Raw genomic sequence first — 115,343 nt, 5'->3', positions numbered from 1 at the left:
TCACCCAGAGCCAGCCACCCTCGAACATGTGGTGCAAGGTCCCCTCGTGCCAGCGCCAGCGCTGCCCCTTGACCTTGAAAATATCGTCGAACGGCTTGACCCCGAGCATGTGCGTGTAGAGGCTGCGCGAGTGCGTCTTAAAGCGACACGGCTCTTCGCGGAGATTGAACTTGGTCGCGAGCGGCGCGCGGGGTCCTCCACAGTCGATCATGTACCGGCCGGTGAACCGTTCGTCCTCGGCGGTGGACACCGCGACGCCGTCTTTATCGGCGTGGTATTCGGTCACTTTAGTCTTCTGGCGGACCGTGCAGCCGTATTTAATGGCGGCTTGCAACAGGTAAGCGTCGACGTCTTGCCGGTAATAATGGCTCTCCGGTCCCCAGGGCAACTCGGGGATGACGCACTGTGTGAACTCCTTCGGGTTGTGCTCCTGGCCGGGTTTGTGGAACACGAAGCCGAAGTTGCGCTTAATGCCCGTGCTCGACGAGACGTAACGCTGCGTCGAGTAAAACGACGTAATGTGGTCGAGCTCCGGAATGCCGTAGCGATCGGCGATGATACGGTTCATTAGAGACGTCTCGGGAATCGACGATTCGCCGATCGTGAACCGCGGGTGCGACGACTCCTCGATGATCAGCACGCGAAACTGCTGTTTGGCCAGGATAGCCCCCATCTGGGTGCCGGACATGCCCGAGCCGAGGATGATCACGTCGAAGTGGTTGCTATCGCGCCCGTTCGCGGGGCTGTTCTGAGTCATGAGGGCAAATCTCCTTAATGAGATGGAACAGATGGCCGTGCGCGTCAGAACTCGTTGAGAGCGGTGCGAATGCGGGAGCGCGCGGCAAGCGTGAGCATGACCAGATCGCCGAGCATGCTGGGCGCGTACCCTCCACTGCCGATTGCCGGGCCGCTTCGCCCGGCTTCGTACACCCGCTCCGCCAATTGAACATGAGGTGCCCGGAAGCGCAGCAGGATCACGAAGATCCGGTTGAGGGCCGCCAGCCCGCCCCGGACGGATTCGCCCTGCGCACCTACTCGAGCCTCGCCAATCGCGCGGTCGACGAGCGACGGCCTCCCAGCGAACCGAGCGTAGACTGCCCTGTACGCGGGAAGGACATAGGGCAGGTACGTCTCTTTGAATTCTCGATAAGCCTGGTGGTCCGATTGCGAGCCCCACAGGACATGATCCAGCACGAAGAGGGGCATTTCTACGGCACCGGGGCCAAGGTAACTCTGGCCCCCGACGCGAATCGGTTCGTAGAAGGGGCGGAGCTCGTCGTAGAAGACCTGCGGCGAGATGAATCGGTACGCGTAGACAATCGATTCGACCATTTTTTGCAGATAGGCTGCCAGCTCGTCGCACCCTTGCGCGAACGCGGGCGACTTCAAGGGGACGTCGTGCAGTTCGACGGTCACCGTGATGGCCGCCTCGAGGGCCGCCATCGAGATGCGCACGCTCTCAAGCAGGTGCGCTTCGTCGCTGAGCCCGGTGTAGCTCCGTTGCGCGTCGGCCGCCGCGGGGTTCCAGACCGTCACATGCAGGAGCGTCTCACGCGGCGGCAGGTCGGTCATGCGCGCCAGATCGAGCAGCAGCGGCTCGAGCCCGGGCACCACGTCCACGGGCTCGTGTCCGTGCCGCTTGAGCGACCCGAGGAAGAACCCAATGTCCCGCATCGCGGCGGCGGCTTCGACGAAGCCCCAGCCGGAGGGCACGCCGCGCACCGGGAGGAACTCTCGCAGCAGGCTAACGATACCGGGCACGTCCTTGTTACGGTTCAGGCCCGGCAGTTGCAAAACGAGCGAGCGAGCCTGCAGCGGATCGCAGGTTGCCACGGCAGCGTGCGTGGCAGCGAATACGCATGTCCGGTCCAGGGCGCGCTCCACTACCGGCTCTCCGGCGACGCGGACGTCGGCCCGGGTCGAGACAGCCCCACTTCGCCGTCGCGCAGCGACCGCAGGTAGTCATAGTTCGTCGGCAGGCTCGCCCGCAGACGCTCGGCCTCACGCTGGATGCGGGCGAACATCACCTCGGCCTTTTCGATCGACTCCGGTCGCAATTGCAAGAGCGGCAGCGACCGGTCGGGCAGCATGCCCAGGCCGGCAAAGATGCAGTAGTAGTTTCCGTTCAACCAGAAGTTCTTGAATTCGAAGTCGAAGGTCTCATAGTAAGTGGAATCGTCGAACGACGTGGTGGTCAACGGCAGCCCCGCCTTGTAGCGCTCAACCTTCTCTTTGATGGAGTCGGAGAGCCGCAGATCGTGCCGGTTCGCAAGCCAGAACGGCGTGTCTTCGCGTGACGAAGTGAAATAGTGCGCTTGGACAAAGTCTCGGCAATCGTCGAACATGTAGACGATCTCGGCGTTGAACGCGTCGGCCAACCGCGGGTCGAACGAGGTGTCGGGGAAGTGCTTCACGAGTTGGTAAAGCGCCGCGTAGATGAAGTAGATCCCCGTCGATTCCAGGGGCTCCAAAAAGCACGACGCCAGCCCGATAGAGACGCAGTTGTTGACCCATGACCGCTTGTTGCGCCCGACCCGGAACTTGATCTGATTGAGCGGCTGATTGTCCGAGAGGCCCCAGAGGTTGAGAAAGTCGGTGGTGGCCTGGTCGCGGGAGGTGAACTTGCTCGAGAAGACGTAGCCGCTGCCGAACCGACCCAGCATCGGAATCTTCCAGGTCCACCCCGAGTTCATGGCGATCGAGGAGGTATAGGGTTCGACCCCCACTTGCGCGTCGTCGTTGGGTACGGCAGTGGCGACCGCGCTGTCGCACAGCAGGTAGTCGGACATGTCAATGAAGGGCTCTTTCAGGGCCTGGTTGATCAAGAGCCCCCGCATGCCTGAGCAGTCGATGAACAGATCCGCCTCCAGCTTCCGGCCCTCTTTGGTGAACAGGCTGGAGATGAAGCCGTGCTCGTTCAGGTTAACCTCCACGACCTCGTCGACCACTCGGTTCACCCCGCGATCGACGGCCCAGCGCTTCAAAAAATCGGCCACCAAGTGCGCGTCGAAGTGCCACGCGTGGGACATCTGACGGGTGCCATCATGCAGGCACGGTGCCAGATTGCCATCAAGCGCCCCGGGCTGCGGGTAGCAGGCGTACGCCATCGACTGCTGAAAGCCCTGTTCGCGCTTGCGCAGCCAGTAGTGGGTAAGCGGCACGCCGTCGCAGCTCGGCACATTGCCGAACAAATGGTAGAAGTAATCGTTGCGCGAGTGGTCGGGAGAGGTTCTCCAATTCACGAACTTGATGCCGGCCTTGAACGCACCGTTCACCTGGGGCATCCACTCCTGTTCCGGTATCCCGAGGAAGTCGAAGAACACCTTCTGCAAACTTGGGATGGTCGCCTCGCCCACACCGATCCGGGGGATCGTCGCAGATTCGATGAGCGTAATGTTTGCCTGCTGTTGGAGCGCCCGGACGAGGTACGAGGCGGACATCCAGCCCGCAGTGCCGCCGCCCACGATGACGATATTCTTGATCGGTTTGCTCATGACACTCTCCCATAGGAAGTAGTGGAGATGTTAAATTAGGTTCTAATTCAGACTAGAATCTAATTTTAAAAGTGCAAATTCCGTTTCAGAATTAACTCGGTGATATATCCTCTCGCGAATCGCCCCCTCACAACCCTAATTACACACCACCCAGCCACCGGTTAAAATATTATTTTCAAGCGGTTAGAATTACGGACAAAGCAGAAAAAACAAGATCACCTCATTATTCACAATAATAAAATCAAGGCATATAACGCCCCTACCCACCCTCAGGCAATTTACACACAACACACTATTTTTACTGTATTTTTAAAATAAAAAAGGCGACACATCTTATCCAAAAAATCATGATCGAATTTTTCAATCACTGCCAGTTCAGATTTAACTGCTTCCTTAAATAAATACTCTATCAATTGGATATTAATGGATTATGAATTGTTAGCACACTTACAATACTATAAGTTAAACACCCAGTTAGTTATAGGTGATGCATTATCTACTTGCCAAACAACAAAAATAATCGATACCGATTCATACATTACTTATGTATAAAAATATCCATAGAATAATATTATTTGCACAATCCAGCATTCAGTCTAAAAACAATTATCCATCTAATTTTCATACGAATACTCAACGATATTCGGAAATTTTTTTCTGCCTCAAATCCCCATCCATTGACATATCGTCGAGGGCAATCCTGGTGAGCTATAACCGTTGGGGGTTCAGCTTCGCCCCGCCATCGCCGTCAACTAAAGTACTTAATAATCAACATAGCGCCGGAAGCCAACAAGATCACATTGATGAGCTTGAGGAATTGCTCACGCGACATCTTCAACGTGAAGTAACGGCCCAGGGTAATTCCCACCAGCATGCCCGGCACCAGCACTAGCGCCAGCAGTAATAAGTCAACGTCCAGATAAACACCGGCCAGAGCAAAAATGACCACCCGAGTCAGGGTACTCATACCAATCAGAGTGGTTTGGGTTATACGGAAAGCTTCTTTTTTCTCAATCCGGCCACTGAGATAGATGGCATAAATAAAGCCACCGCTACCAAATAGTGCGCTGAATATCCCCCCCACCAAACCAAAAGGCACCGCCGCCCTGGGTGAAAATTGCCGAGCGGGCTTTAAACCACTGAGTGAATAGAGCGCGTAAAACACCACAAAAATCCCCAACGCCAGCAACAGAATTTCTGGTCGAGTCTTCAACAGGATCGCCGCCCCCAACAGGCTGCCGATAATCATCAGTGGGACCAGCCTTTTTAATTCAGGCCATTGAGCATTCCGCCCGTCGCGACTGACGTTAACAATCGCCGCGCACATATCCAGCAGTGCCAGCAACGGGACGATTTTCGCCACCGGCATATAAAGCGCCATTATCGGACTGGCGACTAACGCGGAACCAAAACCGGCGATGCCGAAGATCACATAAGCCACTAATAGTGTGGCTGCCAGCACCAGATAACCGGAGAGCGTTAAGGTTTCTTGCATATTAGTTGTTCCCAATCCATGAACATTTTGAGCCAAAAGGTAAAACCTTCTGCCTTAGCCCGGCAAAATTTAGTCCACGGGGGCGTTTTTGACCACCTGACCGTTGATGTTACTATAGGCAGATCACAATAGAGCGCGACGACGTTTAAGGACGATATTTGAGTATGGGAAGCACATTCGCTGTATGGCGGCTGATTGCCGTGTGCGTAATCAGTCTGGGATTACTGGGGTGCGGCTCCGGAAAGAAATCGAACAGCTACGACCGTGATTATGATCGCTTGGCCAGAGGCAGTTATAACGGCAACACCTATACCGTCAAACGTGGCGATACTCTGTTCTACATTGCCTGGATCACCAACAGCGAAGTCAGCGAGTTGGCGCGACGCAATAAAATCCCCAAACCCTACAACCTCGAGATTGGCCAAAAGCTGGCGTTAAATAACGCGACGGCAAAGAAAGGCAAGACACGCAAAACACAGTCAACCAGCCAGATTGCAGCCGTTACACCGCCGATCCGCAGCAGTATCAAATGTTGGCGCTGGCCAACCCAGGGCAACATTATCAGCAAGTATTCCACTGCCGACGGGGGCAATAAAGGCATCGATATCGCCGGTAACCGTGGGCAACCGGTATTTGCCGCAGCCAAAGGGAGGGTGGTGTATGTCGGTAACCAACTGCGGGGTTATGGCAATCTGATTATGATCAAACACAATGATGAGTACATCAGCGCCTATGCCCACAACAATACCCTGCTGGTGCGCAATGCTCAGGAAGTGAAAGCCGGGCAGAAGATTGCCACCATGGGCAGCACGGGTACCGACAAGGTGATGCTGCACTTCCAGATCCGTTATCGTGCCACCGCATTGGATCCGCTGCGCTTCCTGCCGGCCCAGGGCTCTGCCCCCTCCTGTTGATCCCAAGACGACTAAACCCGCCATCAGGCGGGTTTAGTCGTCAAATCAATCTCGTCCAAAAGCGATTAAGAGTCTGTTATCTGCCTGGCCTTGCCGGACAAGAACTCTTTCTCAAAGGCGAGCGCCTTTTTACTGTCGAACTGGTGTTCCCATTTAGCTACCACCAGCACCGCCAGCGCATTGCCCACCACGTTCAGTGCGGTACGCGCCATATCCAGAATGCGATCTACGCCGGCAATAAACGCCAGGCCTTCCAACGGGATCCCCACGCTACCCAGCGTCGCCAACAGCACCACAAAGGAAACACCGGGCACGCCGGCAATCCCCTTGGAGGTGAGCATCAGCGTCACCACCAGCACAATCTCCTGGCCCAGGGACAGCTCAATCCCATACAGCTGCGCAATAAAGATGGCGGCAATGCTCTGATACAGCGTTGAACCGTCCAGATTGAAGGAGTAACCGGTCGGTACCACAAAGCTGGTGATCGCCTTCGGCGCGCCGTAAGCCTCCATCTTTTCGATGATGCGCGGCAACACCGTTTCCGAACTGGCGGTGGAGAAGGCCAGGATCAGTTCATCCTTCAGAATACGGATCAGCGTCCAGATACGCAGGTTACAGATGCGTGCGACCGCCCCCAGCACCACCAACGCAAAGAAGGCAATGGCGAAGTACACCAGCAGTACCAGTTTGGCCAGGGGCAGCAATGAGGCGAAGCCAAAGTTGGCAACCGTCACTGCAATCAAACCAAACACCCCAATCGGCGCATAGCGCATGATCATATGCGTGACTTTGAACATACTTTCGGAAACGGCTTTAAATACCTTCAGCAACGGCTCTTTGGTTTCTTTCGGCAATGACGACAGGCCCAGGCCAAACAGCACCGAGAAGAAGATGATCGGCAACATGTCGCCCTTCGCCATCGAAGCGAAGATGTTCGACGGGATCAACGACAGAATGGTGGCAACCAGGCTGTGCGAGCCACTTTGCACCTGCTCCGTGGTTTTTTCATACTGCGAGATATCCACCGCAGTCAGCGTCGACATGTCGATACCGTGGCCGGGTTGAAAAACATTAGCCAATGTCAGCCCCACCACAATGGCGATAGTGGTGATCACTTCGAAGTAAATAATGGTTTTCAACCCGAGACGGCCTAACTTCTTCGCATCCCCCACGCCAGCAATACCCACCACCAGCGTAGAAATAACGATCGGTACCACAATCATCTTAATCAGGCGGATAAATATATCACCGGCCGGGCTTAGAATATTACTGACCAACCACTCTCGTGATTCAGTTTGATTATGGAGCACCGCCCCAACAATAATGCCCAACGCCAATGCAATCATAATTTGCCAGGCAAGACTGATTTTTACACTCTTCATACCCAAAAAGTCCTCAAAGACTCTTTTCGGCACATTTATAATAACGCGCCGAAAAGAATACTTAATCATTTAATACAGGCTTATGTTAATGACCAGGAAGCGTTCACCTGCCCTTAGTGTGACGCTGTTTAAATCTTTACCATTTGGCAGGCATACTCTGCAAGCCTTGTTTTATCTGGGTTTTGTGCAAAAAACGAACTCGCGTGATTTAATTTTCAGTGTCGCCAGGCATAATTTATTGTTATTAAAAGCTTAATTTTATGTGAGGTGAATCACAATAGCACCTGGGATCTTGAGTTTTACGCATAATGAAAATGCGTTAACTTTCGTTAATCTTGCATATTTAGTCCGATAGGGATGTTTGTATTCTGTTACATTAAAGTTTTCAAAATGAAAATATCCGGCCTCACAGGCCTCCTATTTAATAGGATGATTCCGAAATTTTTTCCTTATTAGCACTATTGGCTGACGGCTTGGCTATTAATATCGACATAGAATATTAAAGGTGCTCTAAGGTCCGAAAAGGTTTAACAGAGATTTTAACCGCGGAATTTTATATTAACTAATACCGATAAAAAGCGGAGTTATTGCCGAGTTGGTTATTCTTTTTAGTTCTTTAGATAGCGTTTTCTGACTAAAACTTCCTATTTACCCGCTTTCTCCCACCAAGCAGGCAGATGCCCCACACGAATGAGGCAGAACTATTACAAATCAATATCTTCGTTGCGTGATCTGCCGCCCAAAAAAGAAACAAAGAATCGGAGCAAACTATACTTAACCTCTAGTTGACATATTATTAACAACTTCAAGGAGAAAAGCCATGAGCCAAGTGCATAAACACGCTATTCCTTCTGCAATTGCAGAACACGCCCTGATTAATCCGACGCAATATCAACAATATTATCAACAGTCTGTGCAAGACCCAGAAACGTTCTGGGGCGAGCAGGGAAAAATCCTCGACTGGATAAAACCTTATACCCGGGTAAAAAATACCTCATTCGATCCGGGCCATATCAGCATTCGCTGGTTTGAAGACGGCACCCTGAACCTGGCGGCCAACTGCCTCGATCGCCACCTGGCCGAACGCGGCGACCAAACCGCCATTATCTGGGAAGGTGACGATCCCACCCAGTCAAAACAGGTGACCTATAAACAACTGCACCACGATGTCTGCCAATTCGCCAACGTGCTGAAAAAGCTGGGCGTCAAGAAAGGCGACGTCGTGGCTATCTATATGCCCATGGTGCCGGAAGCCGCTGTCGCCATGCTGGCCTGCGCCCGCATCGGGGCCGTGCATTCGGTGATCTTTGGTGGTTTCTCGCCGGAAGCCGTGGCTGGCCGTATTATCGACTCCAACTCCAAACTGGTTATCACCGCTGACGAAGGCCTGCGCGCCGGGCGTGCCGTTCCGCTGAAGAAAAACGTCGATGACGCGCTGAAAAATCCAGGCGTGAAAAGCGTCACCAACGTCGTCGTGTTCCAGCGTACCGGCAAACCGGGTTACTGGCAGGAAGGCCGCGATCTGTGGTGGCATGAACTGACCCAGGGTGTTTCAGCCGACTGTCCACCGGAAGAGATGAGTGCGGAAGATCCGCTGTTTATCCTTTATACCTCAGGCTCGACCGGCAAACCCAAAGGCGTGCTGCACACCACCGGCGGCTATCTGGTGTATGCCGCCATGACCTTTAAATACGTATTCGATTACCACGATGGCGACGTGTACTGGTGTACCGCCGACGTCGGTTGGGTCACAGGCCACAGCTATCTGTTGTACGGCCCGCTGGCCTGCGGTGCCATTACCCTGATGTTTGAAGGGGTGCCGAACTACCCTGGCGTTAATCGTCTGTCACAGGTGATCGACAAGCACCAGGTCAATATCCTGTATACCGCCCCTACCGCCATTCGTGCCCTGATGGCCGAAGGTGACAAGGCGATCGAAGGGACCAAACGCGATTCGCTGCGCATCATGGGTTCGGTCGGCGAACCGATCAACCCGGAAGCCTGGGAGTGGTATTACAATAAAATCGGCAACGCTAAATGCCCGATCGTCGACACCTGGTGGCAGACCGAAACCGGCGGCTTTATGATCACTCCGCTGCCCGGTGCCACCGAGTTGAAAGCCGGTTCCGCTACGCGGCCGTTCTTTGGTGTTCAACCGGCACTGGTCGATAATATCGGCACTGTGCAGGAGGGCGCCTGTGAAGGCAACCTGGTGATCACCGACTCCTGGCCAGGCCAGGCTCGAACGTTGTTCGGCGACCACGATCGTTTCGAACAAACCTACTTCTCCACCTTTAAAGGCATGTATTTCAGCGGTGACGGCGCACGCCGTGATGAAGACGGATACTACTGGATCACTGGCCGTGTCGATGACGTGCTTAACGTCTCCGGCCACCGTCTGGGCACCGCCGAGATTGAGTCGGCCCTGGTTTCCCACCCGAAAATCGCCGAAGCGGCGGTGGTCGGCATCCCTCATAACATCAAGGGCCAGGCGATTTACGCCTATATCACGCTGAACCACGGTGAAGAACCAACGCCTGAGCTATATACCGAAGTACGTAACTGGGTACGTAAAGAAATAGGACCGATCGCCACGCCGGACGTGCTGCACTGGACAGACTCCCTGCCAAAAACGCGTTCCGGCAAGATCATGCGTCGCATCCTGCGCAAAATTGCCGCCGGTGATACCAGCAATTTGGGAGATACCTCAACGCTGGCGGATCCGGCCGTAGTCGACAAGCTGTTGGAAGAAAAACAATCAATGAAAGTTCCGTCGTAATTTCCGCCGCCTCAGGCCGATCAGTGGGAAAATAACCCGGTGATCGGCATCAAGCGCGGCGTACTCTATCAATACCTACTGGAGATGCTCTGATGAATGACACCATTTATCAAGGGATTGAGGAAAACCCGCGCTTTATAGAACTGGTGCGAAAACGTAGCCGATTCGCCTGGCTGCTTTCACTGATTACACTGGCGCTGTACGTCAGCTTTATTTTATTGATCGCTTTCGATCCACAGTGGTTGGGCACACCGATCGCTGAAGGATCGACCATTACCCGCGGGATCCCGGTCGGCGTCGGCCTGATCGTGATCTCTTTCGTGTTGACCGGGATCTACGTATTCCGCGCCAACGGCGAGTTCGATCGCCTGACTGCAGAAGTCCTGCGTGAGGTGAAGAAATGAAGCCTTTATTGTCTGTCGCCGCCCTACTGATGCTGCCGGGCCTGGCTTTTGCTGATGCCATAAGTGGCGAAGTTCATCGCCAGCCGCTGAACATTCAGGCGATCGTGATGTTCGTACTGTTTGTCGGTGCCACGCTATACATCACTTACTGGGCTTCCAAACGAACGCGTTCACGCCAGGATTACTACACCGCAGGCGGCAAAATCACCGGCCTGCAGAACGGCCTGGCGATTGCCGGCGACTTTATGTCAGCCGCTTCTTTCCTGGGTATTTCCGCACTGGTGTATACCTCTGGCTATGACGGACTGATTTATTCCATCGGCTTCCTGATCGGCTGGCCGATCATTTTGTTCCTGATTGCAGAACGCCTGCGAAATCTGGGCCGTTATACCTTTGCTGACGTGGCCTCTTACCGACTTAAGCAGAAACCAATCCGTACCCTTTCGGCCTGCGGCTCACTGGTGGTGGTCGCGCTATACCTGATTGCACAGATGGTTGGCGCCGGTAAGCTGATCCAGTTACTGTTTGGTCTTAACTACCACGTGGCGGTGATCCTGGTCGGTATTTTAATGGTGCTGTACGTGCTGTTCGGCGGCATGCTGGCAACCACCTGGGTACAGATTATCAAAGCGGTATTGTTGCTGGCCGGTGCCAGTTTTATGGCGCTGATGGTGATGAAATCGGTCAATTTTGACTTCAATACCCTGTTTGCCGAGGCCGTGAAAGTGCATCCGAAAGGCATCGCCATCATGAGCCCGGGCGGACTGGTGTCCGATCCTATTTCCGCGCTCTCGTTGGGGCTGGCGCTGATGTTTGGTACTGCGGGTCTGCCGCACATCCTGATGCGCTTCTTTACCGTCAGCGATGCCAAAGAAGCCCGCAAGAGTGTGTTCTATGCCACCGGCTTTATCGGTTACTTCTATATCCTGACCTTTATTATCGGCTTCGGCGCAATTTTGTTAGTCGGCCCTAATCCAGCATTCAAAGACGCTACCGGAGCGCTGTTGGGCGGTACCAATATGGCAGCGGTGCATTTGGCCAACGCCGTCGGCGGTAACTTCTTCCTCGGGTTTATTTCAGCGGTCGCCTTTGCCACCATTCTGGCGGTGGTTGCCGGCCTGACACTGGCAGGAGCTTCTGCGGTATCTCATGACTTGTACGCCAGCGTGATTAAAAACGGTAAGGCGACCGAGCGTGATGAACTGCGGGTTTCAAAGATTACCGTGGTGATCCTGGGGATCGTGGCCATTGCATTGGGGATTTTGTTCGAGAAACAGAATATCGCCTTTATGGTCGGGCTGGCCTTCTCGATTGCTGCCAGTTGTAACTTCCCGATTATCATTCTTTCAATGTATTGGTCACGCCTGACTACGCGCGGCGCCATGATCGGCGGCTGGTTAGGTCTGCTGACGGCGGTTATCCTGATGATCCTTGGCCCGACAATTTGGGTGCAGATCCTGGGGCATGAGAAGGCCATTTATCCTTATGAATATCCGGCGTTGTTCTCGATGATTGTCGCGTTCGTCGGCACCTGGCTGTTCTCGGTCACCGACAGCTCATTGGCTGGGCAGCAGGAGCGTGAGCGCTTCCGTTTCCAATTTGTACGTTCGCAAACCGGCCTGGGGATTTCCCAGGGCAGTTCGCATTAAAATAAAACCGTGGGTTCAGCATGCTGAACCCACTTTTTATTATCACTGACAGCAAAAAACTGCCCCTAACTGTCTGTCAGTCACGTCACTCTCCACTAACCTCATTGCGCGCAGTCAGGCCAATGGCGGCCACACCTCGCTTAATCGCCTCATTCTGCATATACAACCGCCAAATGATGCCAGTGCGATAATTTTCGAGCATGACGACGCTAATCCCTTTTTCCAGCCCATTAACTGATGAAGAGTACCAATACGGCTTAACATCCAGGTTATAACCGCTTTTAAAGCCGTACTTGCCCCAGGTATAAGGGTGGTTCCGGTAATAGTTTTGCATCGCCGCCAGTGATGCTTGTGGCGTGAATACAATGGCGCCTACTGCGCCGGAAAGCACCATAGTGCCATCCGTGCTGGCCGCCGTCGCCGGTGGCGCACCATAGGTGCCATGATAGGCGCCATCTGGGCCTGGCGCCGCCGACAGTCCCCATGAATCAGGACCGAACGTCTTAAAGTTATCCTGTTCATCAATGCTGTATTGGCGACTGATTTGCGAGTTGAGCACCGCATCGTTAAACCAGTCATCACCCAGCCTATCGACCTTGCCACGGAAATCGACCCAGGCATTAGAAAACTGGTTGGTAAAGCTGGAGCCAAACCAGGTATCAAACACCGGCTCGCTACCGCGGTACGATCGTTTAGCACGATTTATGCTGTAGAACATATCGCCGTTGACCGGATGCGTCGGAGAGCCTGCCGCCAGTACATACATGCTGGCCTGTTCAACCGGGCCGGACCATTTGTACTCATTGAACCCACCGCCATTCTCCGGGAACCACGCCATATAAAACTGATTGGTTATAGGATCGCGGAACCACTCCCAGTCGACTTTGTGATAAATCTGGTCCGCCATTTGTTTGATTTCACCCCCGAAGAACTCCCCGGCAACAATCACGCCATTCAACGCCAGTGTGGTATCAATGGTTGAAAGTTCAGAGTTCCAGGCCCGTTTCCCCGTCCACTTATTCAGGAAGTGGTAGAAGAATCCCCGGTGTTGATCGACATTATTCAACAACATATTCAGCGTACCCAGGGTGCGTGCCGCCCCTTCATCCCAGGTGATCCAACCGTTGTTAACGCCAATTGGAATCGCCGACAGGGCAAAACCGACCTGCGCCACATTGCAGATCGCCGAGGGCTTCGCGTCGCTAACCAAACCGTAGCCGGGGCTGGCAGGATCGCTATTGGCCATTTCCCAGAAGAAATTGAAACTTTTTCTGGTTTCCAACGCAATCAACGCGGAATCGCTGATCTCGCGCACCGGAGGATTGGCCGTATCAAAAATTTGCAGTTCGTAGATTGTGGGAGAATCACTCGCGGCCGTAATATTCAGCCTGATTTGCGATGCCTTAACCCGAGGGAAATAAAGCTCGGCGTTTTGTCCAAGGGTCGTCCCCTGATAAACCGGCAACCACTGCCCATTTTGCAGGATTTCAAGCGTGAAGGCCTCAACCCGAGACTCATACTCTTTGATTCTCACCAGATCGAAATCAATTTCAGCGCCCAAATCCACCACAAGCCACGCCGGAAGCGGCTCATCATGAGAGGCCCAGCGACTGCCAGCATCACCATCAATGGCTTTATCAGCCCCATACTGTGGTTGTTTGAACCAAACGCTGCTGGCACTGGCCTGGGCATTGATATCCCACAACAGGTTGTAACTAGGACGCACCTCAAAACTATGTCTATCCCCTTTAGTGCCCTGAGGATAGGTTTCCTGGATATAAAACTGGGAATGTTCCAACAACGACGGCAGTTCAAGGTGGAAACGTCCATCGTCTGCCACCGAGCCGAAAATCGACGCCCCGTTTTCAGTGGTTACTTCGAGCTTACTCCCCGGGGTCGCCGAACCCATCAACCAACGGCTCTTGTCGGTGAAACCTTCATTATCCAAAGTGAGAGGCGCTATCACCGAGACATCACACTCAGCGGAATATGCACCATCTTCACTTTCGACGGTGATCTTCGTGAAGCCGGGTTTAAGCGCATTAACGGTGCAAATAGTTTCATTCGCTTGCAGGATGACGACATCTTGGCGCGTATTTTTCCATTTCAAATCATCGGCCTGTACTCCCTTGATACCCGCGATCAAGGTAAACTGCTTGCCCACCTCCAACGTGACCGTTTCCTGACTCAGCGTGATGCCGAGCGGATCGCCTTGCGTCAGTGTTTGCTGCGTCAATCCAGGCAGGGTCTCATGCCCTTGCTGATTGGCAACCATCGCATCCTTGATTTGCAGGCCATACTGCGGGGAATGTCTTCGCGTCTTAAAGGTAAACAATGCCTGCCCGGCCGGTAATGGCTGGTCGGAGACAAATACCAAGCGTAACTTTTCCGCGGCAAACTCTTTGCGTAACAGCCTGATGTCGGCCAGCAGGGGAATAACCTGTTCTACCTGGGTATTATCCACCTCAATCGTAATATCGGCGGCACAGATATCATCGCTGCCGTTTGCCAGCATTAATTGATAGCTACCAACGCTGTTCGACGGCGTATTAACTACTTGGGTCATCACCCATTCAGGCAAGTCGGCATCTGACAGCTCATCTTGCCTCATGAACATATTGCGTAAACCCACTTCATCACTGGTCTGTGGGATATTCAATGCATGGCACACCATAGCGGCAATATCTTTCGTGGAGCCGCCCAACAGCGTTTTTTCACCTGCCGTCTCTCTGGCGACGGTTCGACCATTTGCCGCGATAAAGACGGTTCGCGCCAATGCGGAGTTTTGCCCATGGCTAAAGTTCTGTGTTTGAGTCCCGTCCGCCTGCTCGGTACCGCCACCGTGGTCGGGGGAGATAATCACCAAAGTATCTTCACATAAGCCCTGCCGTTCCAGCTCACTGATAATCTTCTCGACTTGCCCATCTGCCGTGGTCATTGCCCGGTAATAGTCCGGTCCGTAGTATCCCTTTGAATGTCCGGCCAGATCGATATTGCTTAGATGGACCATCATGAATGCAGTATCTTTCATCTTGCCGCCGGCAATATAGGCCGTGACCTTTTCCACGATGGCCGCATCATAATCCTTGACGCACTCCACCCCAAGCGAAGGCTCAATCAGGCTATTGGCAATGGCATCCCAGGAAACGTAAGCGGCAAGCTTGCGGTTTGGCATGGCCTGTCGCAGCCGTTTAAATAAGGTCGGATAGAGGCTGTTTTCCGGATAGTAGTATTCGGCAGCGACACCATTGGTTACCCCGTGTTTACTCGTATCTACACCGGTAAGTATCGCCCCCCAGTTTGGGGCAGAGTCGGACGGCATAACCGATTGCGCCGTGTAGGTCACCGCGCCTTGCTCAATCATTTTTCGTAAATACGGGATATGCAGTCGATCGCCAACCGTTTCTTTTTTCGACTCCACGGAAGGCCAATAGGGAGCCTGTATGCTGACACCGGCACCCGCACCATCCAGACCAATAAATAGCACGCGCTTATAAGGCATAAAAGCAAGCTGTTCTGCAACATGGACTTGCCGATCATGGGGAAGGCCAATAATATCGCCTAATGTGATCACACCATCCTGGTTAGCGTCCAGGGATAATGCCTCGTTGATCGTCAGATGATGTGTTTCCACATCCAGCGAGTCAATCTGATATAAACGACCATTCTCGTAGAATTGGCAATTTGACAAAGAGAACTCACCGGCACCCGCTGCTGCAGTGGTTTTGAACCGCAGTTCCCCCACTTTTGTTTTTTGCCAGTCTAAAGGGTCAGTATTGTTGAAGGTACGGCCGCCATATACGCTGACTTTCAAAACACCGTTTGCTGTAACCCGTGCAGAAATATCTCTGCCAACGGCCTCAATAAATTCAAATAAGGATGAGTCATAATGAAGCTCACTGGTGCAGTCATCAATGACATTCTCCATATTGTTGGTACGTAAATGCAGATTCAGCGTAAACGCAGAGTCCGTCACCGTCTGTTCCGCCCCAACAAATTTCAAGCTACCGCTAAATTTCTCAGTCAAAGGTTTAACAACCAGATCGCGATATTCCTCATAGAGTGCCTGCACCTCCTGTTGGTCTACAGCCCGGTTGATAATCCGTAGCTCATCAATCATTGTTTCGTTGCTTAGGCGATACTGGCCCATAGCATCTGCACCAACAGCGATATCCAACGCAGTTGCGGTATCCCCCGAAAAACGAATATCAATCTGTTGTTTCAGCACGCCGTCTTTATAGAAACAGGCATTGCCAAAGCGATCGTGACTCACCGTAATCTGATGCCAGCGGCCATCTGCCACATAAATAGGATAATCATCACCAAGATCATAACGACCGGCGCTGTCCCCCTTCCAATTCCAACTCAGTGCATTTTTATGAACCCCTAATTGCCAACCTGGATTGCCCCCACTGTTCCAGTCTTTATTCGAAATAATCGTTTGCTCTTTATTGCCGGTAGGGGCCTTGATCCAAAAGCACAGGCTAAAATCACCTGACAAATCATTTTGTAATTCTGGATTAGGAATGGTGATAAAACTATCGCCATTGAACAAAAATGCACTGTTGGCAAAACCGGATACATATTCCTCCTTGCCATGTATGACTGCATCGTAGCCATTAACCGAGGCATCATTTAAATGATCATTAAAGTCGTAATGCAGTGAGATAGGTGCCGGAGTGAGTTTCTCATAATACTCGTCATATTCTTGTCGGACTTGCTGGGCGGAAATAATGGTGTTGGTTATTTTTACTCGATCGAGAAAAGTATTCGCCAATCGATATTCGCCTCGGCCATCCGCGCCGATATTAAAATCCAAATGGGTGTTAGTGTGTCCACTGTTGGCAATAGTGACCCGGGACTGCTCCTGACCATCGAGATAGAAAACAGCGTCTCTGGAACGATCGTGTGCAATAGCAACATGATGCCATTTAAAATCGGCGATAGGGATATCCGCCATATCCAACCGGCGACCATAAGCACCTTGCCAATTCCACCTTAGGCTTTTACCACTAATCCCTATTACCCAACCAATGTTCCCGCCAACACGCCAATCTTTGTTAGAAAATATAACCCCTTCATATTGTGCGTTAGCCTTTACCCAGAAAGAAACGCTGAAGTCACCATCCAAAGCGGGAAATAACTCACTTTGTGGTAGCGTAATATACGATTTTTCTAATTTAGCTGCCAGTCCATCAAAACCACGAACAAAGCCAATATCCCCGGTTGCTATTCCATCGTTGCTTTGGCCTGAACTGTCTTTTAGATCCCCTTCAAAGTTCATGAATACGGTCAGTGGCTTCCGCAGTTTATCTTTCAAATCATAAAATTTTTGCTTAATGTCTTCTTGAGTGAATACTTTATCGTGGATTTCAATCTCATCCAGATGACAGCCCTTTAAAGGATATTGACCCAGTGCATCCGCACCGATAACCGTTGTATATCCACTATCAATACTGCCCGAGTTAGAAATATTAATGTTATATACTTGGCCCCCATCTTTATAAAAAATAGCGTCACCCTGACGGTCAAAAGTGACTGCAATGTGATGCCACTGATTGTCAGCAATTTTTATATTTTGTTCAGCACCGACATCTAAACGTGAACCGGAGACACCTTTCCAATTACAGACCAGATAATCATGATTAATACCCACCAACCAGCCGATATTTGAGCCTTTCCCCCAATCTTTATTAGAGATAATCACGCCATCGCTTGATGATCCAAATTTAATCCAGAACGATAGGCTAAAATCACGATCTGTAGAAAATAAAAAACTATCCCTTACCAGAGAAATAGTGCCATTTTCGAAATAGCCATTCTGGCCAATATTATTTTTAACCAGAATGATATTACCCTCAACTTTCTCTATATTATCATTCTCAGAGACATCGTTAACTTCCGTATTGAAGTCTATCCTTGCCAGCAAAGTATCGGCATTGTCGGCAGTATTACCTTCAAATACCGTTTTTGTATATTCATTGTTCATATTGTCCGCCTATTTTAAATAATGTTTTTAAAACAAGCGGACAATACCATGGTAAACATAAGGTTATGACTTATCCCTGTAGTGTGGGAACTCAGACTACAGATGAATATATGAGAGCAGGCAAATAGCGGATGAGAGATATAGCGTGATTTATGTGATGCGCATTGAAGAGTGATATGAAAATTGGTGGGGTAACGGCCATTTATTTATAGCAGGCAAGGTAAAAAGGCCATCCTTGCGGATGGCCTCTTGGCTTAATTGATGCCTGGCAGTGTCCTACAATACTCGTCTCATCCTGAGACTCACCCCTTTGGGGCCGCCGCAAGCGGCGTTAAATCCCGTTCCCGACGGGCTTTTCGCATGTCCATGCTCGAGCTGAACACCAAATAACTGACAAAGTAAAAAGCCCCATGCTTTCGCATGAGGCTTTGTACTTTGTTTGATGCCTGGCAGTGTCCTACTCTCGCATGGGGAGACCCCACACTACCATCGGCGCTACGGCGTTTCACTTCTGAGTTCGGCATGGGGTCAGGTGGGACCACCGCGCTATTGCCGCCAGGCAAATTCTGTTTCATTCCAGCCGTCATTTCCATGACCACCAGAACCAATCTCGGAACGCGCTGAAAATCTCTCAAATCAAAACACTTTTGGTGTTGTAAGGTTAAGTCTCACGGATCATTAGTACTGGTTAGCTCAATGCATCGCTGCACTTACACACCCAGCCTATCAACGTCTTAGTCTTAAACGTTCCTTCAGGGGAATCAAGTTCCCAGGGAAGACTCATCTCGAGGCAAGTTTCGCGCTTAGATGCTTTCAGCGCTTATCTTTTCCGCACTTAGCTACCGGGCAATGCCATTGGCATGACAACCCGAACACCAGTGGTGCGTTCACTCCGGTCCTCTCGTACTAGGAGCAACCCCTCTCAATCTTCCAACGCCCACGGCAGATAGGGACCGAACTGTCTCACGACGTTCTAAACCCAGCTCGCGTACCACTTTAAATGGCGAACAGCCATACCCTTGGGACCTACTTCAGCCCCAGGATGTGATGAGCCGACATCGAGGTGCCAAACACCGCCGTCGATATGAACTCTTGGGCGGTATCAGCCTGTTATCCCCGGAGTACCTTTTATCCGTTGAGCGATGGCCCTTCCATTCAGAACCACCGGATCACTAAGACCTACTTTCGTACCTGCTCGAGCCGTCACTCTCGCAGTCAAGCTAGCTTATGCCTTTGCACTAACCTCACGATGTCCGACCGTGATTAGCTAACCTTCGTGCTCCTCCGTTACTCTTTGGGAGGAGACCGCCCCAGTCAAACTACCCACCAGACACTGTCCTCACCCCGGATTACGGGGCCGAGTTAGAACATCAAACATTAAAGGGTGGTATTTCAAGGTTGGCTCCACGCAGACTGGCGTCCACGCTTCAAAGCCTCCCACCTATCCTACACATCAAGGCTCAATGTTCAGTGTCAAGCTATAGTAAAGGTTCACGGGGTCTTTCCGTCTTGCCGCGGGTACACTGCATCTTCACAGCGAGTTCAATTTCACTGAGTCTCGGGTGGAGACAGCCTGGCCATCATTACGCCATTCGTGCAGGTCGGAACTTACCCGACAAGGAATTTCGCTACCTTAGGACCGTTATAGTTACGGCCGCCGTTTACTGGGGCTTCGATCAAGAGCTTCGCCTTGCGGCTGACCCCATCAATTAACCTTCCAGCACCGGGCAGGCGTCACACCGTATACGTCCACTTTCGTGTTTGCACAGTGCTGTGTTTTTATTAAACAGTTGCAGCCAGCTGGTATCTGCGACTGGCTTCGGCTCCGAGAGCAAGTCTCTTCACCTACGCGCCAGCGTGCCTTCTCCCGAAGTTACGGCACCATTTTGCCTAGTTCCTTCACCCGAGTTCTCTCAAGCGCCTTGGTATTCTCTACCTGACCACCTGTGTCGGTTTGGGGTACGATTCTGTGTTACCTGATGCTTAGAGGCTTTTCCTGGAAGCTTGGCATCAACTACTTCTGCACCGTAGTGCATCGTCATCACGCCTCAGGGTTGAATAAGCAACCGGATTTACCAGGTCACTCCCCCTACACGCTTAAACCGGGACAACCGTCGCCCGGCTAGCCTAGCCTTCTCCGTCCCCCCTTCGCAGTAACACCGAGTACAGGAATATTAACCTGTTTCCCATCGACTACGCCTTTCGGCCTCGCCTTAGGGGTCGACTCACCCTGCCCCGATTAACGTTGGACAGGAACCCTTGGTCTTCCGGCGAGCGGGTTTTTCACCCGCTTTATCGTTACTTATGTCAGCATTCGCACTTCTGATACCTCCAGCAACCCTCACAGGCCACCTTCAACGGCTTACAGAACGCTCCCCTACCCAACAACGCCTAAGCGTCGCTGCCGCAGCTTCGGTGCATGGTTTAGCCCCGTTACATCTTCCGCGCAGGCCGACTCGACCAGTGAGCTATTACGCTTTCTTTAAATGATGGCTGCTTCTAAGCCAACATCCTGGCTGTCTATGCCTTCCCACATCGTTTCCCACTTAACCATGACTTTGGGACCTTAGCTGGCGGTCTGGGTTGTTTCCCTCTTCACGACGGACGTTAGCACCCGCCGTGTGTCTCCCGTGATAACATTCTTCGGTATTCGGAGTTTGCATCGGTTTGGTAAGCCGGGATGGCCCCCTAGCCGAAACAGTGCTCTACCCCCGAAGATGAGTTCACGAGGCGCTACCTAAATAGCTTTCGGGGAGAACCAGCTATCTCCCGGTTTGATTGGCCTTTCACCCCCAGCCACAAGTCATCCGCTAATTTTTCAACATTAGTCGGTTCGGTCCTCCAGTTAGTGTTACCCAACCTTCAACCTGCCCATGGCTAGATCACCGGGTTTCGGGTCTATACCTTGCAACTATTCGCCCAGTTAAGACTCGGTTTCCCTACGGCTCCCCTATACGGTTAACCTTGCTACAAAATATAAGTCGCTGACCCATTATACAAAAGGTACGCAGTCACCCAACTAGTAGGCTCCCACTGCTTGTACGTACACGGTTTCAGGTTCTATTTCACTCCCCTCGCCGGGGTTCTTTTCGCCTTTCCCTCACGGTACTGGTTCACTATCGGTCAGTCAGGAGTATTTAGCCTTGGAGGATGGTCCCCCCATATTCAGACAGGATGTCACGTGTCCCGCCCTACTCATCGAACTCACAATTAATGCATTTTAGTGTACGGGACTATCACCCTTTACTGTGCGACTTTCCAGACGCTTCCACTAACACAAGAACTGATTCAGGTTCTGGGCTCCTCCCCGTTCGCTCGCCGCTACTGGGGGAATCTCGGTTGATTTCTTTTCCTCGGGGTACTTAGATGTTTCAGTTCCCCCGGTTCGCCTCATACGACTATGTATTCATCGTATGATAGTGCAACGAATTGCACTGGGTTTCCCCATTCGGGTATCGCCGGTTATAACGGTTTATATCACCTTACCGACGCTTATCGCAGATTAACACGCCCTTCATCGCCTCTGACTGCCTAGGCATCCACCGTGTACGCTTAGTCACTTAACCTCACAACCCAAAAGTGTTTCCACAATTGTGCTGCTACATTTGAGAGACTCTATGACAGGGTACTCCTTACTCCAGTACTTCTACGGAGGAGTAAGTTTCAGCTGTCATGTTTCAATTTTCAGCTTGTTCCAGATTGTTAAAGAGCAAAATACTTCGCAGCATACTGTCGCCAGTACACTCTGAAGTATTGAAATACAGGACTATATGGTGGAGCTAAGCGGGATCGAACCGCTGACCTCCTGCGTGCAAGGCAGGCGCTCTCCCAGCTGAGCTATAGCCCCATACAGTCACGTGCAGTACCTTTTCCACTTCGAGAAGTGGTAGGCCTGAGTGGACTTGAACCACCGACCTCACCCTTATCAGGGGTGCGCTCTAACCACCTGAGCTACAAGCCTATAAAGGTATTTCTGCTCGTTACTTTCTATCAGACAATCTGTGTGAGCACTTCACGCAATCAATATCATTAGGTAAGGAGGTGATCCAACCGCAGGTTCCCCTACGGTTACCTTGTTACGACTTCACCCCAGTCATGAATCACAAAGTGGTAAGCGCCCTCCCGAAGGTTAAGCTACCTACTTCTTTTGCAACCCACTCCCATGGTGTGACGGGCGGTGTGTACAAGGCCCGGGAACGTATTCACCGTAGCATTCTGATCTACGATTACTAGCGATTCCGACTTCACGGAGTCGAGTTGCAGACTCCGATCCGGACTACGACGTACTTTATGAGGTCCGCTGGCTCTCGCGAGTTCGCTTCTCTTTGTATACGCCATTGTAGCACGTGTGTAGCCCTACTCGTAAGGGCCATGATGACTTGACGTCATCCCCACCTTCCTCCGGTTTATCACCGGCAGTCTCCTTTGAGTTCCCACCATTACGTGCTGGCAACAAAGGATAAGGGTTGCGCTCGTTGCGGGACTTAACCCAACATTTCACAACACGAGCTGACGACAGCCATGCAGCACCTGTCTCAGAGTTCCCGAAGGCACTAAGCTATCTCTAGCGAATTCTCTGGATGTCAAGAGTAGGTAAGGTTCTTCGCGTTGCATCGAATTAAACCACATGCTCCACCGCTTGTGCGGGCCCCCGTCAATTCATTTGAGTTTTAACCTTGCGGCCGTACTCCCCAGGCGGTCGACTTAACGCGTTAGCTCCGGAAGCCACGCCTCAAGGGCACAACCTCCAAGTCGACATCGTTTACAGCGTGGACTACCAGGGTATCTAATCCTGTTTGCTCCCCACGCTTTCGCACCTGAGCGTCAGTCTTTGTCCAGGGGGCCGCCTTCGCCACCGGTATTCCTCCAGATCTCTACGCATTTCACCGCTACACCTGGAATTCTACCCCCCTCTACAAGACTCTAGCTTGCCAGTTTCAAATGCAGTTCCCACGTTAAGCGCGGGGATTTCACATCTGACTTAACAAACCGCCTGCGTGCGCTTTACGCCCAGTAATTCCGATTAACGCTTGCACCCTCCGTATTACCGCGGCTGCTGGCACGGAGTTAGCCGGTGCTTCTTCTGCGAGTAACGTCAATGTAATGTGCTATTAACACACTACCCTTCCTCCTCGCTGAAAGTGCTTTACAACCCGAAGGCCTTCTTCACACACGCGGCATGGCTGCATCAGGCTTGCGCCCATTGTGCAATATTCCCCACTGCTGCCTCCCGTAGGAGTCTGGACCGTGTCTCAGTTCCAGTGTGGCTGGTCATCCTCTCAGACCAGCTAGGGATCGTCGCCTAGGTGAGCCATTACCCCACCTACTAGCTAATCCCATCTGGGCACATCTGATGGCGTGAGGCCCGAAGGTCCCCCACTTTGGTCCGAAGACGTTATGCGGTATTAGCTACCGTTTCCAGTAGTTATCCCCCTCCATCAGGCAGTTTCCCAGACATTACTCACCCGTCCGCCGCTCGTCACCCAGAGAGCAAGCTCTCTTGTGCTACCGCTCGACTTGCATGTGTTAGGCCTGCCGCCAGCGTTCAATCTGAGCCATGATCAAACTCTTCAATTAAAAGCTTGATTTGCTTCAACTCGTGAAGCGATGCTCGAAAATAACTTTCGTAATAGTCATTCAGTTGGACAAGCCAACAAAACAACTTATTGCTTGGTCACTCTTCAAGACTTGATATTTTTTCGAACCCGAAGGTTCTGGATATCGTCTTGTGGAGTGCCCACACAGATTGTCTGATAAATTGTTAAAGAGCAGTGAGTTAGCCGCCGTAGCTTGCTATCTCGAGGTGGCGTATATTACGCTTTCCTCTTTCAGAGTCAACCCCTAAATTTCAGGATTTTTTCTCTTCGAACCCCGGAGACTCTGTGAAGTTGTTCACATGTTCCGTGTCGATGGAGGCGCATTATAGGGAGTTCTCAGGAGGCCGCAATAGGTATTTTCGACAAAAACGATCGTTTGCTGCATTCCACAGCAAAACCCCGCTTTATACCCTGTTGTTAACAAACTTATCCACAGAAGTGATTTGCCCGGAAATTTTACGAGCGCCACGCAAACGTTTTCGCTACAATTCCCCGCGACGAAACGCTCCCCTTTTTACGGGGGCGTTACCTGAATCTGTGCCTGATTACCCCTTTATAGAGAGAAAAGCCTTTCCTTATAAAGAGTAGAAGGTGGAAATTCACGTAACGCTCTTTTATTGCGACTCCAAAGCCAAGGGATAAAACCATGCAACAACCTCGTCCAATCCGCCGGGCCCTGCTCAGCGTCTCTGACAAAGCCGGTATCGTTGAATTCGCCGAAGCGCTGTCCCAGCGTGGCGTTGAACTGCTCTCCACCGGTGGCACCGCCCGCCTGCTGGCAGATGCCGGCCTGCCTGTTACCGAAGTTTCCGACTACACCGGCTTCCCGGAAATGATGGACGGACGAGTAAAGACCCTGCACCCCAAAGTACACGGCGGTATTCTCGGCCGCCGCGGCCAGGACGACGCCATCATGGGTCAGCATGACATCAAGCCGATCGACATGGTGGTGGTAAACCTCTATCCGTTCGCCCAGACCGTGGCGCGCCCGAACTGCTCACTGGAAGACGCGGTCGAGAACATCGACATCGGCGGCCCAACCATGGTGCGCTCCGCGGCCAAGAACCACAAAGACGTCGCCATCGTGGTAAAGAGCAGCGACTACGCCGCTATTATTACCGAGATGGATAACAACGACGGTTCACTGCAATACACCACCCGTTTCGATCTGGCCATCAAAGCCTTCGAGCACACCGCCGCTTACGACAGCATGATCGCCAACTACTTCGGCGCACTGGTTCCTGCCTACCACGGCGATACCGAACAACCTGCCGGTCGTTTCCCTCGCACCCTGAACCTCAACTATATAAAGAAGCAGGATATGCGCTACGGTGAGAACAGCCACCAGCAAGCGGCCTTCTATATAGAAGAGAACGTTCAGGAAGCCTCTGTCGCCACCGCGGAACAACTGCAAGGCAAAGCGCTGTCCTACAACAACATCGCCGATACCGACGCCGCACTGGAATGTGTGAAGGAGTTCGCCGAGCCGGCCTGCGTGATCGTCAAGCACGCCAACCCATGCGGTGTGGCGATCGGCGATGATATTCTGGCGGCCTATGAGCGCGCCTATCAAACCGACCCGACCTCTGCTTTCGGCGGCATCATCGCCTTTAACCGCGAACTGGACGCCGCTACCGCACAGGCCATTATCAGCCGTCAGTTTGTGGAAGTGATTATCGCGCCGAGCATCAGCCAGGAAGCCCGCTCGCTGCTGGCAGCCAAACAGAACGTCCGTGTACTGGCCTGCGGCCAATGGCAGCAACGTATTGCCGCTCTCGACTTCAAACGTGTCAACGGTGGCCTGCTGGTGCAAGACCGCGATCTGGGTATGGTGAACGAAGGCGATCTGCGCGTGGTATCTGAACGTCAGCCGACCGCGCAGGAACTGCGTGATGCGCTGTTCTGTTGGAAGGTCGCCAAGTTCGTGAAGTCCAACGCTATCGTCTATGCACGTGACAACATGACCATCGGCATAGGCGCCGGCCAGATGAGCCGCGTTTACTCCGCCAAGATCGCCGGGATCAAAGCCGCGGACGAAGGCCTGGAAGTCAAAGGCTCCGCCATGGCGTCTGACGCTTTCTTCCCGTTCCGTGATGGCATCGATGCCGCCGCAGCGGTGGGCATCAGTTGCGTGATCCAGCCAGGCGGTTCGATCCGCGATGATGAAGTGATTGCCGCCGCCAATGAGCACGGTATCGCGATGATCTTCACCGACATGCGCCACTTCCGCCATTAATCCCTTTTGCCGCGTGCGCTACGGCGCACGCTCTGCGTGGAGCACCTGATGAATATTTTAATTATCGGCAACGGCGGGCGTGAACACGCGCTGGCCTGGAAAGCCGCTCAGTCACCGTTGGCAGATAAAGTCTATGTGGCGCCGGGCAATGCCGGTACCGCATTAGAAAGCAATCTCGAGAACGTCGCGATCTCCGCTACCGATATTCCGGCGCTGGTTGCCTTTGCCCAGAGCCATGACATTGGTCTCACCATCGTCGGGCCGGAAGCGCCGCTGGTGATTGGCGTGGTTGATGCCTTCCAGGCCGCCGGCCTGAAAATCTTTGGGCCATCTCAGGCAGCAGCCCAGCTAGAAGGCTCTAAAGCCTTTACCAAAGACTTCCTGGCGCGTCATAACATCCCAAGCGCCGAGTACCAAAACTTTACCGAGGTTGAACCGGCGCTGGCTTATCTGCGCAGCAAAGGCGCACCTATCGTCATCAAGGCCGACGGCCTGGCCGCAGGCAAGGGCGTAATCGTCGCCATGACGCTGCAGGAAGCCGAAGACGCGGTGCAGGACATGTTGGCCGGTAACGCTTTTGGCGATGCGGGTCACCGTATCGTGATAGAAGAGTTCCTTGAAGGTGAAGAAGCCAGCTTTATCGTGATGGTCGATGGCGAGAACGTGGTGCCGATGGCCACCAGCCAGGATCACAAACGCGTCGGCGACGGTGATACCGGCCCGAACACCGGTGGCATGGGTGCCTACTCCCCGGCACCGGTAGTCACCGATGAAATCCACCAGCGCGCCATGGATCAGGTCATCTGGCCTACCGTACGTGGCATGGCTGCGGAAGGTAATACCTACGTCGGTTTCCTTTACGCCGGGTTGATGATCTCCGCCGACGGCCAGCCGAAGGTGATTGAGTTCAACTGCCGCTTTGGCGATCCGGAGACGCAGCCGATCATGCTGCGCCTGCGTTCTGATCTGGTCGAGCTGTGTCTGGCCGGTGCGGAAGGCAAGCTGGGCGAGAAAACGTCCGAGTGGGATGAACGTCCTGCGCTAGGCGTAGTGTTGGCAGCCGGTGGCTATCCGGGTGATTACAACAACGGTGAAGTCATCCAAGGTCTGCCACAGCAGGAAAGTGCCGACGGTAAAGTGTTCCACGCCGGTACCCGCATGCAGGGCAATGACGTGGTCACCAGCGGTGGACGCGTGCTGTGCGTAACCGCACTGGGTGAGTCGGTGGCTCAAGCGCAACAACGCGCCTATCAATTAGCGGAAGGTATTCAGTGGCCGGGGAGTTTCAGCCGCAAAGACATTGGCTACCGTGCGATTGCGCGCGGCAAATGATCTGAACACCGCAACGCTCTTGGGCTCCGCAATGCGGGGCCTTTTTTATAGCTGGTCTTCTTTCGGTTCCCAGCGGCAAAAATCGTCGTTCGCTACCAGCAGCAGTTCACGCCCTTCCGGCGCATCCAACCAGGCTATATTCACCGGCTGGCTGCTATTACGGGCACGTCGCGCGATCCAGGCTTCGGCACTGCTATCCAGATCCGGTTTCAACGTTTGACCATCACAGGTTTGTACTACTCCCTGCTGCCAACGCCCCTGCAGCAGCTTCACCTTACCGGCGCGCAGCGCATTGCTCAGTTCCAGCACGCGTCGTGCCTGATATTGATACAGCGCGATTTCATCGGCGGTCAGTTGTTCACGCCGCGTAGCCAGTTGGCGCTGCATAAAGCTTACTCCGCCGTCATCGGCAAAGCGCAATTGAATGGAGTCTTGATCGCCATCGGCGTCAGTGCGTTTGATTTGGCGCAGCTTGCCGTCTTGATATTCGTACAGCGTGGTAACGGTGCCCGGACCACGATAGGGACTGTAGACGCTCATCAACACCAGCGGGCGGTGCCGCTCGTCATCTTTACGCCACAGGCGCATAACGCCCTGGTCGGCCACATAACCGCTGGCACTAAAGGAAGGAAGATCTGAATGACTGCTGCAGGCGCTCAGGCCAGCGGCAATGCCGATGACCATAAGCGCCTGTCGGATAAACAAAAGGGGCACAATTGCCCCTCTGTTTAATCTTTTCACCAACACGCAGTATTACTTAACTGCGTCTTTCAGTGCTTTACCAGAAACGAACGCAGGCACGTTAGCAGCTGCGATTTTGATTTCTTTACCAGTCTGCGGGTTGCGACCAGTGCGCTCGTTGCGGTGGTTTACCTTGAAAGTACCGAAACCAACCAATTGTACTGCATCACCTTCTTTCAGAGACTCAGTAATAGCAGCCAGGGTGGATTCCAGAGCCAGTTTAGCTTGTGCTTTGGAAAGGTCAGCCTTGTCCGCGATTACATCAATCAGTTGAGTCTTGTTCATAAGTTATCCTTACAGTGTGTTTATCGTTTGCAAAGCATCGAGTGCGACGGATATGCCGATGTACAGCACTCCCTGCATACACGCACCGATAGCCACTTTTTTTCCGCCCCCCAAATGTAGACCAGACAGGGTGCGGATGTGAAGCCTTAAGGCACGACAAATGAGGCGTTAAATCACGTTTTCTTGCCTTATTGCGTTAATTTTATCCCGATATTACTAACCGCGGCCTCGCGGAGGTCAGAACGCAACCCTTTGATCAGTTCTAAATCGCGCTCTTCGCAGTCAGCCAACAGGCGGAAAATTTCCCATTGGATGTCCCATTCTTCCTCTACCGCAGGCAGAACCTTGAGCTCATCGTCGGTCATTTCTTTACCGGCCTGAGTCATTTCCAACATCGCCACGGTGCGAATAGACGTTTCGCTGATGGCGATGGCGTGCTCTAGCGTCTCCCCGCTGAGTCGCGAATGGATCAGTTCCCCTAATGCGATACAGGCGTCAATCGCCGGGTAAACGCCGTAAAGATCGTAATCTTCTGCCGCGGGTATCGCCTCTTCCAACTTCTCCAGCTGGCTGTCAAAGTTGACCTTGGCGTCCTTGACCACCAGAGTTTCCCACACCAAATCCAGAATGCGGCGGTAAATTGCCGGTTCGCCGAACTCGGTTTGCAGGCAGAACATCTGGTAATTCGGATACATACGCTCGCACAAACTGGCCATAAAGGTCAAATGTTGCCAGCTTTCAAGCTTTTCCAGACGTAAATGAATCGGGTTACGTAGCATTATTCACTCTCTTACGCGTTATCTGCGCCGCAGTGTACCCGAAATCGGTCATTGCGACACCTCTGGATGCTGCTGCAGCCAGCGCTGGAAGGCCGGGCGGCGCGAGGCGATGGCATCGGCCCAGCGTGTAGGTTCCGGCAAACGGTAGCCCGCCATGCAACGTTGCACCCACGCCAGTGCACTGTCGGCGCCAACGCGATGGCCGGTGGAGATAAACAACGGATTACAGCGCGCCTTACTGCGCCATACCCAACCCAGTTGCTCGCCTTTGTCCTCCAGCGGTGCCAGCGCATCTGTAGCCTCGTCCAGCGGGGCGAACTTACCGCACAGGCGCTTTTTGGCTACGCCAATGGTCGGCACGTTGACCAGCAGGCCAAAATGGCTGGCTACGCCCAGACGGCGCGGATGCGAAATGCCATGGCCGTCAACCAGCACCAGATCCGGCTTTTGATGCAGTTGCTCCCAGGCTGCGAGCAACGCTGGGTATTCACGGAACGATAAGAAACCGGGGATATAGGGCATGGTGGTGGCCACTCGTGCCACCTGGTATTCCACCAGCTCCAGCGACGGATAGCGCAGGATGGCGATAGCGGCGCGAGTCACCGCGCCCTCCTGCTCAAAGCCCACGTCGGCACCGGCGATAAAGGTCGGTGGAACGACCAGGAAATCATCCTGGCGAATGACTTCGGAGGCGCGCAGCCGTTGTTCTGCACGCAGGGCTTGAGTATCTATCACATCCAATCCTTAACGATGGTATTTCCCCGACTGCGCGTGGACTGCCTCAACAAAGGCACCGGCGTTTTCCGGCGGCACGTCCTGATGAATACCGTGCCCCAGGTTGAACACATGGCCTTCGCCGTGGCCGAAACCAGCCAGAATGGTTTCCACTTCCTGGCCGATGCGCTCCGGTGACGCATACAGCATCGAAGGGTCCATGTTGCCCTGCAGTGCCACTTTGTCGCCCACGCGGCGGCGTGCATCGGCAATATCGGTCGTCCAGTCAAGACCCAGTGCGTCACAACCGGTTGCCGCCATCGCCTCCAGCCACTGGCCGCCACCTTTGGTGAACAGCGTGACCGGCACACGGCGACCTTCGTTTTCACGCAGCAGGCCGTCAACAATCTTGTGCATGTAATGCAGTGAGAACTCGCGGTAGTCACGACCGGTCAGCACGCCGCCCCAGGTATCGAACACCATCACCGACTGCGCGCCGGCTTTAATCTGGGCGTTAAGATACAAAATGACGCTGTCTGCCAGCTTATCCAACAGCAGGTGCAACGTCGCCGGCTCGGCGTACATCATTTTTTTCAGTTTGGTGAAGGCCTTGCTGCTACCGCCTTCCACCATATAGGTCGCCAGCGTCCACGGACTGCCTGAGAAACCGATCAGCGGCACTTCGCCCTTCAGCTCGCGACGGATGGTACGAACTGCGTTCATCACATAACCCAGCTCCACTTCCGGGTCGAACGCCGGTAGCTTGTCGACATCGGCACGACTGGTGATAGGCGAGGAGAAACGCGGACCTTCACCGGTTTCGAAATACAGGCCCAGCCCCATGGCATCGGGAATGGTGAGGATATCGGAGAACAGGATCGCCGCGTCCAGCGGGAAACGGCGCAGCGGCTGCAGCGTGACTTCACAAGCCAGCTCCGCGTTCTTGCATAGCGACATGAAATCCCCGGCCTGGGCGCGGGTGGCCTTGTACTCCGGCAAATAACGACCGGCCTGACGCATCATCCATACAGGGGTCACATCCACCGGCTGACGCAGCAGTGCGCGCAGGTAGCGATCGTTCTTCAACTCATTCATTTATGGGGCTCCCTTATTCATCTGCCGGTATTGTAGCGATTTATTGCTCACGGCATAAGGCTACGGTGTCCTCTATCAGGCGACGCGCTACCGTGCCGGGCGGCGGTAATAGCGGCAACCGATCGTAGCGGTACCAACCGGCGTTAAGCAGCTCTTTCGGATCGTGACGGATCTCGCCGCGGTGGTAATCGGCCATAAAGGCCATCATCAACGAGTGCGGGAACGGCCAGGGTTGTGAGGTGACATAACGCAGGTTTTTGATTTCAATATTACTTTCTTCCATCACCTCGCGTGCGGCCGCCTGCTCCAGCGTTTCGCCAACCTCGACAAAGCCGGCCAGTACGGTATGAATACCGCCGCGATGGCGCACATGTTGTGCCAGCAGGATCTCATCGTCACGCCGAATGGCAACGATCACGCAGGGGGCGATCTGCGGGTAGTAACGTTCCCGACAGTGACCGCACAGGCAGGCACTTTCGGTGCGGCTGAGATGCATTTCATGCCCGCAGTAACCGCAGTAGCGATGGGAACGGTAAAACTCGGCCAGTTGTACGCCCCGTCCGGCAAGCTGGAACAGCCCGCGATCCAGTTCTAACAGTTGGCGTACCGATCCCATCTCCTGCGGCATTGCGTGGCGCACCAGCCAGACCGGCAATCCTTCCCATTCGCCAATAACACGAGCCATTCTTCCCAGCAGGGAAAATGACGCGGCCAAACCGCACGGCAATTCACCGTTCGGTAACCAAAGTTTGCTTTCATGGCTGACGATCCACCAGCCATTTTCATTACCCGTTAATGCAAGTTCCATATCGTTGTTGCACAACCTCAGCTTCACTGGCACTCTACAAATCGGCCTTGTTACATTTTAATAACTTACTGTTACGTTTTATTACTTACGGAGTCAAACATGCTCAACCGTTTGGAAAGCCTGACTCAGCGCGTTGGTGGTAGTAATGAATTAGTAGATCAATGGCTTCAGGCACGCAAGCAGTTGCTGGTCGCCTATTGTGCCCTAGTGGGCATTAAACCTAACAAAGAAAAGCATACGCCGCTGAATGAAAAAGCGCTGGAGAACTTTTGCCATAATCTGGTGGATTATCTCTCCGCCGGCCATTTTCATATCTATGACAGAATAATCAAGCAAGTGGAAGGCGCATCCAGTCCGAAAATGTCTCTGGCGGTCAACATCTATCCCAAGCTGTGGGCCAATACCGAGCAGATCATGGCTTTCCACGATCGCTATACCGAAGTGGATATCGATCAGGACCTGTGTCTGGAATTACATCAGGCGTTATCCGATATCGGTGAAACGCTGGCGGCTCGTTTTACCCTTGAAGACAGGCTGATCCAACTGGCGGCGGAAACCTGGCAGCAGGCTGAGCCGGACAAAACGCTGGATCCAGCCGGCTAAAATTTTGTAGTCTTTTTTATTATCCCTCCTATACTGGAGGGCATCTTGTCGGAGTGCCTAGCGCCTGATTTGTTCATCAAATTGGCCAGGCTGAGACCGTTAATTCGGGATCCGCGGAACCTGATCGGGTTAATACCCGCGAAGGGAACAAGAGTAATCTATCGCCACAGGCAGGTGACCCCGATTTGGGATAATCCCGCTTTGCCGGCTAGCATCATTACTCCCTCCGAGCTCCAGACAAGCAACTTTCCCAACCCAACACACTGGTAGGAACTTGCTATGTCTAACGTTAACAAACCCCGCGCTCGTAAAGAGCAACGCGAAGAAGCCCAGCAGTTTATCAACACCCTGCAAGGCGTTTCCTTCCCCAATTCACGCCGGATCTATCTGCAGGGCTCACGTAGTGATCTGCAGGTACCAATGCGTGAAATTCAGCTCAGCCCGACGCTGATCGGTGGCGATAAGGACAACCCGAAGTACGAGCCAAACGAAGCGATTCCGGTGTACGACACTGCCGGCCCTTACGGTGACCCCCAATCAGAACTCAACGTGCATAGCGGCCTGGCGAAGCTACGCGCCGGTTGGATCGCTGAACGTGGCGATACCGAAGCGCTCAAGGGTGTCAGTTCAGGTTTCACCCAGCAGCGCCTGGCCGATGAAGGCCTGGATCACCTGCGCTTTGAACATTTGCCGTTGCCACGCAAGGCACAGCCGGGCCAATGCGTGACCCAGTTGCACTACGCGCGTGCTGGCACCGTCACCCCAGAAATGGAATTTATCGCCATTCGCGAAAACATGGGGCGCGAGCGCATCCGTGGCGAGGTATTACGCCACCAGCATCCTGGCCAAAGTTGGGGGGCCAACCTGCCGGAGAACATCACGCCGGAATTCGTTCGCCAGGAAGTCGCCGCCGGGCGCGCCATCATCCCCGCCAATATCAACCACCCGGAATCCGAACCGATGATCATCGGCCGTAACTTCCTGGTGAAGGTTAACGCCAACATCGGCAACTCGGCGGTGACCTCCTCGATCGAGGAAGAGGTCGAGAAACTGGTATGGTCCACCCGCTGGGGCGCGGATACCGTGATGGATCTGTCTACCGGCCGCTATATCCACGAAACCCGCGAATGGATCCTGCGTAACAGCCCGGTGCCAATTGGCACGGTGCCTATCTATCAGGCGCTGGAAAAGGTGAACGGCGTGGCGGAAAACCTCACCTGGGAAATGTTCCGCGATACGCTGCTGGAGCAGGCGGAGCAAGGGGTTGACTACTTCACCATTCACGCTGGCGTGCTGCTGCGCTACGTGCCGATGACCGCCAAACGCCTGACCGGTATCGTTTCCCGCGGCGGTTCGATCATGGCCAAATGGTGCCTGTCACATCATCAGGAAAACTTCCTGTACCAGCACTTCCGCGAAATCTGTGAGATTTGCGCCGCCTATGACGTTTCTCTTTCCCTCGGCGACGGCCTGCGGCCGGGCTCAATTCAGGACGCCAACGACGAGGCACAGTTCGCCGAACTGCACACTTTGGGTGAGTTGACCAAAATTGCCTGGGAATATGATGTGCAGGTGATGATCGAAGGCCCTGGCCACGTGCCGATGCAGATGATCCGCCGCAACATGACCGAGGAGCTGGAGCACTGCCACGAAGCACCATTCTATACTCTTGGCCCACTGACCACCGATATCGCTCCGGGTTATGATCACTTTACCTCCGGCATCGGGGCCGCAATGATCGGCTGGTTCGGCTGCGCCATGCTGTGTTACGTCACGCCAAAGGAGCATCTCGGGCTGCCGAACAAAGAGGACGTCAAGCAGGGGCTGATCACCTACAAAATTGCCGCTCACGCCGCCGACCTGGCAAAAGGCCACCCCGGTGCGCAAATCCGCGATAACGCCATGTCCAAGGCACGCTTCGAATTCCGCTGGGAAGACCAGTTCAATCTGGCGCTCGATCCAGCCACTGCTCGCGCTTATCACGACGAAACCCTGCCGCAAGAGTCCGGCAAAATCGCCCACTTCTGCTCTATGTGCGGGCCAAAATTCTGCTCGATGAAAATTTCGCAGGAAGTTCGCGACTATGCCGCCGCGCAGGAAGCGGCCAAACCGATAGCAGTGCAGCTAACCGGCATGGAAAAGATGTCGGCCGAGTTCCGCTCACGCGGCAGCGAGCTGTACCACAGCGCCGGTAACCTGCAAGAGGAATTAAGCAATGACTGATATCACCACGCCCTTCCCCGCCACGCCTCACAAGTTGGGGTTATACCCGGTGGTCGACAGCGTTGAATGGATTGCCCGTTTGCTGGACGCAGGCGTCACTACCCTTCAACTGCGGATTAAGGATCTGCCGGATGAACAGGTCGAGGACGACATTGCCGCCGCTATTGCCCTCGGCAAGCGCTACAACGCCCGATTGTTTATCAACGACTACTGGCAACTGGCGATTAAGCACGGTGCCTATGGCGTACATCTCGGCCAGGAGGATTTGGATACTACCGATTTGGCCGCCATTCACCGCGCCGGGCTACGTTTGGGGGTTTCCACCCATGACGATAGTGAACTGGCCCGCGCCATTGCGGTAAAACCTTCCTATATCGCACTGGGGCATATTTTTCCGACGCAAACCAAAGACATGCCTTCTGCCCCACAGGGTCTGGTGGAGCTGAAACGCCATATCGCCGGGCTGAGTGACTACCCAACGGTGGCGATCGGCGGGATCAGTATCGATCGCGTGGCGGCAGTGCTGGATTGTGGCGTCGGTAGCGTCGCCGTGGTCAGCGCCATTACCCAGGCCCCGGACTGGCGCGCAGCGACTGCACAGCTGCTGCAACTGATCGAAGGCAAGGAGTGATGCCATGTTGAGCGATCAAGAGTTCCTGCGCTACAGCCGCCAGTTGCTGCTGGAAGACATCGGCCCCGCGGGCCAGGAGAAACTAAAACAGTCGACGGCACTGATCGTCGGGTTGGGGGGGTTAGGCTCCCCCGCCTCGCTTTATCTGGCCGCCGCCGGTGTCGGCACCCTGCTGCTGGCCGATGACGATAGGCTGCACGTCACCAATTTGCAGCGTCAGATCCTCTATCGCAGCAGCGACGTTTCCCAAAGCAAAGCCGCTCTGGCAAAGCACCAGCTACAGGCGCTGAACCCGATGGTCGAATCCATTGCGCTGGAACAGCGTCTGCAGGGGGAAGTGTTACAGCGCGCCGTACAACGCGCCGATTTAATTTTGGACTGTAGCGATAACATGGAAACCCGCCATGCGGTGAACGCCGCCTGCATCCAGGCCGGTAAACCGCTGATCAGCGGCAGTGCGGTGGGTTTCAGCGGTCAGCTGCTGGTGATAGAACCTCCCTATGCCCACGGCTGCTATGCCTGCCTGTATCCGGAACAAACTGAACCCCAACGCAACTGCCGTACCGCTGGCGTACTCGGCCCGGTGGTCGGCGTCATTGGCACGCTGCAAGCGCTGGAAGCGATAAAAATGCTGGCGGGCCTGCCTTCCGCCATCAGCGGCAAACTGCGGCTGTTCGATGGCAAACAACAAAGCTGGAGCACCTTGCAACTCAGTCAGGCCAGCACCTGTCCGGCGTGCGGAGGGACAGCATGAAAATTCGGCTTAATGACCAGCCGCTGGAGCTGGCACAACCGCTGAGCGTCAGCGCCCTGCTCGAGCAACTGGAACGCCAGCAGCCGGGCACGGCACTGGCTATCAACCAAATCATCATCCCGCGCACCGACTGGGCTAACCACCTGGTGCAAGACGGCGATGACATTCTGCTGTTTCAAGCGATCGCCGGAGGCTGACATGCTACAAATCGCCGATACCACTTTTACCTCACGCCTGTTTACCGGCACCGGTAAATTCGCCACCCCAACGCTGATGCTGGAGGCATTACAGGCCTCCGGCTCGCAGCTGGTCACCATGGCAATGAAGCGTGTTGACCTGCGCGGCGGTAATGACGCCATTCTGGCGCCGCTGCAGCAACTGGGCGTACGCCTGTTGCCGAATACTTCCGGCGCCAAGACCGCGGCAGAAGCGGTGTTCGCCGCCCGGTTGGCCCGTGAGGCGCTTGGCACCCACTGGGTGAAACTGGAAATCCATCCCGATGTGAAATACCTGCTGCCGGACCCGATCGAAACCCTGAAGGCGGCGGAAATATTGGTGAAAGAAGGTTTTGTGGTGCTGCCTTACTGCGGTGCCGATCCGGTGTTGTGTAAACGCCTGGAGGAAGCGGGCTGTGCCGCGGTCATGCCGCTGGGCGCGCCTATTGGTTCCAACCGTGGGCTGCGCACCCGCGACTTCCTGGAGATCATTATCGAGCAGGCCAGGGTGCCGGTGGTGGTCGACGCCGGCATCGGTGCGCCAAGCCATGCGCTGGAAGCCATGGAACTGGGTGCCGATGCCGTGTTGGTGAATACCGCAATCGCCGTGGCGCGCGACCCGGTGCAGATGGCACGGGCCTTTCGCCTGGCGCTTGAGGCCGGCGAACTGGCACGTCAGGCGGGATTGGGCAGCAGTCAGCGTAATGCGGTTGCCTCCAGCCCGTTGACCGCTTTTCTCAGCCAGACAGGGGAGACATTGTGATGGCTGATGATTTCAGTAGCCGCTGGCAACAGTTGGATTGGGACGATATCTCGCTGCGTATTAACAGTAAAACGGCGCGTGATGTCGAGCATGCGCTAAATGCGGAAAAACTGTCGCGAGAAGACTTTATGGCACTGATTTCCCCTGCCGCCGCGTCCTATCTGGAGCCACTGGCGCAGCGTGCGCAGCAGATGACGCGTCAACGTTTTGGCAACGTGGTCAGCTTCTACGTGCCGCTGTACCTGTCCAATCTGTGCGCCAACGACTGCACCTACTGCGGCTTTTCGATGAGCAACCGCATCAAGCGTAAAACCCTGGATGCCGCCGAGATCGAACGTGAGTGTCTGGCGATTAAGGCGTTGGGCTTTGAGCATTTGCTGTTGGTCACCGGTGAACACCAGACCAAGGTCGGCATGGACTATTTCCGCCAGCACGTTCCCGCGATCCGCCGCCATTTCAGCTCGCTGATGATGGAAGTACAACCGCTGGAGCAGCAAGAGTACGCCGAATTAAAGGCTCTGGGGTTGGATGGCGTGCTGGTGTATCAGGAAACCTATCATCCCGCGACCTACCTGCAGCATCATCTGCGCGGCCAGAAACAGGACTTTCACTGGCGGTTGGCCACACCGGATCGCCTGGGCCGCGCCGGGATCGACAAGATCGGCCTCGGGGCCCTGATCGGGCTTTCCAACAGTTGGCGTACCGACTGCTATATGCTGGCTGAACACCTGTTCTACCTGCAACAAACTTACTGGCAGAGCCGCTACTCGATCTCGTTCCCGCGCCTGCGCCCTTGTGCCGGAGGTATCGAACCGGCGTCAATCATGAGTGAACCGCAATTGGTGCAGCTAATCTGTGCCTTCCGGCTGTTCGCCCCCGACGTGGAGCTGTCTTTGTCGACGCGTGAGTCGCCGTTTTTCCGCGATCATATGATCCCGGTGGCGATCAACAGCGTCAGCGCCGGCTCCAAAACCCAGCCTGGCGGCTATGCCGACGATGTGCCGCCGGAGCTGGAACAGTTTGAACCGCACGATGGCCGAACCCCACAGCAGGTGGCACAAGCCATCAGCGACGCTGGTTTACAGCCGGTGTGGAAAGACTGGGACGGCTACCTGGGGCGCAGCCCGCAGTAATCTGCAAGCCTTGCAACGCCGTTGAAAAAACGAGGGAAGCGTTGCGCAGAAGCTATCGACACCGCTGGCGGGGCAGATCAGCCCCGCTATAGTGGCGATGCTGGTTGCCAAACCCGGTGCCAGCCGGAGCCGTCACCTACCAGACGGTTTCGCCTTACCCTCTCCCGGATCACGTCGGATTACCCTCCCGCGTGACTCCGGGACCTCAGAATGTTGATGCCCCCTGTAACTCCTCACCCGGCCCGGTTCGCAGGCAAAAAAAAACCGCCCCCGAAGGAGCGGTTTATCTGGTCAGGGCCCGGCAATGCCGAACCCCAAGGCGCATTCAACGATTAATCGTTGTTGCCGCCACCCAGGTTGCCTGCATTGAGCAGTTCAGCCAGGTTAGCCGTTGCTTCTTCCGCGCTCACCTGCGGAACAACTGGCGTTTCACCCTGTGCTTTACGGCGCATGCGGTCCTGATGATAAGCGTAACCGGTACCGGCTGGGATCAGACGGCCCACGATGACGTTCTCTTTCAGGCCACGCAGTTCATCACGCTTACCGGCAACAGCCGCTTCGGTCAGAACGCGCGTCGTTTCCTGGAACGATGCTGCGGAGATGAAGGACTCGGTCGCCAAGGAAGCCTTGGTGATACCCAGCAGATCGCGTGAGAAGGTTGCCTCGATTTTGCCTTCAGCAGCAAGCTGACGGTTGGCAATCTTAACGCGAGACACTTCAGCCTGCTCGCCTTCCAGGAACTCGGTGCCACCAGCGCTAACGATGGTGCCTTTACGCAGCATCTGACGAACGATAACTTCAATGTGTTTATCGTTAATCTTAACGCCTTGCAGACGGTAAACTTCCTGCACTTCGTTGGTGATGTAGCGAGTAACCGCATGCACACCACGCAGACGCAGAATGTCGTGTGGAGATTCTGGGCCGTCAGAAACAACGTCACCACGTTCCACAACTTCACCTTCGAACACGTTGAGCTGACGCCATTTTGGAATCATCTCTTCGTACGCATCGCTGCCGTCCAGTGGAGAGATTACCAGGCGACGTTTGCCTTTGGTCTCTTTACCGAACGAGATAATCCCGCTGATTTCAGCCAGGATTGCCGGCTCTTTCGGACGACGTGCTTCGAACAGATCCGCAACGCGTGGTAGACCACCGGTAATATCCTTGGTACCGCCGGATTCCTGAGGAATACGCGCCAGGGTATCACCCGCACCGATCTGAATGCCGTCTTCCAGCTGTACAATCGCTTTACCTGGCAGGAAGTATTGAGCAGGCATATCAGTACCTGGGATCAATACGTCGTCGCCTTTGGCATCAACGATTTTCAGTGCCGGACGCAGGTCTTTACCGCTACCGGTACGCTCTGCGCTGTCCAGTACTACCAGAGAAGACAAACCGGTCAGTTCGTCGGTCTGGCGGGTAATGGTCTGGCCGTCAACCATATCAGCGAAGCGGATGAAACCACTCACTTCGGTGATAACTGGCATGGTGTGCGGATCCCAGTTAGCAACGGTTTCGCCGCCGTTAACTTCCATACCGTCGCCTTTGCCCATCACGGAACCGTAAGGCACTTTGTAGCGTTCTTTAGTACGGCCGAATTCGTCGATCAGCTTCAGTTCGGTGTTACGAGAGGTGATCACCAGCTTGCCTGCGGCGTTCATTACGAACTTCACATTGCTCAGCTTCAGAGTACCCTTGTTTTTCACCTGGATGCTGGATTCAGCAGCCGCACGAGATGCCGCACCACCGATGTGGAACGTACGCATCGTCAGCTGTGTACCCGGCTCACCGATTGACTGTGCCGCGATAACGCCGATAGCTTCGCCTTTGTTGATGATGTGACCACGTGCCAGGTCGCGACCATAGCAGTTTGCACACACACCAAAGTCGGTTTCACAGCTAACGACGGAACGGACTTTAACGCTGTCGACAGAGTTTTCTTCCAACAGGTCACAAGTCTTCTCGTGCAGCAGGGTGTTACGTGGCACCAGGATATCAGCCGTACCCGGCTTGATGATATCTTCTGCTGTCACACGACCCAGAACACGTTCGCGCAGTGGCTCTTTAACGTCACCACCTTCGATAACCGGAGTCATCATGATGCCGTTGTGAGTACCACAGTCGTCCTCGGTAACCACCAGATCCTGCGCCACGTCAACCAGACGACGGGTCAGATAACCGGAGTTAGCCGTTTTCAGTGCGGTATCCGCCAAACCTTTACGAGCACCGTGCGTGGAGATGAAGTACTGGAGTACGTTCAGACCTTCACGGAAGTTCGCGGTGATTGGCGTTTCAATGATGGAACCATCCGGCTTGGCCATCAGGCCACGCATACCGGCCAGCTGACGAATCTGTGCTGCAGAACCACGCGCACCGGAGTCGGCCATCATAAAGATACTGTTGAAGGAAACCTGCTGTTCAACAACACCGTCACGGTTGACGACGTCTTCAACAGACAAGTTTTCCATCATTGCCTTGGCAACACGTTCGTTCGCTGCGGCCCAGATATCGATCACTTTGTTGTAGCGTTCGCCGGCGGTAACCAAACCAGACTGGAACTGCTCCTGGATTTCGGCAACTTCGGTTTCTGCTTCTTCGATGATCTCTGCTTTCTTGGCAGGGATTACCATGTCATCGATACCTACTGACGCGCCTGAACGGGCAGCGTAAGCAAAACCGGTGTACATGATCTGGTCAGCAAAGATAACGGTCGGCTTCAGGCCCAGGATGCGGTAACAGGTGTTCAGCATCTTGGAGATAGCTTTCTTGCCCAAAGGCTGGTTAACGATCGAATACGGCAGACCGCGCGGTACGATCATCCACAGGATGGCGCGACCAACGGTAGTGTCGACGATCGAGGTCTGGTGTACAGACTCGCCTTCGGTGTTTTTGATCTCTTCGGTGATACGCACCTTGACACGCGCATGCAGAGAAGCCAGACCGGCGCGGTAAATACGCTCCGCTTCTTTCGGGCCACTCAACACCATGCCTTCGCCTTTGGCGTTAACACAGTCACGGGTCATGTAGTACAGACCCAATACAACGTCCTGAGAAGGAACGATGATTGGCTCGCCGTTCGCTGGTGACAGGATGTTGTTGGTAGACATCATCAGCGCACGCGCTTCCAGCTGAGCTTCAAGCGTCAGTGGAACGTGTACTGCCATCTGGTCACCATCGAAGTCGGCGTTGTATGCCGCACAAACCAGCGGGTGCAGCTGGATAGCCTTACCTTCGATCAGAACCGGTTCAAACGCCTGGATACCCAAACGGTGCAGGGTTGGTGCACGGTTCAGCAGTACCGGGTGTTCGCGGATAACTTCGTCCAGGATGTCCCAAACGACAGCTTCTTCGCGCTCAACCATTTTCTTGGCGGCTTTGATGGTGGTGGCCAGGCCACGCAGCTCCAGCTTGCCGTAGATGAACGGTTTGAACAGCTCCAGTGCCATTTTCTTAGGCAGACCGCACTGATGCAGGCGCAGGTATGGACCTACGGTGATTACAGAACGACCAGAGTAGTCAACACGTTTACCCAACAGGTTCTGACGGAAGCGACCCTGCTTACCTTTGATCATATCGGCCAAAGATTTCAGAGGACGCTTGTTGGAACCGGTGATCGCACGACCGCGACGGCCGTTATCCAGCAGGGCATCTACCGCTTCTTGCAGCATACGCTTTTCGTTGCGCACGATGATGTCAGGCGCAGCCAGATCCAGCAGGCGTTTCAGACGGTTGTTACGGTTGATCACGCGGCGATACAGATCGTTCAGATCTGAAGTCGCGAAACGACCCCCATCCAACGGCACCAGCGGACGCAGATCCGGTGGCAGTACCGGCAGCACGGTCAGGATCATCCACTCTGGCTTGTTGCCAGACTGTACGAACGCTTCCAGCAGCTTGATACGCTTGGTCAGCTTCTTACGCTTGGTTTCGGAGTTGGTTTCGTTCAGCTCTTCGCGCAGAGTTTCACACTCTTGCTCCAGATCCATGTTTTTCAACAGGGCCTGAATAGCTTCCGCACCCATCTTGGCGTCGAATTCATCACCGAACTCTTCCAGCGCATCCAGATACTGCTCTTCAGTCAGGATCTGACGACGCTCGAGGTTAGTCATACCGCCTTCGATAACCACATAGGATTCGAAGTACAGTACACGTTCGATGTCACGCAGCGGCATATCCAGCAGCAAACCGATGCGGGATGGCAGCGATTTCAGGAACCAGATGTGCGCAGTTGGTGAAGCCAGCTCGATGTGCCCCATACGCTCACGGCGTACTTTGGTCTGGGTCACTTCAACGCCGCACTTCTCACAAATCACGCCGCGGTGTTTTAAGCGCTTGTACTTACCGCACAGGCACTCGTAGTCTTTTACCGGCCCAAAGATACGGGCGCAGAAAAGGCCGTCACGTTCTGGTTTGAACGTACGGTAGTTAATGGTTTCCGGCTTCTTGACTTCGCCGAACGACCAGGAACGGATCATGTCTGGCGATGCCAGAGCAATCTTGATCGCGTCAAACTCTTCGGTCTTGGTTTGCGCTTTCAGAAACTTTAATAAGTCTTTCACGGATTGGCTCCTGTCGGAGTTAAACCTGTTGGGCGCACGCTGACAAATCGCGCGCCCGTGTGACCTGAACAACCACCCTCAGGCTCCCTAAGGCCGGGAGCCTGAGCCGGAAAAACGATTACTCGCCTTCCAGTTCGATGTTGATACCGAGCGAGCGGATTTCTTTCAACAGTACGTTGAAGGACTCCGGCATGCCTGGTTCCATGCGGTGATCGCCATCCACGATGTTTTTGTACATCTTGGTACGGCCGTTAACGTCATCCGACTTAACGGTGAGCATTTCCTGCAGGGTATAAGCTGCGCCGTATGCTTCCAGTGCCCACACTTCCATCTCACCGAAGCGTTGACCACCGAACTGCGCCTTACCACCCAGCGGCTGCTGAGTAACCAAGCTGTAAGAACCGGTTGAACGGGCGTGCATTTTATCGTCAACCAAGTGGTTCAATTTCAGCATGTACATATAGCCAACGGTAACCTGGCGCTCAAATTGCTCACCGGTACGGCCATCGAACAGCGTAATCTGACCCGAGGTTGGGATCCCGCCCATTTCCAGCAATTGCTTGATTTCACTCTCTTTCGCACCATCAAACACCGGCGTTGCGATTGGCATACCTTTTTTCAGGTTCTCTGCCAGACGCAGTACTTCGTCGTCGGTGAAGGTGTTCAGGTCAACTTTCTGGCAGACATCGTCGCCCAGATCGTAAGCCTTCTGAATGAACTCACGCAGCTTGGCCACTTCCTGATGCTGCTTCAGCATTTGGTTGATCTTCTCACCAATGCCTTTCGCAGCCATACCCAGGTGGGTTTCCAGGATCTGACCGATGTTCATACGTGATGGTACGCCCAACGGGTTCAGTACGATGTCAACCGGCGTGCCGTTTTCATCGTAAGGCATATCTTCGATCGGGTTGATCTTGGAGATAACACCCTTGTTACCGTGGCGGCCTGCCATCTTGTCACCCGGTTGGATCTGACGCTTAACAGCCAGATAAACCTTAACGATTTTCAGCACGCCTGGTGCCAGATCATCGCCCTGGGTGATCTTACGACGCTTGGCGTCCAGCTTCTTCTCGAAGTCGGATTTCAGCTCGTCGTACTGCTCTGCCAACTGTTCCAGCTGGTTTTGCTTTTCTTCGTCGGTCAGGCCCAGTTCCAGCCAGCGATCGCGTGGCAGTTTGCTCAGCTTTTCAGCTTCAACACCGCCGGCAACCAGCACCGCGTGGATACGTGCGAACAGACCAGCTTCCAGGATCTGCAGTTCTTCAGTCAGGTCTTTTTTCGCCTGCTTCAGCTGCATCTCTTCGATTTCCAACGCACGCTTGTCTTTTTCCACGCCATCGCGGGTAAAGACCTGCACGTCGATAATCGTACCGGAAACGCCGTTTGGTACGCGCAGAGAGGAGTCTTTAACGTCAGACGCCTTCTCACCGAAGATCGCACGCAGCAGCTTCTCTTCTGGCGTCAGCTGGGTTTCACCTTTTGGTGTTACCTTACCAACCAGAATGTCGCCACCGGTCACTTCAGCACCGATATACACGATACCGGACTCATCCAGTTTGGAGAGCGCAGCTTCACCCACGTTAGGGATGTCGGCAGTGATCTCTTCAGGCCCCAACTTGGTGTCGCGAGACACACATGCCAGTTCCTGGATGTGGATGGTAGTGAAGCGATCTTCCTGAACGACACGCTCGGACACCAAGATGGAGTCTTCGAAGTTGTAGCCGTTCCATGGCATGAATGCCACGCGCATGTTCTGGCCCAGCGCCAGTTCACCCAGGTCAGTGGATGGGCCATCTGCCAGCACGTCGCCGCGCTCGATTGGCTCACCCAGATTCACACACGGCATCTGGTTGATGCAGGTGTTCTGGTTAGAACGGGTGTACTTGGTCAGGTTATAAATATCGATACCTGCTTCGCCCGCGAGCATCTCGTCTTCGTTAACTTTAATAACGATACGGGAAGCATCCACGTACTGGATCACACCGCCACGTCGAGCTACGGCAGTAACACCGGAGTCAACAGCTACAGCACGTTCCATACCGGTACCTACCAGCGGCTTGTCAGCACGCAAGGTTGGAACCGCCTGACGTTGCATGTTCGCACCCATCAATGCACGGTTGGCGTCATCGTGTTCCAGGAATGGAATCAGTGAAGCACCAACGGATACAACCTGCTGGGTTGATACGTCCATATAGTCAACCTGGTCGCGGCTGAACAGGCTTGATTCGCCTTTGCTACGACAGGTGACCAGGTCTTCTACGAAGCGGCCGTCATCATCCAGGTTGGAGTTCGCCTGAGCGATAACGAAGTTGCCTTCTTCAATAGCAGACAGATAGTTGATTTCATCGGTAACCAGGCCGTCACGCACGCGGCGGTACGGAGTTTCCAGGAAGCCATACTCGTTGGTCTGTGCGTACACGGACAAGGAGTTGATCAGACCGATGTTTGGACCTTCCGGCGTTTCGATTGGGCACACGCGACCGTAGTGAGTCGGGTGTACGTCTCGAACTTCAAAGCCGGCACGTTCACGGGTCAGACCGCCTGGGCCCAATGCAGAGATACGACGTTTGTGCGTAATCTCGGACAACGGGTTGTTCTGGTCCATAAACTGAGACAGCTGGCTGGAGCCGAAGAACTCTTTCACCGCCGCCGAAATCGGCTTGGCGTTGATCATGTCCTGTGGCATCAGAGTGTCCAGATCGCCCAGGGACAGACGTTCTTTAACCGCACGCTCAACACGCACCAGACCTACACGGAACTGGTTCTCAGCCATTTCGCCGACGGAACGGATACGACGGTTGCCCAAGTGGTCGATATCGTCCACTTCGCCTTTACCGTTACGGATACCGATGAGCTTCTTCATCACTTCGATGATGTCGTCTTTGCTCAGGATGCCCGAACCTTCGATCTCGTCACGCAGCAGAGAACGGTTGAACTTCATACGACCAACCGCAGACAGATCGTAGCGGTCTTCAGAGAAGAACAAGTTCTCAAACAGGTTTTCAGCAGCTTCGCGCGTTGGCGGCTCACCAGGACGCATCATGCGGTAGATTTCTACCAGTGCGCTCAAACGATCGCTGGTTGGATCGACACGTACAGTCTCAGAGATGTATGCACCGTGGTCCAGATCGTTGGTGAACAGCGTTTCGATACGCTTGTGGCCTGACTGGCTCAGTTTGGCCAGCAGATCCAGCGACAGCTCCATGTTGGCTGCGCAGATCAGCTCACCGGTATTGGTATCGATATAGTCCTTCGCGACCACTTTGCCCGCGATGTACTCAACCGGTACTTCAATACTCTGAATTTCGTCTTTTTCGAGCTGACGGATATGACGAGCGGTGATACGACGGCCTTTCTCAATGTAGATCTTGCCGTTGGCTTCGATATCAAACGAAGCAGTCTCACCACGCAGACGTTCTGGAACCAGCTCCATCTGCAGCTTGTTATCACGGATCTCGTAAACTACTTTCGCAAAGAACAGGTCAAGGATCTGCTCAGTGGTGTAGTTCAATGCACGCAGAATGATGGTCGCAGGCAATTTACGGCGACGGTCAATACGCACAAACAGGTTGTCTTTCGGGTCAAACTCGAAATCCAGCCATGAACCGCGGTAAGGGATGATACGTGCGTTATACAGCACTTTACCCGAAGAGTGGGTTTTACCCTTATCGCTGTCAAAGAATACGCCAGGACTACGGTGAAGCTGAGATACGATAACCCTCTCAGTACCGTTGATCACAAAGGTGCCGTTTTCGGTCATGAGCGGAATTTCGCCCATATAGACTTCTTGTTCCTTGATGTCTTTGACCGTGCCTTCCGGAGCTTCGCGCTCATAGATTACCAGGCGCAGTTTTACGCGCAGCGGTGCAGAGAACGTCACACCACGGATCTGGCACTCTTTGACGTCGAAGACCGGCTCACCAAGACGGTAGCTAACGTATTGCAGCTCCGAATTGCCACTGTAGCTCTGGATAGGGAAAACAGAACGGAAGGCGGCTTCTAGGCCGTGCTGCCCTTCTGGATCTTGCTCGATAAACTTCTGGAACGAATCAAGCTGGATAGAAAGGAGATATGGTATGTCCAAAACTTGTGGACGCTTACCAAAATCCTTACGAATACGTTTTTTCTCGGTATAGGAGTAAACCATAGGGTTCCTCAGCTCGCTGGAAAGTCGAACCTATTGTCCGTCCGGATATAGGACGGTTCACGCAACACCATTTTGTCGACCGGAAAGCGGGAACACTCTCCGCAATACTCGTTTCTATCACGCTTAAATCATTTCGTTGCGTTGTGCGGCAGATTTTGCTGCGGCAGGGAAGGCAATATATTAAGTCGTCGATAGAAAGAAATATTGGGGTTAGCCAGTAGCCAAACAGTGTGAAACTCTACTGACGCCCTACAGCGCAAAAAGGCTGGTGACCAAAAAGTCACCAGCCATCAGTCTGTTAGTTAAAACAGACTGTACTCAGAAAGCAGTGGCTTATTTAACTTCAACTTCAGCGCCAGCTTCTTCCAGAGCTTTTTTCAGTGCTTCAGCGTCGTCTTTGCTGATGCCTTCTTTCAGTGCTGCTGGTGCAGACTCAACCAGGTCTTTAGCTTCTTTCAGACCCAGGCCAGTTGCGCCACGTACTGCTTTGATTACTGCAACTTTGTTCGCGCCGATACCTTTCAGTACAACGTCGAATTCAGTTTTTTCTTCAACAGCTTCAGCAGCAGCAGCAGGACCTGCAGCTACAGCAGCAGCAGAAACACCGAACTTCTCTTCCATAGCGGCGATCAGTTCAACGATTTCCATTACAGACAGAGCTGCAACGCCTTCGATAATTTGGTCTTTAGTGATAGACATAACAAATGTTCCTAAAATTCAGAAATAGTTTAAATACGTAAGCAACGGATAAGAAAAAGGGCTTATGCCGCTTCTTTCTGATCGCGCAGTGCAGCCAGAGTGCGAACCAATTTGCCGGCAGCGGCTTCTTTCATGGTTGCCATCAGGCGTGCGATTGCTTCATCGTAAGTAGGCAGAGTTGCCAAGCGGTCAATTTGTGCCGCAGGGATCATCTCACCTTCAAAGGCCGCAGCTTTAATCTCGAACTTTGCATTCGCTTTCGCGAAATCTTTGAACAGACGAGCAGCAGCGCCCGGGTGTTCATGAGAAAATGCAATCAAGGTAGGACCGACGAACGTGTCTTTCAGGCATTCGAATGGAGTGCCTTCAACTACGCGACGCATCAGGGTGTTACGAACAACACGCATGTAAACGCCAGCTTCACGACCTGCTTTACGCAGTTCAGTCATTTTATCAACGGTAACGCCACGGGAATCCGCAACAACCGCAGACAGCGCGCCTTTGGCTACTTCGTTGACTTCAGCAACAATCGCTTGTTTGTCTTGAAGATTTAATGCCATTAGCTCTTTGCTCCTGGATTTAGCCGGGGGAAATCCCCGGCACTCACATCACTCAACACCTTGTGATAGATCACGCAGTGAGAGCGTTCAAACACGGTGAGCAGAATCCAGCAAAGACTATTCTTTTATAAAAAGAAAAAATTTCTTTAGGCTCTGTCACCGTCTACGCAGGAAGGATTAAGTACCTCTCGATACACCTGCGGTCTTGGACGGAGGCCTGGATAGGCCAGGCTCCAACCGAAAAATCTTTGTTTCGCTGTGGCTATTGCCAATAGCAAAACCTTGGGGCATAAGATTCTAGACAAATCTTCGCCCCAAGTCAAAGCGATAATCGCAGGGCGATTAGTTCGCTACAGCAGTCAGGCCGCTTTGATCGATAGCAACGCCAGCACCCATGGTGGTGGAGAGGCTAACTTTCTTGATGTACACGCCTTTAGCCTGAGATGGTTTTGCTTTTTTCAGCGCAACCAGCAGAGCTTCCAGGTTTTCTTTCAGCTTGTCTGACTCGAAATCAACCTTACCGATAGTGGTATGGATGATGCCGTTTTTGTCGTTACGATAACGAACCTGACCTGCTTTAGCGTTTTTCACAGCTTCAGCAACGTTCGGAGTAACGGTACCCACTTTCGGGTTTGGCATCAGGCCACGTGGACCCAGGATCTGGCCCAGTTGACCAACAACGCGCATTGCATCAGGAGAAGCAATAACAACGTCGAAGTTCATTTCGCCTTTCTTGATCTGGTCTGCCAGATCTTCCATACCTACCAGCTCTGCGCCAGCAGCTTTAGCTGCTTCAGCGTTAGGGCCCTGAGCAAATACGGCAACGCGAACGGAACGACCGGTGCCGTTTGGCAGAACGGTAGCACCACGAACGTTTTGGTCAGATTTACGAGCGTCGATGCCGAGGTTAACAGCAACGTCAACGCTTTCTACGAATTTAGCGGTGGCCAGCTCTTTCAGCAGAGCAACAGCTTCGGTGATGTCATACTGTTTAGTAGCATCAACTTTGTCACGGATCACGCGCATGCGCTTGGTCAGCTTAGCCATTTCTTAATCCTCCACTACCAGGCCCATGGAACGAGCAGTACCTTCGATGGAGCGAGTCATCGCTTCAACGTTGGAACCAGTCATGTCCGCAGCTTTGGTTTCTGCGATTTCACGTACCTGAGCACTTGTCACTTTACCTACTTTGTCTTTGTTCGGCTTGCCTGAACCAGACTTGATACCAGCCGCTTTTTTCAGCAGAACTGCTGCTGGCGGGGTTTTGGTAACGAAAGTGAAAGAACGGTCAGAATAAACAGTAATAACAACCGGAATCGGCAGACCTTTCTCAACGCTGTCAGTCTTAGCATTGAACGCCTTACAGAATTCCATGATGTTAACACCTTGCTGACCCAGAGCTGGACCAACTGGCGGACTTGGGTTCGCCATACCGGCTGCAACTTGCAGCTTAACGTAGGCTTGTACTTTCTTGGCCATTTACAATTCCTCGGTTTGGGTAATAACGCCTCGCAAAAGGCTCCCCGTGTATCACCTCACTCTAAAGAGCAAGGCCTATAAAAACAAAAGGCGCGAAATTATAGTTCAATTTCGCGCCTCTGACAAGCGGCAAAAGCCACTTATTGCTGATTAATTGATCAGCCTTTCTCAACCTGAGCGAAGTCCAGTTCCACCGGCGTTGCACGGCCAAAGATGGAAACGGAAACTTTCAGGCGACTCTTCTCGTAATCCACTTCTTCAACAACACCGTTGAAGTCAGCGAACGGACCATCGCTAACGCGGACCAATTCACCCGGTTCGAACAGCGTTTTCGGACGCGGCTTATCACCAACCTGCTGCAGGCGGTTCATAATCGCATCGACTTCTTTGTCGCTAATCGGCGCCGGACGGTCAGAAGTCCCGCCGATGAAACCCATTACGCGTGGAACGCTGCGTACCAAGTGCCAGCTGGCATCGTTCATCACCATCTGAACCAGTACATAGCCTGGGAAGAATTTACGTTCACTTTTACGACGTTGGCCGCCACGGATTTCAACAACTTCTTCCGTAGGAACCATGACTTCGCCGAACAGTTCTTCCATATCATGCAGTTTGATGTATTCACGCAGCGATTGCGCTACGCGACCTTCAAAACCGGAAAACGCCTGAACGACGTACCAACGTTTTTTTGGAGCTTCAGACATTTTAGAACCTCAGGCCAGTAATAAACGATACCAGACGGACCAGAATACCATCCAGCCCCCACAGAATCAGTGACATCACGGCAGTTACCGCGGCAACGATCAACGTGGTATGTAGCGTTTCCTGACGAGTTGGCCAGATCACTTTACGTACTTCAGTACGCGCTTCGCGTGCAAACGCAACGGTGGCTTTGCCTTTGGTCGTCATCAGCGCCACAGCGCCTGCAACAGCGATAACCACTACAACGGCCAGCGCGCGTAATGGCAGGCTGAAATCACGGTAGAAATAGTTACCGACAATCGCTACAACCAACAGAACAGCGACGATAAGCCATTTAGCCGTTTCCAGGCCGCGCCCGCTCCCTTGAGCCTCGGTATTCGCACTCATAAACCAACCTGTCACAATGAATTCAGAACAGACAACTTTGCCTCGCACTGCAAGGCAAACCAAACCGATCAGATGCTGCTCGGCAGCATTTCGGTGTTTTACGCTATGACGTATTTCAGTCAATACGCTTTAAGAGCCCATCTCACCAATGATTATGACTGCAAAATCGCTGATGAGATAGGTTCTAGTTCACAGCGTAGAAAAAGGGCATCAAATGATGCCCTTTTACCGCGTGTCGCGTCAAACGTTATCAGCGATTAAGCGATAACTTTGGCAACAACACCAGCGCCAACAGTACGGCCGCCTTCACGGATTGCGAAACGCAGACCGTCGTCCATCGCGATTGGGTGGATCAGGGTGACTTTCATGTTCACGTTATCGCCAGGCATTACCATCTCAACGCCTTCTGGCAGTTCGATGGTACCGGTCACGTCAGTGGTACGGAAGTAGAACTGTGGACGGTAGCCTTTGAAGAATGGAGTATGACGACCACCTTCATCTTTGCTCAGGATGTACACTTCTGAATCGAACTGAGTGTGCGGCTTGATAGAACCTGGTTTAGCCAGTACCTGACCACGTTCGATGTCTTCACGCTTGATACCACGCAGCAGAACACCAACGTTCTCACCAGCACGGCCTTCGTCCAGCAGTTTGCGGAACATTTCAACGCCGGTACAGGTAGACTTAACGGTGTCTTTGATACCAACGATTTCAACTTCTTCGCCAACTTTAACGATACCGCGCTCTACACGACCGGTAACAACAGTACCACGGCCGGAGATGGAGAATACGTCTTCGATTGGCAGCAGGAACGGCTTGTCGATAGCACGCTCTGGTTCTGGGATGTAAGAATCCAGGTAGCCAGCCAGCTCGATGATTTTAGCTTCCCACTCAGCTTCGCCTTCCAGTGCTTTCAGCGCTGAACCACGAACAACCGGCAGGTCATCACCAGGGAAGTCATAAGCAGACAGAAGTTCACGAACTTCCATTTCTACCAGTTCCAGCAGCTCTTCATCATCAACCATGTCGCATTTGTTCATGAATACGATGATGTAAGGAACGCCAACCTGACGACCCAGCAGGATGTGCTCACGGGTCTGAGGCATAGGGCCGTCAGTCGCAGCAACAACCAGGATAGCGCCGTCCATCTGAGCAGCACCGGTGATCATGTTTTTAACGTAGTCGGCGTGCCCTGGGCAGTCAACGTGCGCGTAGTGACGAGTCGGGGTGTCATATTCAACGTGAGAAGTGTTGATGGTGATACCACGAGCTTTTTCTTCTGGCGCGTTATCGATCTGGTCGAAAGCACGTGCAGAACCGCCGTAGGTTTTAGCCAGAACGGTGGTGATTGCTGCAGTCAGGGTAGTTTTACCGTGGTCAACGTGGCCGATAGTACCGACGTTAACGTGCGGTTTTGTACGTTCAAACTTTTCTTTAGACATCGATTGTCCCTCTAAGACACGGATAAATCGGTGGTATCACCACATCAACCAAGCATTTGCCTGTTGAATCCAGAACAGAAAGAAAATCAGGGGGCGAGATTATAAGAAGTGGTGCTGATAGGCAGATTCGAACTGCCGACCTCACCCTTACCAAGGGTGCGCTCTACCAACTGAGCTATATCAGCACATCTTGGAGCGGGCAGTGGGAATCGAACCCACATCATCAGCTTGGAAGGCTGAGGTAATAGCCATTATACGATGCCCGCATCCTGGAACTCGGCTACCTGACTTTTCTGTAGAATTTTTAGGTGGGAGAAGGATTGTTCGTCGCTTAACTCTCACCCTTCGGGCCGGCTGCGCGATGCGCTGCACAACTCGAACCTTGCTGAAGACTTTCGCCTTCCCCTTCCGCAATTTAACCGTTGCGAGTTTATCGCTGGCCAGTTAACTGCCGAAGGCAAGATATGGTGGTGGGGGAAGGATTCGAACCTTCGAAGTCTGTGACGGCAGATTTACAGTCTGCTCCCTTTGGCCGCTCGGGAACCCCACCAGATTTTAACTATTGTGACTTGATTGGTGCCGGCTACCGGAATCGAACTGGTGACCTACTGATTACAAGTCAGTTGCTCTACCAACTGAGCTAAGCCGGCATCAAGTGCAGCGCATTCTAGGTAGACCGGACGGGCTATGCAACAAAAAAATTGCGTTAACTGCACTTTCGCTCACAAATCGCCCAATTTTGCCCACTACCTGGCAATTCACACTGTAAGGCGTGCAAAAATTCATCAATCACAGTCATCACTCCCTACACTGTAATTGTTCTTTTGCCAGTGTCGCCCACATATTTTTCCTAAACAGCAGTTTCACCCCATTCGGCAAGCTGTGAATTGAAGTAAAAATACGCCGAAAGCGACTTCCGCCTACTGCGCGCCGCTTCGCACAATTGAGATAAACTCATACTAATCGCCAACTTTTGCGAAAAAAGTCTACGTCAAAAACGAAGCTGTCTATAATATGCAGCTTGATTATTATCTGGAGTTGGCGTCCGGCGCCTTTCCCAACCTGCGTTAACAGGCAGAATTTGGCTTATGATAAAAAGAGATCAATCTTTAGCGACGCCCTATCTTCAGTTCGATCGTACCCAGTGGGCTGCGTTACGGGATTCGGTGCCGCTGACACTGTCAGAAGAAGAGATTGTTAAACTGAAAGGGATTAACGAAGATCTCTCTTTGGAAGAGGTAGCACAGATTTATCTGCCGCTATCCCGATTGTTGAACTTCTATATCAGTTCGAACCTGCGCCGTCAGGCCGTACTTGAGCAATTTCTCGGTACCGATGGACAAAAAATCCCCTACGTTATCGGCATTGCCGGCAGCGTTGCCGTAGGTAAAAGTACCACGGCACGTTTGCTACAGGCATTGCTTAGCAGTTGGCCGGAACATCGTAGCGTTGAGTTGATCACCACCGACGGTTTCCTGCATCCGAATAAGGTGTTGAACGAACGCGGGCTGATGAAGAAAAAAGGCTTCCCACAGTCTTATGATATGCACAGCCTGGTGAAATTTGTTTCTGAAGTGAAATCAGGCGCTAAGCGCGTGACCGCTCCGGTCTATTCCCATCTGATTTACGATGTTGTTCCCGAAGGGAATAAAGTCATCGAGCAGCCGGATATTCTTATTCTTGAAGGGCTGAACGTATTACAGAGCGGAATGGATTACCCTCACGATCCGCATCGTGTATTTGTTTCTGACTTTGTTGATTTTTCAATATATGTCGACGCACCTGAAGAACTGCTGCAATCCTGGTATATCAATAGATTTCTTAAGTTCCGTCAGGGTGCATTTTCCAATCCTGACTCTTATTTCCATAACTATTCCAAGTTACCTGAACCAGAAGCTATCAATATAGCATCTCAACTATGGAATGAGATTAATGGATTGAATTTACAAGAAAATATCTTACCAACACGCGAACGGGCCAGTCTGATCATGACGAAGAGTGCTAATCACGCGGTTGAAAACGTACGTTTAAGAAAGTAATTTAATAATAAGCAAGGGGCCTACCGGCCCCTTATATTTAATGATGATTACTCGGCGCTTCGTAGAGAGATTTCCCCACCAATGAACGGTTTAATCACACCGTCCTGATCGAGCAATAATGCTCCTTGTTGATCAATGCCTCGTGCTATACCAAAAATTTGTTGTTCACCAATTAACAGTTTAACCGGCCGATCGATAAAGTTGTCCAAAGCACGCCAGCGCGCAATAAATGGCGCTAGACCATCAATCTCAAATTGCCGCAGCGATTGACGCAATTCATTGAGTAAGGTAGCGGCCAATTCATTACGATCGATATTAATCCCCGCCTCCTGCAGGTTTATCCAGCCTTGATTAATCGCATTGGCATTGGTTTCACGCATTGCCAAATTGATACCGGCACCAATGACCAGTTGCGCCGCATCACCGGTTTTTCCTGTTAATTCGACCAAGATACCCGCTAACTTGCGATCGTTAAGGTATAAGTCGTTTGGCCATTTAACCCTGACATCTTGCGCCCCAAGGTCTTTGAGCACCTCGGCCATCACGATGCCAATCACCAGACTCAGCCCCATTGCGGCTGCAGGCCCCTGATCCAGACGCCAAAACATGGAGAGATACAGATTGGCGCCAAATGGTGAGATCCATTGACGACCGCGACGGCCACGACCGGCCTGCTGGTACTCAGCAACACAGGCATCGCCAGATTGCAGTTCGGTAATACGATCCAGCAAATATTGGTTGGTGGAGTCCACAACCGGCAGCACCGTGACACGTTTATCAACCAGTTGGTCAAGAATACATTCAACATCCAGTAACTGGATCGGGCTCGGTAGGCTATAGCCCTTGCCGGGCACGGTAAACACATCCAAACCCCATTCCCGGATGGTCTGGATATGTTTATTAATAGCGGCACGACTCATGCCCAGCAACTCGCCAAGATGCTCACCAGAATGGAAATCGCCATCAGCCAGTATAGAAATGAGCTTAAGGGGAACTTTGGTGTCTTTCATGAAAGAACCTCTACGGCATTCAACTCACCAACCGCACCGATAAAGCGAACTTCCGGCTCAAGCCATACGTCGAATTTTTTCGCTACGGTATTACGTACATGCCGTGCCAGCGCCACCACGTCCTGACTGGCGGCATTATCCGCATTAACCAGTACAAGCGCCTGTTGATTATGTACCGCCGCACCGCCAATTTGGTGTCCTTTCAGCCCACACTGATCGATCAGCCAGCCTGCAGCCAGCTTCACCTGACCATCCTGCTGCGGATAATGCGGTATGCCAGGATATTCGGTGGTCAACGCGGCGGCTTTGTCACTACCAACCAGTGGGTTTTTGAAGAAGCTGCCTGCATTACCCGTCACTTTAGGGTCGGGCAATTTGCTGCGGCGCATTGCACATACAGAGTCAAATACCAGACGTGGTGTCACCGTTTCAGGGTCCAGCTTTGTCAAATCGCCATAATTCAGCATCGGATCCCATTGCTTGCTAAGGCGCAGGCCTACACCAACAATGATATGCCCCTTCTGAAAATGATGTTTAAAAATACTTTCTCGGTAGCCAAAGCCACAGTCAGATGCGGCAATGCGATCGATGGCACCCGTAGTCAGATCCAATAGATCAACGTAGTCACATACGCTCTTGAGTTCGATACCATAGGCACCGATGTTCTGAATAGGTGCAGAGCCGACCAGGCCGGGGATTAACGCCAGGTTTTCCAGCCCGGGAATGCCGATTTCCAGAGTGCGACAAACCAAACCATGCCAATTCTCACCAGAGCTAACGTGAAGAAACCAGGCATCTTTCTCTTCTCTGATGTCGATACCTTTTAATTGATTGATCATTACCGTACCGGAAAAATCATCAAGAAACAGGACGTTACTCCCTTCTCCAAGTACCAGTAGCGGCTCTTGACGCTTCTGTGTTTTCTGCCAAACCTTGATCATTAATTCGATTGTTTCTGCAATGACCAGATGCGCTGCGTTGACCGGGAGCGCAAAAGTATTGTGTTTTTTTAATGACGCGCTTTCAGTAGACATAACGATAAATACCTATACGGAAATGAACCTGCACCTAGTCTACTCGATTCGGCACGCCAGGCTAATATTTGTTTTCATCGATAGGGTTTTTATCTGGAGAACATCCATTGGGGGAATGCTTTCGATTGTTTTATAAGGTATTTTCTATATAAATGAATGAAGTAATAAGTTTTAGATAGAAACCAAAATGATTAATAACGGCATTCCCTCATAACTGAGTCTTATTAGCACAAATTAAAACACTCCTCCTAAATTGGATTATATATATTTGAAGTTATTTATCATTTTTAAACATTGTTGATATTTATATATTAAAGATAGCCAGTTGGCTTTTATTCGGAGGATATTGTGATGTGGAGTCTGCTTCAAGGCGCAGCGTAGCTGCGCCTGTTTTTGTCTTTCGCACACAGCAAAAAGGCCATCCTTGCGGATGGCCTCTTGGCTTAATTGATGCCTGGCAGTGTCCTACTCTCGCATGGGGAGACCCCACACTACCATCGGCGCTACGGCGTTTCACTTCTGAGTTCGGCATGGGATCAGGTGGGACCACCGCGCTATTGCCGCCAGGCAAATTCTGTTTCATTCCAGCCGTCATTTCCATGACCACCAGAACCAATCTCGGAACGCGCTGAAAATCTCTCAAATCAAAACACTTTTGGTGTTGTAAGGTTAAGTCTCACGGATCATTAGTACTGGTTAGCTCAATGCATCGCTGCACTTACACACCCAGCCTATCAACGTCTTAGTCTTAAACGTTCCTTCAGGGGAATCAAGTTCCCAGGGAAGACTCATCTCGAGGCAAGTTTCGCGCTTAGATGCTTTCAGCGCTTATCTTTTCCGCACTTAGCTACCGGGCAATGCCATTGGCATGACAACCCGAACACCAGTGGTGCGTTCACTCCGGTCCTCTCGTACTAGGAGCAACCCCTCTCAATCTTCCAACGCCCACGGCAGATAGGGACCGAACTGTCTCACGACGTTCTAAACCCAGCTCGCGTACCACTTTAAATGGCGAACAGCCATACCCTTGGGACCTACTTCAGCCCCAGGATGTGATGAGCCGACATCGAGGTGCCAAACACCGCCGTCGATATGAACTCTTGGGCGGTATCAGCCTGTTATCCCCGGAGTACCTTTTATCCGTTGAGCGATGGCCCTTCCATTCAGAACCACCGGATCACTAAGACCTACTTTCGTACCTGCTCGAGCCGTCACTCTCGCAGTCAAGCTAGCTTATGCCTTTGCACTAACCTCACGATGTCCGACCGTGATTAGCTAACCTTCGTGCTCCTCCGTTACTCTTTGGGAGGAGACCGCCCCAGTCAAACTACCCACCAGACACTGTCCTCACCCCGGATTACGGGGCCGAGTTAGAACATCAAACATTAAAGGGTGGTATTTCAAGGTTGGCTCCACGCAGACTGGCGTCCACGCTTCAAAGCCTCCCACCTATCCTACACATCAAGGCTCAATGTTCAGTGTCAAGCTATAGTAAAGGTTCACGGGGTCTTTCCGTCTTGCCGCGGGTACACTGCATCTTCACAGCGAGTTCAATTTCACTGAGTCTCGGGTGGAGACAGCCTGGCCATCATTACGCCATTCGTGCAGGTCGGAACTTACCCGACAAGGAATTTCGCTACCTTAGGACCGTTATAGTTACGGCCGCCGTTTACTGGGGCTTCGATCAAGAGCTTCGCCTTGCGGCTGACCCCATCAATTAACCTTCCAGCACCGGGCAGGCGTCACACCGTATACGTCCACTTTCGTGTTTGCACAGTGCTGTGTTTTTATTAAACAGTTGCAGCCAGCTGGTATCTGCGACTGGCTTCGGCTCCGAGAGCAAGTCTCTTCACCTACGCGCCAGCGTGCCTTCTCCCGAAGTTACGGCACCATTTTGCCTAGTTCCTTCACCCGAGTTCTCTCAAGCGCCTTGGTATTCTCTACCTGACCACCTGTGTCGGTTTGGGGTACGATTCTGTGTTACCTGATGCTTAGAGGCTTTTCCTGGAAGCTTGGCATCAACTACTTCTGCACCGTAGTGCATCGTCATCACGCCTCAGGGTTGAATAAGCAACCGGATTTACCAGGTCACTCCCCCTACACGCTTAAACCGGGACAACCGTCGCCCGGCTAGCCTAGCCTTCTCCGTCCCCCCTTCGCAGTAACACCGAGTACAGGAATATTAACCTGTTTCCCATCGACTACGCCTTTCGGCCTCGCCTTAGGGGTCGACTCACCCTGCCCCGATTAACGTTGGACAGGAACCCTTGGTCTTCCGGCGAGCGGGTTTTTCACCCGCTTTATCGTTACTTATGTCAGCATTCGCACTTCTGATACCTCCAGCAACCCTCACAGGCCACCTTCAACGGCTTACAGAACGCTCCCCTACCCAACAACGCCTAAGCGTCGCTGCCGCAGCTTCGGTGCATGGTTTAGCCCCGTTACATCTTCCGCGCAGGCCGACTCGACCAGTGAGCTATTACGCTTTCTTTAAATGATGGCTGCTTCTAAGCCAACATCCTGGCTGTCTATGCCTTCCCACATCGTTTCCCACTTAACCATGACTTTGGGACCTTAGCTGGCGGTCTGGGTTGTTTCCCTCTTCACGACGGACGTTAGCACCCGCCGTGTGTCTCCCGTGATAACATTCTTCGGTATTCGGAGTTTGCATCGGTTTGGTAAGCCGGGATGGCCCCCTAGCCGAAACAGTGCTCTACCCCCGAAGATGAGTTCACGAGGCGCTACCTAAATAGCTTTCGGGGAGAACCAGCTATCTCCCGGTTTGATTGGCCTTTCACCCCCAGCCACAAGTCATCCGCTAATTTTTCAACATTAGTCGGTTCGGTCCTCCAGTTAGTGTTACCCAACCTTCAACCTGCCCATGGCTAGATCACCGGGTTTCGGGTCTATACCTTGCAACTATTCGCCCAGTTAAGACTCGGTTTCCCTACGGCTCCCCTATACGGTTAACCTTGCTACAAAATATAAGTCGCTGACCCATTATACAAAAGGTACGCAGTCACCCAACTAGTAGGCTCCCACTGCTTGTACGTACACGGTTTCAGGTTCTATTTCACTCCCCTCGCCGGGGTTCTTTTCGCCTTTCCCTCACGGTACTGGTTCACTATCGGTCAGTCAGGAGTATTTAGCCTTGGAGGATGGTCCCCCCATATTCAGACAGGATGTCACGTGTCCCGCCCTACTCATCGAACTCACAATTAATGCATTTTAGTGTACGGGACTATCACCCTTTACTGTGCGACTTTCCAGACGCTTCCACTAACACAAGAACTGATTCAGGTTCTGGGCTCCTCCCCGTTCGCTCGCCGCTACTGGGGGAATCTCGGTTGATTTCTTTTCCTCGGGGTACTTAGATGTTTCAGTTCCCCCGGTTCGCCTCATACGACTATGTATTCATCGTATGATAGTGCAACGAATTGCACTGGGTTTCCCCATTCGGGTATCGCCGGTTATAACGGTTTATATCACCTTACCGACGCTTATCGCAGATTAACACGCCCTTCATCGCCTCTGACTGCCTAGGCATCCACCGTGTACGCTTAGTCACTTAACCTCACAACCCAAAAGTGTTTCCACATTTGTGCTGCTACATTTGAGAGACTCTATGACAGGGTACTCCTTACTCCAGTACTTCTACGGAGGAGTAAGTTTCAGCTGTCATGTTTCAATTTTCAGCTTGTTCCAGATTGTTAAAGAGCAATATCTTAAACATGACTCGTTAAAGTCATCTTTAAGATGTTTTCGGCGCAGCAAGCACCGGTGATAATGTCTTTCACTCATTATCGGAATGGCGTCCCCAAGGGGATTCGAACCCCTGTTACAGCCGTGAAAGGGCAGTGTCCTAGGCCTCTAGACGATGGGGACACGAAATTCCGATTAGACTCTCGTCTTAATCGGTTCGTATCAGCATGAGTCAGAGACTCATTACATCAACAGGTAGCGCTTTTGCTCATTACTTTTCTATCAGACAATCTGTGTGAGCACTTCACGCAATCAATATCATTAGGTAAGGAGGTGATCCAACCGCAGGTTCCCCTACGGTTACCTTGTTACGACTTCACCCCAGTCATGAATCACAAAGTGGTAAGCGCCCTCCCGAAGGTTAAGCTACCTACTTCTTTTGCAACCCACTCCCATGGTGTGACGGGCGGTGTGTACAAGGCCCGGGAACGTATTCACCGTAGCATTCTGATCTACGATTACTAGCGATTCCGACTTCACGGAGTCGAGTTGCAGACTCCGATCCGGACTACGACGTACTTTATGAGGTCCGCTGGCTCTCGCGAGTTCGCTTCTCTTTGTATACGCCATTGTAGCACGTGTGTAGCCCTACTCGTAAGGGCCATGATGACTTGACGTCATCCCCACCTTCCTCCGGTTTATCACCGGCAGTCTCCTTTGAGTTCCCACCATTACGTGCTGGCAACAAAGGATAAGGGTTGCGCTCGTTGCGGGACTTAACCCAACATTTCACAACACGAGCTGACGACAGCCATGCAGCACCTGTCTCAGAGTTCCCGAAGGCACTAAGCTATCTCTAGCGAATTCTCTGGATGTCAAGAGTAGGTAAGGTTCTTCGCGTTGCATCGAATTAAACCACATGCTCCACCGCTTGTGCGGGCCCCCGTCAATTCATTTGAGTTTTAACCTTGCGGCCGTACTCCCCAGGCGGTCGACTTAACGCGTTAGCTCCGGAAGCCACGCCTCAAGGGCACAACCTCCAAGTCGACATCGTTTACAGCGTGGACTACCAGGGTATCTAATCCTGTTTGCTCCCCACGCTTTCGCACCTGAGCGTCAGTCTTTGTCCAGGGGGCCGCCTTCGCCACCGGTATTCCTCCAGATCTCTACGCATTTCACCGCTACACCTGGAATTCTACCCCCCTCTACAAGACTCTAGCTTGCCAGTTTCAAATGCAGTTCCCACGTTAAGCGCGGGGATTTCACATCTGACTTAACAAACCGCCTGCGTGCGCTTTACGCCCAGTAATTCCGATTAACGCTTGCACCCTCCGTATTACCGCGGCTGCTGGCACGGAGTTAGCCGGTGCTTCTTCTGCGAGTAACGTCAATGAACAGTGCTATTAACACTGAACCCTTCCTCCTCGCTGAAAGTGCTTTACAACCCGAAGGCCTTCTTCACACACGCGGCATGGCTGCATCAGGCTTGCGCCCATTGTGCAATATTCCCCACTGCTGCCTCCCGTAGGAGTCTGGACCGTGTCTCAGTTCCAGTGTGGCTGGTCATCCTCTCAGACCAGCTAGGGATCGTCGCCTAGGTGAGCCATTACCCCACCTACTAGCTAATCCCATCTGGGCACATCTGATGGCGTGAGGCCCGAAGGTCCCCCACTTTGGTCCGAAGACGTTATGCGGTATTAGCTACCGTTTCCAGTAGTTATCCCCCTCCATCAGGCAGTTTCCCAGACATTACTCACCCGTCCGCCGCTCGTCACCCAGAGAGCAAGCTCTCTTGTGCTACCGCTCGACTTGCATGTGTTAGGCCTGCCGCCAGCGTTCAATCTGAGCCATGATCAAACTCTTCAATTAAAAGCTTGATTTGCTTCAACTCGTGAAGCGATGCTCGAAAATAACTTTCGTAATAGTCATTCAGTTGGACAAGCCAACAAAACAACTTATTGCTTGGTCACTCTTCAAGACTTGATATTTTTTCGAACCCGAAGGTTCTGGATATCGTCTTGTGGAGTGCCCACACAGATTGTCTGATAAATTGTTAAAGAGCAGTGAGTTAGCCGCCGTAGCTTGCTATCTCGAGGTGGCGTATATTACGCTTTTCACCCGAAGAGTCAAGCGTTTATTTCGCTTTTCTCTTTCCGACTGGGCGACTTGGTTCTCGTTAGAGGAGTCGTTGTTCCCGGTCAGTGGAGGCGCATTATAGGGAGTTCTCAGAAGGCCGCAACCCCTAAATGCAAAAAACTTTTCAAGCGCGGATTATTTCAACAAAGCGCTGCACAAGTCAGCGTTTTCGTCACTTTTCATACTGAATATGACCAAACTCCTGGGCAAAACGGTCCACCTGCTGCCAGTCTGTGTACTCCACTTCTTTACTGGTATCTGTTTCGCCCCCCGTCATACGCATAATAAGTTGAATCATGACTCGATCGAACCAGCGATAACGTGGATAGCGAAGCGCGCCGGCAAACACGGCACACTGTTTTGGCTGCCAGGGAGAAGACAACAGGAACTTGCGGGTATAGGCGTTGGTCTGTGGCGACCGCTTGTCTGCCTTACGGGCGATCAGGTTAACGCTAAAAAACGCACTCGGCATCTGGTTCAACTGCTCAGCATGGCGCTTAACAAACTTTTCCAACGTCGGATGGAAATGGCCATAGCGTATTGAGGCACCAATCAGCACCTGCTGATACTGGCTGAGGTCGACATTATTCGCCTGTAGTAAATCGATCACGTCACAACGCAGCGTATCTTGCAATTTGTTTGCTATATAAGAAGCAATGGAACGTGTTTGCCCATCACGGCTAGAATAAAGAATCAGTGCCTTCACGGCGTTACTCCTTCTATCAGGATCATTCACGCCAGAATGTCGGCGTAAACAGAACCAGCAGTGTAAAGACCTCAAGGCGCCCGAACAGCATCGTCAGAACCAGGATCCACTTCGCCGGTGCAGGCATAGTAGTGAAGTTATCCGCAACCACTCCCAGCCCTGGCCCAAGGTTATTCAGCGTCGCCGTTACGGCAGCAAAGGCAGAAAAATCATCAACGCCGGTGGCGATAATCGCCAGCATGCTGACGATAAACACCAGCGCATAAGCAGAGAAGAACCCCCATACCGCTTCCAGGATACGTTCCGGCAGCGCACGGTTACCCAACTTGATAGTGTAAACCGCATTAGGGTGCACCAGCCTTTTTAGCTCACGCGAGCCCTGTAAATACAGCAGCAGAATGCGAATCACCTTCAGGCCGCCACCGGTCGAGCCGGCACAGCCACCAATAAATGCAGAGCACAGCAACAGCATCGGCAGGAATAACGGCCATTTAGCAATACTGTCGGTGGTAAAGCCGGCAGTTGTCGCCATAGACACCACCTGGAAGAATGCCTGATTGACCGTTTCCATACCGGTTTTGTAGACGCCATGCCCCCACAGCACGGCGGTACACACCACAACCAGCGTCAACTGCACGGCAATGAACATGCGGAACTCAGGATCACGCCAGTACACTTTCAGGCTGCGGCCGCTCAGCAAGGCGAAGTGCAAGCCATAGTTACAACCGGAGATCAGCAGGAAAATAGCAATGATAGTGTTGATGGTCGGACTGGCGTAATAACCGATGCTGGCGTCATGGGTGGAGAAACCGCCAATAGCGATAGTCGAAAAGCTGTGGCCGATGGCGTCAAACACTGACATGCCGGCCCCCCAAAGCGCCAGTGCACAGGCAATGGTCAACAGAACATAAATCAGCCACAGGGTTTTGGCCGTTTCGGCAATGCGCGGCCGCATTTTATTATCTTTCAGCGGGCCTGGCATTTCTGCGCGGTACAGCTGCATGCCGCCGACGCCGAGGATCGGCAGTATCGCCACTGCCAACACAATGATCCCCATCCCGCCCATCCATTGCAGCATCTGCCGATAGAACAAAATGGCTTTGGGTAGTGAGTCCAGCCCCACCAGCGTCGTCGCCCCGGTGGTGGTTAAACCGGAAAACGATTCGAAGAAGGCATCGGTCAGTGAAAGATTGGGCCGCTCCGAAAATAAAAACGGTAACGCCCCGACGCTGCCCAGCACCGTCCAGAACAGCACCACAATCAGAAAACCCTCTCGTGGCTTCAGCTCATGCTTTTGTTTACGGTTGGGCCACCAAAGCATCAGGCCGATGGTTACCGCTACAAAGAAGGTTTGGCTGAACGCCCGCCCCGCCCCATCGCGGTATATCAATGCCACCAGACCAGGAATAAACATCGTCCCGGAGAACAGGATGACCAGCAAACCAACGATACGGGTTATAGCGCGAAAATGCATTTCAGCACGATCCTTAGCAATTCAGTTGGGGGAATTATTGCGAAATGGGGGTTAATTGCAAATTACCGCGACTGAGATCACGTAATTTATTCCCGAACGCTTCAACGCCGGTGACCGGTAAAGCCAGATGCAGCATGACGGAAGCACCATATTCCCCCTGTACAATCCGCCCTTGAGTTTGCTGCAATAAATTCTCTACCAATGCCAACTGAGCATAGTCACATTGCAAAGTATATTCGGCCTGCGGGATTTTGTAGCTCACGGCCAATTGCTTTAATGCCTGCTGCACGCCACTGCCGTAGGCTCTCACCAAACCACCGGTGCCCAACTTGATACCGCCGTAGTAACGCACTACCACGGCGGTGATTTCGCCGATTCCACTGCCCATCAGTTGTGCCAGAATGGGTTTACCAGCCGTGCCGGAAGGTTCGCCGTCGTCGGAAAAGCCCAACTGTTGTGAGTCAGTCGGTGATCCTGCGACAAATGCCCAGCAATGGTGCCTGGCCGCAGGGTGTTCATCACGAACCTGCTGAATAAACGCCTTTGCAATATCAACCCCACTGGTCGGTGCCAGCAGGGTGATAAAACGGCTCTTCTTTATTTCTTCGCTGACACTGACGGGGCCTGCCGGGATCGGGTAAGGCTGCATCAGGCCAGGTTCAGATCGCGCGTCATGTTCTCGATACGCTTTTCGTGGATCACGATATTGTCTTCAATACGGATACCACCATAAGGTTTCAGCGCATCGATGCGATCCCAGGCAAAATGTTGACTGAATTCGCCGCTGCGCCATGGCGCCAACAAGGAATCAATAAAATACATGCCAGGCTCAATGGTTAACACCATGCCAGGTTGCAACACGCGAGTGCAGCGCAGGTAAGGGTATTTTGACGGCGCAGCCAGATGGGTGCCCTGTTCATCTTGCATAAAGCCGGCAGAGTCATGCACCTGCAAACCTAGCGGATGGCCCAGACCGTGTGGCAGGAATGGCGTGGTCAGCCCCTGCTCAACCATGGCCTCTTCACTGATGCCGGTAACCAGCTTGTGACTCTTGAGCAATTTGGCGACGCGTTGATGCATTTGCACATGGTAATCGGTGTAACGCACACCGGCTTTGATGGTATCCATCAGTGCCAGTTGTTCACCGTTAAGATCTTTTATCAGGTGCGCGAAATCACTGCCGCTCTGGCCAGCGTAGGTGCGAGTCAGGTCGGCGGCGTAACCGTTATATTCGGCACCGGCGTCAAGCAGGAAGCTTAGCATTTCAGACGGAGGCTGATGATCCAACGTGGTGTAATGCAGCACCGACGCATGCTCATTCAGCGCAACAATGTTGTCATAAGGTACATCGGTGTCGCGATGGCCCGTGGCGGTGAGGTAAGCCTGGTTGATATCAAACTCACTCATGCCGGACAGGAAGGCCTCATGAGCGGCACGGTGCCCCATAACAGCAGTTTTCTGCGCTTCGCGCATGCAGGCCAGCTCGTATCCCGTTTTGATAGAGCGATGGAAATCGAGGTAATTCAATACCGCTTTCGGGTTGACGTTTTCTGCCAGGATACCGAGATCGCGGGCACGTTGCTGCGCATAACCAATATAACCCACACGCTCACGCTGGGCAGGAAGCTGCTGCGCGATATCATCAGCATTGGCCAACGGCATCAGTTCAACGGACCTGGTCCAGAAACTCTCCGGCAGTGGCTCAACGCTATGCCAGTAATCGACCGGCGAATAGAACCACAGCTTCGGTTTGTTAACGCCATCCACCCACAGCCAGCAGTTTGGCACCGAGGTAACCGGCACCCAGGCCTTAAAGTGCGCATTCACTTTGAACGGGTAGCTGCGATCGTCCTGGAATATCCGTTGCAGTTCCCCAGAGTGAATCAGCAGCGCATCCAGTTTGTTGCGCGTTAACACTTCACGCGCCCGTTTTTGCAGTTCTGCCAGGTGGTCGTTATACAAAGAAGCCAGCGTTTCCATCACAATACCCTTATACATACCATTAGAACGGAATGAGTCATCTTAGCACACCGTTCAGGTGCACCAACCCCATCAGCTCTGGCATGCGGAGCGGTTCGCAAATCGCTGTAAACGTCGTTACATCCTTAGCTTAACAATTAACCAGGCGATCAGACCAAGCAACGCGATAGCAGCAGCCCACAGGCCGTGATGTTCGAGTAGAACCGCGCCGGCTGCAGCTATGCCTGCCAGACACTGTTGCAGAAAGCCGCATAACGCCATGGCGTAGGCACCCTGCTGTTTAACATCGCTGACCGCCATCGCCATGCTATTGGGAAACAACACCGCCTGGCCAAAAATCGTCAAACAATACAAAGCGATGAAGACTGTCATACCGGAAAGCCCCACCAGTACACCGCTCCACCACAGCACCATTATCACAGCAGTGGCAACGGCAACGATACTCGTCCCCGCCTGCATCAGCCGCTTACCGCCAAAGCGCGCAACCGTCCGGTTTACCGCCATTGCTCCAGTAAAGTAAGCCACGCCGATCACCAGCCCCAGAGCCCCAAAAGCGGTAACGTTCAGGCCAAACCCCTGCTGCATGATAAACGGACTCACTTCCTGCAGAGTGACCGTAGTGGCAAACCCCAATCCGCCGACAACTGCCGGCCAGAAGAACCCCGGACGACGCAGAATGTGCCAATAGGTTGCCGCCATGGCCGGGCGCCTGCCTGCTCCGCGGCCCGCTTCCAGTGGCAGCGTCAGCATCAGTAACCATATCGCCAGCCCGGTCAGCCCCATCACCACAAACCCCATTTGCCAGTGTGAATACTGACTGAGCAGCCCACCGATAAACTGCCCACCGCCCAACGCGGCGATAAAGGCTATCGACAGCACCGAAAGGCGCCTTGCCAGCTCATCACCGCTCCAATTATCACGAACAATAATGCGCGCGATGATTGCAGCACCACCGGCGGCAACCCCCTGCAGTGCCCTCAGCACTAATAACTGAGTACCGTTACTGCAAAATGCCAGCAGAGCACTGCAACTGATAAACAACGCCAGAGACAATGTCAGCGGCAGGCGACGGCCAAAACGATCGGCCGCAGCCCCCCAGAACAACACCGGCAAGGCGGCTCCTATCACGAATATCGATATAGAAAGTTCGGTGGCGCGTCGCGTCATTGCCAGTTCCTGCATCACCGTCGGTAATGAAGGCAAATACACCGTCGTCGCCATCTGAGCCATAAACACCAGCAGACAAGCCAGCGTCATGGTTCCGGCGGGAATACTCCACAAACCACTGTGTTTTACACATACCGCTTTACTCATTTCGCACCTCTGCGTGAGCAACACTCTGCTCCGGCAAGTGTATGAAGGCTTTCACTCGTCGACAAATCACCATAAAGCATAAAATATAACTTCGTTTTAAATCAAAACACTAACTCATGGTCATGTGATCAGACCAGCAAAAATGCAATCTCTTATTTGCATATTGTTAACATAAAAACCACACTCCTCATCATCTGGTCATACCAGATCAAACGCTGATTCAGGAGATAGACATGCTCTACCAAGGCGAAACATTACAACTGCACTGGCTCGACAACGGCATCGCCGAGCTGGTGTTCAATGCCCCAGGCTCGGTAAACAAGCTCGATACCCGCACCGTTGCCAGCCTGGGCGAAGCGCTCGCGGTGCTGGAAAAGCAGACCGAGTTGAAAGGCCTGCTGCTGCGTTCTACCAAGGCCGCCTTTATTGTCGGCGCCGACATCACCGAATTCCTTTCGCTGTTTGCTGCCCCGGCTGAAAAGCTGCAGGAGTGGCTGAACTTCGCCAATGCGATCTTTAACCGGCTGGAAGATCTGCCGGTGCCGACCATTTCGGCCATTAACGGCTATGCACTCGGCGGCGGCTGCGAATGTATTCTGGCGACCGACTTCCGCGTTGCGTCTCCGGATGCGCGTATCGGCCTGCCGGAAACCAAACTGGGTATTATGCCGGGCTTCGGCGGTTCCGTTCGCTTGCCACGCCTTTTGGGTAACGACAGCGCACTGGAAATTATTGCCGCCGGTAAGGACGTCAGTGCCAAAGATGCACTGAAGGTCGGCCTGGTGGATGCGGTCGTCGCACCAGAAAAATTGGTGGAAGCCGCGCTGAAAATGCTGCAACAGGCGATTGAGGGCAAACTGGACTGGCGCGCTTATCGTCAGCCAAAGCTCGAGCCGTTGAAACTCAGCCCAATCGAAGCAGCCATGAGCTTCACCACCGCCAAAGGCATGGTGATGCAAACCGCTGGCAAACATTATCCAGCGCCGATGACCGCGGTCAAAACCATTGAGGCCGCCGCCAGGCTGGGCCGTGATGAAGCACTGAAACTGGAAACCGCCAGCTTTGTGCCATTGGCCCGCTCCAAAGAGGCGCGCGCGCTGGTCGGCATCTTCCTCAATGACCAGTTTGTGAAAGGTCAGGCGAAGAAGCTGGCATTGGGTGTCGAAGCACCGAAGCAGGCGGCAGTCTTGGGTGCCGGTATCATGGGTGGCGGTATCGCCTACCAGTCCGCGCTGAAAGGCGTGCCGGTTGTCATGAAAGACATCAGCGACAAATCCCTGACTCTCGGTATGAATGAAGCCGCCAAACTGCTGAACAAGCAGTTGGAACGTGGCAAGCTCGATGGCATGAAAATGGCCCAGGTGCTGTCGACCATTCAACCGACGCTGGATTACGCCGGTATCGAACGCGCGCAGGTGATCGTCGAAGCCGTGGTCGAGAATCCAAAGATTAAGGCGGCAGTATTGTCCGAAGTGGAAGGCCTGATCGGTGAAAATACCGTACTGGCGTCCAATACCTCGACCATTCCGATTAATCACCTGGCGAAATCGCTGAAGCGCCCACAGAACTTCTGCGGTATGCACTTCTTTAACCCGGTACACCGCATGCCACTGGTGGAAATTATCCGCGGGGAGCAGACCAGCGACAGCACTATCGCGGCCGTGGTGGCCTATGCCAGCCGTATGGGTAAAACGCCGATTGTGGTCAACGACTGCCCAGGGTTCTTCGTCAACCGTGTACTGTTCCCGTATTTTGCCGGTTTCAGCATGCTGCTGCGCGACGGTGCAGACTTCCGCCAGATCGACAAAGTGATGGAAAAACAGTTTGGCTGGCCAATGGGTCCGGCTTACCTGCTCGACGTCGTGGGGATTGATACCGCGCACCACGCCCAGGCGGTGATGGCGGCCGGTTTCCCGGAACGCATGGGTAAAGATTACCGCGACGCCATCGACGTGATGTTCGATAACCAGCGTTTTGGTCAGAAAAACCAGTTGGGCTTCTATCGTTACAGCCAGGACAACAAAGGCAAGCCGCGTAAAGACAACGATGAGCAGACCGATGTGCTGCTGGCCGAAGTCAGCCAACCGCGTCAGACCATCAGCGACGAAGAAATTATCGCCCGCATGATGATCCCGATGATTAACGAAGTAGTGCGCTGTCTGGAAGAAAACATTATTGCCAGCCCGGCCGAAGCTGATATGGCGCTGGTCTACGGCATCGGTTTCCCTCCGTTCCACGGCGGGGCGTTCCGTTACCTGGATACGCTTGGTACCGCCAATTATGTCGAACTGGCCCAGCGTTATGCGCATCTCGGCGCTTTGTATCAGGTGCCTGCCGGCCTGCGCGCCAAAGCTGAACATAATGAAAGCTACTACCCGGTGGCAGCGCCGCTGTCCGATGTCTCCACTGGCCAACCGGCATGAGGTCATAAAGATGGAAAACGTAGTTATTGTTGATGCCGTACGCACGCCGATGGGCCGCTCCAAGGGCGGCGCCTTCCGCCAGGTACGTGCTGAAGATCTTTCCGCTCACCTGATGCGCGCCGTACTGAGCCGTAATCCGTCGCTGGATGCCGCCGAAATTGACGACATTTATTGGGGTTGCGTGCAGCAAACGCTGGAGCAGGGCTTTAACATTGCCCGTAACGCTTCGCTGCTGGCCGAGATCCCACACAGTGTCCCGGCGGTCACCGTCAACCGACTGTGCGGCTCATCCATGCAGGCGCTGCACGATGCCGCACGCGCCATTATGGTCGGCGATGCACACGTCAGCCTGATTGGTGGCGTAGAACATATGGGCCACGTACCGATGAATCACGGTGTGGATTTCCACCCGGGTCTGAGTCGCAGCGTGGCAAAAGCAGCCGGAATGATGGGGCTGACCGCGGAGATGCTGGCCAAGATGCACAATATCAGCCGCCAGATGCAGGATGAGTTCGCAGCACGCTCGCACCAACGCGCACATGCCGCCACCCTGGCCGGCTATTTCAAGAATGAAATCATCCCAACCACCGGCCACGACGCCGACGGTGTGCTGACCCGCTATGACTTCGACGAAGTCATCCGCCCGGAAACCACCGTTGCCAGCCTGGCAGCGCTGCGTCCGGCCTTCGATCCGGTCAATGGTACCGTGACCGCCGGGACTTCTTCGGCATTGTCCGACGGTGCCTCTGCCATGCTGTTGATGAGTGAATCACGTGCCAAAGCGCTTGGCCTGAAAGCCCGTGCCCGCATTCGTTCAATGGCCGTTGTCGGTTGTGACCCTTCCATCATGGGTTACGGCCCTGTGCCTGCCAGCAAGTTGGCGCTCAAACGTGCCGGCCTGAGCGTACAGGACATCAACCTGTTTGAACTGAATGAAGCCTTTGCCGCCCAGTCACTGCCGTGCATCAAGGATTTGGGACTGTTGGACAGCATCGACGACAAAATCAACCTGAACGGCGGCGCCATTGCTCTGGGCCACCCCTTAGGCTGCTCGGGATCACGTATCTCGACTACCCTGCTGAACAATATGGAACGCCGCGACGTACAGTTTGGTTTAGCGACCATGTGTATCGGTTTGGGTCAGGGGATTGCTACCGTTTTTGAACGCGTTTAGCTGTGTCTGTTAGGGATGACTGCGTCAACACTTCAAACCGCAGCATTCCACCAAGTTTAGTTGCCGTACTTCCCGCCTGTCAGGGGCGGGTTTTTTTATGCCTGAATTCTACTGACGCCCCAATAAAAAGGGGCAGCCATTGGCCACCCCGTTTGCTACTGCTTCGCGCCTCAGATACTCAGATAAACGAGAAGGCGTCGCCAAACATATGCGCCTCCAGCGCGCCACGTTCGGCGCAGAAACGTTCGCGAGCGATTTTGGCCATCTCGAAGCGGCCGGCAATATAAATGTCGTGCTCTGCCAGCGTGCCGAAGTCCTGCAGCACCGCGCTGAGCACTGTGCCGCTGCGGCCGCGCCACTCCTCTTCCGGCTGTTCAACCACCGGAATGACTTTCAGATTAGGATGCCGCAACGACAGCGCTTCCAGCTCGCTCAAGTCATACAGATGCTTCAGTTCGCGTCCGCCCCAGTAGATGGAAATATCGCGATTCGGCTGCTGCTCCAGCGCGGCCAACAGAATCGAGCGCGCGTAGGAGAAACCAGTACCGCCGGCGATCAACACCAACGGACGGCTGCCTTCTTCACGCAGCCAGGCGTCACCGTGTGGGATATCAACGGTAATCGCCTGCTCTTTCAGAATGCGATCCATTACCGCCATGGCGTACAGATTCAGCTCCGAAGCGCCAATATGCAGCTCAATGTAATCCTGGTCTGACGGAATGGAGGCCAGTGAGAACGGACGCTTGTCGCGCTCATCCATCACCACCATCAGATACTGTCCTGCCTTGAAAGAAAACGGTGCCTCAGGCACCAAGCGTACCCGATAAACCGTATCGGTAATGGCCTCTACGGAGGTCACTTTACAGCTCAATATTGTCATGCGTTCCCTCTGTCGGGTCATCAATGCAAAACTGAGAACAAAGCCTGGCGCTAAAGCGTCGGTTCTCTGTCACTGAAAATTGCGAGCTCATCCCAGATTTCATCGACGCGCGCACGCACCTTTTCATCCATCTGAATCGGACGGCCCCATTCGCGCTGGGTTTCACCCGGCCATTTATTGGTGGCATCCAGCCCCATCTTCGATCCCAAACCGGAAACCGGTGAGGCGAAGTCCAAATAATCGATCGGCGTATTCTCCACCAAAACGGTATCCCTTGCCGGATCCATTCGGGTGGTGATCGCCCAAATCACATCATTCCAGTCGCGTGCGTTGACGTCATCATCGCAGACGATCACAAACTTGGTGTACATAAACTGACGCAGGAACGACCAGACTCCCATCATTACGCGCTTGGCATGACCGGCATACTGTTTCTTGATAGTCACCACCGCCAGGCGATATGAGCAACCCTCAGGCGGCAGATAGAAATCGACAATTTCCGGGAACTGCTTTTGCAGGATAGGAACGAAGACTTCATTCAGCGCCACGCCCAACACCGCCGGCTCATCCGGCGGACGGCCGGTATAGGTCGAGTGATAAATGGCGTCACGACGCTGGGTGATGTGGGTGATGGTGAATACCGGGAAGTGGTCAATTTCGTTGTAGTAACCGGTGTGATCGCCATACGGGCCTTCAGGCGCCATTTCTCCCGGTTCGATATAGCCTTCCAACACGATTTCCGCGCTGGCGGGCACTTCCAGATCGCAGGAGATACACTTGACCACTTCGGTTTTGTTGCCGCGCAGCAGCCCGGCAAAGGCATATTCAGACAGGGTATCCGGCACTGGCGTGACCGCGCCGAGAATGGTGGCGGGATCTGCACCCAGCGCAACCGCAACCGGGAAACGCTCACCGGGATGCGTCTGGCACCATTCCTGGTAATCCAGCGCGCCGCCGCGGTGCGACAGCCAACGCATGATGACTTTATTCTTGCTCAGCACCTGTTGGCGATAAATACCCAGGTTCTGCCGCTCTTTTTGCGGCCCGCGGGTTACGGTCAGGCCCCAGGTGATCAAGGGTGCGGCGTCTTCCGGCCAGCAGTGCATCACCGGGATACGGCTGAGATCGACGTCATCCCCCTGCCATACCTGCTCCTGACAAGGCGCTGAACCCAACACCTTGGTCGGCATGTTCAGCACTTGCTTGAACTTCGGCAGTTTATCGAACAGATCGCGAAAGCCCTTTGGCGGCTCCGGCTCTTTAAGGAACGCCAGCAACTTGCCGACCTCGCGCAACGAGCTGACGTCTTCCTGGCCCATCCCCATCGCTACGCGACCAGGAGTACCGAACAGATTGCACAGCACCGGCATGTCGTACCCTTTCGGGTTTTCGAACAGCAACGCAGGGCCGCCCGCACGTAAAGTACGATCTGCAATTTCTGTCATTTCCAGATAGGGATCAATCGGCTGGCTGATGCGTTTTAGTTCGCCTCTCTTTTCCAGCAACGAGAGGAAATCGCGTAAGTCACGGTATTTCATGCTGATCATTATAACGGCCAGTGAGAAGGGCATTATAAGCCCTCTTCACGGTTGTTGCTGCACTTTTGTTAAACACCGGTAAAGACCTTACCGGCTCTCAGTGGCACGTGAACGGCACCAGCGGGCGTAATGCCTGCGTATCCTGATACTCTTGGGTCTCTACGCCGTGGCGGAACACCTTGAAGCCTTGGTCTCTGGCACTGAAATAACGCAAGTCATTGCCCTCAATGTGCAACAGGCTGCCCTCACGCAGCGCCACTACAGATTCGCTCGGATTGACTGCACAGAACTCCGCCAGGCGCTCATCACGGGTTTCCCCCATGTGACCACTGATATGGGCGTCAATGTAATGCGGGTTAATCTGCACCGGGAACAGGCTCAACGCCGGCAACACTACGCTGTTGCGTACCGGCATATCATTGGTGGTACGGATACTTGGCGTAGCCACGTTACAACCGGCGCTCCAGCCAACATAGGGGACGCTACGTTCACGAACAGCCCGCTGGATCGGGACAATCAGGCCCTTCTCATGCAGCATTTGGTTCAGCATCCAGGTATTGCCGCCGCTGACCAGGATACATTCCGCCTGTTCAATCGCCGCAGCTGGGGACTCGGCATGGTGAATGCTGGTGACGTTGATGCCCAGAGTTTTCGCCAGCTCCTGCGCGCGCTGATCGTAATCACTGCGGATCATGGCATATGGGATAAAAACGGCGGACGTGATGCCACGGCGGGCGATCATCGCCAACAGGTGGCTCTTGGCATAGCCCAGCAGTTCACTCTCACCGGACAGTTTGCCGTTGCTCAACAGAAATAACTCCATTTCTCCTCCTCAATCAAAAACGATGAATACCGTCACATCAGGCGACAGCGCCCCGAGGCATACTGCGACGGTAGCAAATTTTTAGCCCTCTGTTATACCCAAGCCGTGCGGATAAGTGTGTGACCCCTCGCTAATTGCCAAAGATTCATGCAGATAGCGGCTGTTACATGCTGAAACTTGCATCACTATGTATCCGTAATGGCTTTTGATATGCTTACCGGCTGACAGAAAGGCATGTGAAATTATGGAATCCTGGTATCTATTGTATTGCAAACGCGGCCAACTCTTACGGGCGCAGGAACATCTCGAGCGGCAGGAAGTGAACTGCCTTAGCCCGATCATTACGCTGGAAAAGATCGTTCGCGGCAAACGCATCGCGGTCAGCGAGCCTCTGTTCCCTAACTATTTGTTTGTGGAATTCGATCCGGAGCGTATCCATACCACCACCATCAGTGCAACGCGTGGTGTCAGCCACTTCGTGCGCTTTGGTTCGACGCCGACCACTATCCCGCAGAAGGTAATCGAAGAGTTGCAGACACACACCTGCGAAACCTATGTCGACCCGGAAACGCCGCAACCCGGCGATAGTGTATTGATTGTCGATGGGGTGTTCGAAGGGCTGCAGGCGATTTACACCGAGCCGGACGGCGAAGCGCGCTCAATGCTGTTGCTCAACCTGATCAACAAACAGGTCAGCCAAAGCGTGGACAACCGACAGTTCCAAAAGCTGTAATGTAAAAAAGGCGCCCAAGGCGCCTTTATCATTGGATACTCGCGCCTTAGCGCTGCATCGCGTCGTCATGCATCCACTGAGCTACCCGCTTGGCGAAGTAGGTCAGCACGCCATCGGCACCGGCACGCTTGAAGCACATCAACGACTCCATCACCGCCGGTTGTTCCTGCAACCAACCGTTTTGAATCGCCGCCATGTGCATCGCATACTCGCCGGACACCTGATAGGCGAAAGTCGGCACACCAAAGGTGTCTTTCACCCGGCGTACCACGTCCAGATACGGCATGCCCGGTTTCACCATGACCATATCTGCGCCTTCCTGCAGATCCTGCGCAATTTCCTGCAGCGCTTCGTCGCTGTTGGCAGGGTCCATCTGGTAGGTTTTCTTGTTGCCACCTTTCAGATTGCCGCTGGAACCGAGCGCATCACGGAACGGACCATAGTAGCAAGACGCATATTTGGCAGAGTAAGCCATGATCTGGGTGTTAATCAGGCCCTGATGCTCCAGTTGATCGCGGATCGCACCAATACGGCCATCCATCATGTCGCTTGGCGCCACGATTTCCGCACCGGCTTCAGCATGGGACAGAGCCTGACGCACCAAAATCTCTTTGGTGATATCGTTAATAACATAACCTTGCTCGTCAATGATGCCGTCCTGACCGTGGGTGGTGTAAGGATCGAGCGCCACATCAGTCAAAATCCCCAGCTCTGGCACCGCGTCTTTCAACGCACGTACCGTACGCTGCACCAGACCGTCCGGGTTATAAGCTTCTTCTGCGTGCAGTGACTTCAGGCCAGGCTCAATCACCGGGAACAGGGAGATCACCGGCACGCCCAGCTTGGCGATGGCTTCCGCTTCTTTAACCAGCAGGTCGATGCTCATGCGCGATACGCCAGGCATGGATGCCACCGCTTCCTGACGGTTACTGCCTTCCATGACAAATACCGGGTAGATCAGGTCGTTAACCGTCAGTTGGTTCTCCGCCACCAGGCGACGACTGAAATCATGACGGCGCACGCGGCGCATACGGCGACCTGGGAAGGTGCCCGGAAATGCATAGCTCATAGTTTTCTCCTAACTCATTCCAGCCGGAATAGCCGGCGGGCGTTCTCATCGATTTTTTGCCCCAGCCATTCGGGATCTTCTTGTCGCCAGGCGGCCACCTGCCGGACGATATGGGGCAAAAAACAGGGTTCGTTGCGGCGAGATGTGGGTTTCGGAAGTAAATCCCGGGGCAACAGATAGGGGGCGTCGGTTTCCAGCAACAGACGGTCCGCCGGGATCTGCGGCAGCAACGCGCGCAGTTCCAGGCCACGCCGCTCATCGCAGACCCAACCGGTAATACCTACCGACAGGCCTAACGACAGGCAGCTTTCCAATTCTTCGGCGGTGCCGGTAAAACAGTGCACCACAGCCGCGGGCAGTTTATCCAACCAGGGTGTCAGCAGCGCGACAAATCGTGCGTGTGCATCACGGCAATGAAGAAAAACCGGCATCGACAACTCTGCCGCCAGTGCCAGTTGTGCGCTGAATGCCGCCTCCTGCTGCTCTGGAGTAGAGAAGTTGCGGTTGAAATCCAGCCCACATTCACCAATAGCCGCAACCTGTGGCCGGGAGGCTAACTCGCAGATTTGTTCTGCGACTCGCTCGTCCCAACTGCTGGCATGGTGAGGATGCACGCCGGCGGTGGACCAACAGAAACCAGCATGCAATTGCGCCAGTTCATTGGCAGCACGGCTCTCCTGCAGATCGGTTCCGGTAATCAGCAGCCCTGTTACACCTGCGGCACGGGCGCGATCCACCACCGCCGGACGGTCTTTGGCAAATTGTGAACTGGTGAGGTTGACGCCGATATCAAACATGATGTTCCCAAAGCAAAAGCCGCCCATCGGGCGGCTTAGAAACAAACAGAAATTAAGGTGCCGGGGGTTCGTCACCCTCGTCTTCTTCTTCTGGCTGCGGACGACGCTTACCGGTGTAGAAACGGGCAAAGAACACACCCACTTCAAACAGCAGATACATCGGGATCGCCAGCAGGGTCTGCGAGAACACATCCGGCGGGGTCAACAGCATACCGACCACGAAAGCGCCGACCAGAACGTAAGGCCGTTTCTTTTTCAGATCTTCCGGTGAAGTGACGCCACTCCAGCACAGCAGAATAATGGCAACCGGCACCTCAAACGCCACGCCAAACGCCATAAACAGCGCCATGACGAAATCGAGATAGTTATTGATGTCGGTCGCTATCATTACCCCGGCCGGTGCGGTCTTGGCAAAAAAGCCGAATGCCAGCGGGAAAACGATAAAGTAGGCAAACGCCATGCCGAGATAAAACAGCAGGCTGCTGGAGACCAGTAAAGGCATCATCAGGCGACGTTCATGTTTGTACAACGCCGGTGCGATGAAGGACCACACCTGATACAGGATCACCGGAGCAGACACAAACACCGAAACGATCATGGTCAATTTGATCGGGGTAAAGAACGGTGAAGCCACGTCCGTGGCGATCATGCTGGCCCCGGCGGGCAACTGCTTGATCAGCGGTGCTGACACCAGTTGGTAAATATCATTGGCGAAAAAAACCAGCACCAGGAAGATCGCCAGTATGCTGATAATCGAGTTTAACAACCGCTTACGCAGTTCTATCAGGTGACTGATAAGGGGTTGGGTATCTTCAACAGCCATGTTTTAACGATCGCCACTAGGTTGGTGAGACGCTGGGGTTTTATCCGCAACAGGTTCTGGGGTTGCCTGAACGCCCGAAGCGACCGGTTGTTTAACCGGCTCGACCACGGGTTGTGCAACCGGCGGCGTTACCGAAACCACCGGCTCCGGCACGGCAGCCGGGGACGATGCCACGGCCGCAGCCTCTGCCGGCGTCACGCCGTCATGAATGGCTTCAGGATCGGTGACCAGAGGGTTATGGATGGTGTGAGCAGGTTCGGTTTTGTTGTCACTGTCACCCAGATAAGAACGTTTCAGCGATTCCGCCGCGTCTTTCAGCTCATCCATCGACGCCTTCAGCTCCGGCGACAAATTCTGCATGCCCGCCTTCTCTACCTTTTTCAGGCTGTCCTGCAGTTCCTGCAGCTTCAGTTCCTGAGAAAGTTCGTTCTGCACCGAAGCCGCAAGCGAACGCAGCGCGCGGATCCAGCCCGAAACTGTTCTTACCGCTACCGGCAACCGTTCCGGCCCGAGTACCACCAGGCCGATAACCAGAACCAGCAACAGTTCACTAAACCCAATGTCAAACACGGTTTATACCTGCTCTTTGTTCTTCGACTCTTCCGTTTTCACTTCCGGCTGCTTATCGGTAATAGGCTTGGCCGTGAAGTCAGCGTCATCCAGGCTGCTTTTTTCAGCCGTGTTGCTCGGCGGCGTGTTGTCATCGCCGATCGCCTTTTTGAAACCTTTGATTGATGCACCGAGATCAGAGCCCAGCGTACGGAGCTTTTTGGTACCAAACAGCAGCACCACGATCACTGCGATGATCAACAATTGCGTAATACTAATACCGCCCATTGCAATTACCTCTATTTTTACAGGGTTTTTTCAAAATCCGTCGCATTATACGGCAGATTTTACCAGAGTTTCGAATCAATTCAGGTGGTTCGCTTCCAGCCAATCACCCAGGATACGATACCGGCCGCTATCAGCCACGCAGGGAACACTTCAACATCCCCCAACAGCAAAATCGTACCGCTTACTAACAGTGTAGCGCCAACGCCGAACAAATAACGCGATTGTCCCTGGCGAACGCGCTGGGCCTGCATCTGATTGGTCAGCTTATCAACGCTTTGTTGCAACAGTTTATGCTGCTGCAGGCTATCGTAAAATAATTCAGGCAGTTCGGGCAGTTTCTCGGCCCAAAACGGCGCTTTTTCTTTCAGTGCGCGGATCACTGCCGGTATACCGACCTGATCGCGCATCCAACTTTCCAGGAACGGCTTCGCAGTGGTCCACAAATCCAGCTGTGGATAGAGCTGCCGGCCCAGACCTTCAACATACAGCAAGGTCTTCTGCAATAACACCAGTTGGGGCTGCACTTCCATATTGAAACGGCGTGCGGTATTGAACAGGTTCAACAGCACGTTGCCGAACGAAATTTCCGACAGTGGCTTTTCGAAGATGGGTTCACACACCGTGCGAATAGCGAATTCGAAATCTTCCACGTTGGTGTCGCGCGGTACCCAGCCAGAATCAACGTGCAGTTCTGCAACCTTGCGATAGTCACGATTGAAGAAGGCAATAAAGTTTTCCGCCAGATAGCGTTTATCGTCTTTGTTCAACGAGCCGACAATACCGCAGTCAATGCCGATATAGCAGGGATCTTCAGGATGCTCATAGCTGACAAAAATATTACCGGGATGCATGTCCGCATGGAAGAAGCTGTCGCGGAACACCTGGGTAAAGAACACCTGAACCCCGCGTTCGGCCAACAGTTTCATGTTGGTGCCCTGCTTTTCCAGCGTTGGAATATCCGAAACCGGAATTCCGTAGATGCGCTCCATGACTAACACGCTTTCGCGGCAGTAATCGGAGTAAACCTCCGGCACATACAGCATCGGGCTACCGTCGAAATTGCGGCGCAGCTGGATGGCGTTGGCCGCTTCACGCAGCAGGTTCAACTCGTCCAGCAAGGTCTTTTCATATTCGCGCACCACTTCACGCGGACGCAGACGGCGACCATCCGGCATCAGCTTTGGCACCCAGGCCGCCAAACGATACATCAGGCGGACGTCAGCCTTGATGATCGGCCGAATATCGGGCCGAATCACCTTCAGAACCACTTCCTGCCCGGTCGTTTTTAGCCGTGCGGTATGCACCTGAGCTATCGATGCCGAAGCCAGCGCCTGCTGGTCAAAATCATCAAACCAGGTTTCCAGCGGGCCGCCCATCGCCAACTCAATATGCTTGCGCGCCAGTGCACCATCGAAGGGGGCAACCCGGTCCTGCAACAGAGTCAGTTGATCGGCGATTTGTGGTGGGAACAGGTCGCGGCGTGTGGACATCATCTGGCCAAACTTGATCCATACCGGCCCCAGTTCCTGCAAGGCCAAACGCAGACGTTCACCCAGCGGTTTGTCTGCATGGCGGTTTGGCATCCAGAACAGCAGACGGCGCCCCACGCGCAGCGGCAACGTCAAGCGCATCTGGGGGATCAGTTCATCCAGGCCATAGCTGAGAAAAACGCGGACGATCAAATACAGGCGGCGTAGTTCGCCAGGGGTCATCGTTTACCCTCCAACTTGTCCATGCGAGCAATCAGCGCTTCGAGGTTGCGAACGGTGGCATCAACTTCCTCGTTGAACCACACAACTTCCAGTGGGCCTGGCGCCACGCGCCACTCTTCCGTCAGCGTTTCCGCTACGTAATGCTGTTGACGCTGAAAGCCTGTCTTCAGCAGATTCGCGCCCTTACCGAGCGCCTGCGTGATACCCTGCGCGGCAATATCGCCGATGTAGGGGGCCAACCATTCAGCCGGATCCCACTCTGCCAGATCGAGCAGCCCAACCAGTTGTTGAACCACCTGAATATCACCTTCGACAATCAGTTCACCGCTGCGCATCAATGGCGAAAGTTGCTGGCGATCCCGCAGCTTCAGCAACACCGAGATGCGGCTGCGCACCGTGCAGTCAGCGGTATCTTCAGACTGACCAAGCACATCGACACGCTGCTCACTGAACAGCAACACCAACGGTGAGGAAAGCTCCTGCAATTCAATACGCAGAACCTTACCCGCCAGGCGCAAACGGGCGGCTTTCATGCTGCGATCGCGGAACAGCAGGCTGTTGAGCGATGTTTCCAGCACGCCGGTCAACAACGGGGTTAACAGCATCGGCATGTCCATATCAGAACTTGAAGCCGCGATGCAGGGCCACAATGCCGCCGGTCAGGTTAAAATAGGTCACATTGTCAAAGCCGGCAGCCCCCATCATACCTTTCAGGGTTTCCTGATCGGGATGCATGCGGATCGACTCAGCCAGATAACGGTAACTTTCCGGATCCTTCACCACCAGCTCCCCGATTTTCGGCAACACGTGGAAAGAGTAGGCGTCATAGGCTTTACTTAACGGCGCCAGCAGCGGCTTGGAGAACTCCAGCACCAGCAAACGGCCGCCCGGCTTAAGCACGCGGAACATGGAACGCAGCGCCTTGTCTTTGTCGGTCACGTTGCGCAGGCCGAAGGAAATGGTAATGCAGTCAAAATAGTTATCCGGGAACGGCAGCGCTTCGGCATTGGCCTGCACATAGTTGACGTTACCGATAATGCCGCGGTCGCGCAGCTTCTCGCGCCCCATCTTCAACATGGAATCGTTAATGTCCGCCAGTACCACCTGCCCCTGCTCACCGACCATGCGGGAGAACTTGGCGGCCAGGTCACCGGTACCACCGGCCAGATCCAACACCCGCTGCCCACGGCGAACGCCGCTGCAGTCAATGGTAAAACGCTTCCAGATACGGTGGATACCAAACGACATCAGGTCGTTCATCACGTCATACTTTGCAGCTACCGAATGAAAAACATCTGCCACCATGGCCTGCTTCTCGTCTCTAGCTACGGTGCGAAAACCGAAGTCGGTGGTTTCCTGCGGTTGATCTGCCATTGTCCTGCCTGCTATTCAGTCAATTTAGTGTGGATGAGTGTACCAGAACCCTACGCAATACCCCACCTCGCAGCCGCTGTCATGCCTGCGATGCGGAGCGGGGTTCCTCTGCGGAGTCGTCGTCTTCCGCCCCGGGCAACGCGTCAACTTCATCAAAGCCCGCCGCCTCGCATTCTTCATCATGCTGCGCACTGGCCTGCTGAGCCAGCAGTGGGTTAATCGGCCTTTTCACCTCAACCCCCAAAGCGCGGAACCCCTCGGTCTGGCCGATAAGATTACCACGGCCTTCGCTCAGTTTATTCATCGCCTGGCGATAACTCCCCTGGGCCTTGTCCAGGCTCTGCCCCAGCGCCGACATATCGTCAACAAACAGCCGCATTTTGTCATACAACCGCGCCGCTCTGTCGGCAATGCGTTGGGCATTCTGGCTCTGATGCTCATAGCGCCAAAGATTGGTGATGGTGCGCAACGCCACCAGCAAGGTAGTCGGACTGACCAGCATGATGTTGTGTTTGAGCGCTTCGCTGATCAGCTCCGGCTCACGGTCGATGGCCAGCAGGAAAGCCGGCTCGACCGGAATAAACATCAGTACGTAGTCCAGCGAACGCAGGCCGGGCAACTGCTGGTAATCCTTGCGCCCCAACAGGCGGATATGGCCACGCAGCGAGCCAATATGCTCACTCAGCGCCGCCTCGCGTTCCACTTCATCTTCACTGTTGAAGTAACGTTCGTAGGCCACCAGCGACATTTTCGCATCGATGACCACGTCCTTACCCTGCGGTAAACGAACGATGACGTCGGGCTGCATACGGCTCTGATGATCCAGCCGCACATTGACCTGGGTTTCGTATTCGTGTCCTTCGCGCAGGCCGGAGGCTTCCAGTACCCGACTTAACACCACCTCACCCCAGTTACCCTGAGTTTTGTTATCCCCTTTCAGGGCCTTGGTGAGGTTAATCGCCTCGCGTGCCATTTGTGCATTGAGCTGCTGCAGGTTACGTATTTCGTGGGTCAGCGTATGGCGTTCACGCGCTTCCTGGCCAAAACTGTCCTGTACCTGGCGGCGGAAACCATCGAGTTGCTCACGCAGCGGCAGTAACAGGCGGTCCAGGCTTTGCTTATTCTGCTCGTCAACCTTGCGCCCGCTGTGTTCAAAAATGCGGTTGGCCAAATTTTCAAACTGGGTGGTGAGGCGCTGTTCGCTGTTAATCAGCAGACGCTGTTTCTCTTCTGCCGCCATACGGGTCTCTTCCAGGCGGATAGTCACCTCACGCAGCTCGGCCTCCTGAGCGCTGTTAACCTCACGCTGGGCACGCAGTTCCTGATTCAGCAACTCACATTCGTTGCGCCAGTGATTGAGCTGTTGAAGTTTTTCGTGCCCGGCGGCCAGCTGGCTGTGCAAATTGCGCAGTTCCAGATCGGTCTGTCGCATTTGTTGTTCATTACGCTGCAGCGTTTCTTGCCGGGCTGCTGTTTCCTGCTGCGCCTGCTGTAGCGATTGTTCCAGCAGCCGTTGCTCGGTTTCATGCTGTGCCTGCGTCTGCTGCACACGCAAACTGGCAATTAGCCACCCCAACAGCAGGCCAATTGCCACCCCGCCCATACCGTAAACCAAACTGGTATCCACCCTGCCTCCTGTTACACCTGACCGTTCCGGCGTTTTATGCGCCTGTTGCCCGTCACGTTAAGGGGATGCTGTATGGATGTCCAGTCTGTTTTTGCCCCGACGGCGCAAAATTGCGAAACGCTACGCAAGTCAGACCAGAACTAGCCAAACCACTGGCTTAACCACTTGATGCCAAACGCCCCCGGCGCGAGAATGCCAAATGCCCAGATCATCGCCGACGTAATATTCGCCACCTGGAAATAACGCTGGGGCATGCCGCAAATGCCACCAACCAAAGGCACCACGGCACGCAACGGGCCGAAGAAGCGACCGATGAAAATGCCCAGTACGCCCCAGCGTTCAAAAAACGCATGGCCACGCGTGAGTAGCTGTGGATTGCGGGAAAGGGGCCACATATGCGCCACCCGGTCTTGATAGTGATAGCCAATCCAGTAAGAGAGCCAGTCGCCGAAAAAGGCCCCGGCGGCGGCGGCGGCCCAGATAGGCCAGAATGCAATGCCGCTTTCGCCTATCAAGGCTCCCAACGCCAGCAGAATCACCGTGGCCGGTAACAGCAGCGACAGAAACGCCAGCGACTCGCCGAACGCCAGGAAGAAGATAATCGGGATGGCCCAGGCTTCATGCTGCCGCACGGTGTCGCTGACCCAGTGGATAATGTCATTGAGGCTCAATATGGGCTCCTGATGCGGGATTTATGGCCCCAAGGATACGCAATGCCGGCCGGGGCCGATTAAACCCCGGCTAAACACCCGTACAGTTTACTCGAGGTAGAACGCCTGCAGTGCTTCACGCTGGTTTTGGCCCAGTCCGTACTCGGCCTCCAGCCAGCGATCGGTTGAACCATATTGGTCACGGATGCAGTTCAGGGCGGTCATCAGGAATTCTTCACGGGCGCTGAGCACATAGGCAAATTGCCCCAGTGCCGAAGCGTTAAGGCGAATCGACAGTTGATCCAGCATCTGTTCGCGGAAGGTCGCCAGCGTGGTTTCGGTCAGCAGGTAATCTTCCACAACCGTCGCTTCATCTGCCCCCAGCGCGAATAACACCAGCGCCGAACCGACTCCGGTACGATCCTTGCCTACCGCGCAGTGCTGGACGATGGCTCCGTTATCGACATTGCTCAGCAATTGGGCCAACTGCTTATACGCCGCATTACCGAAAGGCAGCCGACGGTAAAGTTCCAGCATAAAGGCCTGTGCGTCGAAACCGGCCAGCGTTTCGCTGGTCAGTTTTTCCAGGTTGGCATTCACCTCATTGCTCAACGGATTGGCCGGGAAATGATGATAATCGGCGCCGCTCCACAGGACATCAGGCTTGGCCTGAACTTCATCGGCGTCACGGTAATCCAGCACCGAACGCACCGGCACACCGGCCAGGAAGGTGCAGTCGTCTTCGGTCAGACGCTCCAGCGAACCTGAGCGGAACAGCAGACCACGCTTGATACGGCGGCCATCGGCGACGCTGTTGCCGCCAAGATCGCGAAAGTTAATGCCGCCATCAAGCGGTGCCAATGAAGGATGAAGCAGGATCTGGGCAGTCATAGACGTCCTCGTGGTTATTGTCTGAAAAACGCAACCTGAGAGCAGCGGAAAAACCGGGCTCAACGGGTAAAGAGGCGGCCAGAAAGATGGCGCTGATGAGGTTAACCGTAACAGATTACGGCCGAATGGAGAAACGGGCCGCGTCGGCGACCCGTTGAACTGCGAGGTAATTACAGCAGGCGGCGCGCCGCATCAACCACGATCTGCACCGCTTTGCTTTCGGTGTTTTTCATGGTTTCTGCGTTCGGGATTTCCTGCTGGGTGCGGTTAACAATCACACCGGCAACCATACCGGCACGCAGGCCCTGGCTGGCGCACATGGTCAGCAAGGTAGCGGATTCCATTTCATAGTTCATCACGCCCATCGACTGCCATTCTTCCATCGAGCCTTTGAAGCGGCTGACGACACGGCCGGAGAAGGTATCGTAACGTTCCTGGCCAGGGTAGAAGGTATCAGAAGACGCGGTCACGCCAATGTGCGTGGTAGCGCCGGCAGCCTTGGCGGCTTCGACCAGTGCCGTGGTACAGGCAAAGTCGGCCACGGCCGGGAACTCCATCGGTGCAAAGTGCAGGCTGGCACCGTCGAGACGAACCGCGGCGGTGGTGACCAGAACATCGCCAACATTGATGTTCGACTGGATCGCACCGGTGGTGCCGATACGCAGGAAGGTACGGATTCCCAATTGCGCCAGTTCTTCAACGGCGATAGAGGTAGACGGGCCACCAATGCCGGTAGAGCAGACGATCACCGCCTTGCCGTCCAACTCTGCGCGCCAGGAGGTAAATTCACGATGGGAAGCCAGATGCACCGGATTTTCCATCAGCTTGGCAATTTTCTCTACGCGCTGTGGATCGCCTGGAACGATGGCAAGCTGGGCCCCTTGTAAATCTTTTTTAGTGAGGCCGAGATGAAAAACGTCAGATTGGGACATGCGAGACTCCTCATGGATCATGTTTATTGGGAGGAACAAAAAAGTACTCTACTGAAAATTGCCATTCAATTTCGTGACAACCATCACTATGAATAAAGAAACAGAATGCAATCTACATAACTTTTGTGATTAAAGTCACAAAAACACACCAGAAGCTGGAATGGTCGTCTCAGAAGCCCCAAGTCTAGTCGACAAAATGCAGCGCCGTTTTTCACCCTGTCTCCTGAGCACAGAGCTGATTTCCTGATGAAACTATTGACACCGCCACAGGAAATAACCTTATTTTATCGGTGACTTAGCCACAATAAAGGGAGCTAACGCACCTTATGGTATTAATGCAGGTCAACATGCGTAATAGCATGATAAAAAGGCAACAAAAACGCGCTAAAGCCAGATAATTATTCGTTTTTTAAAGACTTGGCCGAAAATGCTCCACCCGGTGCCAATAACGGGTAATCTTTCCTATAGTTAATCTCAGCGCTTTTCTCGATTGCACGGAGACCGCAATGAAAACCGATCAAGTGATGACATTAAAACAGGCCCAGGGGGGATTCACCCCGGCCGTTACACCCTTGGCTGCTTCAACCATTATCACCGACGAACAAGGCATTCATGCCGGGGAAACCACCATTCCTTCACAGGGTGACAATCTGCCGGCCTATATCGCCAAACCTGCCGATAGCAGCGGCCCCTTCCCGGTGGTGCTGGTGGTACAAGAGATTTTTGGCGTACATGAGCACATTCAGGACGTATGTCGTCGCCTGGCCAAACAGGGCTATCTGGCGATAGCACCGGAACTGTATTTCCGTCAGGGAGATGCCCGGGATTACACCGACATCGGCGAACTGTTCCAAAAGCTGGTGACCAAAGTGCCGGATCGTCAGGTGCTGGCGGATCTGGATCATGCCGCTCATTGGGCCACGCGCCACGGTGGCGATGCCGGCAAGCTGGCGATTACCGGTTTCTGCTGGGGCGGGCGTATTAGCTGGCTGTATGCGGCACATAATCCGCAGTTGAAAGCGGCCGTCGCCTGGTACGGCAAACTGGTGGGCGAAAAAACGCTGAACTCGCCAAAACATCCGATCGATGTCGCTACCCAACTCTCTGCGCCGGTGCTGGGATTATATGGCGGGCAAGACACAGGTATCACGCTGGATACGGTGGAAAGCATGCGTCAGGCGCTGCGTGCGGCCAACGCCGATGCCGAGATCGTGGTCTATCCCGACGTCGGCCATGCCTTCAATGCCGACTACCGGCCAAGCTATGATGCCGAAGCGGCCGCCGACGGTTGGCAACGCATGCTGGCATGGTTCACCCAACATGGCGTTCCGGGCGTTAAGTAAACCTCACCTCACGGCTGCCTGACCAGACAGCCGCTTGCGACATAAAAAAGGGCGCCGAAGCGCCCAGATTGTCAGATCAAAACATCATTGCACCACGGCGACAATCAGGCCTGCTGCTCGCGCAGGCGTTGTGCAGCCAGCACCATGTTGGCCAGCGACTGACGGGTTTCCGGCCAGCCACGGGTTTTCAGGCCGCAGTCCGGGTTAACCCACAGGCGTTCTGCCGGGATGTTCTGCGCGGCTTTACGCAACAGCGCTTCGATCCATTCCACGCTTGGCACGTTTGGCGAGTGGATGTCATACACGCCCGGACCGATTTCGTTCGGATATTCGAACTCTTTAAAGGCTTCCAGCAAATCCATATCGGAACGCGAGGTTTCGATGGTGATCACGTCAGCATCCAGCGCCGCAATCGAATCCATGATGTCGTTGAACTCGCAGTAACACATGTGGGTGTGGATCTGAGTATCATCCTGCGCCACGGCGGCATTCAATTTGAACGCGTCCACCGCCCAATTCAGGTAGGCAGCCCAGTCGGATTGACGCAGCGGCAGACCTTCACGCAGTGCCGGTTCGTCAATCTGGATGATGCCAATGCCGGCTTTTTCCAGATCTTCCACTTCATCACGCAGCGCCAGGGCAATTTGTTTGGCAATCACTTCACGGGTCACATCTTCACGCGGGAATGACCAGCAAAGAATGGTTACCGGGCCGGTCAACATGCCCTTCACCGGCTTGTCGGTCAGCGACTGGGCATACTTCGCCCACTCTACGGTGATGGCTTCCGGTCGGCTGATATCGCCGATGATCACCGGCGGTTTTACGCAGCGGGAACCGTAGCTCTGTACCCAGCCGTTTTGGGTGAAGACGAAGCCGTCGAGGTTCTCACCGAAGTATTCGACCATATCGTTACGCTCGGCTTCACCGTGCACCAATACGTCCAGGCCCAGACGCTCTTGCTCAACGATCGCCTGTTTGATGTGCTCACTAATGCTGGTGCGGTAGTTGTTGCCGTCCAAACGCCCCTGCTTGAAGTCCAGACGCAGGCCGCGAATTTCGGTGGTTTGTGGGAATGAACCGATAGTGGTGGTCGGCCAGGCCGGCAGGTTAAAGCGTTCACGCTGTGCCTGAGCACGCTCGGCGTAAGGACGCTGACGTTCGCTGTCCTGCGCGGTAATAGCAGCCAGGCGTTGACCGACCTGCGCATTATGCACACGGCTGGATTGACGACGGGCACGGATTGGCGCGCTGTAGGCGTTCAGTTCAACCTGTTTTGCTGCGCCCGGTGCGTTCAACGCCGCGCTCAGCAACGCCAGTTCGCCGCATTTTTGCAGGGCGAAGGCGAACCAACTCTTCACTTCTTCGTCCAGCCGGGTTTCCACACTCAGATCGATCGGGCTGTGCAACAGTGAACAGGAAGTGCCGATCCACAGCGGGCGACTGCCCACTAATGGCTGCAAACGTTCAAACCAATTGCTCAGATCGGCGCGCCAGACGTTACGACCGTTGATTACCCCCAGTGACAGCAGCCACTCTTTCGGCAGCGCCTTATTCAATACCGCGATATCGTCGTGACCGCCAACCAGGTCAACGTGCAGCCCCTGCACCGGTAACTCACGGAGAGTGTCAAGATTGTGGCCAACGCTGTCGAAATAGGTAGTCAGCAGCAGTTTTACCTGGCCCTGCAGCGCGTCATAAGCCGGTTTGAAGGCGTTCAGCCACGCCTGCGGCAATTCCAGTACCAGCGCAGGCTCGTCGATCTGCACCCATTCAACGCCGCGTTTCGCCAGCTCGGCCAGCACCTGCTGATAAACCGGCAGGATATCGTTGAGCAGCGACAGGCGGTCAAACGGCTCACCCTTCACTTTGCCCAGCCACAGATAAGTGACCGGCCCCAGCAGCACAGGTTTGATTTTGTGGCCCAGCGCCAGCGCTTCGTCAACTTCGTCCAGCAATTGGGTCCAGCCCAGTTTGAACTGCTGGCCCTTATGGAATTCGGGCACCATGTAGTGGTAGTTGGTGTTAAACCATTTGGTCATTTCCGCCGCTGCTGCCGGTTCACCGGTTGGTGCGCGGCCACGGCCCAGGCGGAACAACGTATCGAGATCGATTGTGCCGTCCGCATTTTGATGACGCGCCGGCACGTTGCCGAGCAGCAGACTGGTGGTCAATACATGGTCGTACCAGGCGAAATCGCCGACCGGCACCAAATCCACCCCGGCCTGTTGTTGCTGTTGCCAATGGCGAGCGCGCAGCTCGCGGCCAACTGCCAACAGTTCTTCCTGCGTTGAGTTACCTGCCCAGTAGCTTTCCTGAGCTTTTTTCAGTTCACGTCGTAGCCCAACGCGAGGAAAACCCAGTGTGTGATTTAGAATTGCCATCGTCATATTCCCCATTTAGCCGTCCAGATGTTTACACATCCATAATCCGCAGGTACTGTATTAACCACAAGCGCAATTTATTCACTGTCACTGTGAAGGACTCTCATGATCGAACTGAAACACTTACGGACGCTGCAGGCTCTGCGCAATACCGGTTCGCTGGCGGCCGCGGCTGCCCAACTCCATCAGACGCAGTCTGCTCTTTCGCATCAGTTCAGCGATCTGGAGCAGCGCCTGGGCTTCAAGCTGTTCGTTCGTAAAAGCCAACCGCTGCGCTTTACCGCGCAGGGAGAGATCCTGTTACAGCTGGCAGAGCAGGTTCTGCCACAAATTCAGCAGGCATTGCAGACGTGCCACGAACCGCATCAGGCCACGCTGCGTATCGCCATTGAATGCCACAGCTGTATTCAATGGCTGACACCGGCGCTGGATAACTTCCGGCAGAGTTGGCCGCAGGTAGTGATGGACTTTAAGTCCGGCGTCACCTTTGATCCGCAACCGGCCTTACAGCAAGGCGAGCTGGATTTGGTGCTGACTTCCGATATTCTGCCGCGCAGCGGTCTGCATTATTCACCGATGTTTGATTTTGAAGTGCGACTGGTGCTGGCGCCGGATCACCCGTTAGCCAGCAAGCTGCACATTGAACCCGAAGATTTGATCGATGAAACACTGATGATTTATCCGGTACAGCGTCAACGGCTGGATATCTGGCGTCATTTCCTGCAGCCGGCGGGCATCAGCCCGGCGCTGAAAAACGTCGATAACACCCTGCTACTGATCCAGATGGTGTCCGCGCGGATGGGGATTGCGGCGTTACCGCATTGGGTGGTGGAGAGTTTTGAGCGCCAGGGGTTGGTGGTGACCAAAACCCTGGGCGATGGCCTGTGGAGCCGTCTGTATGCCGCAGTTCGCGATGGTGAGCAGCGCCAGGCGGTAACCGAAGCCTTTATCCGTTCGGCACGCCAGCACGCCTGCAATCATCTGCCGTTCGTCCGGGACGCCGCCCGCCCAAGCGCCGGTGTTGCCAGCGTCAAACCACTGACCTCACGACCCTGACGACCCTGACGACCAGGGTTGCCTGCGCTTGGGCAGCCCGGTTTATTTACTGATTATTTTGGGTGCCACCCAACGGCGATGTACCCACAGCGAAGCAACAATCACCGCCCCACCGATAATAAAACTTGGCCAGTGCGGCTGTTGCTGCCAGATGGCCAGATTCACCAGCAGCCCGGCAGGCACATGCATGTTATTCATGATGCCCAGCGTGCCGGCATCCACCTGCGTGGCACCGTAGTTCCACATGAAATATCCCAGCCCGGAAGCGACCACGCCCAGCCACACCAGAATGCCCCATTGCAGATTGGTGGTCGGCAACTGTTGCGGGTTGCCCCACAGGCACCAGGCCACCACCGCCACCACCAACGCGCCCAGGTAGAACCAGGAAAACGCGGTGTGCTGTGGCAACGGATGCACTTCCATCAGCCGCTTGTAACCGACCATGCCAATGGCGAAGCTGATATTCGCCGCCTGCACCAGCAGCAGCCCCAACCAGAAATGCTCGCTAAGCTGGTGGTAACGGATGATCGCCGCCCCCAAAACGGCCAACAACGCACTGAATACGTAGCTCCAGCGCAAGCGCTGCCCACTGATCAGGTCATAAATCAGCGTGACGTAAAGCGGCGTCAGCACGGTAAACAGCAGGAATTCCGGCACCGTCAGGTACATGTAAGCGCGGAAGCTGAACAGGTACATGATGCCGAGCTGGCAAGCCCCCACCAGCATGTACATCAGGATCACTTTCAGCTTGATATTGCGCCAGCGCAGAAAAGGCAGGAACACCAATGCCGCCAGGCCGATGCGCATCAGCACCGAGAACCAGCTGTCGACCTGGCCCGCCAGATATTCGCCAATCAGGCTGAAAGAGAACGCCCACAGAATGGTAGTAATCACCAGAAGCAGCACGATGGGTTCATCCTAAAAATTCACAAAGGGCGATTGTAACGGAAGGCGGGAGAAGGGGTGATGAAAAGGCGGTTTACATCTGCACAAAATACAAACTTTCGGCAAATTTTCACCGCTGGGTTAGTCTTAATAGTAAACAGGAGCCAACATCATGAAAACTTATCACCTGCTCTACGGCCTGTTGCTGCTGTCCGGGTTGGCCGGTGCAGCCAATGGGGTTACCGAACTCAGCTCGCAACAGCAGTTTCTCAACCAACGCAATCAGCAAGCGCAGCAACAGCGCATGCTGAATAACCAGCAGTTGGATCAGCGCCGTCTGCAACAACAGCGGCAGTTCGACAATAATCAGCAACAACTGCTGCGAAATTCGCCGAACGGGGGGCAACTGCTGCCAAATGGCAACCAACCACGCAATCCGTTCGATCGCACCACGCCTGCGGTACCTCAGGCGCCGCTGCCGACGCCGGTCAACCGAGGTTAGCCATTGGGAAAATCGGGGCCAATCAAATCTATTCGGTCCGTGCAAATGCAGTCAACGCCCCAGTTTAACAACAAGCGCGCCCGCGCCGGCTGGTTAACGGTATAAACCAGAATGCGTAATCCCGCCGCTTTCAGTGCTGCTACCCGTTCGGCGGTCAGTTCTTTATGGTTGATGTGCAAAGACACGCAACCCAGGCGTTCGGTCAGCGCCGGCCAGTTGTCATCCCACTGATCCAGCAACAGGCCGCGCGGCAATTCAGGCACGGTACGTTGTGCTGCTGCAAGCGCTTCAACCGAGAACGAAGAAAGCAGCGGATCGGTCTGCCCCTGCCACAGCAGGCGTGCCGCCAGCGCCACGACCCGGCCGGTTTCGTCATCACTGCCGGTGGTGGGCTTGATTTCAATGTTCGCCATCATACCGTGCTGCAGGCAGCGTTCCGCGACCTCCGCCAGCAAGGGTAAGCGTTCGCCTTTGTAGGCGGAGTTATACCAGTTGCCGGCATCGAGCTGCACCAGCTTGTCCCACGGCAATTCGCCCGCTACGCCCCAGCCGTTGCTGGTGCGATCCAGAGTATCGTCGTGCAGCAGAAAAATCTGCCCGTCCTGCGCCAGCTTGGCGTCGAACTCAATCATTTTGTGGCCGTGACGTGCGCCAACGTCGATCGCCGCCAGGGTATTTTCCGGTGCCAGAGAGCCACCGCCGCGGTGGGCAACAATATGAGGGTAAGGCCAGGCTGTGGTCATCATTCCATCCGTAATCCGCTATCGGTATCAAAAAAGTGCAGCGCCTGTGCAGGCAGTTGTAAATATAGCGTGCTGCCTGCCGTCGGCATAGTTTCATGCGATAGCCGCGCAATGACCCCGTGGCCGCCCCACTGCCCGTGCGCCAGATTATCCGCGCCCAGCAGCTCCAGCGTTTGCAGCACCAGCGCCACGCCACCCTGCCCATCGGGGAGCAGTTGAATATGCTCGGGACGAATACCCAGCGTCAGCCGGCGTCCGCCCCAGTGCGCCTTCGCCTGCGGTAAATTCAAGGTCATGCCGTCCGCCAGTTGCAGTTGGCTGCCGTCGGCGCTCAGGGTGCCTGGCAACAGGTTCATCGCCGGTGAGCCAATAAAGCTGGCGACAAACAGCGACGCCGGGCGTTGGTAGACCTCACTCGGGGTGCCAATCTGCTCCGCCACGCCCTTGTTCATCACGATCACCCGCTGCGCCAGCGTCATCGCCTCTACCTGGTCGTGCGTTACGTACAGGCTGGTGGTTTTCAACCGGCGATGCAGCTGTTGTAATTCCAGACGCATCTGCACCCGCAGTTTGGCATCCAGGTTGGACAAGGGTTCATCAAACAGGAACACCGCCGGTTCACGCACGATAGCCCGCCCCATCGCCACCCGCTGACGCTGGCCGCCGGAAAGCTCACGCGGCTTGCGCTGCAACAGCGGCTCCAGCTCTAAAATGCGCGCCGCTTCTTCTACCCGCTGTTGGATATGCTGTTTGCCAAAGCCGCGAATTTTCAGGCCATAGGCCATGTTGTCATACACGCTCATGTGCGGATACAGCGCGTAGTTCTGAAACACCATCGCAATGCCGCGATCTTTCGGCTCCATATCGGTCACACGCTGGCTGTCGATATAGATATCGCCGCTGGTGGTACGTTCCAGCCCGGCGACCATACGCAGCAGCGTCGATTTACCGCAGCCGGACGGCCCGACCATCACGATAAACTCACCGTCCGCCACGTCGAGATCGATCTGCTTAATCACCGGCGTTTTACCGTCGTAGGATTTGGTGACTGCCTGTAGTTTTAAACCTGCCATGTGAAAATTTCTCTCGTTACTTTTCGCTATCAACCAGGCCGCGTACAAACCAGCGCTGCATCAGAAGAACCACCGCCAGCGGTGGGATTAAAGTCAGAATCATCGCCGCCATCACCTGATTCCACTGGGTTGGCGCGCCGGAGGTGGAGATCATGCTTTTAATCCCCGCCACCGCAGTGCCCATTGAGGCATCGCTGGTGATCAGGATCGGCCACAGGTACTGGTTCCAGCCGTAGATAAAGGTGATGACAAACAGCGCCGCCAGGTTGGTCTTCGACAGCGGCAACACGATGTCCCAGAAGAAGCGCATCGGGCCGGCACCGTCAATACGCGCGGCTTCCAGCAGTTCATCCGGCAAGGTCATAAAGAACTGGCGCAGCAGGAAGGTAGCGGTTGCCGAGGCCATCAGCGGCAGCGTCAGGCCGGTGTAGCTGTCCAGCAGGTTGAGGTTGGAGATCACCTCCACCGTGGGGAAAATACGCACTTCCACAGGCAACATCAGCGTCATGAAAATCAGCCAGAAAAACAGGCTGCGCAGCGGAAAACGAAAATAAACGATGGCATAGGCCGACAACACCGATACCACGATTTTGCCGCAGGTAATGGCCAGCGCCATGATCACGCTATTGAGCAGCAGCAGCGAGAACGGCACCTTGAGGTTGCCCACACCGCCCTGCCAGATATTGCTGATGTTTTCCCACAGGTGGCCGCCCGGGATCAGGGTCATCGGTACCTGGAAGACCTGTTTGTCGTCCAGCGTGGCGGCGACAAAGGCCACGTACAGCGGGAACAGCACCACCAGCACGCCGATAATCAGCATTACGTGGCTGAAGATATCCAGCCCGCGTCGGTTCTCAATCATTGGTAACGCACCTTACGTTCGACAAAACGGAACTGGATCACCGTCAGGCCAATCACCAACAGCATCAGGATCACCGACTGCGCCGCAGAGCTGGACAAGTCCAGACCGGCAAAGCCTTCGCGGTAGATCTTGTAGATCAGCGTGGTAGTGGACTGCACCGGCCCGCCGCCGGTCGCGGCATCGATCACCGGGAAGGTGTCGAAGAAGGCGTACACCAAATTGACCACCAGCAGGAAGAAGCTCACCGGCGTGATCAACGGCAGCACCAGATTGAAGAAACGCCGCACCGGGCCGGCACCGTCAATGGCCGCCGCTTCCACCAGCGATCGGGGAATGGACTGCAATGCCGCCAGGAAAAACAGGAAGTTGTAGCTGATTTGCTGCCAGACCGAAGCCAGAACTACCAGGAACATCGCTTGCCCACTGTTCTGCGCGTGGTTCCAGTTGTAGCCCAGTCCGTTAAGGAAATGAGTAATCAGCCCCAGGCCGGGGTTGAACAGGAAGATCCACAGTACCGCCGCCACCGCCGGAGCTACCGCATAAGGCAAGATCATCAGCGTCTGGTAAATCCGGCTGCCGCGCAGCACGTAATCCACCAGTGCAGCGAAGAACAACGACACGACCAGCCCGATACCCGCCACCAGGAAGCTGAAAATCAGCGTGGTGTAAAACGAATCGAGGTAGTAAGGATCCTGGAACAGCTGGGTAAAGTTATCCAGGCCGACAAACTGGCTGGACAGACCGAATGGGTCGAGGCTCTGCACCGAATACCACAGCGCCTCGCCGGCGGGCCACAGGAAAAAGATTGCGGTGATCAACAGTTGCGGCAGCACCAATACATAGGGCAGCCAGCTACAGCCGAAACCGGGACGGGAAGATGACATAGGGGTTAACCGTTAATGTGGGGAGAGGGCTGACTGAGCCCCTCACCCCGGCCCTCTCCCAGGGGAGAGGGGGTGAATCGGTGTCGTTCGCCGGAACGGAGTCCCGGTTGACGCTACTTGGTCTGGGATTCGAAGCGACGCAGCAATACGTCACCGCGCTGCACGGCGGCATCCAGCGCCTGCTGTGGCGTTTTCTTGCCGGTCCACACGCCTTCCAATTCTTCATCCACTACGGTACGGATCTGCGGCATGTTGCCCAAACGCAGGCCCTTGGTGAACGGTAATGGCGGCTTGTTCAGCATCTGACGCGTCGCCACATCGGCGCCCGGGTTCTTGTCATAGAAGCCCTGTTGCTTGGTCAGATCGTAAGCCGCGGTGGTGATCGGCAGATAACCGGTCTTCTGGTGCCATTCGGCGGCGATTTCCGGCTGGGCCAGATACTGCAGGAACTCGGCGACCCCTTTGTAAGTGGCGGCATCTTTGCCGTTCATCACCCACAGGCTCGCACCGCCAATGATGGCGTTCTGCGGTGCATTTTTGGCATCGGCATCGTACGGCATCATGCCCACCCCGTAGTTGAACTTGGCGTAATGCTTGATATCTGCCAGCGAACCGGATGACGCAGTAGTAATGGCACAATCACCGCTATAGAACTTCTCGGTGGATTCGTCTTTACGGCCGAAATAGGTGAAATCACCCTTCTTGTTCATCTCTTCCAGCAGTTGGATGTGCTTGACCTGCAGCGGCTTGTTGAACTCCAGCTTGGCGCTGGCTCCCCCGAAACCGTTGTTCTCCGTGGCGAACGGTACCCCGTGCCAGGCGCTGAAGTTCTCGAGCTGGATCCAGCCCTGCCAGCCGCTGGCGTAGCCACACTTCATACCGGCTGCACGCAGTTTGGCGGTGTCCGCCGCCAGTTCCTGCCAGGTTTTTGGCGGCTGGTCCGGGTTCAGGCCGGCTTTTTTGAAGGCGTCCTTGTTGTAATACAGCACTGGAGTGGAACTGTTGAACGGCTGAGACAGCAGGTGACCGCTCTTGTTGTCGGTGTAGTAACCGGACACCGTCGGCACGAACACCGACTCGTCAAAGTTGATACCAGCGTCTTTAAACACTTCGTACACCGGCTTGATCGCCTTACTGGCCATCATGGTTGCCGTGCCCACCTCATACACCTGCAAAATTGCCGGCGCTTTGCCGGAGCGATAGGCCGCAATGCCCGCAGCCAGGCTCTGTTCGTAGTTACCTTTATAAACCGGGACAATTTTGACGTCGGTGTGCGACTGGTTAAAGCGATCCGCCAGGGAATCCACTTCTTTACCCAATTCACCTTCCATCGAATGCCAGAATGGGATCTCGGTTGCCGCCAGTGCCTGAGTGCTGACCGCCAGGGTCAACGCGACGCACAGCGTAGTTTTGCGAATAGCGTAGGTGAGCATGCCTAACTCCTGAAAAAAGCTGGTGTAATAAGCGCGTGAGCGAAAAGAATCAGTTTTTTGTTCGGTAGCTAACATGCCATGCTCGGATGACAGAAATATAACTGCCAGATGACAGCCGTGTGACGGGAGAGTGAAGTGCAGATTGCGGTTTGATGTCGGCGGCAGGGAGAACTGCCCCGCCGCCGTGGGTATTACAGTGAACGACGCAGTCGAGCGACCGCTTCCTGCATTTGCTGTTCAGTCGCGGTGGCGAACGACAGGCGGAAGGTCGAACGATCCGGGTTGTCTGAGAAGAAGTACTCTCCCGGCACAAACACCACGCCCTGCTGCAGGGTGGTTTTCAGCCATTCGGTAGCGTTAAACGGCTGACGGAAACGCGCCCACAGGAACATACCGCCCTTCGGCATATCGAAGCTGATGTGATCGCCCAGCTCTTGCTCCACCAGCCCGGCCAGGATCTCGCCCTTGTGCTTGTAGGCCGCGCGGATCTTTTCGATCTGCGCCGGCAGACGATCCAGCCCCAGATAGCATTCGACGATGCTCTGCGACAGCGCACTGGCGTGCAGATCCGCCGCCTGCTTGATGATCGCCACTTTATGCAGCAGGAACTCAGGCAAAATTGCCCAGCCCAGGCGCAGGCCCGGTGCCAGGATCTTGGAGAAGGTCGAGGTGTAGATAATGTTATCGGTGTGACCCAGCACCTGCTGGGAAATCTGGTGCAGCGTAGCGTTGCGCTCTTCGGTAAAGCGCAGTTCGCCGTACGGGTCATCCTCGATGATCAGGAAATTGTGCTCGGCCGCCAGTTTCACCAACAGTTCGCGGCGCGGTGCGCTCAGGGTGATACCGCTGGGGTTACCGAAGTTCGGCACCACATACACGCCCTTGATGCGCTGGGTTTTCAGCAGTTCAGCCAGCTCTTCGACCACCATGCCATCACTGTCGGACGACACCGACATGATGTTGGCTTCCGCCAGCTCCAGCGTCTGTAACGCCGCCAGATAGGTCGGACGCTCCACCACAAACACATCGCCCGGATTGACGATCGCACGCATCACCAGATCCAGCGCCTGCTGGGAACCGGCCGTGACCATCACTTCTTCGGCAGTGGCAGAAACACCACGCTGGGCGCACAGTTCGCAGATGCGCTCACGCAGCACCGGGCTGCCTTCGGTCAAACCATACTGGAAAGCGCTTTTCGGCTGCTCGGTGATCGCCTGATGAGTGGCGATGCTCAAGCCTTCGAAATCAAACAGGGCATCAGAGGGGATGCCGCCCGCCAGCGAAATGACGTTTTCCATCTTACTGTGCTTGAGCAATTCACGAATTGCCGAGCTTTTTACTTTTACGATGCGCTGCGCGAGTAACCCTTCTGTGTTCATTTCTTCTTCTTCTCGTAATCGTTAAAAACTTTGTAGGGGCGCTGTACACTGCGCCCGAATCACTCGGGGCGAATATATTCGCCCCCTACAGCTTAGACGGGTATTTCAGCCGCCCAGATATGCCGACCTAACTGCTTCGTTTGCTAACAATGCGGCTCCCGTATCTTCCAACACCACGCGGCCGTTTTCCAGTACATAACCACGATCGGCCAGTTTCAGCGCCTGATTGGCGTTTTGCTCCACCAGGAAGATGGTCATTCCCTCTTCGCGCAGTTGCTCAATAATGTCAAAAATCTGCTGAATAATGATCGGCGCCAGCCCAAGGGAAGGTTCGTCGAGCAACAGCAACTTTGGCTGGCTCATCAGCGCACGGCCGATAGCCAACATCTGTTGCTCACCGCCGGACATGGTGCCGGAACGTTGGGCACGGCGCTCCAGCAGGCGTGGGAACAGGCCGAAAACCCTTTCGATACGCTGCTGATACTGCTGACGGTCGGCAAAGAAACCGCCCATCGCCAGATTCTCTTCCACCGTCATTCGCGAGAATACCCGTCGCCCTTCCGGCACAATAGCCACCGCCTCACGCATGATGCGCGAGGTCTGCCACTGGGTAATATCCTGATCGAGGAAAGTGATGCTGCCCTCGCTGGCACGGGGTTCACCGCACAGCGTGCCGAGCAGCGTAGTTTTACCGGCGCCGTTAGCACCGATCAGCGTGACTATCTCACCCTGCTTAATGTTCAGGCTGACCTGATGCAGCGCCTGGATTTTGCCGTAATGGGCGGATACCTGATTAAATGACAACATAATTTATTCGCCCAGATAAGCCCGGATCACGTCCGGGTTGTTGCGGATTTCTGCCGGAGTGCCCTGCGCCAGCGGCGTACCCTGGTTCACCACGTAGATGCGGTCGGAAATGCCCATCACCAGCTTCATGTCGTGCTCGATCAATAGCACCGACACCTTGTGCTGATTACGCAGCTCGACAATCAAATGATCCAGCTCGTCGGTTTCCTTCGGGTTCAAACCCGCCGCAGGCTCGTCGAGCATCAGCAGCTCCGGCCGGGTAACCATGCAACGCGCAATCTCCAGCCGCCGCTGCTGGCCGTATGCCAGGTTGCCCGCCGAGCGGTTAGCCATCTCCAGCAGGCCAACCCGCTGCAGCCACACCGCAGCACGTTCCAGCGCGTCGGCTTCGGCGCGACGGAAGGCCGGCGTTTTCAACAGCCCGGCGAAAACGCCGCTTTTCAGATGCTGGTGCTGCGCAACCAGCAGGTTTTCGATCACCGTCATTTCACGGAACAGCCGCACATGCTGGAAAGTCCGCACTACGCCCATACGAGCGATGTTTTGGCCGGATAGCCCTTCCAGATGACGTTCGCGCAGTTTAATGGTGCCGCCGGTTGGGCGGTAGAAACCGGTCAGACAGTTAAATACCGTGGTTTTTCCGGCACCGTTCGGGCCGATCAGCGAAACGATTTCGCCTTCATTGAGTTCCAGCGCCACGTTATTGACCGCCAGCAGGCCGCCGAAACGCATCGATAACCCTTCGACCTTCAGCAAAGGTTGCATACTCATGCCTGCTCCCCCTTGCCCGCGTGGATATCCGCCGCTTTCAGTTTCAGCTGTGGCCGCTTCATCGGCAGCAACCCTTGTGGCCGCCAAATCATCATCAACACCATCAGGGCGCCCAGCAGCAACATGCTGTATTCGTTCAGATCGCGCATCATTTCACGCGACACCACCAGCAGAATAGCCGCCAGGATCACGGCAAACTGCGATCCCATGCCACCCAAAACCACGATCGCCAGCACGAAGGCCGACTCGACAAAGGTAAAGGATTCCGGGCTGACAAAGCCCTGACGTGCGGCAAACAGCGTACCGGCAAAACCGGCAAAGGCGGCGCTGATGGTAAAGGCGGTCAGCTTGATTTTGGTCGGGTTAAGGCCCAGTGAACGGCAGGCGATTTCATCTTCGCGCAGCGCTTCCCAGGCACGGCCCAGCGGCATGCGCAGCAGGCGGTTGATCACAAACAGCGTCAGTACCACCAGCAGCAGTGCCACCAAATACAAAAACACAATGCGATCGCTCGGATCGTATTTCAGGCCAAAGAAGTTGTGGAAGGTGTCCCAGCCGCCGTCGCGCACGCTGCGGTTGAACTCCAGCCCAAAGAAGGTCGGTTTCGGGATCTGGCTGATACCGTTCGGCCCGCCGGTGATCTCGGTATTGTTCAGCAGCAGGATACGCACAATCTCCCCGAAGCCCAGGGTCACAATCGCCAGGTAATCGCCGCGCAGACGCAGCACCGGGAAACCGAGCAGGAAACCGAAGATGGCGGTGACGATGCCCGCCAGTGGCAGGCTTTCCCAGAAGCCGAGGCCATAGTAATGGTTCAGCAGCGCATAGGTGTAGGCGCCGATGGCGTAAAAACCGCCGTAACCCAGCACCAGCAGGCCGGACAAGCCGACCACCACGTTCAGGCCCAGACCCAGCATCACGTAGATCAACGTCAGGGTGGCGATATCCACCGTGCCGCGCGATACCAGGAACGGCCAGGCGACCGCCGCGACAATGATCGCCGCGGCCAGCAGCTTCTGGCGCGCGGTGGTGCCATCAAAACTCGGTAAGACGAATGACGGGCCGGAGATTTTTTTCAGCCCTTGCTGCATCAACGGACGCAACAATTGGAAGAAAAACACGATGACACAGCCAATGCCGATCCACATCCAGCGAACTTCCGCCGCGCCATGAACCACCAGTTTGGTTCCGTCGAGACTCAGTTGCATCCCCATCAGGAACGAAGCCATCACAAACAGCACCAGCGTGGCGATCAACGCATTGAGCAGATTGAGTTTCATACCTTCTCAACCTCCGGACGCCCAAGGATGCCGGTTGGCATGATCAGCAACACCACGATCAGCAGCGCGAACGACACCACGTCTTTATATTCGGTGCTCAGGTAGGCCGAGGTCAGCGCTTCCGCCACGCCCAGTACCAGGCCACCAATCATTGCGCCGGGAATGCTGCCGATACCGCCCAGCACCGCCGCGGTGAAGGCTTTCATGCCTGCCATAAAGCCGATGTATGGGTTAATCACTCCGTAGAACTGGCCCAGCAGCACGCCGGCCACTGCCGCCATCACCGCGCCAATCACGAAGGTCAGCGAGATAACCCGGTCGGTGTTGATGCCCAGCAGGCTGGCCATTTTCAAATCTTCCGCGCAGGCACGGCAGGCGCGGCCCATGCGGGAATAACGAATGAATATCGTCAGCGCCAGCATCGCCAGGAAGGTGACGACCCAGATAATCAACTGCATGGTAGTGATGGTGGCGGCAAAACCGTTACTTTCACCCAACACCCATTGGCCGGTGACCAGGCTAGGCAGCGCCAAATCGCGCGAGCCCTGCGTCAGGCTGACGTAGTTTTGCAGGAATATCGACATCCCGATGGCGGAGATCAGCGCGATCAGACGCTTGGAGTTGCGCACAGGCTTGTAGGCTACCCGCTCAATGCTCCAGCCGTAGGCGCTGGCAATGACGATCGACACCAGGAACCCGGCGCCAATCAGCAACCAGCTCACGTCGATGCCCACCATCATCAGGGCGGCGATAACAATAAAGGAGACATAGCTGCCGATCATATACACCTCGCCGTGGGCAAAGTTGATCATGCCGATGATGCCGTAGACCATGGTGTAACCGATGGCGATCAATGCATAGGTGCTGCCCAACGTGACGCCGTTGAACATCTGCTGCAGAAAATAGAGAACCTGCTCTGACATACTCTAACCCTTGGCTGCGAAACCTGAACGCGGAGAGCATTCAGGTAAAGGGATACGGAGCCGGCAAGCCGGCCCGCGGGCGCAGCAGAACTGCACCCTACCCTGATGATTATGGCTTATTTGATTGGTGTTGATGTGCCGTCTGCATGCCATTCAAACACGCCGAACTCGAAGCCTTTCAGATCGCCCTTGTCATCCCAGCTCAGCGGCCCCATCACGGTGTCCACCGGCTTGCCGGTTTTCAAATCCTTGACGATATCGGCTGGCTCCTGGCTGCCACTGCGCTCCATCCCGGTGGTCAGAGATTGCAGTGCGGCGTAGGTGGTCCAGACAAACGGCCCGGTCGGATCCAGCTTCTTGGCTTTCAGCGCATCGACCACAGGTTTGTTGGTTGGAACCTGATCGTAGCGTTTCGGCAAGGTCACCAGCATGCCTTCGGAAGCCGCACCGGCGATGTTAGACAGTGAGGAGTTGCCCACCCCCTCTGGCCCCATAAAGCGGGTGGTCAGCCCGGCCTGTTTGGCCTGGCGCAGGATCTGGCCCATTTCCGGGTAGTAGCCGCCGAAATAAACAAAATCGACGTTCTCTTTCTTCAGGCGTGCCACCAGAGTGGAGAAATCTTTATCGCCGGCGGTGATACCTTCAAACATCACCACGTCGGTACCCTGTTTTTTCAGACTGTCGCGTACCGAGCGTGCCAGGCCTTCGCCATACTGCTGCTTGTCGTGGATCACGGCAATGCGTTTGGGTTTGATTTCACTGAGGATGTACTTGGCGGCGGTCGGGCCCTGATCGGAGTCCAGGCCGGTGGTACGCATGATCATCTTGTAACCACGGGTGGTCAGATCGGCGTTAGTGGCCGCCGGGGTAATCATGATCACGCCTTCATCTTCATAAATATCGGAAGCCGGCTGCGTCGAGGACGAGCACAGGTGGCCGATCACATAACGGATACCGTCGTTGATCACCTTGTTGGCCACCGCTACCGCCTGTTTCGGGTCACAGGCATCGTCGTATTCCACACCAACCAACTTCTCGCCCTTGATGCCACCCTTGGCATTGATATCGGCAATTGCCTGACGGGCACCGGTAAACTCCATATCGCCATACTGTGCGACCGGGCCGGACATCGCCCCGACGATCGCCACCTTAATGTCTTTTGCCATTGCCGCATGCCCGATTGCCATCGCGATACAGCCAGCCAACAATGCCTTACCTTTTGTTAATTTCATCCGCAAATCCCCATCTGTCGTTGTGAACGTACCTGTTGTGTTTGCCTGCACCTGACCCTTATTTACTGCTTTTATTCATAAGTAATAATGATTTAGGTGTTTTCGCGGCAATATTTTCTAATAAGACTTTATTTTTCATGCCATTAAACAGGAATTTTCTGCTGCAAATCAACTTGCACAATCAGGAACAAGCGGTGTAAACAGCATAAAATCCGGATTAAATCTGCGCTGTTTTGCATCAGGCGCAGCGCGTTATGCTGGTTCCCGATCGCTTTACTACATATTTACTCGGAAAATGCGTCTTGCAAAAAACATTTCGCGCAGTAATCGTACAGAAAAACTTACACAACGCTCTGTGCAAGATCTATTACACTGTCGGCATCGATTAGCCGTTCGGAAATCCTGCATGAAATTAACTATAGAACGATTAACCACACTGTCCCCGCAAGACCTTATCGATCTTGGCAAAATCTGGCCGCATCAGCAGCCGGAACAGTGGCAAAGCGGGTTGAGCGGCGATAAAGCCCTGTTCGCCGCCCGCTTCAACGAACGGCTGCTCGGTGCGGTGAAAATCGAGCTGAACGGTAAGCATGCCCAACTGCAAGATTTACTGGTGCGTGAGGTGACGCGCCGTCGCGGCGTCGGTCTGTATCTGGTGCAGGACGCCCAGCGTCAACTGCCGCAGATAACGCACTGGCAGCTTTCAACCGCCGGTCTGACAGCGCGCGAACGCGGTGAAGTGGATAACTTTATGCGCGCCTGCGGCTTTACTCAGCAAGGCGAACTCTGGCAACAATGAAGCGCAAATTAGTGGCGCTATTAATGCTGGCACTGGCATTCATCGCCTGGTTTGGTGGCCGCCAGCAGGCACTGCAACTGCGGCAAGCCTGGGATAACCAGGCCTACGTTTGGCAACGGGTCTGGACGCCGCAACATGCTGCGGCATTGGCGCAAAGCCGCGATCTTTTCTCTGCGTTGCGGGTGCTGGGTTTGCAGGTACATCCGCGCGAAGGCTGGCGTGAAATCCCGGTTAATCTCCCATTATTGAAACAAGATGGCCGCCCGCTGTGGCTGGTCGTGCGTCTGGATGGGCAGTTGGCGCAGTTGGACGAATCCGCCATTCGCCAGCGCCTGCTAAAGCAGGTGCAACAGTGGCAGGCCGCCGGGTTGCAGGTCATCGGCGTTGAAATAGATCACGACGCCGCCACCGCTCGCCTGCCCGACTATCAGCATTTCCTCCAACAACTGCGCCAGCAGCTGCCTCGCTCATTGCAACTGGGTATTACCGCCTTACCGACCTGGCTCGGCTCAGCAGCGCTGCCCGGCGTATTACAACAGGTGGACAGTTCGGTACTGCAGGTACATGCGGTGCTGTCGCCGCAGCAAGGGTTATTTTCCGGCCCGCTGGCACTGCGCTGGGTCAAGCAGTACGCGAAAATGACGACGAAGCCCTTCCGGGTGGCCTTGCCCGCCTACGGCATGGGTCTGGTGGGGTTTGATGAGCAGGGCGCGCAGGTTGAAAGCGAAACCTCGCTGCGCGTGGCCGGGACTTCGCGAGAGCTGACGGTCGCGCCGCAGCAGGTAGCTGATTTTCTGCATCAATTGAACGCGCAAACCACGCCGCACCTGCGTGGCATTATCTGGTTCCGGCTGCCGCTGGCGGACGATCGTCGCGCCTGGTCATTGACGACGCTGCGGGCAGTGATTGAAAACCAACCGCTCAGCGTCAACTGGCTGGTAAAAATTAGTCCTCAGCCACAGCAAAATGGGCTCAATGATCTGATACTTCACAATAATGGGCTGATTGATGCCCCGCTGCCCCATGAAATTGTCATCACCGCCAGCGACTGTCTGGCGGCGGATGCCGCGGGCAACTACCGGCTGGAAAGTGAGCCTCAACGGCAACGCTTTGTCCTGATTAGCGGCGACCAGTTACGTGCCGGGCAATCCCGGCCACTGGGCTGGCTGCGCTGCCAACAACTGACGCCAGGAGGCACCCTTGTCACACCTTAATGCTCGCACTCTTCCACTGGCGGCCCTGATCGGCTCAGCGTTGGCGCTGCCGATTAACGGCTACGCCTGCGGACCGGATTTCCCTAACCGGTTGCTGGTCGATCGTAACGGCACACTGCTGTATATGCCGGAAGGCAATTTTGCCTTTGAAGCCGGCCGCCTGGTCGCGATAGATAAGCAACTACCGCAATGGAAAGCGCCACCGCCGCCCATGCCGCCGAAACCGATGCCTCTGTCGCCAGAAACCATCATCATCGGCAAAATGCGCGCGGCAAAAACCGTTGAAGAGGCCGATGCGGTCAATACTCAGGGGTTGTCTGATGCCGCTCGCCTGTACCAACTGGGCGCAGTGGCCTTTGCCGGCCAGGATCCGCGGGCCGGCGAATACTTCCAGCAGGTATTGGCGCTACCCGCTGCAGAACAGGGCGATTGGGGGCTACGAGCGCAATACTCACTCGGCCGACTGCTGATGGGCGATCGCGGCACGCCAGAGAACGAAAGTGGCGAACCGGCTGCGACGGCCAAACACCCGGCAAAACCGCAGCTGGAGCAAGCGCTGGCGGCTTTCCAGCAGGTGATTGAGCGAGTGAAAAGCGGCACGGCCGATCCGGATCAACTGGCGCTGAGCAGTCTCGGCCAGCAGGCACGTATCCACCTGTGGCTCAATGACGTGACTCAAGCGGCGCGGCTGTATGCCCAGCAGGCGGCTCAGGGCGATCAAAACGGCGGACTGTCGTTGCAGTACGTTTCCAGTTATCTGGTCAATCCTGACCACTTCGATACGCTAAAACAGGCGATTACCGATCCGCTGATCCAACAGCTGGTCACTATCGAACTGTTCGCCCGCAGCAGTAATCTGCAATTGGCCGACACGGACGGCTCTGGTAGCCGCTCAACGCAGATTGTCAGCCAAATTCTGACGCTGTTGGACGCCTCGGTGAAAAGCGGCTTCAGCGGCAGCGACCGGTTGGCAGCATTGGCCTACCGCGCCGGGCAATATCCGATGGCGGCCAGCCTGCTGAAACACGCCGGTGACAGTGGCCTGGCCTGGTGGCTACGCGCCAAGATGGCGCTGCGTGACGGTGATGTTAAAGCCGCTACCGCAAACTACGCCAAAGCGGCGGCCGCTTTCCCATCCAGTGAAAGTTGGGGCGAGCAGCGCAATGCCGACTTTGTGCAAGAAACCATGGTGCCCGAGTGCCGAGTGGCCGGCGAGCAGGCGATCCTGGCACTTGATCGCGGTGACTATCTACAGGCGATGGATTTCCTGTATCGCGGTAAAGATATTTATTGGGCCGACGTCGCCGACGTGGCCGAACGGGTGCTGACCGTCGACGAGCTGAAAGGCTTTGTCGATAAACATGCGCCAGCGCCAACTACGCCGCTAAAACCGGTCAATCCGGACGAGTACAGCGGCCAGCCACTGACGCCAGAGGTACAGCTGCGCGAGCTGCTGGCGCGACGGCTGATGCGTGCCGGGCGTCCTCAAGAGGCCATGGGCTATTTTGATATCCCTAACTATCGCCAGGTGGCGCAGCAGTACGCCGATACTCTGAAGACGGCGCAGGACAAAACCGCCGACAAACTGGCGCGCGCCAAAGCCTATTATCAGGCGGCCACGCTACTGCGCACACAAGGGCTAACCTTCACCGGTTACGAGATGACGCCGGATTACGCGATTTATGACGCAGGCTATTCCTATCTGGGAGATGCGTTTGATACCCGCGAACTCAAACATAAGAGTTGGATTAGCGGCGCGGAGGCGGCACGGGCCAAAGCAGCGCTACCGCCACAGGACAATCGCTTCCTGCACTATCGTTGGCAGGCCGTCACCCTGGCCCAGCAGGCCGCCGATTTGCTGCCGCCAAAAAGCCAGGCTTATGCCGCCGTGCTGTGCAATGCCGCCGGTTGGGTGATTAAACGTGATGCCAAAACCGGTCAGGCACTGTATCAGCGCTATATCAACACCGGGTCTCGTTATCCCTGGGCCAACAAGTTTGGCTATAGCTGCCCGGCGCCAGACTTCGCTGCCGTTACGCCATAGCACCGAATTTCAGGCACAAAAAAGCCCGGCTAGCCGGGCTTTTTAACGCTTACGCGGGATTAGGCTTCGATCGCCATTTTCAGTTTCTTCATGGCATTTTTTTCCAACTGGCGGACACGCTCAGCGGAAACGCCATATTGATCGGCCAGTTCTTGCAGCGTGGACTTGTTATCGTCGTCCAGCCAACGGGCACGAATAATATGCTGACTACGCTCGTCCAGGCCTTCCATCGCGTAGGCCAGTTTGTCTGCGGCGTTGCTTTCCCAGTTATCTTCTTCGATACCTTCAGCAAAGTCAGAGCTTTTATCCTGCAGGTACAGCACTGGCGCCATCGACTGGCCTTCACGGGCGTCGTCGTCCGGCGTTGGATCGAAAGTCATATCCTGTGCCGCCATGCGGGATTCCATCTCGCGTACGTCCTTGCTGGTCACGCCCAGTTCACGGGCCACCAATTCCACCTCGTCCTGGTTGAACCAGCCCAGACGCTGCTTGGTTTTACGCAGGTTAAAGAACAGCTTGCGCTGTGCCTTGGTGGTAGCAACTTTGACGATACGCCAGTTGCGCAGTACGTACTCGTGAATTTCTGCCTTGATCCAGTGCACCGCAAAGGAAACCAGGCGCACCCCAACCTCTGGGTTGAAGCGGCGAACAGCTTTCATCAAGCCGATATTACCTTCCTGGATCAGATCCGCCTGCGGCAGGCCGTAACCAGAGTAATTGCGGGCAATATGAGCGACAAAGCGCAGGTGAGACAGGATCAGCTGCTTAGCGGCTTCCAGATCGCCCTGATAATGCAGCCGTTCAGCCAGCTCCCGCTCTTCCTCTGCCGTCAGCATCGGATAGGTGTTGGCGGCCCGGATATAGGCTTCCAAACTGCCCTGGGGCACTAAAGCTAAAGTTTGCATTTCTTTGGTCATTCAAACCCTCTCTTGAAAAAACAGGTCATGCAGGTGATTTATCACGGCGGGGAAATAATTGATTCTACGGCAGTTGCTATTGCAAAAGCGGTCCACACGCCGGGCACCATAACATTTTGCTGCAGATTTTGACCGTGTTCCGCCCTATTAGTTCACAGTTTTTCGATCACATTGTGCATGACAATACGTGACGAAGACTCAGGCCGATAGGGAATTTGTGCGCAAAGAAGAGACTGAATGGGGCTTGGGTTGGTGCCGGTAGCTCTTCTCCCGCAACACGCTCGGAGCAGCAGGAGAAGAGTATACCAAAAAAACTTTATTGTGGTGTAAATCGACGTAAATGTTGCACCGTCGCCAGCCAGGCGGCGATCCAGCCGATCATCGCGGAGACAATCAGCAGCAGCAGGGCTTCATCCCAACCCAGGCCATGCAGGGTAAAGGTGGTACCAAACACCTTGGCCACGCCGGTAACCACCGACTCCAGACGCCACACCATCCCGCCGGATAACAGCAACGACAGCAACGCGCCAAAGAAGCCCAGCATTGCCCCGCCGTTCAGGAACGGCCGCAGGATAAAGCCGTCGGTCGCACCGATCAGCTTCATCACGTTGATAGTGTCACGACGGCTGAAGATGCTCAGCCGCACGCTGTTGCCGATCACCAGGAACACCGCCACAATCATCAGCACGCCGATCATCGCAGCCACCTGGCCCACCAGCCCGGTCAGCGCCGCCAGGCGGGCAAACCAGCTGTCATCCATTCTAACCTCATCCACGCCCTGTACCGCGGCTACGCGATCGCGCAGGGTGTTGAGGGTGTCGGAACTTTGGAAGCTCATTTTCGGCGTGATGATGGCTACCGCCGGCAACGGGTTCTCTTCCAGCATATCCAGTGCGCCGCCAAAGCCAGACCAGTTGCGGAATTCGCCCCGGGCCTCTTCACGCGACAGGTAATTCACTTTCTCGACGCCGGCTTCCGCCTTGATGGCATCGAGCACTTTCACCGCGGCATCGTCATCGAGGGATTTATCCAGATAAACCGTCAACTGTGGCGTCGGGTACCATTGGGTCGCTGCGGTACTGACGTTTTTCCAGACGATGTAACACACGCTCGGCAGCGTCAGAGAAATGGCGATCACCATCACCGTCAACAGCGTTGCCAATGGCTGGCGCAGCATATCCTTGATGGCGTTCATCCAGGCGTAACGCCATTGTTCACGCCAGCCCCCGCGCAGCGCTTTGCTCTTGGCGGTTTTTGCGTTATTCGCCATGATGCGCTCCTCCAGCCATACGACCCTGGCTCAGGCGCAGAGTGCGGTAATTACGACGGGCAATCAGCCCGGTGTCATGGGTGGCCATCAGCACGGTCACGCCAACACGGTTAAATTCTTCAAACAGACGCAGAATGCCTTCCGACAGCGCATCATCCAGGTTACCGGTTGGCTCATCCGCCAGCAGCACCGCCGGTTTGTTCACCACCGCACGGGCAATACCCACGCGCTGCTGCTCACCACCGGAAAGCTGGATTGGGAAGTTTTTGGCCTTATCCAGCAGCCCGACCTTGTCCAGCGCGGCGGAAACACGACGGCGGATGTCTTCGGTACTGGCACCGGCAATGATCAGCGGCATCGCCACGTTGTCATACACCGTGCGATCCAGCAGCAGATGGTGATCCTGGAAAATCATGCCGATCTGACGACGCAGGAACGGCACCTCACTGTTTCTCAGGCGACTGATGTCGTGACCACCAAACCAGATATGGCCGGCGCTCGGCCGTTCGATGCCACAAATCAGTTTCAGCAGGGTACTTTTACCCGCGCCGGAATGGCCGGTCAGAAACGCCATCTCTGCCGGGCGCAGATGAAAATCTACCCCCTGCAGTGCCTGCCGTCCGCCCAGATAAGCTTTACTGACCTGTTCAAAGCGAATCATCCGTATTAATCCTCTCGGGCAAAAAGTGCCTCAATAAAATCGTCGGCCTTAAACGGCCGCAAATCTTCGATGCCTTCCCCAACGCCGATATAGCGAATCGGGATAGCGAACTGATCGGCAATGGCGAAGATCACCCCGCCCTTGGCGGTACCGTCCAGTTTAGTCAGTGTGATACCGGTTAAGCCTACGGCTTCATTAAATAATTTCGCCTGGCTGACAGCATTCTGTCCGGTGCTGGCATCAAGAATCAGCATAACCTCATGGGGGGCCTGGTCGTCCAGTTTTTTCATAACGCGGACGATTTTCTTCAGCTCTTCCATCAGGTGCGCTTTATTCTGCAGACGTCCGGCGGTATCGGCCAGCAGTACGTCGATGCCACGAGCCTTGGCGGCCTGTACCGCGTCAAAAATCACCGAAGCGGAGTCTGCACCGGTATGCTGCGCGATCACCGGGATCCGGTTACGCTCGCCCCATACCTGCAGTTGTTCCACCGCCGCGGCACGGAAGGTATCCCCCGCCGCCAACATCACCGATTTGCCTTCCGCCTGGAACTGACGGGCCAGCTTGCCGATGGTGGTGGTTTTACCCACGCCGTTCACACCAACCATCAGAATGACATACGGGTTTTTACCGCCAACATCCAGCGGCTGATCAACTTTAGCCAGAATTTCAGACATTTCCTCCTTCAGCTTGCCGTATAGCGCCTCGGCGTCTTTCAACTGCTTGCGGCTGGCGTGCTGGGTCAGAGAGGTAATGATTTTACTCGTGGTTTCCACGCCGACATCGGCAATCAGCAGCTGCTCTTCCAGCTCTTCAAACAGATCGTCGTCGATTTTCTTGCCGCGGAACAGGCCGATAAAACCGGAGCCTAGATTCTGCTTGGTTTTCACCAGGCTGCGTTTCAGACGGGCAAAGAAACCTTCTTTGGTCGGGCGTTCCTGCTCCTGAGTCACCGCAGGGGCCAGCAGCTCAGGTTGTTGTTCTTCAATAATGGCCGGAGCGACGATAATCGGTTCCAGCGCTACGCTGGCCGGCAGAGGCTCTGGCTCTGGCGCGATAGCCTCAGGTTCAGGTTCAGGCTCGATCGCCTCCACTTCAGGCACCGCAATCGGTTCTGGCTCAGGCTCGATAACAGGCTCAGGCGCAATCACTTGCGATTCTGGTTCGATAACCGCTTCTGACTCAAGCACTTCCGGTTCGGCTACGACAACCGCTTCCGGCTCAATCACCACCACCGGCTCAGGCTCAACCTCGGCAATCTCTTCCTCTGTCACCGGCTGCTGCTCTGCCGCCACCTGTTCGGTGAGAGTAACAATCTCTTCCGCCAGCGCTTGTGCCGCTGCAGAGTGCTCGGCAACCACCGGCACGCTTTCTGCGATATGCTCGCCGGTCAGGCTGCCGTCCCATTCTCCTGGGGTTTCTACGGAGGCGGCAGGTTCAGATTCCTGGGCGGGGAGTTGGTCATCCAGCTTGGGAGCAACCGGTTCAGCCGGGGTCTCCACGGCCTGATTTTCCGCCGGTTCTACCGCCGTCTCAGGTTGCTGTTGCTCTTCTTCCTTCTGGCCGAAGCCCAGCCAGGAGAAAAACCCGCGTTTCTTATCTTTTGCCATGTTATGACTCTACTCCGTACCGAAGGCTTGCTTATGCTGACAATTATTCCGCCGAGTCTATCACTTTCCCTCGCCCAGCAACACGCATCCGGTATGCTTTCCACTGTGAAATCAGGCAACAAAGTTTTACCGTTTCCCCCGGCGCGTCTCACCGGTAGAATAGAGGCAACTTTTCGCTAACTTGTGCGGCCTTCACCGCCCCAAACAGAAATAAACCAATCCTATGACAAGAATATCGCCACGGGCGTCGGCAAAAAAACCGCCTCAGGCTGCGGCCGGGCAGATCCGTATTATCGGCGGCCAATGGCGCGGACGGAAACTGCCGGTGCCAAATAGCCCTGGGCTACGTCCAACCACCGATCGCGTCCGTGAAACCCTGTTCAACTGGCTGGCCCCGGTGATCCAGGGCGCGCGCTGCCTGGACTGTTTCGCCGGTAGCGGCGCACTCGGCCTGGAAGCGCTGTCCCGCTATGCCGGTAGCGTTACGCTGTTGGAGTTTGAACGCCCGGTGGCGCAGCAACTGGAAAAGAATCTGGCGCTGCTGCAAGGCAAAGGCCATGTGGTCAACACCAACGCACTGAGCTGGCTGGCGAATAATGCCCAACCGTTTGACGTCGTGTTTCTCGATCCGCCTTTTCGCAAAGGGCTGCTGGCGGAAACCGTCACGCTGCTGGAGCAGCAGGGCTGGCTGGCCGATGAGGCCTGGATTTACGTAGAGGCCGAAGCCGAAAGCGCCGCCACCGACGTTCCGGCCAACTGGCAGCTACACCGTGAAAAAGTCGCCGGTCAGGTGGCTTACCGTCTTTATATTCGCTCTCAAGAGAAAACCGACAATGCTGATTAATCTGGGTCGCCTGCTGATGCTGTGCGTATGGGGCTTTCTGCTCTCCAATCTGTTTCACCCTTTTCCCAAGCCGCTGAAGTACTTCATCGACGTGGCGCTGTTCTTTATGGTGGTGATGCACGGGCTACAGCTGGTACTGCTGAAATCCACGCAACCGAAAGATCAGCCGATAAGCTACTGGCAGGAAGCCAAGATCTTTATCTTTGGCGTCTTCGAACTGCTGGCCTGGCAGAAAAAGCAGCCGCCAATCAAAAGAAAATAGCTTAGTGCGGCGCCGACTGAGCGGTAAAAGAGACAAAGCGCGTGCCCTGCACCATCAACATACCCTGCGCCCCTTTCTCAATAGGGTTGTACTGCTGCTGTTTCAGCCGCAGGGTGATGTCCTCTCCCCCACGCTGCGGGTGGAACACCACTTCATACCGCATTGCTTCATTGACGATATGCTCACGCTGGCGTGAACGGTTATTTGAGGCAGGGAATTCACGCTTCTCGCTCACCGTAACCTGCAGGCTGCGGACCGGTGCGCGGTCGTTTTCCGCCTCAGATCGGCGCTGGTTGAAATAGCGCTGCGTGGCCAGTACGGCGATCAGTGCTATCACGGCGATAAAAAACAGCGGCGGTTTGCTCATCTTGGCTCCCAAAGGTTCAGAATCTAGTGCGGCTGGGCAGTGCTTACCGCATCGCGGGTCGCAGGCTGGCCACGATAATCGCCCCCCAGCGACTTAATCAGCGTAATGTCGGTGCTGAGCCGTTGCGCCTGAATATCCAGTAACAGCAACTGCTGCGCGATAGTGGCTCGCCGGGCTTCCTCGGCAGCATAGCGGCTGGCCAACCCGCGCTGGTAATGAGCGCCCGCGCTCTCCGTGGTAGCCATGGCGGCGATGACTTTCTGCTGCTGCAGCATGACCTGCTGGTTAAGATCATTGAGTTGGCTCGAGCTGATTGCCACATCACGCACCGCATCAAGTACTGCCTGATTATACTGCTTTATCAGAATGTTGCTGGCCGTGCGAACCGATTTCAAATTGGCGTTCAGTCGGCCGCCATCGAACAAAGGCAGTCGCAAGCCAGGCAGAATATTGATCTGCTGGAAGGAGTATTTAAACAGGTCACCCACGCTTAAGGCGTTATATCCCCAGAAGGCCTTGATATCAAAATGCGGGTAAAAGGCCGCCTTGGCCGCATCGACCCGGCTTAAAGAGGCGGTCACGTAGCCGCTCAATGCTTGCAGGTCCGGACGTCTGGCCAGCAGTTCGAAAGATAAGGAAGCTGGTAAGGTTTCCTGCAGCGCCGGCAGGTCAACAGCATGAATACTCGGCATATTGTGCGCATCTGCCCCTATCAGGGCGCGTAACGTTTCACGATACTGGGTCAACATCCCCTGTTCGGTAATCACCTGCTGTTGCGCCGCCAGCAGTTCAGCCTGCGCGTTGGCAATATCAACCCTATCTTCCAACCCGCGTGCGGCGCGGTTTTCGTGGGCCTGCACCGATAACCGGGCAATGGACTCCAACTGATTGAGCAGCGCAATCTTCTGGAAGCTGCTCTGCATGGCGAAATAGAGCTGTGCGACACTGCTGGCAAGATCCAGTTCGATACCGGCCGTCTCCGCGGTTCGGGCATTTTTCTCCCCGATGGCGGCAGCTACCTGAGCGCGATCCGCCCCCCATAGATCGATATCCAGGGTGGCACCCACGCCGACGGTATTGAGCGTATACCAGGGACCATTGCGGTCCGCGGGCAGCGAAAATGAGTAGGGCCAGGTAAAGTTGCGATCGGTTACTCTCACCCGATTCTGGGCCGCTACCCCCACGGCCTGAAGCCCCTGGGCCGCCTGAGCCAGCTCGACCGAGGATTGGGACTGACTAATGCGCAGGCGAGCCGCCTGCATGGTCGGTGAGTTTTGCAATGCGCGGTTGACCAGCATATTGAGCTGAGCATCATGATAGCCCTCCCACCAGTTGGCCGTCGGCCACCCGCTGTGAGCCAAATGAATCACCTGCGATAACTGCGCCTGCTGCGGATTGACTATGGTCACCTGACCGGGATCGTCCTGAATTAATGCGCACCCGCTCAGCAGCAGGCTCAAACTCAGCACTAGCGGCGCGAGACGCGGCTGGCCTCCTGCCATCATCATAATTTTCATTGCTTAATCTCGGAAAGATGAGGCTGCCGCCAGTCAGGCAAAGTTTGCACCGCCTGTGTCAGAGGATATAAAAAAGGATTTATCGGCCTGTCTCGCCCCACCGGCGTCAATATTGCAGCAGCGCCAGGCTGCTCTATGTTATCGGCGTAGCTGCGCAACAGCTGCGCGCACTGGGGCAGGAAAGTATCCCTTGGCACCATGTACAGCCGATATCCTTCACTCAACCGCACAATTTCCTGAGCCTGCATAAAAGCGGCGTTAATCGGCCAGCGTTTCGCTTGCGGGTAGGGGTGGGCGTAGGTATTGAAAGGTTCTGCAGAGACCCGGCCGATCAGCGCTTCGGTTTTCATCAGGGTCTGCAACAGCGGCGCTATATTAGCTTCATCCTCTTTTGCCGTCAGATAGTCGGCAATTTGGCGATAGAGGCGCGCCAACTGCGTTTTTAACTGCGGAGCCTCACTGTCTGGCCACAGGTAAAGATGGACAATCGATGAAACCAATACCCCCAGCAGGATACCGATAACCCGATCGCGCAATTCCGTCAGGTTATACAACGGCCCGAACCAGCTGAAGAAAGCCAGGGAAAAAGTAAAAGCGATCTGGATACCCGCGTAGG

88 protein-coding genes, 7 tRNA genes, 6 rRNA genes, 1 other RNA gene and 1 riboswitch (2 of these 103 running past the window's edge) are annotated in these 115,343 nt (G+C 54.5%); of the genes, 25 read left to right on the top strand and 77 right to left on the bottom strand.

Annotated elements, in window-relative coordinates; translation table 11 throughout:
• From SERS4_RS0102200 to SERS4_RS0102185, 4 genes are all read right to left on the bottom strand, one after another.
• On the bottom strand, positions 1-757 hold the 5' end (the start) of the coding sequence (locus tag SERS4_RS0102200) for an NAD(P)/FAD-dependent oxidoreductase (RefSeq protein ID WP_017891342.1). It extends 947 nt beyond the left edge of the window; the window shows 757 of its 1,704 coding nt (coding positions 1-757); its start codon is at positions 755-757; the stop codon falls past the left edge of the window.
• 44 nt (positions 758-801) lie between these two features.
• Complete coding sequence (locus SERS4_RS0102195; RefSeq protein WP_017891341.1) at positions 802-1,884, bottom strand: monodechloroaminopyrrolnitrin synthase PrnB family protein; 1,083 nt, start codon at positions 1,882-1,884, stop codon at positions 802-804.
• Positions 1,884-3,494 carry a tryptophan halogenase family protein gene (locus SERS4_RS0102190; RefSeq protein WP_017891340.1) on the bottom strand — a complete coding sequence of 537 codons (1,611 nt, stop codon included), beginning with the start codon at positions 3,492-3,494 and terminating at the stop codon, positions 1,884-1,886. The genes SERS4_RS0102195 and SERS4_RS0102190 overlap by 1 nt, the downstream gene beginning before the upstream one ends.
• 748 nt (positions 3,495-4,242) lie before the next feature.
• Positions 4,243-4,989 (bottom strand): sulfite exporter TauE/SafE family protein, encoded by a 747-nt coding sequence (locus tag SERS4_RS0102185; RefSeq protein WP_012004767.1) that lies wholly within the window; start codon positions 4,987-4,989, stop codon positions 4,243-4,245.
• Between the two features lie 164 nt (positions 4,990-5,153).
• Between SERS4_RS0102185 and actS the strand changes: the two genes are divergently transcribed.
• Positions 5,154-5,903 carry an amidase activator ActS gene (gene actS / locus SERS4_RS0102180; protein ID WP_017891339.1) on the top strand — a complete coding sequence of 250 codons (750 nt, stop codon included), beginning with the start codon at positions 5,154-5,156 and terminating at the stop codon, positions 5,901-5,903.
• 65 nt (positions 5,904-5,968) lie between these two features.
• Here actS and gltP read toward each other — a convergent pair whose 3' ends face one another.
• Positions 5,969-7,285 (bottom strand): glutamate/aspartate:proton symporter GltP, encoded by a 1,317-nt coding sequence (gene gltP / locus SERS4_RS0102175; protein ID WP_012004765.1) that lies wholly within the window; start codon positions 7,283-7,285, stop codon positions 5,969-5,971.
• Positions 7,286-8,105: 820 nt separating this feature from the next.
• On the opposite strand from gltP, the gene acs reads away from it, so the two are divergent.
• From acs to actP, 3 genes are all read left to right on the top strand, one after another.
• A complete protein-coding gene (gene acs, locus SERS4_RS0102170; protein WP_017891338.1) occupies positions 8,106-10,064 on the top strand; it encodes an acetate--CoA ligase in 1,959 nt (652 codons plus the stop codon).
• 92 nt (positions 10,065-10,156) lie between these two features.
• A complete protein-coding gene (locus tag SERS4_RS0102165) occupies positions 10,157-10,468 on the top strand; it encodes a DUF485 domain-containing protein (RefSeq protein ID WP_012004763.1) in 312 nt (103 codons plus the stop codon).
• Positions 10,465-12,117 carry a cation/acetate symporter ActP gene (gene actP, locus SERS4_RS0102160; RefSeq protein WP_012004762.1) on the top strand — a complete coding sequence of 551 codons (1,653 nt, stop codon included), beginning with the start codon at positions 10,465-10,467 and terminating at the stop codon, positions 12,115-12,117. The genes SERS4_RS0102165 and actP overlap by 4 nt, the downstream gene beginning before the upstream one ends.
• Positions 12,118-12,202: 85 nt before the next feature.
• On the opposite strand, the gene SERS4_RS0102155 is transcribed toward actP, so the two are convergent.
• The 6 genes from SERS4_RS0102155 to SERS4_RS0102130 all read right to left on the bottom strand — a co-directional run bounded on the left by SERS4_RS0102155 (position 12,203) and on the right by SERS4_RS0102130 (position 23,683).
• Positions 12,203-18,106, bottom strand: a complete 5,904-nt coding sequence (locus SERS4_RS0102155; protein WP_017891337.1) for a glucoamylase family protein — start codon at positions 18,104-18,106, stop codon at positions 12,203-12,205.
• A 444-nt stretch (positions 18,107-18,550) separates the two neighbouring features.
• Positions 18,551-18,666 (bottom strand): 5S ribosomal RNA (gene rrf, locus SERS4_RS0102150).
• A gap of 97 nt (positions 18,667-18,763) precedes the next feature.
• Positions 18,764-21,672 (bottom strand): 23S ribosomal RNA (locus SERS4_RS0102145).
• Between the two features lie 205 nt (positions 21,673-21,877).
• Positions 21,878-21,953 (bottom strand) — tRNA-Ala (locus SERS4_RS0102140).
• A 37-nt stretch (positions 21,954-21,990) separates the two neighbouring features.
• Positions 21,991-22,067, bottom strand: a tRNA-Ile gene (locus SERS4_RS0102135).
• Positions 22,068-22,140: 73 nt separating this feature from the next.
• Positions 22,141-23,683, bottom strand: a 16S ribosomal RNA gene (locus tag SERS4_RS0102130).
• The 16S, 23S and 5S rRNA genes sit together here with 2 tRNA genes alongside, the layout of an rRNA operon.
• A 666-nt stretch (positions 23,684-24,349) precedes the next feature.
• Here SERS4_RS0102130 and purH point away from each other — a divergent pair.
• Positions 24,350-25,939: a bifunctional phosphoribosylaminoimidazolecarboxamide formyltransferase/IMP cyclohydrolase gene (gene purH, locus SERS4_RS0102125; RefSeq protein WP_017891336.1), complete on the top strand. Its 1,590-nt coding sequence runs from the start codon at positions 24,350-24,352 to the stop codon at positions 25,937-25,939.
• A 48-nt stretch (positions 25,940-25,987) separates the two neighbouring features.
• The gene (gene purD / locus SERS4_RS0102120; RefSeq protein WP_017891335.1) at positions 25,988-27,271 is read left to right on the top strand and encodes a phosphoribosylamine--glycine ligase; all 1,284 of its coding nucleotides are present in this window, start codon (positions 25,988-25,990) and stop codon (positions 27,269-27,271) included.
• A 45-nt stretch (positions 27,272-27,316) separates the two neighbouring features.
• On the opposite strand, the gene SERS4_RS0102115 is transcribed toward purD, so the two are convergent.
• The 6 genes from SERS4_RS0102115 to nudC all read right to left on the bottom strand — a co-directional run bounded on the left by SERS4_RS0102115 (position 27,317) and on the right by nudC (position 31,693).
• Entirely contained in the window at positions 27,317-27,955 is a 639-nt protein-coding gene (locus tag SERS4_RS0102115; protein ID WP_012004758.1) for a DUF1481 domain-containing protein, read from the bottom strand.
• A gap of 69 nt (positions 27,956-28,024) precedes the next feature.
• Positions 28,025-28,297, bottom strand: coding sequence for a nucleoid-associated protein HU-alpha (gene hupA / locus SERS4_RS0102110; protein WP_012004757.1), 273 nt, complete (start codon positions 28,295-28,297; stop codon positions 28,025-28,027).
• Between the two features lie 188 nt (positions 28,298-28,485).
• Positions 28,486-29,076, bottom strand: a complete 591-nt coding sequence (locus tag SERS4_RS0102105) for a YjaG family protein (protein WP_012004756.1) — start codon at positions 29,074-29,076, stop codon at positions 28,486-28,488.
• 48 nt (positions 29,077-29,124) lie between these two features.
• Positions 29,125-29,811 (bottom strand): deoxyribonuclease V, encoded by a 687-nt coding sequence (gene nfi, locus SERS4_RS0102100; protein ID WP_017891334.1) that lies wholly within the window; start codon positions 29,809-29,811, stop codon positions 29,125-29,127.
• A 9-nt stretch (positions 29,812-29,820) separates the two neighbouring features.
• A complete protein-coding gene (hemE, locus tag SERS4_RS0102095; protein ID WP_017891333.1) occupies positions 29,821-30,885 on the bottom strand; it encodes a uroporphyrinogen decarboxylase in 1,065 nt (354 codons plus the stop codon).
• A gap of 40 nt (positions 30,886-30,925) precedes the next feature.
• Entirely contained in the window at positions 30,926-31,693 is a 768-nt protein-coding gene (gene nudC, locus SERS4_RS0102090; protein ID WP_012004753.1) for an NAD(+) diphosphatase, read from the bottom strand.
• A gap of 99 nt (positions 31,694-31,792) precedes the next feature.
• On the opposite strand from nudC, the gene SERS4_RS0102085 reads away from it, so the two are divergent.
• From SERS4_RS0102085 to thiH, 7 genes are all read left to right on the top strand, one after another.
• Complete coding sequence (locus SERS4_RS0102085) at positions 31,793-32,296, top strand: Rsd/AlgQ family anti-sigma factor (protein WP_012004752.1); 504 nt, start codon at positions 31,793-31,795, stop codon at positions 32,294-32,296.
• Positions 32,297-32,335: 39 nt separating this feature from the next.
• A riboswitch (TPP riboswitch) is annotated at positions 32,336-32,460 on the top strand.
• Between the two features lie 115 nt (positions 32,461-32,575).
• Positions 32,576-34,519, top strand: coding sequence for a phosphomethylpyrimidine synthase ThiC (gene thiC / locus SERS4_RS0102080; RefSeq protein WP_017891332.1), 1,944 nt, complete (start codon positions 32,576-32,578; stop codon positions 34,517-34,519).
• Positions 34,512-35,150: a thiamine phosphate synthase gene (thiE, locus tag SERS4_RS0102075; RefSeq protein WP_017891331.1), complete on the top strand. Its 639-nt coding sequence runs from the start codon at positions 34,512-34,514 to the stop codon at positions 35,148-35,150. The genes thiC and thiE overlap by 8 nt, the downstream gene beginning before the upstream one ends.
• A gap of 4 nt (positions 35,151-35,154) precedes the next feature.
• Positions 35,155-35,904, top strand: a complete 750-nt coding sequence (locus SERS4_RS0102070) for a HesA/MoeB/ThiF family protein (RefSeq protein ID WP_017891330.1) — start codon at positions 35,155-35,157, stop codon at positions 35,902-35,904.
• A complete protein-coding gene (thiS, locus tag SERS4_RS0102065) occupies positions 35,901-36,101 on the top strand; it encodes a sulfur carrier protein ThiS (RefSeq protein ID WP_017891329.1) in 201 nt (66 codons plus the stop codon). The genes SERS4_RS0102070 and thiS overlap by 4 nt, the downstream gene beginning before the upstream one ends.
• A 1-nt stretch (position 36,102) precedes the next feature.
• Complete coding sequence (locus SERS4_RS0102060; RefSeq protein WP_012004747.1) at positions 36,103-36,882, top strand: thiazole synthase; 780 nt, start codon at positions 36,103-36,105, stop codon at positions 36,880-36,882.
• Positions 36,882-38,015, top strand: coding sequence for a 2-iminoacetate synthase ThiH (gene thiH, locus SERS4_RS0102055; protein ID WP_017891328.1), 1,134 nt, complete (start codon positions 36,882-36,884; stop codon positions 38,013-38,015). Before SERS4_RS0102060 ends, thiH begins: the two co-directional genes overlap by 1 nt.
• A 332-nt stretch (positions 38,016-38,347) precedes the next feature.
• On the opposite strand, the gene rpoC is transcribed toward thiH, so the two are convergent.
• From rpoC to SERS4_RS0101990, 14 genes are all read right to left on the bottom strand, one after another.
• Complete coding sequence (gene rpoC / locus SERS4_RS0102050; protein WP_012004745.1) at positions 38,348-42,574, bottom strand: DNA-directed RNA polymerase subunit beta'; 4,227 nt, start codon at positions 42,572-42,574, stop codon at positions 38,348-38,350.
• A 118-nt stretch (positions 42,575-42,692) separates the two neighbouring features.
• Complete coding sequence (gene rpoB / locus SERS4_RS0102045) at positions 42,693-46,721, bottom strand: DNA-directed RNA polymerase subunit beta (RefSeq protein WP_012004744.1); 4,029 nt, start codon at positions 46,719-46,721, stop codon at positions 42,693-42,695.
• A gap of 333 nt (positions 46,722-47,054) precedes the next feature.
• Entirely contained in the window at positions 47,055-47,420 is a 366-nt protein-coding gene (rplL, locus tag SERS4_RS0102040) for a 50S ribosomal protein L7/L12 (protein ID WP_012004743.1), read from the bottom strand.
• A gap of 62 nt (positions 47,421-47,482) precedes the next feature.
• Complete coding sequence (rplJ, locus tag SERS4_RS0102035; protein WP_004953935.1) at positions 47,483-47,980, bottom strand: 50S ribosomal protein L10; 498 nt, start codon at positions 47,978-47,980, stop codon at positions 47,483-47,485.
• 342 nt (positions 47,981-48,322) lie between these two features.
• Positions 48,323-49,027 carry a 50S ribosomal protein L1 gene (gene rplA, locus SERS4_RS0102030; RefSeq protein WP_012004742.1) on the bottom strand — a complete coding sequence of 235 codons (705 nt, stop codon included), beginning with the start codon at positions 49,025-49,027 and terminating at the stop codon, positions 48,323-48,325.
• A gap of 3 nt (positions 49,028-49,030) precedes the next feature.
• Positions 49,031-49,459 (bottom strand): 50S ribosomal protein L11, encoded by a 429-nt coding sequence (gene rplK, locus SERS4_RS0102025; RefSeq protein ID WP_006323135.1) that lies wholly within the window; start codon positions 49,457-49,459, stop codon positions 49,031-49,033.
• Positions 49,460-49,617: 158 nt separating this feature from the next.
• A complete protein-coding gene (gene nusG / locus SERS4_RS0102020; protein WP_012004741.1) occupies positions 49,618-50,163 on the bottom strand; it encodes a transcription termination/antitermination protein NusG in 546 nt (181 codons plus the stop codon).
• A gap of 1 nt (position 50,164) precedes the next feature.
• Positions 50,165-50,548, bottom strand: a complete 384-nt coding sequence (secE, locus tag SERS4_RS0102015; protein WP_012004740.1) for a preprotein translocase subunit SecE — start codon at positions 50,546-50,548, stop codon at positions 50,165-50,167.
• A gap of 257 nt (positions 50,549-50,805) precedes the next feature.
• Positions 50,806-51,990: an elongation factor Tu gene (gene tuf, locus SERS4_RS0102010; protein WP_017891327.1), complete on the bottom strand. Its 1,185-nt coding sequence runs from the start codon at positions 51,988-51,990 to the stop codon at positions 50,806-50,808.
• A gap of 109 nt (positions 51,991-52,099) precedes the next feature.
• A tRNA-Thr gene (locus SERS4_RS0102005) sits at positions 52,100-52,175 on the bottom strand.
• Positions 52,176-52,181: 6 nt separating this feature from the next.
• A tRNA-Gly gene (locus tag SERS4_RS0102000) sits at positions 52,182-52,256 on the bottom strand.
• A gap of 37 nt (positions 52,257-52,293) precedes the next feature.
• A non-coding RNA gene (locus SERS4_RS26060) (RtT sRNA) lies at positions 52,294-52,409 on the bottom strand.
• A 46-nt stretch (positions 52,410-52,455) separates the two neighbouring features.
• A tRNA-Tyr gene (locus SERS4_RS0101995) sits at positions 52,456-52,540 on the bottom strand.
• A gap of 24 nt (positions 52,541-52,564) precedes the next feature.
• Positions 52,565-52,640: transfer RNA gene (locus SERS4_RS0101990), tRNA-Thr, on the bottom strand.
• A 438-nt stretch (positions 52,641-53,078) separates the two neighbouring features.
• On the opposite strand from SERS4_RS0101990, the gene coaA reads away from it, so the two are divergent.
• On the top strand, positions 53,079-54,029 hold the full coding sequence (gene coaA / locus SERS4_RS0101985; RefSeq protein WP_012004738.1) for a type I pantothenate kinase: 951 nt from the start codon (positions 53,079-53,081) through the stop codon (positions 54,027-54,029).
• Between the two features lie 47 nt (positions 54,030-54,076).
• Here the strand turns inward: coaA and birA are convergent, their stop codons facing one another.
• From birA to SERS4_RS0101930, 11 genes are all read right to left on the bottom strand, one after another.
• The gene (birA, locus tag SERS4_RS0101980; protein ID WP_012004737.1) at positions 54,077-55,039 is read right to left on the bottom strand and encodes a bifunctional biotin--[acetyl-CoA-carboxylase] ligase/biotin operon repressor BirA; all 963 of its coding nucleotides are present in this window, start codon (positions 55,037-55,039) and stop codon (positions 54,077-54,079) included.
• On the bottom strand, positions 55,036-56,073 hold the full coding sequence (gene murB, locus SERS4_RS0101975; RefSeq protein ID WP_017891326.1) for a UDP-N-acetylmuramate dehydrogenase: 1,038 nt from the start codon (positions 56,071-56,073) through the stop codon (positions 55,036-55,038). Before murB ends, birA begins: the two co-directional genes overlap by 4 nt.
• A 452-nt stretch (positions 56,074-56,525) precedes the next feature.
• Positions 56,526-56,641: ribosomal RNA gene (gene rrf / locus SERS4_RS0101970) — 5S ribosomal RNA — on the bottom strand.
• 97 nt (positions 56,642-56,738) lie between these two features.
• A 23S ribosomal RNA gene (locus tag SERS4_RS0101965) occupies positions 56,739-59,647 on the bottom strand.
• Positions 59,648-59,882: 235 nt separating this feature from the next.
• Positions 59,883-59,958: transfer RNA gene (locus SERS4_RS0101960), tRNA-Glu, on the bottom strand.
• Between the two features lie 143 nt (positions 59,959-60,101).
• Positions 60,102-61,644, bottom strand: a 16S ribosomal RNA gene (locus tag SERS4_RS0101955).
• Between the two features lie 439 nt (positions 61,645-62,083).
• Complete coding sequence (gene hemG / locus SERS4_RS0101950; protein ID WP_017891325.1) at positions 62,084-62,617, bottom strand: menaquinone-dependent protoporphyrinogen IX dehydrogenase; 534 nt, start codon at positions 62,615-62,617, stop codon at positions 62,084-62,086.
• Between the two features lie 22 nt (positions 62,618-62,639).
• On the bottom strand, positions 62,640-64,091 hold the full coding sequence (gene trkH, locus SERS4_RS0101945; RefSeq protein WP_012004734.1) for a Trk system potassium transporter TrkH: 1,452 nt from the start codon (positions 64,089-64,091) through the stop codon (positions 62,640-62,642).
• A gap of 34 nt (positions 64,092-64,125) precedes the next feature.
• Positions 64,126-64,740 (bottom strand): IMPACT family protein, encoded by a 615-nt coding sequence (locus tag SERS4_RS0101940; RefSeq protein WP_017891324.1) that lies wholly within the window; start codon positions 64,738-64,740, stop codon positions 64,126-64,128.
• A complete protein-coding gene (gene pepQ / locus SERS4_RS0101935; protein ID WP_017891323.1) occupies positions 64,740-66,071 on the bottom strand; it encodes a Xaa-Pro dipeptidase in 1,332 nt (443 codons plus the stop codon). The genes SERS4_RS0101940 and pepQ overlap by 1 nt, the downstream gene beginning before the upstream one ends.
• A 117-nt stretch (positions 66,072-66,188) precedes the next feature.
• Positions 66,189-67,385 (bottom strand): MFS transporter, encoded by a 1,197-nt coding sequence (locus tag SERS4_RS0101930; protein WP_026142156.1) that lies wholly within the window; start codon positions 67,383-67,385, stop codon positions 66,189-66,191.
• 233 nt (positions 67,386-67,618) lie between these two features.
• Between SERS4_RS0101930 and fadB the strand changes: the two genes are divergently transcribed.
• Together fadB and fadA are read left to right on the top strand one after the other, a co-directional pair.
• Positions 67,619-69,808: a fatty acid oxidation complex subunit alpha FadB gene (gene fadB, locus SERS4_RS0101925; RefSeq protein WP_017891321.1), complete on the top strand. Its 2,190-nt coding sequence runs from the start codon at positions 67,619-67,621 to the stop codon at positions 69,806-69,808.
• 10 nt (positions 69,809-69,818) lie between these two features.
• Positions 69,819-70,982, top strand: a complete 1,164-nt coding sequence (gene fadA, locus SERS4_RS0101920; RefSeq protein WP_017891320.1) for an acetyl-CoA C-acyltransferase FadA — start codon at positions 69,819-69,821, stop codon at positions 70,980-70,982.
• A 178-nt stretch (positions 70,983-71,160) separates the two neighbouring features.
• Here the strand turns inward: fadA and fre are convergent, their stop codons facing one another.
• The 3 genes from fre to pepE form a co-directional block, all read right to left on the bottom strand.
• Positions 71,161-71,862, bottom strand: a complete 702-nt coding sequence (gene fre / locus SERS4_RS0101915) for an NAD(P)H-flavin reductase (protein ID WP_017891319.1) — start codon at positions 71,860-71,862, stop codon at positions 71,161-71,163.
• A 50-nt stretch (positions 71,863-71,912) separates the two neighbouring features.
• Positions 71,913-73,433 (bottom strand): 4-hydroxy-3-polyprenylbenzoate decarboxylase, encoded by a 1,521-nt coding sequence (gene ubiD / locus SERS4_RS0101910; RefSeq protein WP_017891318.1) that lies wholly within the window; start codon positions 73,431-73,433, stop codon positions 71,913-71,915.
• Positions 73,434-73,497: 64 nt separating this feature from the next.
• Positions 73,498-74,223 carry a dipeptidase PepE gene (gene pepE / locus SERS4_RS0101905; protein WP_017891317.1) on the bottom strand — a complete coding sequence of 242 codons (726 nt, stop codon included), beginning with the start codon at positions 74,221-74,223 and terminating at the stop codon, positions 73,498-73,500.
• Between the two features lie 244 nt (positions 74,224-74,467).
• Here pepE and rfaH point away from each other — a divergent pair, with 244 nt between their 5' ends.
• A complete protein-coding gene (gene rfaH, locus SERS4_RS0101900; protein WP_012004725.1) occupies positions 74,468-74,956 on the top strand; it encodes a transcription/translation regulatory transformer protein RfaH in 489 nt (162 codons plus the stop codon).
• A gap of 46 nt (positions 74,957-75,002) precedes the next feature.
• On the opposite strand, the gene hemB is transcribed toward rfaH, so the two are convergent.
• From hemB to udp, 12 genes are all read right to left on the bottom strand, one after another.
• Positions 75,003-76,025 (bottom strand): porphobilinogen synthase, encoded by a 1,023-nt coding sequence (gene hemB / locus SERS4_RS0101895; RefSeq protein ID WP_012004724.1) that lies wholly within the window; start codon positions 76,023-76,025, stop codon positions 75,003-75,005.
• A 14-nt stretch (positions 76,026-76,039) separates the two neighbouring features.
• Complete coding sequence (tatD, locus tag SERS4_RS0101890; protein ID WP_026142155.1) at positions 76,040-76,822, bottom strand: 3'-5' ssDNA/RNA exonuclease TatD; 783 nt, start codon at positions 76,820-76,822, stop codon at positions 76,040-76,042.
• A gap of 52 nt (positions 76,823-76,874) precedes the next feature.
• A complete protein-coding gene (gene tatC / locus SERS4_RS0101885) occupies positions 76,875-77,645 on the bottom strand; it encodes a Sec-independent protein translocase subunit TatC (RefSeq protein ID WP_012004722.1) in 771 nt (256 codons plus the stop codon).
• Between the two features lie 3 nt (positions 77,646-77,648).
• Positions 77,649-78,215, bottom strand: a complete 567-nt coding sequence (gene tatB, locus SERS4_RS0101880) for a Sec-independent protein translocase protein TatB (RefSeq protein ID WP_017891315.1) — start codon at positions 78,213-78,215, stop codon at positions 77,649-77,651.
• 3 nt (positions 78,216-78,218) lie between these two features.
• On the bottom strand, positions 78,219-78,482 hold the full coding sequence (gene tatA / locus SERS4_RS0101875; RefSeq protein ID WP_017891314.1) for a Sec-independent protein translocase subunit TatA: 264 nt from the start codon (positions 78,480-78,482) through the stop codon (positions 78,219-78,221).
• A gap of 80 nt (positions 78,483-78,562) precedes the next feature.
• The gene (gene ubiB, locus SERS4_RS0101870) at positions 78,563-80,194 is read right to left on the bottom strand and encodes a ubiquinone biosynthesis regulatory protein kinase UbiB (protein WP_017891313.1); all 1,632 of its coding nucleotides are present in this window, start codon (positions 80,192-80,194) and stop codon (positions 78,563-78,565) included.
• Complete coding sequence (locus SERS4_RS0101865; protein ID WP_017891312.1) at positions 80,191-80,799, bottom strand: SCP2 domain-containing protein; 609 nt, start codon at positions 80,797-80,799, stop codon at positions 80,191-80,193. Before SERS4_RS0101865 ends, ubiB begins: the two co-directional genes overlap by 4 nt.
• Positions 80,800-80,812: 13 nt before the next feature.
• Positions 80,813-81,568, bottom strand: a complete 756-nt coding sequence (gene ubiE, locus SERS4_RS0101860) for a bifunctional demethylmenaquinone methyltransferase/2-methoxy-6-polyprenyl-1,4-benzoquinol methylase UbiE (RefSeq protein ID WP_012004718.1) — start codon at positions 81,566-81,568, stop codon at positions 80,813-80,815.
• Between the two features lie 79 nt (positions 81,569-81,647).
• Positions 81,648-83,195 carry a DNA recombination protein RmuC gene (gene rmuC / locus SERS4_RS0101855; RefSeq protein WP_017891311.1) on the bottom strand — a complete coding sequence of 516 codons (1,548 nt, stop codon included), beginning with the start codon at positions 83,193-83,195 and terminating at the stop codon, positions 81,648-81,650.
• 140 nt (positions 83,196-83,335) lie between these two features.
• Positions 83,336-83,866, bottom strand: coding sequence for a DedA family protein (locus SERS4_RS0101850; protein WP_012004716.1), 531 nt, complete (start codon positions 83,864-83,866; stop codon positions 83,336-83,338).
• An 87-nt stretch (positions 83,867-83,953) separates the two neighbouring features.
• The gene (locus SERS4_RS0101845; RefSeq protein WP_017891310.1) at positions 83,954-84,736 is read right to left on the bottom strand and encodes a tyrosine-protein phosphatase; all 783 of its coding nucleotides are present in this window, start codon (positions 84,734-84,736) and stop codon (positions 83,954-83,956) included.
• A 170-nt stretch (positions 84,737-84,906) separates the two neighbouring features.
• Positions 84,907-85,668 carry a uridine phosphorylase gene (udp, locus tag SERS4_RS0101840; RefSeq protein ID WP_012004714.1) on the bottom strand — a complete coding sequence of 254 codons (762 nt, stop codon included), beginning with the start codon at positions 85,666-85,668 and terminating at the stop codon, positions 84,907-84,909.
• 506 nt (positions 85,669-86,174) lie between these two features.
• Here udp and SERS4_RS0101835 point away from each other — a divergent pair.
• Positions 86,175-87,011, top strand: coding sequence for a dienelactone hydrolase family protein (locus tag SERS4_RS0101835; RefSeq protein WP_017891309.1), 837 nt, complete (start codon positions 86,175-86,177; stop codon positions 87,009-87,011).
• A 104-nt stretch (positions 87,012-87,115) separates the two neighbouring features.
• Here SERS4_RS0101835 and metE read toward each other — a convergent pair whose 3' ends face one another.
• Positions 87,116-89,392: a 5-methyltetrahydropteroyltriglutamate--homocysteine S-methyltransferase gene (metE, locus tag SERS4_RS0101830; RefSeq protein WP_017891308.1), complete on the bottom strand. Its 2,277-nt coding sequence runs from the start codon at positions 89,390-89,392 to the stop codon at positions 87,116-87,118.
• Between the two features lie 105 nt (positions 89,393-89,497).
• Here metE and metR point away from each other — a divergent pair, with 105 nt between their 5' ends.
• Positions 89,498-90,448: an HTH-type transcriptional regulator MetR gene (gene metR, locus SERS4_RS0101825; protein WP_017891307.1), complete on the top strand. Its 951-nt coding sequence runs from the start codon at positions 89,498-89,500 to the stop codon at positions 90,446-90,448.
• Between the two features lie 42 nt (positions 90,449-90,490).
• Here metR and SERS4_RS0101820 read toward each other — a convergent pair whose 3' ends face one another.
• Positions 90,491-91,354, bottom strand: coding sequence for a carboxylate/amino acid/amine transporter (locus SERS4_RS0101820; protein ID WP_012004710.1), 864 nt, complete (start codon positions 91,352-91,354; stop codon positions 90,491-90,493).
• A gap of 151 nt (positions 91,355-91,505) precedes the next feature.
• Here SERS4_RS0101820 and SERS4_RS0101815 point away from each other — a divergent pair, with 151 nt between their 5' ends.
• Positions 91,506-91,835, top strand: coding sequence for a hypothetical protein (locus SERS4_RS0101815; protein ID WP_017891306.1), 330 nt, complete (start codon positions 91,506-91,508; stop codon positions 91,833-91,835).
• Here SERS4_RS0101815 and ugpQ read toward each other — a convergent pair.
• From ugpQ to SERS4_RS0101760, 11 genes are all read right to left on the bottom strand, one after another.
• Positions 91,832-92,578 carry a glycerophosphodiester phosphodiesterase gene (gene ugpQ, locus SERS4_RS0101810; RefSeq protein WP_017891305.1) on the bottom strand — a complete coding sequence of 249 codons (747 nt, stop codon included), beginning with the start codon at positions 92,576-92,578 and terminating at the stop codon, positions 91,832-91,834. The two genes, SERS4_RS0101815 and ugpQ, sit on opposite strands and share 4 nt — an antisense overlap.
• Entirely contained in the window at positions 92,578-93,651 is a 1,074-nt protein-coding gene (locus tag SERS4_RS0101805) for a sn-glycerol-3-phosphate import ATP-binding protein UgpC (protein WP_017891304.1), read from the bottom strand. Before SERS4_RS0101805 ends, ugpQ begins: the two co-directional genes overlap by 1 nt.
• Before the next feature lie 16 nt (positions 93,652-93,667).
• Positions 93,668-94,513 (bottom strand): sn-glycerol-3-phosphate ABC transporter permease UgpE, encoded by an 846-nt coding sequence (ugpE, locus tag SERS4_RS0101800; RefSeq protein ID WP_012004706.1) that lies wholly within the window; start codon positions 94,511-94,513, stop codon positions 93,668-93,670.
• Complete coding sequence (gene ugpA, locus SERS4_RS0101795; RefSeq protein WP_012004705.1) at positions 94,510-95,397, bottom strand: sn-glycerol-3-phosphate ABC transporter permease UgpA; 888 nt, start codon at positions 95,395-95,397, stop codon at positions 94,510-94,512. The genes ugpE and ugpA overlap by 4 nt, the downstream gene beginning before the upstream one ends.
• A gap of 113 nt (positions 95,398-95,510) precedes the next feature.
• Positions 95,511-96,830 carry a sn-glycerol-3-phosphate ABC transporter substrate-binding protein UgpB gene (gene ugpB / locus SERS4_RS0101790; RefSeq protein WP_017891303.1) on the bottom strand — a complete coding sequence of 440 codons (1,320 nt, stop codon included), beginning with the start codon at positions 96,828-96,830 and terminating at the stop codon, positions 95,511-95,513.
• Between the two features lie 191 nt (positions 96,831-97,021).
• On the bottom strand, positions 97,022-98,209 hold the full coding sequence (locus SERS4_RS0101785) for a PLP-dependent aminotransferase family protein (RefSeq protein ID WP_017891302.1): 1,188 nt from the start codon (positions 98,207-98,209) through the stop codon (positions 97,022-97,024).
• A 105-nt stretch (positions 98,210-98,314) separates the two neighbouring features.
• Positions 98,315-99,016, bottom strand: coding sequence for a high-affinity branched-chain amino acid ABC transporter ATP-binding protein LivF (livF, locus tag SERS4_RS0101780; RefSeq protein ID WP_012004702.1), 702 nt, complete (start codon positions 99,014-99,016; stop codon positions 98,315-98,317).
• A gap of 3 nt (positions 99,017-99,019) precedes the next feature.
• Positions 99,020-99,787 carry a high-affinity branched-chain amino acid ABC transporter ATP-binding protein LivG gene (livG, locus tag SERS4_RS0101775; RefSeq protein ID WP_012004701.1) on the bottom strand — a complete coding sequence of 256 codons (768 nt, stop codon included), beginning with the start codon at positions 99,785-99,787 and terminating at the stop codon, positions 99,020-99,022.
• On the bottom strand, positions 99,784-101,067 hold the full coding sequence (locus SERS4_RS0101770; protein ID WP_017891301.1) for a high-affinity branched-chain amino acid ABC transporter permease LivM: 1,284 nt from the start codon (positions 101,065-101,067) through the stop codon (positions 99,784-99,786). Before SERS4_RS0101770 ends, livG begins: the two co-directional genes overlap by 4 nt.
• The gene (gene livH / locus SERS4_RS0101765; protein WP_012004699.1) at positions 101,064-101,990 is read right to left on the bottom strand and encodes a high-affinity branched-chain amino acid ABC transporter permease LivH; all 927 of its coding nucleotides are present in this window, start codon (positions 101,988-101,990) and stop codon (positions 101,064-101,066) included. The genes SERS4_RS0101770 and livH overlap by 4 nt, the downstream gene beginning before the upstream one ends.
• 116 nt (positions 101,991-102,106) lie before the next feature.
• Positions 102,107-103,222 carry a branched-chain amino acid ABC transporter substrate-binding protein gene (locus SERS4_RS0101760; RefSeq protein WP_017891300.1) on the bottom strand — a complete coding sequence of 372 codons (1,116 nt, stop codon included), beginning with the start codon at positions 103,220-103,222 and terminating at the stop codon, positions 102,107-102,109.
• Between the two features lie 406 nt (positions 103,223-103,628).
• Between SERS4_RS0101760 and panM the strand changes: the two genes are divergently transcribed.
• The 3 genes from panM to SERS4_RS0101745 are packed head-to-tail and all read left to right on the top strand — an operon-like array spanning position 103,629 to position 107,279.
• Positions 103,629-104,021 (top strand): aspartate 1-decarboxylase autocleavage activator PanM, encoded by a 393-nt coding sequence (gene panM / locus SERS4_RS0101755; protein ID WP_012004697.1) that lies wholly within the window; start codon positions 103,629-103,631, stop codon positions 104,019-104,021.
• Positions 104,018-105,235 carry a DUF3142 domain-containing protein gene (locus SERS4_RS0101750; RefSeq protein WP_017891299.1) on the top strand — a complete coding sequence of 406 codons (1,218 nt, stop codon included), beginning with the start codon at positions 104,018-104,020 and terminating at the stop codon, positions 105,233-105,235. The genes panM and SERS4_RS0101750 overlap by 4 nt, the downstream gene beginning before the upstream one ends.
• Positions 105,222-107,279: a hypothetical protein gene (locus tag SERS4_RS0101745; protein WP_017891298.1), complete on the top strand. Its 2,058-nt coding sequence runs from the start codon at positions 105,222-105,224 to the stop codon at positions 107,277-107,279. Before SERS4_RS0101750 ends, SERS4_RS0101745 begins: the two co-directional genes overlap by 14 nt.
• 59 nt (positions 107,280-107,338) lie before the next feature.
• Here the strand turns inward: SERS4_RS0101745 and rpoH are convergent, their stop codons facing one another.
• The 4 genes from rpoH to ftsY all read right to left on the bottom strand — a co-directional run bounded on the left by rpoH (position 107,339) and on the right by ftsY (position 111,737).
• Positions 107,339-108,196: an RNA polymerase sigma factor RpoH gene (gene rpoH / locus SERS4_RS0101740; RefSeq protein ID WP_012004694.1), complete on the bottom strand. Its 858-nt coding sequence runs from the start codon at positions 108,194-108,196 to the stop codon at positions 107,339-107,341.
• Between the two features lie 316 nt (positions 108,197-108,512).
• Complete coding sequence (ftsX, locus tag SERS4_RS0101735) at positions 108,513-109,466, bottom strand: permease-like cell division protein FtsX (protein WP_012004693.1); 954 nt, start codon at positions 109,464-109,466, stop codon at positions 108,513-108,515.
• Positions 109,456-110,127 (bottom strand): cell division ATP-binding protein FtsE, encoded by a 672-nt coding sequence (gene ftsE / locus SERS4_RS0101730; protein ID WP_012004692.1) that lies wholly within the window; start codon positions 110,125-110,127, stop codon positions 109,456-109,458. Before ftsE ends, ftsX begins: the two co-directional genes overlap by 11 nt.
• 5 nt (positions 110,128-110,132) lie before the next feature.
• Complete coding sequence (gene ftsY, locus SERS4_RS0101725; RefSeq protein ID WP_017891297.1) at positions 110,133-111,737, bottom strand: signal recognition particle-docking protein FtsY; 1,605 nt, start codon at positions 111,735-111,737, stop codon at positions 110,133-110,135.
• Between the two features lie 223 nt (positions 111,738-111,960).
• Between ftsY and rsmD the strand changes: the two genes are divergently transcribed.
• Complete coding sequence (gene rsmD, locus SERS4_RS0101720) at positions 111,961-112,581, top strand: 16S rRNA (guanine(966)-N(2))-methyltransferase (RefSeq protein ID WP_012004690.1); 621 nt, start codon at positions 111,961-111,963, stop codon at positions 112,579-112,581.
• Entirely contained in the window at positions 112,571-112,843 is a 273-nt protein-coding gene (locus tag SERS4_RS0101715; RefSeq protein WP_006317223.1) for a DUF1145 family protein, read from the top strand. Before rsmD ends, SERS4_RS0101715 begins: the two co-directional genes overlap by 11 nt.
• A 1-nt stretch (position 112,844) precedes the next feature.
• Here SERS4_RS0101715 and SERS4_RS0101710 read toward each other — a convergent pair whose 3' ends face one another.
• The 3 genes in view from SERS4_RS0101710 to SERS4_RS0101700 are tightly spaced (at most 23 nt apart) and all read right to left on the bottom strand, a layout consistent with a single transcriptional unit that may run on beyond the window.
• Entirely contained in the window at positions 112,845-113,210 is a 366-nt protein-coding gene (locus SERS4_RS0101710) for a DUF2500 domain-containing protein (RefSeq protein ID WP_017891296.1), read from the bottom strand.
• A gap of 23 nt (positions 113,211-113,233) precedes the next feature.
• Positions 113,234-114,718, bottom strand: coding sequence for an MdtP family multidrug efflux transporter outer membrane subunit (locus SERS4_RS0101705; protein WP_026142154.1), 1,485 nt, complete (start codon positions 114,716-114,718; stop codon positions 113,234-113,236).
• Between the two features lie 5 nt (positions 114,719-114,723).
• Positions 114,724-115,343: the final stretch of an FUSC family protein gene (locus SERS4_RS0101700; protein ID WP_017891294.1), read on the bottom strand. It continues 1,330 nt past the right edge of the window; only the last 620 of its 1,950 coding nucleotides appear in the window; its start codon lies off the right edge, out of view; it ends in the stop codon at positions 114,724-114,726.

Source organism: Serratia sp. S4, assembly GCF_000347995.1.
Taxonomy (GTDB): domain Bacteria; phylum Pseudomonadota; class Gammaproteobacteria; order Enterobacterales; family Enterobacteriaceae; genus Serratia; species Serratia quinivorans.
Note: the sequence above shows the minus strand (reverse complement) of the source record. Positions and strands in the feature narration are given on the sequence as shown.

Excerpts from the sequence above, each read along its gene's own strand:
- SERS4_RS0102190 (WP_017891340.1), bottom strand. The coding sequence starts at position 3,494 with ATGAGCAAACCGATCAAGAATATCGTCATCGTGGGCGGCGGCACTGCG.
- SERS4_RS0102185 (WP_012004767.1), bottom strand. The coding sequence starts at position 4,989 with ATGCAAGAAACCTTAACGCTCTCCGGTTATCTGGTGCTGGCAGCCACA.
- actS (WP_017891339.1), top strand. The coding sequence starts at position 5,154 with ATGGGAAGCACATTCGCTGTATGGCGGCTGATTGCCGTGTGCGTAATC.
- gltP (WP_012004765.1), bottom strand. The coding sequence starts at position 7,285 with ATGAAGAGTGTAAAAATCAGTCTTGCCTGGCAAATTATGATTGCATTG.
- acs (WP_017891338.1), top strand. The coding sequence starts at position 8,106 with ATGAGCCAAGTGCATAAACACGCTATTCCTTCTGCAATTGCAGAACAC.
- SERS4_RS0102165 (WP_012004763.1), top strand. The coding sequence starts at position 10,157 with ATGAATGACACCATTTATCAAGGGATTGAGGAAAACCCGCGCTTTATA.
- actP (WP_012004762.1), top strand. The coding sequence starts at position 10,465 with ATGAAGCCTTTATTGTCTGTCGCCGCCCTACTGATGCTGCCGGGCCTG.
- SERS4_RS0102155 (WP_017891337.1), bottom strand. The coding sequence starts at position 18,106 with ATGAACAATGAATATACAAAAACGGTATTTGAAGGTAATACTGCCGAC.
- purH (WP_017891336.1), top strand. The coding sequence starts at position 24,350 with ATGCAACAACCTCGTCCAATCCGCCGGGCCCTGCTCAGCGTCTCTGAC.
- purD (WP_017891335.1), top strand. The coding sequence starts at position 25,988 with ATGAATATTTTAATTATCGGCAACGGCGGGCGTGAACACGCGCTGGCC.
- SERS4_RS0102115 (WP_012004758.1), bottom strand. The coding sequence starts at position 27,955 with ATGGTCATCGGCATTGCCGCTGGCCTGAGCGCCTGCAGCAGTCATTCA.
- hupA (WP_012004757.1), bottom strand. The coding sequence starts at position 28,297 with ATGAACAAGACTCAACTGATTGATGTAATCGCGGACAAGGCTGACCTT.
- SERS4_RS0102105 (WP_012004756.1), bottom strand. The coding sequence starts at position 29,076 with ATGCTACGTAACCCGATTCATTTACGTCTGGAAAAGCTTGAAAGCTGG.
- hemE (WP_017891333.1), bottom strand. The coding sequence starts at position 30,885 with ATGAATGAGTTGAAGAACGATCGCTACCTGCGCGCACTGCTGCGTCAG.
- nudC (WP_012004753.1), bottom strand. The coding sequence starts at position 31,693 with ATGGAACTTGCATTAACGGGTAATGAAAATGGCTGGTGGATCGTCAGC.
- SERS4_RS0102085 (WP_012004752.1), top strand. The coding sequence starts at position 31,793 with ATGCTCAACCGTTTGGAAAGCCTGACTCAGCGCGTTGGTGGTAGTAAT.
- thiC (WP_017891332.1), top strand. The coding sequence starts at position 32,576 with ATGTCTAACGTTAACAAACCCCGCGCTCGTAAAGAGCAACGCGAAGAA.
- thiE (WP_017891331.1), top strand. The coding sequence starts at position 34,512 with ATGACTGATATCACCACGCCCTTCCCCGCCACGCCTCACAAGTTGGGG.
- SERS4_RS0102070 (WP_017891330.1), top strand. The coding sequence starts at position 35,155 with ATGTTGAGCGATCAAGAGTTCCTGCGCTACAGCCGCCAGTTGCTGCTG.
- thiS (WP_017891329.1), top strand. The coding sequence starts at position 35,901 with ATGAAAATTCGGCTTAATGACCAGCCGCTGGAGCTGGCACAACCGCTG.
- SERS4_RS0102060 (WP_012004747.1), top strand. The coding sequence starts at position 36,103 with ATGCTACAAATCGCCGATACCACTTTTACCTCACGCCTGTTTACCGGC.
- thiH (WP_017891328.1), top strand. The coding sequence starts at position 36,882 with ATGGCTGATGATTTCAGTAGCCGCTGGCAACAGTTGGATTGGGACGAT.
- rpoB (WP_012004744.1), bottom strand. The coding sequence starts at position 46,721 with ATGGTTTACTCCTATACCGAGAAAAAACGTATTCGTAAGGATTTTGGT.
- rplL (WP_012004743.1), bottom strand. The coding sequence starts at position 47,420 with ATGTCTATCACTAAAGACCAAATTATCGAAGGCGTTGCAGCTCTGTCT.
- rplJ (WP_004953935.1), bottom strand. The coding sequence starts at position 47,980 with ATGGCATTAAATCTTCAAGACAAACAAGCGATTGTTGCTGAAGTCAAC.
- rplA (WP_012004742.1), bottom strand. The coding sequence starts at position 49,027 with ATGGCTAAGCTGACCAAGCGCATGCGCGTGATCCGTGACAAAGTTGAT.
- rplK (WP_006323135.1), bottom strand. The coding sequence starts at position 49,459 with ATGGCCAAGAAAGTACAAGCCTACGTTAAGCTGCAAGTTGCAGCCGGT.
- nusG (WP_012004741.1), bottom strand. The coding sequence starts at position 50,163 with ATGTCTGAAGCTCCAAAAAAACGTTGGTACGTCGTTCAGGCGTTTTCC.
- secE (WP_012004740.1), bottom strand. The coding sequence starts at position 50,548 with ATGAGTGCGAATACCGAGGCTCAAGGGAGCGGGCGCGGCCTGGAAACG.
- tuf (WP_017891327.1), bottom strand. The coding sequence starts at position 51,990 with ATGTCTAAAGAAAAGTTTGAACGTACAAAACCGCACGTTAACGTCGGT.
- coaA (WP_012004738.1), top strand. The coding sequence starts at position 53,079 with ATGATAAAAAGAGATCAATCTTTAGCGACGCCCTATCTTCAGTTCGAT.
- birA (WP_012004737.1), bottom strand. The coding sequence starts at position 55,039 with ATGAAAGACACCAAAGTTCCCCTTAAGCTCATTTCTATACTGGCTGAT.
- murB (WP_017891326.1), bottom strand. The coding sequence starts at position 56,073 with ATGTCTACTGAAAGCGCGTCATTAAAAAAACACAATACTTTTGCGCTC.
- trkH (WP_012004734.1), bottom strand. The coding sequence starts at position 64,091 with ATGCATTTTCGCGCTATAACCCGTATCGTTGGTTTGCTGGTCATCCTG.
- SERS4_RS0101940 (WP_017891324.1), bottom strand. The coding sequence starts at position 64,740 with ATGCAGCCTTACCCGATCCCGGCAGGCCCCGTCAGTGTCAGCGAAGAA.
- pepQ (WP_017891323.1), bottom strand. The coding sequence starts at position 66,071 with ATGGAAACGCTGGCTTCTTTGTATAACGACCACCTGGCAGAACTGCAA.
- SERS4_RS0101930 (WP_026142156.1), bottom strand. The coding sequence starts at position 67,385 with ATGAGTAAAGCGGTATGTGTAAAACACAGTGGTTTGTGGAGTATTCCC.
- fadB (WP_017891321.1), top strand. The coding sequence starts at position 67,619 with ATGCTCTACCAAGGCGAAACATTACAACTGCACTGGCTCGACAACGGC.
- fadA (WP_017891320.1), top strand. The coding sequence starts at position 69,819 with ATGGAAAACGTAGTTATTGTTGATGCCGTACGCACGCCGATGGGCCGC.
- fre (WP_017891319.1), bottom strand. The coding sequence starts at position 71,862 with ATGACAATATTGAGCTGTAAAGTGACCTCCGTAGAGGCCATTACCGAT.
- ubiD (WP_017891318.1), bottom strand. The coding sequence starts at position 73,433 with ATGCCCTTCTCACTGGCCGTTATAATGATCAGCATGAAATACCGTGAC.
- pepE (WP_017891317.1), bottom strand. The coding sequence starts at position 74,223 with ATGGAGTTATTTCTGTTGAGCAACGGCAAACTGTCCGGTGAGAGTGAA.
- rfaH (WP_012004725.1), top strand. The coding sequence starts at position 74,468 with ATGGAATCCTGGTATCTATTGTATTGCAAACGCGGCCAACTCTTACGG.
- hemB (WP_012004724.1), bottom strand. The coding sequence starts at position 76,025 with ATGAGCTATGCATTTCCGGGCACCTTCCCAGGTCGCCGTATGCGCCGC.
- tatD (WP_026142155.1), bottom strand. The coding sequence starts at position 76,822 with ATGTTTGATATCGGCGTCAACCTCACCAGTTCACAATTTGCCAAAGAC.
- tatC (WP_012004722.1), bottom strand. The coding sequence starts at position 77,645 with ATGGCTGTTGAAGATACCCAACCCCTTATCAGTCACCTGATAGAACTG.
- tatA (WP_017891314.1), bottom strand. The coding sequence starts at position 78,482 with ATGGGCGGTATTAGTATTACGCAATTGTTGATCATCGCAGTGATCGTG.
- ubiB (WP_017891313.1), bottom strand. The coding sequence starts at position 80,194 with ATGACCCCTGGCGAACTACGCCGCCTGTATTTGATCGTCCGCGTTTTT.
- SERS4_RS0101865 (WP_017891312.1), bottom strand. The coding sequence starts at position 80,799 with ATGCTGTTAACCCCGTTGTTGACCGGCGTGCTGGAAACATCGCTCAAC.
- ubiE (WP_012004718.1), bottom strand. The coding sequence starts at position 81,568 with ATGGCAGATCAACCGCAGGAAACCACCGACTTCGGTTTTCGCACCGTA.
- SERS4_RS0101845 (WP_017891310.1), bottom strand. The coding sequence starts at position 84,736 with ATGACTGCCCAGATCCTGCTTCATCCTTCATTGGCACCGCTTGATGGC.
- udp (WP_012004714.1), bottom strand. The coding sequence starts at position 85,668 with ATGTCCCAATCTGACGTTTTTCATCTCGGCCTCACTAAAAAAGATTTA.
- SERS4_RS0101835 (WP_017891309.1), top strand. The coding sequence starts at position 86,175 with ATGAAAACCGATCAAGTGATGACATTAAAACAGGCCCAGGGGGGATTC.
- metE (WP_017891308.1), bottom strand. The coding sequence starts at position 89,392 with ATGGCAATTCTAAATCACACACTGGGTTTTCCTCGCGTTGGGCTACGA.
- metR (WP_017891307.1), top strand. The coding sequence starts at position 89,498 with ATGATCGAACTGAAACACTTACGGACGCTGCAGGCTCTGCGCAATACC.
- SERS4_RS0101815 (WP_017891306.1), top strand. The coding sequence starts at position 91,506 with ATGAAAACTTATCACCTGCTCTACGGCCTGTTGCTGCTGTCCGGGTTG.
- ugpQ (WP_017891305.1), bottom strand. The coding sequence starts at position 92,578 with ATGACCACAGCCTGGCCTTACCCTCATATTGTTGCCCACCGCGGCGGT.
- SERS4_RS0101805 (WP_017891304.1), bottom strand. The coding sequence starts at position 93,651 with ATGGCAGGTTTAAAACTACAGGCAGTCACCAAATCCTACGACGGTAAA.
- ugpE (WP_012004706.1), bottom strand. The coding sequence starts at position 94,513 with ATGATTGAGAACCGACGCGGGCTGGATATCTTCAGCCACGTAATGCTG.
- ugpA (WP_012004705.1), bottom strand. The coding sequence starts at position 95,397 with ATGTCATCTTCCCGTCCCGGTTTCGGCTGTAGCTGGCTGCCCTATGTA.
- ugpB (WP_017891303.1), bottom strand. The coding sequence starts at position 96,830 with ATGCTCACCTACGCTATTCGCAAAACTACGCTGTGCGTCGCGTTGACC.
- SERS4_RS0101785 (WP_017891302.1), bottom strand. The coding sequence starts at position 98,209 with ATGAACACAGAAGGGTTACTCGCGCAGCGCATCGTAAAAGTAAAAAGC.
- livF (WP_012004702.1), bottom strand. The coding sequence starts at position 99,016 with ATGTTGTCATTTAATCAGGTATCCGCCCATTACGGCAAAATCCAGGCG.
- livG (WP_012004701.1), bottom strand. The coding sequence starts at position 99,787 with ATGAGTATGCAACCTTTGCTGAAGGTCGAAGGGTTATCGATGCGTTTC.
- SERS4_RS0101770 (WP_017891301.1), bottom strand. The coding sequence starts at position 101,067 with ATGAAACTCAATCTGCTCAATGCGTTGATCGCCACGCTGGTGCTGTTT.
- livH (WP_012004699.1), bottom strand. The coding sequence starts at position 101,990 with ATGTCAGAGCAGGTTCTCTATTTTCTGCAGCAGATGTTCAACGGCGTC.
- SERS4_RS0101760 (WP_017891300.1), bottom strand. The coding sequence starts at position 103,222 with ATGAAATTAACAAAAGGTAAGGCATTGTTGGCTGGCTGTATCGCGATG.
- panM (WP_012004697.1), top strand. The coding sequence starts at position 103,629 with ATGAAATTAACTATAGAACGATTAACCACACTGTCCCCGCAAGACCTT.
- SERS4_RS0101750 (WP_017891299.1), top strand. The coding sequence starts at position 104,018 with ATGAAGCGCAAATTAGTGGCGCTATTAATGCTGGCACTGGCATTCATC.
- rpoH (WP_012004694.1), bottom strand. The coding sequence starts at position 108,196 with ATGACCAAAGAAATGCAAACTTTAGCTTTAGTGCCCCAGGGCAGTTTG.
- ftsX (WP_012004693.1), bottom strand. The coding sequence starts at position 109,466 with ATGGCGAATAACGCAAAAACCGCCAAGAGCAAAGCGCTGCGCGGGGGC.
- ftsE (WP_012004692.1), bottom strand. The coding sequence starts at position 110,127 with ATGATTCGCTTTGAACAGGTCAGTAAAGCTTATCTGGGCGGACGGCAG.
- ftsY (WP_017891297.1), bottom strand. The coding sequence starts at position 111,737 with ATGGCAAAAGATAAGAAACGCGGGTTTTTCTCCTGGCTGGGCTTCGGC.
- rsmD (WP_012004690.1), top strand. The coding sequence starts at position 111,961 with ATGACAAGAATATCGCCACGGGCGTCGGCAAAAAAACCGCCTCAGGCT.
- SERS4_RS0101715 (WP_006317223.1), top strand. The coding sequence starts at position 112,571 with ATGCTGATTAATCTGGGTCGCCTGCTGATGCTGTGCGTATGGGGCTTT.
- SERS4_RS0101710 (WP_017891296.1), bottom strand. The coding sequence starts at position 113,210 with ATGAGCAAACCGCCGCTGTTTTTTATCGCCGTGATAGCACTGATCGCC.
- SERS4_RS0101705 (WP_026142154.1), bottom strand. The coding sequence starts at position 114,718 with ATGATGATGGCAGGAGGCCAGCCGCGTCTCGCGCCGCTAGTGCTGAGT.